The following is a 113,356-nucleotide window of genomic DNA, read 5'->3' on the forward strand; positions in this document are numbered from 1 at the left end:
GTGGCGGACTCATGAAGCTGTACGAGACGCTGCCGCGGATCTTCCTCGTGGAGACCGAGTACCAGCTGCACATGGTCGAGGCGCAGGCCGAGTGGATCCGGGGCTTCCTGCGGGAGGTCAAGGAGGACACGCTCGACGGCGTCGAACAGTGGCGGACGTTCCAGGAGACCGGTGAAGTCCCGCCGGAATTCGCGGAGTTGGAAGACGCCCGCCCCGACGAGAAGAGAACCAAGAGGGAATCAGGCCGAGAGAAATAGACAGACCCTGGCAGGACTGTTGCACCAGTCCCGCCAGGGTCTCGAACCCCGGACCGACCCACCGTGCGGCGAGCCAGGCGATCGAGGTGCGGCACACCCAGGATAGCCCGGCGCTCTTCACGTGGATCTCGGCCGTCGTCCGCTCACACCCGCGAGCGGATCCACCGTCGTCCGCTCACACAGGAGAGCCGTCGTCATGAGCACCCGTGCGCCCGCAGTGCAGGCGCGTCAACTCGTCAAGACCTATCCCGGCGATGTCACCGCCCTCAGCGGCATGGACATCACCGTGGAACCCGGCACCGTCTTCGGCCTGCTCGGCCCGAACGGCGCAGGCAAGTCCACCACCGTCAAGATCCTCACCACCCTCGCCCGCCCCGACTCCGGGACCGCCACGGTCGCGGGCCACGACGTACTGCGGCACCCCGACCGCGTGCGCCGCGCCATCGGCGTCGTCGCCCAGAAGTCCGGCGCCGACCCCGTCGCCACCGGCCGCGAGAACCTCCAGCTCCAGGGTCGGCTCTACGGCCTGCGCGGAGCGGACCTGAACCGACGTGTCACCGAACTCCTCGACCGCTTCCGCCTCACCGACGCCGCCGGACGTCAGGTCAAGGGCTACTCGGGCGGCATGCAGCGCCGCCTCGACGTGGCGCTGGGCCTCGTCCACCGGCCCGAGGTGCTCTTCCTCGACGAGCCGACCACCGGCCTCGACCCGGAGGCCCGCACCGCGATGTGGGACGAGATCGCGCGCCTCGCCGGCGACGAGGGTCTGTCCATCCTGCTCACCACGCACTACCTCGAAGAGGCCGACCGGCTCGCCGAACGCGTCGCCGTCGTCGACCGCGGACATGTCGTCGTCGAGGGCACCCCCGACGGCCTCAAGGGTGAACTGCGCGGGGACGCCGTCCACTTGGAGCTGCGCGCCGCCGTCCAGGACGCCGGACGCACGCTCCTGGAAAGCGCGCTCGCCGCGCTGCCCGGAGTGCGCGAGACCCAGTTCGACGGCCGGCGCGTCAGCGTCCGCGCCGACGACGGGGCCGCCGCCGTACCCGCCCTGCTCGCCGCGCTGGAGCGGGCGGGCGTGGCGGTCACCGCCGCCACCGTCGCCCGTCCCTCGCTCGACGACGTCTATCTCCGCTACGCCGGCCGCCGCTACTCCGAGGCGCAGGCCGCCACCCTGGACGAGTCCGCCGCCGACACCCTCGCCCCCGCCGGAGGTGCCCGATGAGTACCGCGATCCCGCAGACCTGGTACATGACGCAACGTCAGCTCATGGTGTTCCTGCGCCAGCCCGCGTATCTCCTGATCACCCTGATCCAGCCGGTGGTATGGCTGTTCCTGTTCGGCAACCTGTTCAAGAAGGTCGTCGAGCTCGGCGGATTCGGCACCACGACCTATCTCGACTACCTCATCCCCGGCGTCGTGGTGATGAGCGCGCTCAGCTCCAACATGTGGGCGGGCATGGCGACGCTCGACGAGATCCAGCGGGGCACGCTCAACCGGTTCCTCACCACACCGGTGAGCCGCGGGGCACTGATGAACGGCAATGTGGTGAGCAACGGTCTGGTCACCGCGCTCCAGTCCGTCGTCATCGTGCTGCTCGGCCTCCTCGGCGGGGCCGAACTGCCGGGCGGGGCGGGCGGAGTGCTGATCCTCGTCGCCGCCGCGGTGCTCCTCGGCACCGTGTTCGGGGCGCTGTCGAACGCGCTGGGCATGCTGGTCAGGGAGCGGGAGTCGATCATCGGGATCAACACGTTCCTGCTGCTCCCGCTGACCTTCCTGTCCTCGGCGTTCATGGCCCCGTCGCAGATGCCGTCGTGGATGCGGCACATAGCCGACTTCAACCCGCTCAACTGGGCCATGGTCGCGGGCCGTTCGGCGATGTCCGACGCCCCGGACTGGGGTGACGTGCTGACCCGCGGCGGGGCGCTCCTCGTGCTGGCCGTCGCCGCGGTGTGGCTGTCGACCCGCACCTTCCGCTCGTACCAGCGATCGGTCTGAGCGCCACGCCGCAGCGGGGCGGGAGATGGCGCTACGCCGTCTCCTGCTCCGCCTCCACCTGCGCGTTCCACTCCCGCTTCGAGGCCTGCCAGCCGTCCTCGTTGTGACCGAGGCGCCAGTAGCCGGAGATCGAGAGGTCCTCGCGCGAGATCTCGCGCTCGGTGCGCAGATGGCGGCGCAGCTCCTTCACGAAGCCCGCCTCGCCGTGCACGAAGGCGTGCACCCGGCCCGCCGGGAACGCGAGCCCGCGTACGGCCTCCACCAGGGCCTCGCCCACCGGCCGGCCGCCGCGGTGCAGCCAGACGACCTGCGCGGCGGAGTCGATCTTCTGCTCCTCGGTGGCGTCGGAGACCTCCACGAAGGCGTGGGCCACGGCGTCCTCGGGCAGCGCCTCCAGGGCGGCGGCGATCGCGGGCAGGGCGCTCTCGTCACCGGCGAGCAGGTGCCAGTCGGCGGTCGAGTCCGGGGCGTAGGCGCCGCCGGGACCGGCCAGGTGCACGCTCGCGCCGGGCTGTACGTCGCGTGCCCAGGGACCGGCGATGCCCTCGTCGCCGTGCACCACGAAGTCGAGCGTCAGCTCGCGCGCCACCGGGTCCCAGGCGCGCACGGTGTACGTACGCGTCACGGGCCACTGGTCGCGCGGCAGCTCCTCACGGATCCGGCCGAGGTCGAACGGCTCGGGGTAGGTGACCCCGTCGAGCGGGAACTGCAGCTTCACGTAGTGGTCGGTGCAGCCGCCCGCGGCGAAGGCGGCGAGGCCGTCCCCACCGAGGACCACGCGCTGCATGTGCGGGGTGAGCCGCTCGGTGCGCAGGACCTCGCCCCGGTGTGCCGTCGGCTTCCTGCGTTCCGGACGTTCCGCCATGGCGGCCTCCCCTGAAGATCACTGGCTACTTAGGTTTACCTAAGTTAACACTCAGCGCTCCAGGATGGTGAGCAGCCGCTGCAAAGATCCGCCCAAGCCCCAGCGCTCCGCGAGCTTCTCGAGGGCCTCGGGATCGCGAGCCTCGCGCGGCAGCGCCGTGTCCACGTCCGGCAGGGGCACGTCCCCGGCGACCCGCACGACCGTCGGCGCCACCGCGATGTACGGCCGTGACTCGTCCAGGCGCTTGCGCTGCGACGGGGTCAGCTTCGACTTCGGGTCGTCGACGGCGGCCATGATCCCGGCCAGGTCCCCGAACTGCGCGAGCAGCTTCGCGGCCGTCTTCTCGCCGATGCCGGGCACGCCCGGCAGGCCGTCGCTCGGATCGCCGCGCAGGAGGGCCAGATCCACGTAACCCGAGCCGTCGACACCGTACTTCTCGCGCAGCAGCTCCTCGTCGGTGATCTGGAGGGTGCCGACGCCCTTGAGGGGGTAGAGGACGCGGCGCTCGCGCGCGTCGTCGACGAGCTGGTAGAGGTCGCGGTCGCCGGTGACGATGTCGACCGGACCGGTGGCCCGCCCGGTGAACGTGCCGATGACGTCGTCCGCCTCGTATCCCTCGACGCCGACGCGCGCGATGCCCACCGCGTCGAGCACGTCCTCGATGATCGGGACCTGGGGGGAGAGGGTGTCGGGGATCTCCTCTTCGTCCGGCCCGGTCTCCGTCTCCTGCGCGACGCGATGCGCCTTGTAGGAGGGGATCAGGTCGACCCGCCACTGGGGGCGCCAGTCCGCGTCCATGCAGGCCACGAGGGAGTCGGGGTGGTGGTCGTGCACGAGCCGGGTGATGAATTCGAGCAGGCCGCGCACCGCGTTGACCGGCGTCCCGTCCGGGGCCTTCACGGAGTCGGGGACCCCGAAGTAGGCCCGGAAGTACAGGGACGCGGTGTCGAGCAGCATCAGGCGATCGGTTCGCTGGGTCACGTCGCACATCCTGCCGCACGGCACCGACAGTCACGGCCGCTCGCGGATGTGGCGGCCCGGCACGGAGAGATGTGGCGGATCCAGTTCCGGAAGTGAACGCGATGTGAACTGGAACACTCTTCCGTTTGATCTGCATAAGCGAGGGCAGGCGCGCCCCCGGAGCGAACCCGGTCCCTCATTCAACCAATGGATGTGTTTCCGGCCCGCGAGCGGACCTCGCATCGCTCCACGGCCCGCCGGCGGGGGAGGCGGGCCGTCATGGTTCTACCCGAGAGGTGTATGTGTCCACGCTGCAAGCCGAAGACCTGTACAAGGTGTTCGGCAGACGACCCGATGAAGCGGTGGAGAAACTCCGCCACGGAGCAGACCGTGAGGAACTGCGCGCCGGCGGCACCACCGCTGCCGTGATCGACGCTTCCTTCACCGTCGAGCCGGGCCAGATCTTCGTCGTGATGGGTCTGTCGGGCTCCGGCAAGTCCACGCTTCTGCGCATGCTGAACGGACTGCTCGAGCCCACTGCCGGGCATGTCCGCTTCGACGGCCAGGACCTGACCGCGCTCAGCCCCCGCGAGCTGCGCGCCGTGCGCTCCAAGAAGATCAGCATGGTCTTCCAGCACTTTGCGCTCTTCCCCCACCGCAGTGTGCTCGAGAACGCCGCGTACGGCCTCGAGGTCCAGGGCGTCCCGCGCAAGGAGCGCGAGAAGCGCGCCGTCGAGGCGCTGCGCCTGGCCGGTCTCGCCGGCTGGGAGAAGTCCTGGCCCGACGAGCTCTCCGGCGGTATGCAGCAGCGCGTGGGCCTGGCCCGCGCGCTCGCCACCGACGCGGACCTGCTCCTCATGGACGAGTCGTTCAGCGCGCTCGACCCGCTGATCCGCCGCGACATGCAGGACCAGCTCCTTGAGCTCCAGAAGACCCTGAAGAAGACCATCGTCTTCATCACCCACGACCTGAACGAGGCCATGCGCCTGGGCGACCGCATCGCCGTCATGCGCGACGGCCGCATCGTCCAGATCGGCAGCGCCGAGGACATCCTCGTCACGCCGGCCAACGACTACGTCGCCTCGTTCATCCAGGACGTGGACCGCTCCCGCGTGCTGACCGCGGGCGCGATCATGACCTCCCCCGACAAGGGGTACGACCCGTCCGACGCGCCGGCGACGGTCACCGAGGACACCCCGGTCATCGAGCTGTTCACGCCGTGCTCCACGGGTGGCGTCGCCGTCGCCGTGACCGACAAGAGCGGCAAGCTCATAGGCGTCGTGACGCGGGAACGGCTCCTCGCCGTACTCGGTGAGCCGATGAAGCCCGGCGCGCAGACCTCCATGACGAAGCAGGACGCCGTCCCGACGCCGCGTGGCGAGGGCGACGAGCCGGTGAAGAAGGTGAGCACCGGTGCCTAGGATTCCCTTCGGTGACTGGGTCAACGACGTCGTCGAGTGGCTGCTGAGCAACGCGGCCTGGCTCTTCGACTTCTTCAAGAACGTCTTCAACGGTGCCTACGACGGCATCAACTGGGTCCTCCAGGCCCCGCAGCCGCTGATCCTCGCGGGCATCTTCGCGGTGATCGCCTTCTGGCTGCGCGGCACGGTGGCCGGTGTCCTGACCTTCGTGGGATTCGCGTTCATCGACTCCCTCGAACTGTGGGACCACGCGATGATGACGCTGTCGCTCGTCCTCGTGGCGACGATCATCGCCCTGGTCATCTCGGTGCCGGTCGGCATCTGGGCGGCGCGCTCCAACCGGGTCAGCGCGGTCGTGCGCCCGGTCCTGGACTTCATGCAGACGCTGCCCGCGATGATCTACCTCATCCCGGCCATCCTGTTCTTCGGCTCGGGCGCCCCCGCGGGCATCGTCGCGACCCTGATCTTCGCGCTGGCCCCCGGCGTCCGTATGACGGAGCTGGGCATCCGGCAGGTCGACAAGGAACTGGTCGAGGCCGCCGACGCGTTCGGTGACACCCCGCGCAACACGCTGTTCCGCGTCCAGCTGCCGCTCGCGCTCCCGTCGATCATGGCCGGTGTCAACCAGGTCATCATGCTGGGCCTGTCCATGGCCGCCATCGCGGGCATGGTCGGCTCCGAGGGCCTCGGCGCCGACGTGAACGAGGCCATCGGCCAGCTGAACATCGGTCTCGGCTCCGAGTCCGGCGTCGCCATCGTGATCCTCGCGATCTACCTCGACCGCATGACCGGCGCGCTCGGCACCCAGTCGTCTCCGATGGGCCGCCGCGCGCTCGCCAAGGTGCGCGCCGCGCACGGTCTGACGGTCTGGAACTATCGTCCGCAGGCCGCGGTCGCGGTCGTCGGTGTCGTCATCCTCGCGCTCGTCGCGGGCGGCATGGGCATCTTCGGCGGTGCGAAGAACGAGACGCCGGTGGCCGACGCGTCGAACGTCGGCCAGGGCAAGAAGGTCACCATCGGCTACATCCCGTGGGACGAGGGCGTCGCCTCCACCTTCCTGTGGAAGGAGATCCTCGAGCAGCGCGGGTTCGACGTGCAGGTCAAGCAGCTCGAAGCCGGGCCGCTGTACACGTCGCTGGCCTCCGGCCAGATCGACTTCGAGACCGACTCCTGGCTGCCGACCACGCACGCCCAGTACTGGAAGAAGTACGGCAAGCAGCTCGACGACCTCGGCGCCTGGTACGGCCAGACGTCGCTGGAGCTCTCGGTGCCGGCCTACATGAAGGGCATCGACTCGCTCGAGGACCTCAAGGGCAAGAGCGGCACCTTCGGCGGCAAGATCACCGGCATCGAGTCCAGCGCCGGAATGATGGGGCTCCTCAAGGACAAGGTGCTCAAGGAGTACGGCCTCGACAAGGAGTACAAGGTCGTCGACAGCTCCACGCCGGCGATGCTGGCGCAGCTGAAGAGCGCGTACGCCAAGAAGCAGCCGATCGTCACGACGCTCTGGTCGCCGCACTGGGCGTACAGCGACTACAAGCTGAAGAAGCTCAAGGACCCGAAGGGTGCCTGGGGCAAGGGCGACGGCGTGCACACGCTGTCCCGCAAGGGCTTCGCCGCCGACAACCCGCAGGTCGGCGCGTGGCTCAAGAACTTCAAGATGACCGAGAAGCAGCTGACGAGCCTCGAGGCCGAGATCAACAAGGCCGGCAAGGGCAAGCAGCAGGACGCCGTCAAGACCTGGCTGAAGTCCAACCACGGCGTCGTCGACAAGCTGGCCCCGGTCAAGAAGTCGTCGACGGCCGGCGGCAAGGGCGAGGCCGCCCGTCCGGTGAACGTCGCCTGGTTCCCCTGGGACGAGGACGTCGCGGTCACCTACCTGTGGAAGCGGGTCCTCGGCGACCGCGGCTACAAGCTCAACCTGAAGCAGATGGACGTCGGCCCGGTCTACACGGGCCTCGGCTCCGGCGACCTGGACGTCAACTTCGACGCCTGGCTGCCCTATGCCCAGAAGAACTACTGGGACAAGCACAAGGACAACCTGATCGACCTGGGCTCCTGGTACAGCCCGACGTCGCTCGAGATCGCCGTGCCGTCCTACGTGAAGGGCGTCAAGTCCCTCGAGGACCTCAAGGGCAAGGGCTCCACCTTCGACGGCAAGATCATCGGAATCGAGCCGGGCACCGGCGAGATGAACCTGCTGAAGAAGAACGTCCTGCCGGGCTACGGCCTGGACAAGGAGTACAAGGTCGTCGACGGCTCCACGCCCGCGATGCTCGCCGAGCTGAAGCGCGCGTACGCCAAGAAGCAGCCGGTCGCCGTCGTGCTCTGGTCGCCGCACTGGGCGTACAGCGAGTACAAGCTCAACAAGCTGACCGACTCCAAGAAGCTCTTCGGCGAGGGCAACACGATCCGCACCATCGCCAACAAGAGCTTCCCCTCGAAGTACCCGCAGCTCACGAAGTGGTTCAAGAACTTCAAGATGAGCGAGAGCGAGCTGGGCAGCCTCGAGGCGGCGATCAAGAAGCGCGGTCAGGGCCATGAGGAAGAGGCCGTGGACGCGTGGCTGAAGACGCACAAGGGTGTCGCGGACCGGATGGCTCCGCAGTAGGTCCCGAGTACGTTCCGAAGCAGTACCAACGCGCGTGGGCGGCCGGTGTTCAGCACCGGCCGCCCACGCGCGTTCCGCCGCTCACGTGAAACCGTCCGGTGAACCTGCGTAGGGTGCAAGGAACCGAACAGGTGACGACGCGCGGGAGGGAGCCGGAGGGATGGACGAACACAAGGAGACTCTTCGGGTGGGCGCGGCCGTGCGGCGCAGGCGCCGGGGCCAGGAGCTCACCCTTGCCACCGTGGCCGAGCGAAGCGGCCTGTCCGTCCCGTTCCTGAGCCAGGTCGAGAACGAACGCGCCCGGCCGAGCCGGCGCTCCCTGGAGAAGGTCGCCGACGCGCTCGGCACCACGGCGGTCGAGCTCCTTGCCGCCGCGGATCCCGCCCACACCGTGGACCTGGTGCGCGCCGACGACACCACGGTCGTCGAGGACGCGTCCCCCGACTCCGTCGTGCGCTCCCTCGTGCGAGGTCATCACCAGCTGCACGCCGAGGAGTTCATCGGCGACCACGACCCGGGCCGCGAGTTCCAGCTCCGCAACGACGTGCTCATGTACGTCACCGAGGGGGCCGTCGAGGTCGAGGCCGAGGGCCGGGCCTATCGCCTGGGCCGCGGTGACACCCTGTACCTGACCGGTGGCGTACGGCACCGGTGGCGGGCCACCGGCGCGGACGCCCGCGTGCTCGTCGTCGCGGTGGCCGAACACATCGAGGCACTGGACGAACCCGGGCGGTGACCGTGTCCCGCGGCCCGCGCGTCGTCTCCCTCGTCCCCTCGCTGACCGAGGCCGTCGCCGTCACCCTGCCCGGAGTGCTCGTCGGAGCCACGGACTGGTGCACGCACCCGGCGGACCTCGGCAGCGGCCTCGTCCGGATCGGCGGCACGAAGAACCCCGCCGTCGAACGGATCGTCGCCCTCGCCCCCGATCTGGTGATCGCCAACGAGGAGGAGAACCGCGCGCCCGACCTCGCGGCCCTGCGCGCCGCGGGACTCGATGTCCTTGTCACCGAGATCCGCGATCTGCCGGGCGCGCTGCGCGAGCTGGAACGGGTCCTCAGGGCCTGCGGTTCGCCACGCCGGCCCCGCTGGCTGGACGAGGCCGCGGCGGCCTGGGACGAGCTGGAATCGCCCTCCCGGCGGCTGCGGGCGGCGGTGCCGGTGTGGCGGCGCCCCTGGATGGTGCTCGGCAGGGAGACCTTCGCCGGTGACGTGCTCGCCCGGCTCGGCGTGGACAACGTGTACGCGGACCACGGCGAGCGCTATCCGCGCCTGGCGGCCGACGAGTTGCGCTCGGCGGACATCGACCTGGTGGTGCTGCCCGACGAGCCGTACCGCTTCACGCACGACGACGGGCCCGAACAGTTCCCGGTGCCCGCCGCGCTCGTCAGCGGGCGTCATCTCACGTGGTACGGGCCGTCGTTGGCGCGGGCGCCGGAGGTACTGGGCGCGGCGCTGCGAGCAGCTCTGCGCTGATCAGGCCGCGGACCGTGGGCACGGCGGCGAAGGCCCAGGCCGCGACGAGCACGGCGTACAGGACGACCGCGAGCACGTCGTACACCGCGAGCCCCGTGTGTTTTGCGAGGCCCTCCGCGCCGGTGACACACGTGCCGATGGGGAAGGTGAACGCCCACCACGTCATCGAGAACCGCATCCCGCGACGTCGGGCCCGCACCACGAGCGCCGCCGCGAGCGCCAGCCACAGCAGCGCGAACCCCATCACGGGGACTCCGTACAGGACGGCGAAGACGCCGAACCCCTCGGCGTACGGGGCCGGCAGGACGCCCGGCGCGGTGTCCGCGAACTTGTTGACGGCGGTCGTCGACTGGCCGAGGGGGCCGAGCACGAGGAATAGCGCCGGCGTGAGCATCAGCGGCAGAGGTCCCGCCGTCACCAGGCGCGCGAAGATCACCGGAAGCATCACCGCGGTGGCGATCAGGCTGAGCCCGAACATGGCGACACAGGCGAGGAGCAGCGTCTGCTGCCACTGGCCCGACGGGAGATGCGGCACCAGGAGCGGGCCGACGGCCGCGGACACCATGGGTGCCACGACGGGGAGCAGCCACACGGGGGACGCCTGGCCCGGCTCGATCCGGTGCCTGGCCACCATCAGGTACGGGATCGTCACCGCCGCGGCGAGCCCGATCACCGTCCCCGCCGTGAACAGCACCGTGTCCAGGGCGACCGCCGCCTGCGTACCGATCCAGTCCTGGCCGACGAGCATCGTGCCGCCGCCGACAGCGAGCAGGGCCATTGCGAGGCAGCCGTAGAAGGGGGCCACGGCCGGGTCGAGCAGATGCTCCTTGGCGCGGTCGCTGTGGTGCGTCCAGTGCAGGGCGCGGGCCGTGAGGAGGGCGAGGAGCGCCACGAGGGACAGCGCCCACATCGCGGTGCACAGGGCCCGCAGGCCCGGCACGTGTACGGGAAGCGCGGCGCCCGCGTTCGCGATGATCGCGGTTCCCATCACGGACGCGTACCAGTTGGGGCCGAGATGGCGGACGGTGGGACATCGAAGGGACGGGATGCGGGCGGCCGTGAGCGGCTGGGCGGCGGTGACCATGACACCACGGTCGCTGCGGGCGGCTCCCCCCACCAGGGACCATGCCTCTATGAGGGCATAAGCTGGATTTATGAGTGGCGATACGGCGGGTGCGGCGGACGGTTCGACGACGGGGGCGGGGCTCGCCCACCGGGTCCCGGACCTCGGCGCCCTCGAACTCCTCCTCGCCGTGGCGCGGCTCGGCAGCCTCGGCCGGGCCGCCCGCGAGATGGGCATCACGCAGCCCGCGGCCAGCAGCCGTATCCGCTCCATGGAACGCCAGCTCGGGGTCGCCCTGGTCGACCGGTCGCCGCGCGGCTCACGGCTCACCGACGCGGGCGCGCTCGTCACGGACTGGGCGCGCCGGATCGTCGAGGCGGCGGCGGCCTTCGACGTGGGGGCGCAGGCGCTGCGCGACCGCCGTGACTCGCGGCTGCGGGTCGCCGCGAGCATGACGATCGCCGAGTACCTGCTGCCGAACTGGCTGCTCGCGCTGCGCGCGGAGCGCCCCGACACGGCGGTGTCGCTCCACGCGGGCAACTCGGCGGCGGTCGCGGAGCGCCTCCTGTCCGGCGACGCGGACCTCGGCTTCGTCGAGGGCCTCGCGGTGCCCGCGGGCCTGGACGCCACCGTCATCGCCCACGACCGGCTCATCGTGGTCACCGCCCCCGGACACCCGTGGGCCCGGCGCAGGAAGCCGCTGGCGGCCGACGAGCTGGCGGCGACCCCGCTCATCCTGCGCGAGCGCGGCTCGGGCACCCGCCAGGTCCTCGACGCCGCGCTCGGTGGCCTGGCCCGCCCCCTCATCGAGCTGTCGTCGACGACCGCGGTGAAGGCGGCCGCGGTGAGCGGCGCGGGCCCCTCCGTCCTGAGCGAGCTCGCAGTCGGCGAGGAGCTCACCGCCCGCAGGCTCGTCGAGATCCCGCTCGAAGGCGTACGGCTGCGCAGGGACCTGCGCGCGGTCTGGCCGACCGGTCACCGCCCGGTGGGGCCGGCCAGGGAGCTGCTCGCGCTCACCCGCGGACCGGCCTGAGCCTCACCCGTGACGTCAGGAGCCGCCCCGCGCTGCCGCGTGTATCAGGCCGCCCATGACGCGCGCGTCCTCGCCCATCTCGGGGTGCCACTGCACGCCGAGCACCCAGGTGAGGCCCTGGAGTTCGACCGCCTCGACCGTCCCGTCCGCCGCGTGCGCCGACGCGACCAGACCCCGGCCGAGACGGTCGACCGCCTGATGGTGGTACGTCGGAACGTCCGACTCCTCGGGCACCAGCTCGCCGTACCGCGTCCCGGGCACGGGCGTCACCGCGTGCTTCCCGAAGACGCCGATGTCCTTGACGTGTCCCTCGATGTGCTGGGTGAGCGTGCCGCCGAGCGCCACGTTCAGGAGCTGCATGCCCCGGCAGATGCCGAGCAGCGGCTTGCCGGACGCCAACGCCGCACGGATCAGGGCCAGTTCCCACGCGTCCCGCTCCACCGCGGGCGGCCCCGTGCGGTCCTCGCGCTCGGCGCCGTAGCGGCCCGGCTCCACGTCGGGCCCGCCCGAGACGACGAGCCCGTCGAGCCGCGCGACCACCGAGGGCGCGTACTTGGGGTCGTCCGGCGGCACCATCGCGGCGAGGCCGCCCGCGGACTGCACGAGCCGCGGGTACCCGGCGGGCAGCAGCGCGGCGGGCAGCTCCCACACGCCCCAGCTCGCCTTCTCCTCCAGGTAGGTGCTGACCCCGATCAGCGGCCTGCTCAACATCTGCCCGTGCTCCCTCACCGTGGTCAATCCCGTTCCAGTTCGGCCTCTGCCGCCGCGAGCGCCGCGAACTCCTCCTCGGGGGCCCGCGCCACCAGATGCCTGCGGCTGTAGGCCCCGAAGTACCCGATCGCCACCGCGTACACCCCGAGCGCGATCAGCGCCGCCGTGACGTCCACCAGGAAGGTGGCGACCAGCGCCGCGCACGCGAGGACCAGCGCCACGGAGGACGTGAGCACGCCGCCCGGAGTGCGGTACGGCCGCTCGAGGCCCGGTTCCCGGCGCCGCAGCACGATGTGCGACAGGGACATCAGAGCGTACGAGATCGTGGCGCCGAACACCGCGACGTTCAGCATGCGGGCACCGTCGCCCGTCGCGGCCGCCAGCGCGAAGCCGATCGCGCCCGGCACGAGCAGGCCGAGGTAGGGCGCCTTGCGCCGGCTGGTGAGCGACAGGAAGCGGGGGAGGTAGCCCGCGCGGGAGAGCGCGAAGAGCTGGCGCGAGCCCGCGTAGATGAGCGAGAAGAACGACGCCACCAGGCCCGCGAGCCCCGCGTAGTTCACGATGCGGCTCAGCGCGGTCGCCTTGCCACCGGGCTGGAGCGCCTCGACGAGCGGGTTGCCCGCCTCCTGGATCGCGGCCGAACCGCGCGCCCCCGACGAGGCGAGGAACGTCAGGACGGCGAGCACGACGAGGATCGCCATGGACCAGCGGATGGCGCGCGGCAGGGTGCGCGCCGGGTCCTTGGTCTCCTCGGCCGCGAGCGGCACGCCCTCCACACCCAGGAAGAACCACATGCCGAACGGGAACGCCGCCCAGATGCCCAACAGGCCCATCGGAAGCCAGGAGTTGGCGCCGAACGCGCCGGTGTCCACCGGGATGTCGTTGAGCCTCGACACGTCGAAGTCGGTGAACGCGGCGACCGCGAAGACGAGCAGCGCCGCGACCGCGATGCCGGTGACCACGAAGCTGAAGCGCAGCGCCTCGCCCACGCCCCACAGGTGGATGCCGATGAAGACGACGAAGCAGGCCAGGTGGACGGGCCAGCCGGAGGTCAGGCCGAACAGGCCGAGCGACTCGACGTAGTCGCCGATGAAGATGGAGATGGCGGCCGGCGCGAGGACGTACTCGATGAGGATCGCCGTGCCGGTGAGGAAGCCGCCCCAGGGGCCGAGGGCGCGGCGCGCGAAGCCGTAGCCGCCGCCCGCCGTGGGCAGCACCGAGGACAGCTCGGCCAGCGAGAACACCATGCACGCGTACATGACGCCCATCAGGGCCATCGCGATCCCGAGGCCGCCGAAGCCGCCCTGCGCCAGGCCGAAGTTCCAGCCCGAGTAGTCGCCGGAGACGACGTACGCGACGCCGAGCCCGGTCAGGAGCAGCCAGCCCGCGCTGCCGCGGCGCAGCGTTCTGCGTTCCAGATAGTCGTCCCCCGTATCACCGGTGGGGCGGGTGTTCTGGGTGTCCAAGGTCATGGCGCGGGCTCCCCGTCGTGCGGTGGATGCTCAATGGAGTGGATCCATACCTTTGCGGGGAGCGTGCGAAGAAATCAAGACCCCTGCGTTACGCGCCGGTTAATCACGGGCTCAGGTCAGGAAGCCCCGCAGGAGAGCGGCCGTGCCGGCGCAGTGCTCGCGCATCATCTCCCGTGCCCCGTCCGCGTCCCCGTCGAGCACCGCCTCCACCAGGGCCGTGTGCTGGCGCTGCGAATGCTCCAGGTTTCGTACCAACAGCGGGATGCAGTCGAGGAGGTCGTTCACCGTCGCGCGGACCGCCGCGTACTGAGCCGTGAGCGAGGGTGACCCGCACAGCTCGGCGATCGTGAGATGGAGCAGCGTGTCGAGGCGGCGGTAGTCGGCGAGGGGTGCGTCATGGGTGCGCGCGAGGGCGCCGCGCAGCCGTTCCGTCTGTTCGGCGGTGAGGCCGTGCGCGGCGCACAGGCCGGCCGCTCCGACCTCCAGGACCTCGCGGAAGCGCAGCGCGTCCTCGACGTCGACGCCCTTGAGGCGGCGGCGCAGCTCGTCCTCGCCCGGCGCGTCCGTGCGCGCCACCACGAACGTGCCGCCGTAGCGCCCGCGCCGCGACTCGACCAGGCCCTGGTCCTGGAGCACCTTCAGGACCTCCCGCAGCGTCACCCTGCTGATCCCGAGCCGGTCCGCCAACTCCCGTTCGGACGGTAGGCGTTCACCCCCCGACACCAGGCCGAGCCGGACGACCTGGAGGATCTGCTCCAGGGCCTCCTCGAATCCGTTGCCCGCCCGCACGGGCCGCAGCACCGGCGTGAGCCGGTCCTCGTCATCGGTGTGCGACATATGGCCGTACCCCCTTCCCAAGCAATGGTTCTCCGCAATACCTTATGGCTTCCGGTTGACCGAAGAAGCCCGAAGGAGGCCTTCCCGTGGCAGACCGCACACCCCCGCTCGGCGTCGAGGAGCTCACGTCCCTCGTCGAGAGTGGAGAGATCGACACTGTCGTCCTGGCCTTCCCCGATATGCAAGGGCGGCTGCAGGGCAAGCGGTTCGCCGCCCGCTTCTTCCTCGACGAGGTCCTCGCCCACGGCACGGAGGGCTGCAACTACCTCCTCGCCGTCGACACCGAGATGAACACGGTCGACGGATACGAGATGTCCTCCTGGGACCGCGGCTACGGCGACTTCGCCATGCACGCCGACCTCTCCACCCTGCGCCGCGTTCCCTGGAACGACGGCACCGCGATGCTCATCGCGGACCTCGCGTGGAACGACGCCTCGCCCGTCGTGGCCGCGCCCCGGCAGATCCTGCGCCGCCAGCTCGACCGGCTCGCCGAACTCGGCTACACCGCCCACGTCGGCACGGAGCTCGAGTTCATCGTCTTCAAGGACACCTACGAGCAGGCCTGGGACGCCGGCTACAAGAACCTCACCCCGGCCAACCAGTACAACATCGACTACTCGGTCCTCGGCACCGGACGCATCGAGCCGCTCCTGCGCCGCATCCGCAACGACATGGCGGCGGCCGGGCTCGTCGTCGAGTCCGCCAAGGGCGAGTGCAACCCGGGCCAGCACGAGATCGTGTTCCGCTACGACGAGGCCCTCGTCACCTGCGACCAGCACGCCATCTACAAGACGGGCGCCAAGGAGATCGCGGCCCAGGAGGGTGTCTCGCTCACCTTCATGGCCAAGTTCAACGAGCGCGAGGGCAACTCCTGTCACATCCACCTCTCGCTCCAGGATGCCGACGGCACCAACGTCATGGCGGGGACCGCGGACGACCCCGGCGGGATGTCGCCGGTGATGCGGCACTTCCTCGCGGGCCAGCTCGCCGCGCTGCGTGACTTCTCGCTGCTCTACGCGCCCAACATCAACTCGTACAAGCGGTTCCAGCCGGGCTCCTTCGCGCCGACCGCCGCCGCCTGGGGCTACGACAACCGCACCTGCGCGCTCCGCGTCGTCGGCCACGGCCGCTCGATGCGCTTCGAGAACCGCCTGCCCGGCGGCGACGTCAACCCGCACCTCGCGGTCGCCGGTCTCGTGGCCGCCGGCCTGTACGGCATCGAGCAGAAGCTCGAACTGCCCGAGGAGTGCACCGGAAACGCCTACACCGGCGAGTACGAGCACGTTCCCACGACGCTGCGCGAGGCCGCCGAGCTGTGGGAGACCAGCCCCGTCGCCAAGGCCGCGTTCGGCGACGAGGTCGTCGCGCACTACCGCAACATGGCGCGCGTCGAGCTGGAGGCGTTCGACGCGGCCGTCACCGACTGGGAACTCCGCAGGTCGTTCGAAAGGCTCTAGCGTGCACGACATCCTCAACCCGGCGACCGAAGAAGTCATCGCCACGATCCACGCGACCTCCCGCGACCAGGTCGACACCGCGGTGCTGCGGGCCCACCGGGCACAGCGCGACTGGGCGGCCGAGGCCCCCGCCGACCGGGCCCGCCTCCTGCGCCGCTACGCCGCCGTCGTCGACGAGCACGTCGAGGAACTGGCCCGCCTGGAGGTGCGCGAGGCCGGGCACACCATCGGCAATGCCCGCTCGGAGGCCGGCAACGTCCGCGACCTGCTCGACTACGCGGCCGGGGGAGTGGAGCGCCTCACCGGCCGGCAGATCCCCGTCGCCGGCGGTCTCGACATCACGATCCTCGAACCCCTCGGCGTCGTCGGTGTCATCGCGCCCTGGAACTTCCCCATGCCGATCGCCGCGTGGGGCACGGCCCCGGCCCTCGCCGCCGGGAACGCGGTGATCCTCAAGCCCGCCGAGGCGACCCCGCTCACCGCGCTCCGCCTCGCCGAACTCGCCCTGGAAGCAGGGCTTCCCGAGTACCTCTTCCAGGTCCTGCCCGGCGCGGGGGACGTGGCGGGAGCCGCCCTCGTCGAGCACCCGGGCATCGCCAAGATCGTGTTCACCGGCTCCACCCGCGTCGGCAAACAGATCATGGCCAAGTGTGCCGACCAGGTGAAGCGCGTGACCCTCGAACTCGGCGGCAAGAGCCCGAACATCGTCTTCGCCGACGCCGACATCGAGGCGGCCGCCGCCGCGACCCCCATGTCGTTCCTCGACAACGCCGGCCAGGACTGCTGCGCCCGCACCCGCATCCTCGTACAGCGGTCCGTGTACGACCGGTTCCTCGGCCTGCTCGCGCCCGCGATCGAGTCCGTCGTCGTCGGCGACCCCGCCGACGAGAAGACCCAGATGGGCCCGCTCATCTCCAAGTCCCAGCTGGAACGGGTCCGTTCGTACGTCGACGGGGGAGCGGCCGCCGTGCGGGGCAGCGCCCCCGAGGGCGCCGGATTCTGGTTCCCGCCGACCGTCCTCACCGAGACGGCACCCGACGCGCCCGCCGCGGCCGAGGAGGTCTTCGGGCCCGTCGCCGTCGTCCTGCCCTTCGACGACGAGGCCGACGCGATCCGGCTCGGCAACGCCACCGAGTACGGGCTCTCCGGATCCCTGTGGACCCGTGACGTGGGGCGCGCCCTGCGCGTCGCCGGAGCGGTCCGGGCCGGGAACCTGTCGGTCAACTCCCACTCGAGCGTCCGCTACTCGACCCCGTTCGGCGGGTACAAGCAGTCCGGCGTCGGCCGCGAACTGGGCCCCGACGCCCTCACCGCCTTCACCGAAACCAAGAACGTCTTCATCAGCACGGAAAGCACGGAGGCCTGAAGCACCATGACCGAGAACATTTGCCGCCGCCTCGTGGGCCGCACCGCCGTCATCACCGGAGCCGGCAGCGGCATCGGCCTGGCCACCGCCCGCCGCCTCGCCTCCGAAGGGGCGAACGTGGTCTGCGCCGACATCGACGAGAGCGCCGGCAAGAAGGCCGCCGAAGACGTCGGCGGCACCTTCGTCCAGGTCGACGTCACCGACGCCGAGCAGGTCGAGGCCCTCTTCAAGACCGCGTACGACACCTACGGCTCGGTCGACATCGCCTTCAACAACGCCGGGATCTCGCCCCCCGACGACGACTCCATCCTGGACACGGGACTTGAGGCCTGGAAGCGCGTCCAGGAGGTCAACCTCACCTCCGTCTTCCTGTGCTGCAAGGCCGCCATCCCCTACATGCGGCAGCAGGGCAAGGGCTCCATCATCAACACCGCCTCGTTCGTGGCGCGCATGGGCGCGGCGACCTCCCAGATCTCGTACACGGCCTCCAAGGGCGGCGTCCTCGCCATGTCCCGCGAGCTCGGCGTGCAGTTCGCCCGCGAGGGCATCAGGGTCAACGCCCTGTGCCCGGGCCCGGTCAACACCCCGCTCCTCCAGGAGCTGTTCGCCAAGGACCCCGAGCGCGCCGCGCGCCGCCTCGTCCACATCCCGGTCGGCCGCTTCGCGGACGCCGACGAGATCGCCGCCGCCGTGGCCTTCCTCGCGAGCGACGACTCCTCGTTCGTGAACGCCACCGACTTCCTCGTCGACGGCGGCATCTCGGGGGCGTACGTCACGCCTCTGTAGGGGACGTGTCATATAGGTGTACGGTCCCCAGGCATGCGTAACAGAGATGTTGCCGCGTGGACTTCAGCCGTGGTCACCGTCCTGGTGGCCACGGCTCTCGTCTCTCCTGCGGCCGCCGCCACGTCCGCTCCCACCACCGACCGGGCCTGCCCGCAGCTCTCGGAGAAGCTGCCGTGGTACGGGCAGAACCGGGCCAGGCTCCAGCGCATGATCGACGAGCGGGGGACCTGCGAAGGCCACCACGGCCCCCGCCCCGTCGCCGCGTTCGACTGGGACAACACCGTCTCCAAGAACGACGTCACCGACGCGACGATCGCCTGGTCGCTCAAGCACGACAAGATCCTTCGGCCCGCGAGCTGGAAGAAGACCAGCAAGTGGCTCACCGACGACGCCGACAAGGCCCTCACCGCCGCCTGCGGCACCGCCGTCCCCGTCGGCGCACCCCTGCCGACGTCCACCGACACCGACTGCACCGACGAGATCTTCAACATCCGTGAATCCGGCAGAACCATGAGCGGCGCCGCCGCGTTCGCCGGCGAGTGGAACCACCGCCGCACCGTGCCCCAGTACGCCTGGGTGCCACAGCTCTTCGCCGGACACACCGTCCCCGAACTGGAGTCGTACGCCGCACAGGCCCGCCGCGAGGCCCTCGCCGCCCCCGTCGGCTCGACCCAGACCCTCGGCACGCACACCATCCCCGGCTACGTGCGCTACTACGAGCAGCAGCGCGACCTCATCCGCACACTGCAGAAGGCCGGGTTCGACGTCTACATCGTGTCGGCCGGATCCGAGCCCGTGACCGAGGTGTGGTCGCGCGGCCGGGGCGGCGTCGGCATCGACCGCGCCCACACCATCGCCATCCGCTCCGTCCTGGACAGCAAGGGCCGCATCACCACGTACAACGAAGGCTGCGGCGGGGTCGGACGCACCCAGGGCGAGGCCATCCCGTACATCGACGGCAAGCGCTGCTGGATCAACCAGGACATCTTCCACATCAAGGGTAAGTCTGCCTGGGAGAAGCAGCGTTGGGGCAAGCGCATCGCCCTCGGCGGCGGTGACGCCGACACCGACGTCACCTTCGTCGGCGACGCCACCGGCGCGCACCTCGTGCTCAACCGCAACAAGAACGAGGTGATGTGCCGCGCCTACGACAACGCCGACGGGCGCTGGGTCGTGAACCCCATGTTCATCGAACCGCTCCCGCGCAAGTCCGGCAGCTACCCCTGCTCCACGGCCGCGTACAACAGGCCCGAGGGCGGCTTCGGCCCGGTCCTGCGCCCGGACGGCTCCGTCGTGCCGGACCAGGCGGACGCGGTGTACTGACCTTCCCCGCACAACTTAGAGTGCCGGGATGAGCATGACGCCCCCGCCCGGCTGGTATCCGGACCCCACGGCCCCGCCCACCGAGCGCTGGTGGGACGGGGCCGCGTGGACCGAGCACCGACGGCAGCCGCCGAACACCCCGGCCGCGCCACAGGCTTTCGGGCCGCCCGTCGAGCCCCCGCTCCCCGCCGCGGGCCCGCAGCGTCCGCCCGCCGCACCGGGCCGCGGCGCGAAGACCATCGCCCTGGCCGCCGCCGGCATCGTGCTCGTCGCCTCCATCGCCACCGGCGCCGTCCTGCTCGGCCGCGGCGACGACGACCCCAAGTCCCGCACGGCGCCCACCTCGAGCGCTCCGACACCCACGGACCCGACCGTCACGGCGAGCAGCGCCGAGCCCACCCCCACCGAGGACGCGTCCACCGCCGTCGACCAGCTCAACGGCATCACACTCCCCGTCCTCGACGGCTGGCAGAAGGCCGAGAACGTCGTCGACGACGACATGCTGATCACCACCCCGCGCACCTACGACTGCCCCGGCGACTCGGGCCTGTGCCGGCACGGCACCGTCGTCTCCCGCACTGTCACCGGGACCGACGAGACCTCGCCCGAAGTCATTGCCAAACGGGACATCAAGGACGCTGCGGACGCCTCGTACGACAAGAACGGCATCAACCAGCAGCCCTTCGGCGGCATCGAGTCGCACCAGCAGATCGCCGCCCGCCAGACCGCGGTCGCCGGGCGCGCCGGCTACCTCGTCCGCTGGAAGGTGAAGACCGCGAAGGGGCCCGGCGGTTACGTCGAGTCCGTCGTCTTCCCCTCCAGCTCCGGCTCCGAGGCCCTGGTGACCGTCCGCATCACCGTCGACGCCGGCCAGGACGCGCCACCGCTCTCCGACATGGACCGCATCGTCAAGGGCATCAGGGCGGCGGGCGACAGCGGGTCCGACGGCGGCGTGGGCAGCAGCATCGGCCCCACCGTCACGCCGTGAACCGTCCCGGAATCCTCAGAGGAACGTGTAGCCCTCACCGCGGTACGTCGGCACGGTCGCCGTCACCGTGTCGCCCTCCACCAGGCGCAGCACGTCGAACCGCTCGCACAGCTCGCCGGCCTTCGCGTGCCGGAACCACACCTTGTCGCCGATCAGCAGATCGTCGGCGGGCGCCCCGAGCAGCGGTGTCTGCACCTCGCCCGGGCCCTCCTGGGGGTCGTAGCGCAGGCCCTCCGGGAGATACGGCACCGGCAGCCGGTCGGCTCCCGCGGCGCCCGACGCCGGGTAGCCGCCGCCGAGCACGGTCACGACCCCGACGCCCGGCCTGCGCACCACGGGCTGCGCGAACAGGGCGGCGGGCCGGCCCGTGAACGACGTGTAGTTGTCGAACAGACGCGGCACATAGAGCCCCGACCCCGCCGCGATCTCGGTCACCGCGGGCTCGGCCGCGGTGTGCTGCACACTGCCCGTCCCGCCGCCGTTCACGAACTCCAGGTCGGGCGCCACCGCCCGTACCGCGCGCACCACTTCGGCCCGCCTGACCGTCAGCTCCTTACGGGCCGCGGCCTGCATCAGCCGGATCGCCCGGGAGCGCACCGGCCGCCCCGCGACCGCGTCACCGACACCCGCGACATGACCCTCGTACGCCATCACACCCACGAGCCGGAACCCCGGCCGCCGGGCCACGGCGCGTGCCATGTCGGCGACCTGGGCGGGGGAGCGGAGCGGGGAGCGGCGCGCGCCGACCCGCACGCGCCCGCCGAGCACCTGCCACGAGGTGTCCAGTTCCAGACAGACCCTGATCTCCTCGCGCCCGCCGTCCCGCGCGTCGTCGATCAGCCGCAGCTGGGCCGGGTCGTCGACCATGACCGTGACCGCCGCCGCCAGCTTCGGATCGTGCGCGAGCTCCGCGAAACCGGCCCGGTCCGCCGACGGATACGCGAGCAGCACATCCTCGAAACCGGACCGCGCCAGCCACAGGGACTCCGCGAGCGTGAACGACATGATCCCGGCGAAACCGTTCCTGGCCAGGACCCGTTCGAGCAGCGCGCGACAGCGCACCGACTTGCTCGCGACGCGGATCGGCTTGCCGCCCGCCCGCCGCACCAGATCGTCCGCGTTGGCGTCGAACGCCTCCAGATCGACGATCGCGACCGGGGCGTCGAGATGAGCGGTGGCCCGGTCGTAGCGGGCCCTGTCGGCTGCGCGGGGTGTCATGACCGAAGCCTGCCAGACACGATTACCGCGGGGTAGGGGGAGGATCCGGGCAGATCGTCCTGACCTGCGATACGGGGTCCCTGCGAGGCCGCGTCAGCCCGTAGAGTGACGCGGACGCAGGACGAGAACGGGACGGAAACGGGGAGGCATGAGCACGCAAGCGCGCCGCGCGCCGATCCCGCCGCGCCCCTCCCAGCCGCCCACGCAGCGCGACGAGTTGGCCGATGCCTCGGCCGGCCCGGACGCGTCGATACCCCCGCGCCCCGCGCACACTCCGGCGCCGGACCAGACTCCTCCGCCGCCCCCCGCCTCGGCCCGCTTTCCGGACACCCCGCCCGTGCCGGGCGCGCCCGCGGCCCCCGTGTCCGACCGGCCGGCACACCCCGGCCCCCTGCCGCCCGAGCGCCCGACGGAGACCACGACCAGGCTTCGGCCGATCAGGGACACCGCAGCGCAGAGCCCCGACGGCACGCCCCCGCCCCACCCCGCCGCACCCCCCGCGACAGCGGTCCCGCGCCGTCCCGCCACGCCGCCGCGCGCCCCCGGCGAACCGCACGCCACCGTCCCCCGCCCCGCCGCGCCCCCGCGCATCCCGGGCGAGCCCCCCGTCGGAAGGCGCCCCGTCGGGGCCGTCGACCTCACCCCGGGACCCGGCGCCGGCCGCCCCTTCGTGTTCTTCGCGCGCCCGGCCTCGTACGACGACAGCACCACCCGCCTGCGCCCCATCGGCTCCCGGATACGGCCCCGCGTCGCGGCCGCCGCGGCCTGCGCCGTGCTCGGGCTCGGCCTCATCGGCGGTGCGGCGACCGGGAGTTGGCTGACCGGGGACAGCGCCGGCAGCGTCGGCTCACCGAGCTCGTACGCCGCCGCGGGCACCCTCTGGCACAGCGTCCCCGTCGACCGGCTGTTCCCGCCCGTCATCAAGGGCGACGGAGCGGGACCCGGCGGCGCCGACCGCACCTGGACCCGTATCGCCGTCGCCCCGGACAGCACCTGCGAGAACGCCTTCGACCCGCTGCTGCAGAAGGCGCTCAGGCCCGCCGGCTGTCTGCGCCTCCTGCGCGCCACCTACACCGACGCCACCCGCAGTCATGTCACCACCGTCGGCCTGCTGTTCACCAAGGCGGACACGGAGGCCATGAAGGCGCTGCGCACCCGGTTCACCGAGGACGGCCTCGACCGCAGGACCGACCTCGTGCCCCGCCCGTACGCGGCGAAGGGCACCCTCGCCGCCGGGTTCGGCGACGCCCAGCGCGCCTCCTGGACCATCTCCGTCCTCACCGACGCCCCCGTTGTCGCCTACGCCGTCTCCGGCTTCGCCGACGCCCGTACCGTCACCGACCCGCAGCCCGCCGCCGAGGCCATGAAGTCCGGCAGCGTCACGACCCCCGCGCAGGCCGGCCTCGGCTTCGAGGCGCAGGGCATCGCCGACCGTGTCGAACGAAGCCTGCGCACCGCCGTCGCCAAGGCCACCGAGGAGCCGTCATGACCCGCACGGCCGCCGCCTGGCGGAACGCCGCCACCGCGCTCACGGCCGCCGCGGCCCTCGCGCTGCTCCCGTCGACCACCGCCCACGCCGACTCCGTCCGCGCCCAGCAGTGGGGCCTGGACGCGATGCACACCGAGGACGCCTGGCGCACGACCAAGGGCAAGGGCGTCACCGTCGCCGTCCTCGACACCGGCGTGGACGGCACCCACCCCGACCTCAAGGGCAACGTCCTGCCCATCAAGGACCTCGTCGGCTTCGGCGCCAAGAGGGGGGACCGCTCCTGGGCCCGGCACGGCACCGCCATGGCCGGGATCATCGCCGGTCACGGCCACGGCCCGGGCGGCGACGACGGCGTACTCGGCATCGCGCCCGAGGCGAAGATCCTGCCCGTCCGCGTGATCCTCGAGGACGGCGACCCGGCCCGCAAGGAAGCCCGCTCCAGCCGGGGCAGCGCACTCGCCGACGGCATCCGCTGGGCCGTCGACCACGGCGCCGACGTCATCAACCTCTCCCTCGGCGACGACTCCGCCACCGCCCACCCGGAAGCCACCGAGGACGCCGCCGTCCAGTACGCCCTGAAGAAGGGCTCCGTCGTCGTCGCCTCCGCGGGCAACGGCGGCAAGAAGGGCGACCACATCTCGTACCCGGCGGCGTACCCCGGAGTGATCACGGCCACCGCCGTCGACCGCTACCTCCACCGCGCCCCCTTCTCCACGCGCCGCTGGTACGCCACCGTCAGCGCCCCCGGCGACGCCATCGCGATCGCCGACCCCGACCGCACGTACTACTCGGGCTGGGGCACCAGCGCCGCCTCGGCCTTCGTGTCCGGCGCCGTCGCGCTGGTCCGCGCCGCCCACCCGGGGCTCACGCCCGCGCAGATCAAGCAGCTCCTGGAGGACACCGCCCGCGACGCCCCCTCAGGCGGCCGCGACGACTCCCTCGGCTTCGGCTTCGTCGACCCGGCCGCCGCGATCCGCAAGGGCGACTCCCTCAAGCCCGAGGGCCTGCGCTCCACCACGTACTCGGAGAAGTTCTTCGGCACGGGACCCGACACCCCCGACGGCGAAGCGGGCACCGGCTGGGTGGGCCCCGTCGCGGGCGGCCTCGGCGTCGTGCTCCTCGCGGCCGCTGTCTACCTGTGGCGCGGGCGTCGCGCCGTCCTCTGAGCCTCAGCCGGTGAGCACGGAGACGGCCGCCGTCGCGACCCCCTCCACGAGCGCCACCCCCGCCTCCTTGGTCGCGTTGCCGTCGGAGAGCACCGAGACCAGGTACGGCTTCCCTCCGACGGTCACCCGCCCCACGCTGTTGATGTCCCACAGCCCGGTCGCGGTGCGCGGCAGCCACCCGTTCTTCAGCGCACACCCGGACACGGAGTCGGCGGCCGCGGACACACCCCACCGCTGGTCCGCAGCGGTCCGCCCCATCAGCCCGACGACGTAGGCGCGCGACACCTCGCTCAGCCCCGAGCCCTCCGTGCTGAACACGGCGCGCAGCAACGTCAGTTGATCCTCCGCGGTCGTCTGCGTCAGACCCCACTCGCCGCCCGGGCCCGCCCTCGTCCCGGTCAGCCCCAGCGTCAGGTTCGCCGCGTCGAGCCCGTCCGCGCCGCCGATCGAGTCCCACAGGGCCGTCGCGGACGCGTTGTCACTGTTCTCGATCATCGCCGTCGCGTATGCGCGCTCCTGCGAGGTCAGCGCCCGCCCTGCGTCCTGTGCCCGCAGCAGCAGCGCCGCGAGGATGTCGACCTTGACGATGCTCGCGGTGTCGAACGCGGACGCGCCGTCGTACACGGCGCCGTCCGCCGACCCGCCGAGCGAGGCGACCGCCACCGAGACCCGCGCGTCACCGTCCGGAAGCAGGGGCTTCAGCGCCTTCGCGAGCGCGTCGTCACGGTCCACGGATACCTCCTCGTCGGATACGGGTGCGGACGCCGACGCCGTGGCGGCGACCGGAACCGGCTGCTCCGCCCCGCCCGGCGAGCAGCCTATGAGGGTCCCCACGAGGGTTCCCGCGAGAAGGGCGGCGCACGCCGCGAGTCCGTTCCGGTCCATGCCCGGATGCTCGGCGCCCGTCCTGTGCGCACCGTGAGACCCGGCTCAGGGTCCGCTGAGAAGATCGCGCCGCCCGGTCGGTAGGGTCGGTGAACGTGGCGAACAAGAACATTCCCGACCCCGGCTTCTCCGACGACGACGGCTCCGCGGACCCGCGCCTGAGCGCGGCCCTCGCCGCGTGGGCCGAGGACCGCACTGCGCACGGCCCGGTCCTCGAGGCGCTCAAGGAAGCACGGCTCCTCGTCCCCGTCGTCGCCGTGCTCGGCGAAGTCGAGGAGGACGAGAACGGGCTGCGCCGCGAGAAGACCAGCGACATGGCCGTGCCCACCCTCAAGGCCGGCGACCGCAAGGCCCTGCCTGCGTTCACCTCCACCGCGGCCCTCGCCCTGTGGGACCCCGAGGCCCGCCCCGTCGCCGTACCCCTGCACCAGGCGCTCCAGGCCGCCGCGCACGAGCAGGCTGACACCATCGTCATCGACCTTGCGGGCCCGGTCGCCTACGAGCTCAGCGGCGCTGTCCTGCGCGCCGCGAACGAGGGCCGCACCAGCGCCGAGCCCCTCGCCGACCCGGCCGTCACGGAGGCGATCCGCGCCGCCGTCGCCGCCGAGCCCGGCGTGCTCCGCGCCCACCTGGGCCCGGGCAGCGCCGACGGCATCCTCGCGCTCGTCCTCGACCCGTCGGCCGCCCCCGCCGAGACGGCCCGCGCCGTCGCCGCGCGCATCGCCGCCGACGAAACACTGAGGGCCCGCCTGGTACGGGGCCTCGACCTGGCACTCCTGCCGACCGAGACCACGCCACCCGGCGAGCCCTTCTACGTACGCGCGTGAACTACCGGAACGATCAGCCGTAGACCGGGCCCGTGTACTTCTCGCCGGGGCCCTGGCCCGGCTCGTCCGGCACGAAGGACGCCTCGCGGAACGCCAGCTGCAGCGACTTCAGACCGTCGCGCAGCGGCGCCGCGTGGAACGAGCTGATCTCGGTCGTGCTCGCGTCGAGCAGACCGGCGAGGGCGTGCACGAGCTTGCGGGCCTCGTCGAGGTCCTTGTGGGCGTCGCCCTCCTCGGTGAGGCCGAGCTTCACCGCGGCGGCGCTCATCAGGTTGACCGCGACCGTCACGATCACCTCGACGGCGGGGACCTCGGCGATGTCCCGGGTCAGGGCGTCGTAGTCAGTGTTTTCGGCGGCGGGGGTGGCGTCATTCATGTGCCCCACGATATGCCGCCCGCGCACTCGGTTGGGCCCACCCCCCGGGAGCTGCTAACCTTGTGTAACGACCGGCCGGACACGCATGCCACTGGCTTGAGTGACCGGCCCACAAGTGGAGGCTCCGATCTCCCACCTGGCCGCTCCTCAGGGGCGGCGGGTCACCGGTCAGACGGCCCCCATCGTTCCGTACGGACGATGGAGCCGTCCGATGTGCGCCCCACGGTTACCCGTGGCGGTGCTCCGGTAGTCCTTGGAGCCCCGCCTGTGTACCGTCCGGGGCATTTTTTGTGTTTCGGTGCGGTTGGTACTACTGAAAACAGACGTTACGCGGCGGTCCGCCAGACCGTCGTGTGGTGCTACCGAGGAGGATCCATCAGCGCCGAGCCCCGCATCAACGACCGGATTCGCGTTCCCGAAGTGCGACTTGTCGGTCCCAGCGGCGAGCAGGTCGGGATTGTTCCGCTTGCCAAGGCCCTTGAGCTTGCTCAGGAGTACGACCTCGACCTCGTCGAGGTGGCGGCGACAGCCCGTCCGCCTGTCTGCAAGCTCATGGACTACGGGAAGTTCAAGTACGAGTCGGCCATGAAGGCCCGTGAGGCGCGCAAGAACCAGGCGCACACGGTCATCAAGGAGATGAAGCTCCGGCCGAAGATCGACCCGCACGACTATGACACCAAGAAGGGTCATGTCGTCCGGTTCCTCAAGCAGGGCGACAAGGTCAAGATCACGATCATGTTCCGTGGTCGCGAGCAGTCCAGGCCGGAACTCGGCTACCGACTGCTGCAGCGTCTCGCTTCGGACGTCGAGGACCTCGGGTTCATCGAGTCGAACCCGAAGCAGGACGGCCGCAACATGATCATGGTTCTGGGTCCCCACAAGAAGAAGACCGAGGCCATGGCCGAGGCTCGTGAGGCCCAGGAGGCCCGCAAGGCCGAGCAGAAGGCCCTGCCGACGCACGGCCGCACGCAGCGGGCCAGCGACGACGCCGCCGAGTCGGAGCCCGAGGCCCCGGCCGAGGCGTCCGACGAGGCCCCTGCTGCAGAGCCCACGGCCGAGGCTTCCGCCGAGGCCTGATCCGGCCACGTACAGCCCGTACGGACCGGATGCCAACCGATACATCTGGACGTTCCGTATGCCGGTCCGCGCCCCGGACCGGCAGGGAACGCCACTGACGAGGAGAGAACGGCGCTATGCCGAAGAACAAGACGCACAGCGGTGCCAGCAAGCGCTTCAAGATCACCGGCTCCGGCAAGGTGCTCCGTGAGCGCGCCGGCAAGCGCCACCTGCTCGAGCACAAGTCGTCCCGCGTGACGCGCCGCCTCACCGGCACGGTCGAGCTGGCCCCGGGCGACGCCAAGAAGATCAAGAAGCTTCTCGGCAAGTGAGTTCGGGCGCGCAGCAGCGCGCCGGAGTTCAGACCGGGACCAATTCGTTTTCGGGTCGTGTGAGTCCAACCACGGCCCCGCTACAAGGAGTTAACAAGTGGCACGCGTCAAGCGGGCAGTGAACGCCCACAAGAAGCGCAGGGCAGTCCTCGAGGCCGCCAAGGGTTACCGCGGTCAGCGCTCGCGCCTGTACCGCAAGGCCAAGGAGCAGGTCACTCACTCCCTGGTCTACAACTACAACGACCGCAAGAAGCGCAAGGGCGACTTCCGCCGTCTGTGGATCCAGCGCATCAACGCCGCTGCCCGCGAGAACGGCATGACGTACAACCGCCTCATCCAGGGTCTGAACGCCGCCAACATCGAGGTGGACCGCAAGATCCTCGCCGAGCTGGCCGTCAACGACCCGAACGCGTTCGCCGCGCTCGTCGAGGTTGCGCAGAAGGCCCTTCCGGCCGACGTGAACGCGCCCAAGGCTGCCGCCTAAGCGTTGCACTTCGCTGAGCCGGATTTGATCGGACCCGCAAGCCGTTGGCTTGCGGGTCCGATTGCGTCGTCGGCTGCGGGCCGTGGGGGCTGACCGCGCCCACGCGGCGGATCCGCACATGTCACAGCCCCGCGCCCCTTTGGGGCCGTACCCGAAAGTGAGTCAATGGCCGCCGCCCCCGAGTTGATCTCCCCCAAGTCGCCCCGCGTCAGTGCCGCGCGGCGGCTTGCCAAGCGGAACTTCCGGGGCAAGGAGCGGCTGTTCCTGGCCGAGGGGCCACAGGCCGTGCGGGAGGCCGCCGGGCACGCGGACACCCTCGTCGAGCTGTTCGCGACCCTCGACGCCGCCGAGCGCTACGCCGACATCGTCGCGGAGGCGCGCGACGCCGGCGCCCGGCTGCACCTCGCCGACGAGGACGTCATCGCCGACATCTCGACGACCGTCACCCCGCAGGGCCTCGTCGGTGTCTGCCGCTTCCTGGACACCCCGTTCGAGGACGTCCTCGCCGCCCGCCCCAAGCTCGTCGCTGTCCTCGCCAACGTCCGCGACCCCGGCAACGCCGGCACCGTGCTGCGCTGTGCCGACGCCGCGGGCGCCGACGCCGTGGTCCTGACCGACGCGTCCGTCGACCTGTACAACCCCAAGTCCGTGCGGGCGTCCGTCGGCTCGCTGTTCCATCTGCCGGTCGCCGTCGGCGTACCCGTGGAGCGAGCCGTACAGGGGCTCAAGGACGCGGGCGTACGCATCCTCGCCGCCGACGGCGCGGGGGAGGACGACCTCGACACCGAACTCGACCGCGGCACCATGGGCACCCGCACCGCCTGGATCTTCGGCAACGAGGCCTGGGGGCTCCCCGAGGAGACCCGCGAACTCGCCGACGCCGTCGTACGGGTCCCGATCCACGGCAGGGCCGAGAGCCTGAACCTCGCCACGGCCGCCGCCGTCTGCCTGTACGCCTCCGCGCGTGCACAGCGAGCCCCGGGAGGGTGCCGCTCCGTCACCCCCAGCTAGTAGTGTGGCGAGCTCGGAGGCCACAGCGCCCTTCCGAGAGGCGGGATACGGGGATATGAGCGTCGGCACGAGCAGAGCACCGGGGGCACGGGACACCCTGCGCCCGCCCGCGCCCCGATGCGGCCCCGACGACCTCGCCACCCTCGCCGACAGCGGCCTCCACCCCGACGACCTGCCCGACGGTCTCGTCGTCGCCGACGAGACCGGGCATGTCATCTGCTTCAACGCCGCGGCCGTCCGGATCACGGCCGTTCCCGCCGCCGACGCCCTCGGCCACCCGCTGGAGCGCGCGCTCCCCTTAGAGGACCTCGAAGGCCGCCGATGGTGGCAGCTGACCGACCCGTACGGCGGCCTGGCCATCCGCTTCGCCCAGCCCGAGCGCAATCTGCTGCTCCCCGGCGGGCGGGAGGTCCTCGTCTCGGCGCGGTACGTACGCACCGCGCCCACCGGTCCCGTCCGCCGCGTCGTCGTCTCCATCCGTGACACCGAGGCCCGCCGCCGCACCGAGCGCAGCCACGCCGAGCTGATCGCGACCGTCGCCCACGAGCTGCGCTCGCCCCTCACCTCGGTGAAGGGCTTCACCGCGACCTTGCTCGCGAAGTGGGAGCGGTTCACCGACGACCAGAAGAAACTGATGCTGGAGACCGTCGACGCCGACGCGAACCGCGTCACACGGCTCATCGCCGAGCTCCTCGACATCTCCCGCATCGACTCCGGCCGCCTCGAAGTGCGCCGGCAGCCCGTCGACATCGGCGCCGCCGTGGGCCGCCACATCCAGGCCCACGTCGCCTCAGGACAGCCGGCCGACCGCTTCCTCGTCCGGGTGGAACAGCCGCTGCCCGACCTCTGGGCCGACCCGGACAAGATCGACCAGGTGCTCAGCAACCTCCTGGAAAATGCCGTGCGCCACGGCGAGGGAACGGTCACCATCGACGTCATGCCCTCGGCATCACCCCGCGAGCGGGAGTGCGCCGGCACGTCGGTCACCGTGAGCGACGAGGGGCCCGGCATCCCGGAGGAGTCCATGAACCGCGTATTCACCCGCTTCTGGCGGGGCAGCAAGCGCGGCGGCACCGGACTCGGCCTGTACATCGTCAAGGGCATCGTCGAGGCGCACGGCGGAACGATCACGGTCGGCCGCGGGCCCGGCGGCGGCGCCCAGTTCCGATTTATGTTGCCCGTGGGGGCCCCGGCGTATCTGACCTAAACAGCCGCGCAGCGTCGAATAGGGCGGTGGCGGGCGACGGGTGGGAGCCTGAGCGGGCCCCCACGGGCGCATCGGCACACCCCACCCCCGTTAGACTCGGTCTTTGGCACTTTGCGTCCCAATCCTGAGACGAATCGTCTCCGAGTCGTGGACGGGGACCATCCGCCAAACCAACCGGAAGCACGGGAAGAGATGTCGGCACCGAATAAGTCGTACGACCCTGTTGAGGTCGAGGCCTTGAAACCGGAAGAGATCGAGCGCATGCGGGACGAGGCGCTCGCCGCCTTCGCGGCCGCGGACTCCCTCGGCGCGCTCCAGGAGGCCAAGGTCGCCCACACCGGCGGCACCTCGCCCCTGTCGCTCGCCAACCGCGAGATCGGCGCCCTGCCCCCGCAGGCCAAGGCCGAGGCCGGCAAGCGCGTCGGCATGGCCCGCGGCGCCGTCAGCAAGGCGCTCGCCGCCCGCCAGACGGAGCTCGAGGCCGAGCGCGACGCGCGCGTCCTGGTCGAGGAGGCCGTGGACGTCACGCTGCCCTACGACCGGACCCCGGCCGGCGCCCGTCACCCCCTGACCACGCTCTCGGAGCGCATCGAGGACGTCTTCGTGGCCATGGGCTACGAGGTCGCCGAGGGCCCCGAGGTCGAGGCGGAGTGGTTCAACTTCGACGCCCTGAACATCGGCCCCGACCACCCCGCGCGCGGGATGCAGGACACGTTCTTCGTCGAGGGGCCCAAGGGCCGCGAGACCGAGTCGAACGTCGTCCTGCGCACCCACACGTCCCCCGTGCAGATCCGGTCCATGCTCGACCGCGAGCCGCCGGTCTACGTGATCTGCCCGGGCCGCGTCTACCGCTCCGACGAGCTGGACGCCACGCACACCCCGGTGTTCATGCAGGTCGAGCTGCTCGCCGTCGACGAGGGCCTGACGATGTCGGACCTCAAGGGCACCCTCGACCACATGGTCCAGGCGCTCTTCGGTGAGGGCATGACGACCCGCCTGCGGCCGAACTTCTTCCCGTTCACCGAGCCGTCCGCCGAGATGGACATGGTCTGCTACGTGTGCCGCGGCGAGTCCGTCGGCAACCCGGACCGCCCGTGCCGCACCTGCTCCTCCGAGGGCTGGATCGAGCTCGGCGGCTGCGGCATGGTCAACCCCAAGGTGCTGACCGCGGCGGGCATCGACCCCGAGAAGTACAGCGGATTCGCCTTCGGGTTCGGCATCGAGCGGATGCTGATGTTCCGCCACAACGTCGAAGACATGCGAGACATGGTCGAGGGTGACATCCGGTTCACCCGGCCGTTCGGGATGGAGATCTGATGCGTATCCCGCTTTCCTGGCTGCGGGAGTACGTCGATCTCCCCGCCACCGAGACAGGCCGTGACCTGCAGGAGAAGCTCGTCGCCACCGGCCTCGAGGTCGAGACCGTCGAGCAGCTCGGCGCCGGCCTCAAGGGCCCCCTCGTCGTCGGTCAGGTCCTGACCATCGAGGAGCTGGAGGGCTTCAAGAAGCCCATCCGCTTCTGCACCGTCGACGTCGGCCAGGCCAATGGCACCGGCGAGCCGCAGGAGATCGTCTGCGGCGCCCGTAACTTCGCCGTCGGCGACAAGGTCGTCGTGGTCCTGCCGGGCGCCGTGCTGCCCGGCGACTTCGCGATCGCCGCGCGCAAGACGTACGGCAGGACGTCGCACGGCATGATCTGCTCCGGCGACGAGCTGGGCATGGGCGACGACGGCTCCGGCGGCATCATCGTCCTGCCGCCCGAGCACGAGGTCGGCACCGACGCGATCGAGCTCCTCCAGCTCGTCGACGAGGTCCTCGACATCGCCGTCACCGCCAACCGCGGCGACTGCCTGTCCCTGCGCGGCGTCGCCCGCGAGGCCGCCATCGCGTACGGCCTGCCGCTGCGCGACCCGGCGCTCCTCGACGTGCCCGCGCCGAACGCGAACGGCTACCCGGTCCAGATCTCCGAGCCGGCCGGCTGCGACCGCTTCACCGCGCGCACCGTCACCGGTCTCAACCCCGAGGCCCGCTCCCCGATCTGGCTCCAGCGCCGGCTGCAGAAGGCGGGCATGCGCCCGATCTCGCTCGCCGTCGACATCACCAACTACGTGATGCTGGAGCTCGGCCAGCCCCTGCACGCCTACGACCGCTCCCTCGTCCAGGGCACGATCGGCGTCCGCCGGGCCGAGCAGGGCGAGAAGTTCACCACCCTCGACGGCGCCAAGCGCGTGCTCGACGCCGAGGACCTGGTGATCACCGACGACCGCGGTCCCATCGGCCTCGCGGGCGTCATGGGCGGCGCCAACACCGAGATCGCCGACCACGCCGCCGACGCCGGCACCACCGACGTCGTCATCGAGGCTGCGCACTTCGACCCCGTCTCGATCGCCCGCACCGCGCGCCGCCACAAGCTGTCCTCCGAGGCGTCCAAGCGCTTCGAGCGCGGCGTCGACCCGGAAGCCGCGTCCGCCGCGGCCCAGCGCACCGTGGACCTGCTCGTGCTGCTCGCGGGCGGCACCGCCGACCCCGGCGTCACCGAGGTCATCGCGCCCTCCGGGCCGCACACCATCACGCTCCCGGCGGACCACCCCGACAAGGTCGCAGGTGTCACGTACGGCCGCGAGACCGTCGTGCGCCGCCTGCAGCAGGTCGGCTGCGACGTCTACGGCCAGGACAACCTGACGGTCACCGTGCCGTCGTGGCGTCCCGACCTGAGGGAGCCGAACGACCTGGCCGAAGAGGTCATCCGGCTCGAGGGCTACGAGAACCTGCCCTCGACGCTGCCGAGGCCCCCGGCGGGCCGCGGCCTCACCGAGCGCCAGCGCCTGCACCGCCGCGCCGGCCGCGCCCTGGCCGGTGCCGGTTACGTCGAGGCGCTGAACTACCCGTTCATCAGCGACGAGACGCTCGGCAAGCTCGGCATCGAGCAGGACGACCCGCGCCGCACCACGGTCAAGCTGGTCAACCCGCTCTCCGACGAGGAGCCCGCGCTCCGTACGACGTTGCTGCCGGGCCTCCTGGAGGCGCTGCGCCGCAACGACGGCCGTGGCTCGCACGACCTGGCGCTGTTCGAGACCGGTCTCGTCTTCCGGCCGACCGGTGACGAGCCGCAGGCCGTACGGCTGCCGATCGACCGGCGTCCCACCGACGAGGAGATCGCGAGCCTCGACGCCGCGCTGCCGCGTCAGCCCCGCCACGCCGCGGTCGTCCTGACGGGCGCCCGCGAGCAGGCCGGCTGGTGGGGCAACGGCCGCCCGGCCGACTGGGCGGACGCCGTCGAGGCGGCCCGCACCATCGCCCGCGAGGCCGGTGTCGAGCTGATCGTGCGCGGCGACCAGCACGCGCCCTGGCACCCGGGCCGGTGCGCCGCGCTGTTCGCCGTGGTGGACGGCGCGGAGACCCTCGTCGGCCACGCCGGTGAGCTGCACCCGCGCGTCATCAAGGCGCTGCACCTCCCTGAGCGCAGCTGCGCCATGGAGGTCGACCTCGACCGCATCGAGCGGGCCGGCACCGGAGCGCTCCAGGCGCCGCGGATCTCCACGTTCCCCGTGGCCACGCAGGACGTCGCGCTCGTCGTCGACGCCTCCGTGCCGGCCGCCGACGTGGAGCAGGCGCTGCGCGAGGGGGCGGGCGAACTCCTCGAGTCCCTCCGCCTGTTCGACGTGTTCACGGGCGAGCAGCTCGGTGAGGGCCGCAAGTCCCTCGCCTACGCGCTGCGCTTCCGTGCCGGCGACCGCACGCTGACCGTCGACGAGGCCTCCGCGGCCCGCGACGCGGCGGTGGCGCTGGCCGCCGAGCGCACCGGGGCGGTGCTGCGCGGGGCCTGATCCCGGCAGAGTGAGACGCAGTGAGGGGCACCTCCGGACCACCGGAGGTGTCCCTCACTCGTTCGGGTGAGAAGTGGCGGTGATCCGGTCCGATCGGGGCAGGCGGTCGACAGAATCATTGCGGCCGCAGGGCCGACCGCGCTGAACAGGGCCTTAGGGAGGCCGTCGGCATGATCCGTAACCATCCGAGGACGCCCTCCCGACCACCCCGCACCTTCTTCAGATCCCGGCTCGCCCGCTCCCGCTCCCTTCGCGTCCGCCGCGCGCTCGATCTGGTGCTGCCCACGGCCTGGGGCGCCGTGGCGATCACCTTCAAGCTGGCCTGCCCGCTCGCGCAGCAGACCGGACTCGGGGCGCGCATCGCGTCGAGCGCCGTGTTCTTCGCCGTCGGCACGGGTCTGATCCTCCATGTGCGGCGCGGCCTCCAGCGCGAACTGCGGCAGCTGCGCAGGATCGCGGGGGCCGCACAGAACGTGCTGCTGCGCCCGCTGCCGCCCCGCATCGACGGACTGGCCATCGCGGCGGGACAGCTCTCGGCCGACCGGGGCGCCACCGTGGGCGGGGACCTCTACGAGGTCATCGCCACCGACCACGGCGTGCGGGTCGTCATGGGGGACGTCCGCGGGCACGGCCTCGACGCCCTCGCGACCGTCGCCGCCGTCCTCGGCAGCTTCCGCGAGGCGGCGCACGACGAGGCCGAACTGACCTGCGTACTGAGGCGACTTGAGCGTGCCATGGCCCGGCATCTGCGCGAACGGTCACGGGACGAGCACCCCGCGGCCGGCGGCGCCGACCCCGTCAGTCCGGTCGCGGAGGAGTTCGTCACCGTGCTGCTCCTGGAGATCAGGCAGGACGGGGAGGTGCTGGCGCTCAACTGCGGGCACCCGTGGCCGTATCTGCTGCGCAGCCATGTGGGTCCCGCGGCTGTCCCGCGTGGCTACGCGGAGCTGGTCGTGGGCGGTGAGCCCCTGCCGCCGCTCGGCCCGTTCCCGCTCCCGGCCGAGCTGCCCGTCGTGGCGTGCGGGCACCTTCTTCCCGGGGAGGGGCTGCTGCTCCACACCGACGGGCTCGAGGATGCGCGGGACGCCCGCGGCCGGTTCTTCCCGCTGCCCGCCGCGCTCGCCGAGGCCGTGCGCGTCCAGCCGGTCGTGCCCAAGGCCGTCATCCGTACCGTGTACACCCAACTCTTGCGCCACACGGGCGGGTTGCCGGCCGACGACGCCGCGCTCCTCGTCCTGCGCAACGACCGCAAGCGAGTCCCCTTGCAGCAGGGGGAGCCCCGCGTCCACAGTGCTGCCCAGTGAACGGTGCCACCGAGTGACCTGATCCCGGGGGCGCCCGCTCCCCGGGGCGCGCCGTCCGCCGGCCGCGGGGTGTCGGGCAGGCAGCCGGTCGGACGGCGCGAAACGGGCCGCCGCACTGTACGAGGGGGAGCCGGCGGCCCGGCCGGCCTCTTGCGAGGCAGTTCAGTCAATCGAGTTGCATCACGCCACAAAAGAGTGCGCAACACCCGGATTCGGGCACTCCGTTCACACCCCGTGTGAAGCCCGCTCCACTAGGCTGACGGCACCGAGCCACCGGAGGGCCTCCATGCAGCCCAACACCTTGCTCGACGCGATCCTCGACGAGGCCGGGATCTCCCATGCGGGCCTCGCCGCACACGTGAACCAGGCGGGCCGTGCCAGAGGACTCGCCCTGCGCTACGAACACACCGCCGTCGCGCGGTGGTTGAAGGGACAGCGGCCACGGGGCCAGGTGTCCGACCTCATCTGCGAGGTCCTCGCCGCCCGCCTGCACCGCCCCGTCACCCTCGACGACATCGGCCTGGGCGTGCCCGGCGAACCGGCCACCCCGCACGGCCAGAGCCTGTCCGGATTCGTCGAGCGGGCCACCGCCCTGTGGCGCTCGGACGAACAGCAGCGGCCCCACATACTGGGCGCCCCCGCCGTCACCGGGACCCCGGCCGTGATGCCCGTATGGGAGTGGGAGAACCCGCCCGAGGACACCGATGTGTCACGCGGTGGACGTCACCGGGTCAGCGCCGCCGACCTGGAGATGATGCGCTCGGCCCGCACGCACTACGAGCAGATGTACCGCAAGGCCGGCGGCATCGCGACGCGCACCCGCATCGTCGGCTTCCTCAACACGGAGGCGGCGCCCCTGCTGCGCGGCAGCTACACCGACGAGACGGGTCGCCAACTGCACCGCGCCACCGGCGGCCTGGTCGCGATCGCGGGCATCTGCGCCTACGACTCAGACGCGCACGGCCTCGCCCAGCGCTACTTCCACCAGGCGCTGCGCCTCGCCAAGGCGAGCGGTGACCGCGGGCTCGGCGCCTATGTCATCGCCCTCCTGGTCAACCAGTCGCTCCACATGCGGCAGTACCGGCAGTCCGTGGCCTTCGCGGAGGCCGCGCTGCGGGCCGCTGGACGGCACATCACGCCCGCGCTCGCATCGGATCTGTACGCGATGCAGGCCAAGGCGTACGCGCACCTCGGCGACGGCACCAGTGCCCTGTCCTGCATCCGGCGTGCCGAGTCGGCCGCCGACCGCATCCGGCGCGGCCACGAACCGGACGAGACGGGCTATGTCCAGCCCGGACTCGTCAACGTGCAGGTGGCGGAGGCCCTGTTGAGCCTCGGCGACCTCACCTCGGCGCGCGAGCACGCGGCGGCGGCCGTGCACAACCCCGCCCACGACCGGGGACGCGTGCACCGCCTCGCCATGCTCAGCCAGATCGAGCTGAGACAGGGCAATGCCGAGAAGGCCGTCGCGATCGCCGTGGAGATGGCGGAACAGGCACGGGGAATGGAGTCGCAGCGGCTGCGCGACAGACTCCGGGCGGTACGCGAACACCTGGTGCGCAACGGCTGCGCCGGCACGGCCGAGGCCGCCGAACTCATCGACGGGGCACTGCGCGTACCGCTCTGAGCCCGACCCGCACCGCTCTCTCACGCTCCGCTGCTGGGATATTGCCATCTAACTCGGCGGAAGGTGGCAGAACCGTGCAGTGGACGAAACAGAACGAACAAACTGTGTATGAAAACCGCTGGTTCCGGGTCAATCTCGCGGATGTCGAGCTCCCGGACGGCCGGCATCTCGACCACTTCGTCATACGACTGCGGCCGGTCGCCGTGGCCACCGTGGTCAATGAGGCCAACGAGGTGCTGCTCCTGTGGCGGCACCGCTTCATCACCGACAGCTGGGGCTGGGAGCTCCCGGCGGGGGTGGTCGAGGACGGCGAGGACATCGCCGCCGCGGCCGCCAGGGAACTGGAGGAGGAGACCGGCTGGCGGCCGGGACCCTTACGCCATCTGATGAGCGTGGAGCCGTCCAACGGTCTCGAGGACGCCAGGCACCACGTCTACTGGGCCGAGGAGGGTTCGTACGTCGGCCATCCCGAGGACGACTTCGAGTCGGACCGCCGGGAGTGGGTCCCTCTCAAGCTCGTCCCCGACATGGTCGCCCGCGGCGAGGTCCCGGCCGCCAACATGGCGGCCGCACTGCTGATGCTGCACCATCTCAGGCTGGGGCAGGACGCCCCCGGCCTGCGGCGCTAGCGCCCGAACGCCTGCCAGACGGCAAGGCCGAGGGCGCCGGCCGCGGTGATCGCGGCGATGGCCTGCAGGGGCCATCGGGTGTGCTCGAGCGCGGCGACCCGAGTGCTCAGGTCGTCCTGATCCTTGACGCTCTGTTCATCGCGCTGGGTGAGCAACGCCAGCCTGCCGTCGACGCGGGCGAGACCCACATCGAGGCTGCGGCGTAACTCCGCGAGTTCTTCCGGGACCACGGGACGCTCGGGGTCGGCGGTCACGGGTCGGCTCCTTTCCGTAGTGGGCAGATCCGTTGTCCTACGCACGGAAAGTCAACTCGCCTGGTGGGTACGGCGGGAGAGTGTGCGATGGGCATATGCGGGCCCGGTGCGCACACGGTGTGCGAATGGTTCGGGCCCGGCGCTCCGAAGAGCGCCGGGCCCGAACTTTCGATTACGCAGAGTCAGCGCGGTGTCGAACCGCGCGCGATCACGAGTACTGGTAGAAACCCGAGCCCGTCTTGCGGCCGAGACGGCCCGCGTCGACCATCCGCTGGAGCAGCGGGGGAGCGGCGTACAGGGGCTCCTTGAACTCCGCGTACATCGAGTCGGCGACCGAGGCGACGGTGTCGAGGCCGATGAGGTCGGCGAGCTTGAGCGGGCCCATGGGGTGGGCGCAGCCGAGCTCCATGCCGTTGTCGATGTCCTCGCGGCTGGCGATGCCCGACTCGAACATCCGGATCGCGGAGAGCAGGTACGGGATCAGCAGCGCGTTGACCACGAAGCCGGAGCGGTCCTGGGCGCGGATCGCGTGCTTGCCGAGGACCTTCTCGACCAGGGCCTGGGCGCGGCTGATCGTGCCCTCGGAGGTGGTGAGGGCCGGGATCAGCTCGACGAGCTTCTGCACGGGCGCCGGGTTGAAGAAGTGGATACCGATGACGTGATCGGGGCGCGAGGTCGCCACGGCCAGCTTGACCAGCGGGATCGAGGAGGTGTTGGACGCCAGGATGGCGTCCTGCCGGGTGACGACCTGGTCGAGCACCTGGAAGATCTCGGTCTTGACCTGCTCGTTCTCGACGACGGCCTCGATGACGAGGTCCCGGTCGGAGAACTCCCCGAGGTCGGTGGTGAAGCTCAGGCGATCCTGGGTCTCGGCCAGCTCCTCCGCACTGATCTTGCCGCGCTCGGCCGCCTTGGAGAGGGAGTTGTGCAGCCGTGTACGGCCGATCTCCAGGGCCTCACCGGTGGTCTCCGCCACCATGACGTCCAGACCGGCGCGGGCGCAGACCTCCGCGATCCCCGCTCCCATCTGGCCGCAGCCCACCACTCCGACGCGCTGGATGTCCCCCATAGGGTCGGTCACCTCGTGCCTTTCGCTGTTCTCCGGCCGGCAGGACTCCCGGGTTCCGGCGCCTGCCTCGGCCCTGCACGTTACTCGGAACCTCCCGTACACGACGGGCCGGGTCAGGCATGCTGTCCCCAGTGCGGGCCGGACAGGCCGGGGCTGTTGGCCAGGGGGTGGGCGGATGAGGCATTTGTCACGCAGGGGCTTCGCGGTCGCGGCGGCGGCCGCGCTGACCGGGCTCGCCGCCGGGGACGCGGTCGCCTCCGGGTCCGGCCACGCTCCGGTGGCCCGCGACATGCGGGGCATGTGGCTGGCGACGGTGGCCAACCGCGACTGGCCCTCGAAGCCGGGCCTGAGCGCCGCCCAGCAGCGTACGGAGCTCATCGCGCACCTCGACACCGCGGTGGGCCGGCACCTGAACGCCGTGGTCTTCCAGGTGCGGCCGACGGCCGACGCGCTCTGGCCCTCCCCGTACGAGCCCTGGTCGGGCGTCCTCACCGGGGTGCAGGGCAAGGATCCGGGCTGGGACCCGCTCGGCACGGCCGTCGCGGAGGCGCACCGGCGCGGGCTCGAACTGCACGCCTGGTTCAACCCCTACCGCATCGCGAACCACACGGACCTCTCCCGCCTCGTGCCCACGCACCCGGCCCGCCGGCACCCCGACTGGGTCGTCCCCTACGGCGGGAAGCTCTACTACAACCCGGGCCTGCCCGAGGTGCGCAAGTTCGTCCAGGACGCGATGCTCGACGCCGTCCGCCGCTACGACATCGACGCCGTGCACTGGGACGACTACTTCTACCCGTATCCGGTCGCGGGCCAGGTCTTCGACGACGACGCGGCCTACGCGGCGCACGGCGGTAACTTCCCGGACCGGGCCTCATGGCGGCGCGACAACACCGACCGCCTCGTGCGCGAGATGGCCGCGAGCGTGAAGCGGATCAGACCACGCACCCAGTTCGGGATCAGCCCCTTCGGGGTGTGGCGCAACGCGGCGACGGACCCGCTCGGCTCGGACACGCGGGCCGGGGTGCAGACATACGACGACCTGCACGCCGACACCCGTAAGTGGGTGCGTGAGCACTGGATCGACTACATCTGCCCGCAGGTCTACTGGAACATCGGCTTCGCCGCCGCGGACTACGCGAAGCTCGTGCCCTGGTGGTCGGACGTCGCACGCGGGACAGGGGTGCGCCTCTACGCGGGCGAGGCGCTCTACAAGGCGGGCGATCCGGCGCAGCCCGCCGAGTGGCAGGATCCGGCCGAACTCTCCCGCCACCTCACCTTCGCCGAGCACTATCCGCAGGTGAACGGACATGTGTTCTTCTCGGCGAAGGAGGTGGGCGCCGACCGGATCGGCGCAATGGCCCGGGTGGTCGAGGACCACTACTAGGGCCTTTCGTCCGGAGGACTAGGGGGCCGGCTCCTCGTGCTGCACGACGGAGTCGGGACCCGGTGACATCACCGCCTCGTGGCCGTCCTGGAAGCGGACCCTGAACGGCGGCTCGCCGTCGTGGCCCATGATTTCGACGATTTCCGCGACCCGGTCGTGCTCGCCCACGGTCCTGCCGTGCACCCGCAGATGGTCGCCCTTCGTGGCACGCATCGTGAGTGACCTCCTCGTCCGTCGTCGACCCGTATCTCAAGAGTAGGACCGGGTCCCGGGGTTGGAGACCTTCAGCCGCGTGACCGTTGGGTCACTGCGATGCACACGAGAACGGCCGCCGCGGTCAGGGGCGCGGCGGGGGAGAGGTGCTCGCCGAGCAGGAACACCGACCAGACCAGGGTGAGCAGCGGCTGGGCCAGCTGGAGCTGGCTCGCCTTGGGGATGCCGATCACCGCCATGCCGCGGTACCAGACGACCAGGCCAAGGAACTGTGAGCCCACGGCCACCCAGAGCAGCCCCGCGACGGCGTGCCACGTCAGGTGCAGCGGCTCGTGGCCCAGCGCGACGACGGCCCCCGACGCGGCGAGCGGCAGACACATCACGAGCGCCCAGGCGATGACCTGCCAGCCCGGCATGACACGGGCCAGGCGGCCGCCCTCCGTGTAGCCGGCGGCGCAGACGAGGAGCGCGCCGAAGAGGTACAGGTCGGCGGTGGTGAGCGTGCCGCCGCTCTGCTGCACGGTGAACGCGATCATCGCGGCGGCGCCCGCGCAGGCCGCGATCCAGAAGCCGCGCGAGGGCCGCGCGCCGGTGCGCAGCGCCGAGAGCAGCGCGGTCGTCAGGGGCAGCAGGCCGACGACGACGGCGGAGTGCGCGGAGATCACGGAGGGCGTCCGCCGGCTGCGGGCCGTGTGCGACGAGGTACTCGAGTGAGCGACGATCGGCGCCCGAAACCGGCTCGACGGACACCGGCCCCGCCTGCAAATCTCGCGTCATGACCGACACCCACGCCACAGCCCCCGCACTCCCCGACGGCTACGAGATCTCGGCCGACACCGCCCGCATCGACGCCGACCGCGTGCACCGCTGGCTCTCCACCGACGCCTACTGGGCCATGGACCGCGCCCGCGAACACCAGGACCGGGCGATCGCGGGATCGCTGAACTTCGGGGTGTACGACTCCGCATCCGGCGAGCAGGTCGCGTACGCCCGTGTCGTGACCGACCACGCCACCTTCGCCTGGCTCTGCGACGTCTACGTGGACCGGGCCGTCCGCGGCAAGAACCTGGGCACCGCGCTCGTCGCCGCCGTCCGCGACCACCTGGAGCCGCTCGGCCTGCGCCGCATCATGCTCGCCACTCAGGACGCGCACGGGGTGTACGAGAAGGTCGGCTTCGCGGCGCTCGCCGAGCCGGGGAACTGGATGGCACTCGTCCTGCGGTGAGCGCGCGGCGGGGCGCATGCGGCTGGCATACGCCCCGTGGACCCTTGACCGCAGCCGTGGCACACCCCACGATCACCGCATGCCCGTTCGCGTGACGCTTCTGGCCGCCGCGCGCAGCGCCTCGCTGCTCGCCGAGCGCTTCGACGACGACCGGCCCCTCGACCACACCGGCTGGCACGAGGTGGAGCTGGCCTCGCCCGCGCTGGTGCCGCTCGCCGCGGCGGAGCTGCGCTACTGCGCGCCCACCGCCCGCAGCCGCGGCACCGCCGAGGCGCTGGGCCTCGCGCCCCTGTCCCAACTCGCCCTGCGTGACTGCGACATGGGCCGCTGGCGCGGGCGCACGCTCGCCGAGGTGACGGCCGTCGAGCCGGGCGCCGTCGACGCCTGGCTGCGCGACCCGCGCTCGGCGCCGCACGGCGGGGAGTCGCTGCTCGCGTTCATATCCCGGGTCGGCGGCTGGCTCGACACGCGGCCGAACGACGACGGGGCGACGGTCGTGGCGGTAGCCGAGCCGGCCGTCGTACGGGCGGCCCTCGTCTACGCGCTCAAGGCGCCCCCGTCGACGTACTGGAACATCGACGTCCGCCCCCTGTCGACCGCCGTCCTCACGGGGGGCGCGGGCCGCTGGAGCGTACGGCTCGACGCCGCGGCCTGAGTCAGGCAGTCAGGCCGCGGCACGCGCGTACTCGGTGGTGAGCACCAGGTCCTTCGCGGGGCCCTTGACCCGCCACTCCATCCGCCAGTGGTCCGGTCCCGTCACCTCGAACCCGCCGCGGTAGAGGTCCGCCGCGCAGGGGTGGTCCGCCGTGTGGCGGCCGGTGCGCAGGTCCAGATCGTGGAAGAAGCGGCCGTCGGAGAACCGCACGACGGCCGTGCCCGGCGCGTCGCCCGGCACGAAACGCAGGTTGCGCTCGGCGGGCCGGGCGGCGCCGTGCCACACGAAGGTGCCCGCCTCGTGGTGCAGCAGCCCGCCGCCGTCCTCGTACGTGAAGTCGGTGGTCCCGGAGAAGGTGCCGACCGCGTCGCCGGCGAGGTCGCGCACCGTTCGCTCGACGTGCCAGCGCCCCGCCAGATGGGCCAGCACGTCGGGAACCGGCCAGGCCTCACTCATCTCGTCCCACCCATCTCGTTGCACGTGCTTCCTATTTTGCCGCTCGCCGGGACCCCGCCCGGCGACGGGGTCCCGCCGCCGGAAATCCCTTGCGCCAGCCGCGCGGCCTCTGTCACGCTCTGCCGCATGACGACTGGAAAGGCGGACACCGCCACCCTTCGGTGAGCCCGGTGACGCGTCCCCGCAGGGGACCCTCGAAGATCACGTCCACCCCACCCCGCTCCTCAGGCGAGCGCGTCGAGCTGGCGGGGATCATCGCAGCCGACTGGCTCCGCCACGCACTGTCCGCGCGCCCCTCCGACCGGGCGCGCGCCGAAGCCGCCGTCACCGGCCTGTACCGGCGGCTCGGCGAACCCGCCCCCGACTTCGTCTGGGTGCCCTCTCCCGCCGCCGCGCGACCGGTTCTGCTCGACGCGCCGCACCGCTTCCGCCCGCCGCGCCTGCGCGGCACCCAGGCCCCCCGGCGCCCCACCGACTGGCCGCTGGTCTCCCGGCTCGCGAACCTGGTCGCCGACCTCCGCGACCGCCTGGACGAACGGACCGGGACGGCCATCGCCTGGCAGTCCTGGTACGGAACCACCGCCCCCAGGACCATGACCGTCCCCGAGGCACTCGCCGCGGGATCCCCGGTGCGCGACGTGGTGGACGCCGTCGGCCGCCACCCACTGCGCACGACCGTCGACGACGCGGTCCGCGCCCCGATCCGCGCGGAACTGATGCGCACCGAAGGGGAGGCGGCCGCCCTCACCTGGTACGGCCAGCACGACGCCGCGTGGATCGCCCACTACGACATACGTGCTCGCGTCGGCCTCGCCACCTACGCCCACGACGACGTGGCGCATCTCGGCCTGTGGGCCGAACTCGCCCGCTCCACCGGCTGGTGGTGGCCGGGCCAGGGTGTCTGCGTCATGTCCGAGCGGCCGGCCGAGATCCATACGGAATCCCAACCGGGCGCGTTGCACGGTGAGTTGAGGCTGCACCGTGACGACGCCCCGGCCGTCCGTTACGCGGACGGCGCCGCCGTGCACGTCCTGCACGGCGCCCACGTACCGGAGTGGGTCCTCACCGACCCGACCCCCGAGCGCATCCACGCCGAACCGAACGTCGAGGTCAGGCGCAGCGCCATCGAGCGCATCGGCTGGGCCCGCTACATCGGGCGCGCCGGGCTGCGTCTCGTGAGCTCGGCACCCGACCCCGGCAATCCGGACTCCGAGCTGCAGCTGTACGACGTGCCGCTCGCCCTGTGGGGAAGGCCCACGCGGCTGCTGCTCGCGGTGAACGGATCCGTCGAACCCGACGGGCACAGGCGCCGATACGGGCTGAGCGTCCCGGCCCACTTCGACGACCCGGTCGCGGCGGCCGGCTGGTCGTACGGCCTCTCCGGCGAGCACTACGCACAACTCCTGCGCCGCACGTGAGCAGTGACCACGCAGTGAGCGTCGACCACGCACGTGAGCGTTGACCCACCCCTCCACACACCCGAGGTGATGAACATGACCATGACTCTGCCCACGCCCCCGACCGCCCCGCCCACCCTCGCCGACCTCACCGCCCGCACCGGACTCGACGTCCTCGACCACCTCGAACGCGAGGTGACCATCCCGGTCGTCGACGGCCTCCAGGCCCAGGGCGACCTGATCGTCATCCCCTACGCGTTCGTCGCGCGCCATCTCCGCGAACCGTGGCGCTCCGACTGGCAGCGCGTCCCCGCGGCCGGGATCGAGCTCCTGCGCAGCGCCGCGGGCGGCCATCCGCACACCCTCGTCGCGGACGAGGGTGTGTGCCGGTGGACGGCCCGCGTCGTCGACCCCACGGGCCTCGCGCTCGGCATGATCGAGAACACCGCCGTCGCCTATCTCATCCACCCCGAACACGGCGGCACCGGCATCGCCCCCGGCCGCTACCTCGTGCGCCGCCAGCGCGAACGCGCCGCGTCGCGCCAGGGGTGGCGGGGCGGGGACATGCTCGTCGCCGACTGACGGCCCGCGTCCGCGGCGATCACCCGCATTGCATAAACGTGCATCAGTGCGTATAGTCATGCCATCCAAGAGGAGGGTTCCATGGCGGTACGCGTAGCAGTGGCAGGAGCAAGCGGATACGCGGGCGGAGAGCTGCTGCGTCTGCTGCTCGCTCATCCCAATGTGGAGATCGGCGCCCTGACCGGCAACTCGAACGTGGGGCAGCCCCTCGGTGCGCTCCAGCCGCACCTGGTGCCGCTGGCCGACCGGATCCTGGAGCCGACGACCGCCGAGGTGCTCTCCGGGCACCACGTGGTCTTCCTCGCGCTGCCGCACGGGCAGTCCGCCGCCGTCGCCGAGCAGCTCGGCGAGGACACGCTCGTCGTGGACATGGGCGCCGACTTCCGGCTGAAGGACGAGGGCGACTGGGAGAAGTTCTACGGCAGCGCGCACGCCGGGACCTGGCCCTACGGGCTCCCCGAGCTGCCCGGCGCGCGCGCCGCGCTGGAGGGCACCAAGCGCATCGCGGTGCCCGGCTGCTACCCGACCGCCGTCTCCCTCGCACTCTTCCCCGCGTACGAGGCCGGGCTCGCCGAGCCGGAGGCCGTGATCGTCGCCGCGTCCGGGACGTCCGGTGCGGGCAAGGCGCCCAAGGCGAACCTCCTCGGTTCCGAGGTCATGGGCTCCATGTCCCCGTACGGCGTGGGCGGCGGCCACCGGCACACCCCCGAGATGATCCAGAACCTGGGCGCCGTCGCCGGTGTGCCGGTCTCCGTCTCCTTCACGCCGACGCTGGCCCCGATGCCGCGCGGCATCCTCGCCACGTGCAGCGCCAAGGCGAAGCCGGGCGTGAGCGCCGAGAGCGTACGGGCCGTCTACGAGAAGGCCTTCGCCGACGAGCCGTTCGTGCACCTGCTTCCGCAGGGGCAGTGGCCCGCGACCTCGTCCGTGTACGGCTCGAACGCCGTGCAGGTGCAGGTCGCGTACGACTCGGCGGCCGGCCGGATCATCGTGATCAGCGCCATCGACAACCTCACCAAGGGCACCGCGGGCGGCGCCCTTCAGAGCATGAACATCGCCCTCGGTCTCGACGAGACCACAGGGCTTACCACGATCGGAGTCGCGCCGTGAGCGACGCGCGCGCAGCCGCCGGGCCGCAGACAGGAACGAGAGCCGCGCCGCTGCGCTGCGCGGGCGGAGAAGCGAACGAGGAGACAGCGTGAGTGTGACGGCAGCCAAGGGATTCACGGCCGCGGGCATCGCCGCCGGGATCAAGCAGAACGGCAACCCGGACCTGGCCCTCGTGGTCAACAACGGGCCCCGCCTGGCCGCCGCGGGCGTCTTCACCTCCAACCGCGTGAAGGCGGCGCCGGTCCTGTGGTCAGAGCAGGTCCTCAAGGGCGGGCTCGTGTCCGCCGTCGTCCTCAACTCCGGTGGCGCCAACGCCTGTACGGGCCCGAAGGGCTTCCAGGACACGCACGCCACGGCGGAGAAGGTCGCGGAGGCGCTCGGCCTGAACGCGGGCGAGGTCGCCGTCGCTTCGACCGGCCTCATCGGCGAACTCCTCCCCATGGACAAGCTCCTGCCCGGCGTCGACACGGCGGTCGCCCAGCTCAGCGCGCACGGCGGTGAGAAGGCCGCCGTCGCCATCAAGACCACCGACTCCGTGCACAAGACCGCGGTGTTCGAGGGCGACGGGTGGACGGTCGGCGGCATGGCCAAGGGCGCGGGCATGCTCGCTCCCGGCCTCGCCACCATGCTCGTCGTCCTGACGACGGACGCCGACCTGGAGGCCGACGTCCTGGACAAGGCCCTGCGGGACGCCACCAAGGTCACCTTCGACCGCGTCGACTCCGACGGCTGCATGTCGACGAACGACACCGTGCTGCTCCTGGCCTCCGGTGCCGCCGAAGTCGCCCCCGAATACGCCGAGTTCGCCGAGGCCGTCCGCACGGTCTGCGACGACCTCGGACGCCAGCTCATCGGCGACGCCGAGGGCGCCAGCAAGGACATCAGGGTCGACGTCGTCAACGCCGCGACCGAGGACGACGCCGTCGAGGTGGGCCGCTCCATCGCCCGTAACAACCTCCTCAAGTGCGCGATCCACGGCGAGGACCCCAACTGGGGCCGGGTGCTGTCCGCGATCGGCACGACGTCCGCCGCCTTCGAGCCCGACCAGCTGAACGTCGCCATCAACGGCGTCTGGGTCTGCAAGAACGGCGGCGTCGGCGAGGACCGCGAGCTCGTCGACATGCGCTTCCGGGAGGTCGTCATCACCGCCGACCTGGCGGCCGGCTCCGAGACCGCGACGATCTGGACCAACGACCTGACCGCGGACTACGTCCACGAGAACAGCGCGTACAGCTCATGAGCACGACGCGGAAGCACACCGCGCTGCCCAAGGCGCAGATCCTCATCGAGGCGCTGCCCTGGCTCACCCGGCACCAGGGCAAGACCGTCGTCATCAAGTTCGGCGGCAACGCCATGATCGACGAGGACCTCAAGGCCGCCTTCGCCCAGGACGTCGTCTTCCTGCACCACGCGGGCCTCAAGCCCGTCGTCGTGCACGGCGGCGGACCGCAGATCAGCAAGGCCCTCGACCGGCACGGCATCGTCAGCGAGTTCAAGGCGGGCCTGCGGGTCACCACCGAGGACGCGATGGACGTCGTGCGGATGGTCCTGGCCGGCCAGGTGCAGCGCGAACTCGTCGGGCTCCTCAACGAGCACGGCCCGCTCGCCATCGGCCTCACCGGCGAGGACGCGCACACCATCACCGCCACCAAGCACCAGCCCGAGATCGACGGCGAGCTCGTCGACATCGGCCGGGTCGGCGAGATCACCGCGATCGACACCGGTGCCATCGAGGCCCTGCTCGCCGACGGCCGCATCCCGGTCGTCTCCTCGATCGCCCGCTCCCAGGACGACGGACATGTCTACAACGTCAATGCTGATACGGCGGCTGCGGCACTCGCCGCGGCGCTGGGCGCCGAGACGCTGATGGTCCTGACCGACGTCGAGGGCCTCTACGAGGACTGGCCGAACTCCGACGAGGTCATCAGCCGGCTCACCGCCAGGCAGCTGGAGAAGCTCCTTCCCGAGCTGGCCAGCGGCATGGTCCCGAAGATGGAGGGCTGCCTGCACGCCGTACGCAATGGCGTGACGACCGCCCGCGTCATCGACGGCCGGGTCCCGCACTCGATCCTGCTGGAGATCTTCACCGACGAGGGCATCGGCACGATGGTCGTGCCGGACGCCCCCGAGGCCACCGACGTGAGCGCCATCGACGCACAGGGGGAGTCATGAGCAACCAGGAGCTGACCGCGCGCTGGCAGGGCGCGCTCATGGACAACTACGGCACGCCCCGGCTGCCCCTCGTCCGCGGTGCGGGCGCCAAGGTGTGGGACGCCGACGGCAAGGAGTACGTCGACTTCGTCGGCGGCATCGCGGTCAACGCCCTCGGTCACGCGCACCCCGCGGTCGTCCGGGCGGTCACCGAGCAGATCGCCTCCCTCGGCCATGTCTCGAACCTCTTCGTCGCCGAGCCGCCCGTCGCGCTCGCCGAACGGCTCCTCCAGCTCTTCGGCCGGTCCGGCCGCGTGTACTTCTGCAACTCGGGCGCCGAGGCCAACGAGGGCGCGTTCAAGATCGGCCGACTGACGGGCCGTTCGCACATGGTCGCCACCCAGGGCGGCTTCCACGGCCGGACGATGGGCTCCCTCGCGCTGACGGGCCAGCCCGGCAAGCAGGAGCCGTTCGTACCGCTGCCCGGCGACGTCACGCATGTCCCGTACGGCGATGCCGAGGCGCTGCGGGCGGCGGTCACGGAAGAGACCGCGCTCGTGATCATCGAGCCGATCCAGGGCGAGAACGGCGTCGTCGTGCCGCCCGCCGGCTATCTCAGGGCGGCCAGGGAGATCACCCGGGCCACCGGCACTCTCCTCGTCCTCGACGAGGTGCAGACCGGCATCGGCAGGACCGGCCACTGGTTCGCGTACCAGGCGGAGGAGGGCATCGACCCCGACGTCGTCACGCTCGCCAAGGGGCTCGGCGGTGGACTGCCCATCGGCGCGACCGTCGCGTTCGGCGAGGCGGCCGAGCTGCTCAAGCCCGGTCACCACGGCACGACGTTCGGCGGGAACCCCGTCGCCTGCGCGGCCGGCCTCGCGGTGCTCGACACCGTCGCGGGCGAGGGCCTCCTGGAGAACGTGAAGCGCGCCGAGGCGCGGTTGAGGGACGGAATCGCCTCTCTCGGGCACCCGCTCGTCGGCCACGTAAGGGGCGCCGGGCTCCTCCTGGGTATCGTGCTCACCGAGCCGCGCGCGCCCCAGGTGCAGCAGGCGGCTCAGGACGCCGGCCTCCTGGTGAACGCGCCCGCCCCCGATGTCGTACGGCTCATGCCGCCGCTCAACCTCCGCGACGACGAGGTGGACACCTTCCTCCAGGCGCTGCCCGGCGTTCTGGACAAGGCCCTCGAAGGGGCCGACGGGGAAGGACGATCCTGAGGAATGGGACGACGACGATGAGTCAGGCGCAGGACAACGAGCACGCCGCGGGACCCGCCGTGCCGCAGACCCGCACCGCGCGCCACCGCCGGATCGTGGACATCCTCAACCGGCAGCCGGTGCGCTCGCAGAGCCAGCTGGCGAAGCTGCTCGCCGACGACGGCCTCACGGTCACGCAGGCGACGCTCTCCCGGGACCTGGACGAGCTGGGCGCGGTCAAGATCCGCAACACCGGCGGCGAGCTGATCTACGCGGTGCCCAGCGAGGGCGGCTTCCGCACCCCGCAGGCCCCGCTCGGCGGCTCGGCCAAGGAGGAGCGGATGCGGCGGCTCGCGGGGGAACTGCTGATCTCCGCGGAGGCCTCGGCGAACCTCGTGGTCCTGCGCACCCCTCCCGGCGCCGCCCAGTTCCTCGCGTCGGCGATCGACCAGGCGGAACTCCAGGTCATTCTGGGCACGATCGCGGGTGACGACACCTTGATGCTGATCAGCCGCGACCCGGCCGGCGGGCAGGCGCTCGCCGACCATCTGCTGCGGCTCGCCCAGAACGACCACTGAGTGCCCTGGATCCGAGTGCGCTGAATGGTTCTGGCTCGCGCCCCGGACCGCCCGATGTTCACGGGTGGTCCGGGGCGCTGCCGCGTTCTCAGGCCTGCTCGGCGCGGCGCGCCCGGTACGACATCCAGGCCGCGACCAGGGCACCCGACACGTTGTGCCACACGGAGAACACCGCCGCCGGGAGCGCCGCGAGCGGGCTGAAGTGGGCCGTGGCGAGCGACGCGGCGAGCCCCGAGTTCTGCATACCGACCTCGAACGCCATCGCGCGGGACGCGGGCGCCCCGAGGCGGGCGAGCTTTCCGGCGCCGTAACCGAGTGCGAGGCCGAGACCGTTGTGGAGGACGACGGCGAGCAGGACGAGCCCGGCCGCCGACTTGATCGCCGTCGCGCTGCCGGCGACGACCACGGCCACGATGACGGCGATCGTCAGCGCCGACAGCCAGGGCAGGAAGCCGAGCACCCGGTCGACGTACCGGCCGAGGACCAGGCGTACGACGAGCCCCGCGACGACCGGCAGCAGCACGGTCTTGAGGATGTCCGTGACCATCGACCCCGCGTCCACGGGCAGGAACTCGCCCGCGAGGAGCAGGGTCAGCGGCGGTGTGACGAGCGGGGCGAGCACGGTCGAGACGGTGGCGACGGAGACGGACAGGGCCACGTCGCCGCGCGCCAGGTAGGTCACCACGTTGGAGGCCGTACCGCTGGGGGCGCAGCCCACGAGGATCACGCCCGCCGCCAGCTGGGGCGGCAGGTCGAGGGCGTTGGCTATCAGCCAGCCGAGCCCCGGCATGATCACGTAGTGCGCGACGAGTCCGAGGCCGACGGCCCAGGGCCGCTTCGCGACGCCCTTGAAGTCGTGCGGGGTCATCGTGAGCCCCATGCAGAACATCACCACACCCAGCAGGTACGGGACGTTCGTCTTCCAGCTCACGAAGGCGTCCGGCAGCGCGAGCCCGATACCGCCCGCCGCGAGCACGAGTACGGGGAACACGGTGACGGCCAGGCGGGCCGCGCGGTTGCCGGTGTCCGTCGGCCGGGTCTGCTGAGGGGTCAGTTGTTCGGTCTGCACCGGGCGATGCAACGCCGTCGGCCGGTGTGCCCGCAACCCTGTCTCGTTATGTGGTCCCTACATCTTCATGGGATCGCCACACATTCGCCTTCACGGGTGGGCGCAATCAGTGGTGAAGGTGCCGCCTCAGTAGTTCGTGATCGCCGTCGGGCCGCTCGCCGTCCCGATCGCGATGTGCGGTCGCCGGCCGGGCTCGGCCCAGCGCAGGATCCGCCGCATCGCGTCCGCCGGGACCGACACGCACCCGGCCGTCGCCCCGCGCCCGTTCACGTGCAGGAAGATCCCCGCTCCGCGGCCGCGCACCGGCTTGTCGTAGTTGTAGGCGATGACGAAGGCGTGTGCGTACTGGGTCGCGTACGACACGAGGTGCTCGGACTCGGCGGCGCGGCAGTCGGCCGGGCGCGGCTCGGTCCAGCGGTTGTAGGACCGTGAGTCGTTGTCCTGGCACCACCACGAGTCCTGGTGCACGCGCCGGTAGGCGGTGGCCGTGCCGGTGGGCGCGGGCTCGATCCCGAAGGCGTAGGGCAGGCCGTACAGACCCGTGGGTGTCGTGTACGTGCCCTGCTTGCGCGAGCCCCCGTCGGCGAGGCCCTTCGACCCGAACCGCGCCGCCGCCGAACCAGCCGCGACCCACTTCCCGTCGCGCCGGTCCCACCAGGTGACGGTGCCTGTGGTGGAGCCCGTGCGCGCGGCCTGTGCGGTGACGAGCTGGGAGCCGCCGCCCGTGTCGGCCATCCGCGCGGGCAGCGGCGCGGGCCCGCCGGGCGGTGCAGCACCCAGGATCAGCAGGGCGGTCGTCGCGGCCAGGGAGGCGATGGTGACGGATCGTGAACGCATGTGTCAGACGGTAGTCGGAGGCAGTGGAAGCGGCAGCCCCGGAAGTCCGTCGATGCTGTGCTCGATGTGTTCCTTCTTCTTGAAGTACTCGCTCAGGGAGGCGTCGTCCTCACGCGCGAAGCGCTTCCCGTGCAGATCGCGGTCCGCGTCGTACGACATGAAGGGGACCGCGTATCCGCAGCTGTCGCGGATGAGCTCGGCTGTGACGACGATGATCGCGCGCAGGCCGTGCCGGGTCGGGTCGATATGGGGGAAGTGTTCGAGCAGCTCCTTGAACCTGGCGTCGCCACGGAAGACGGGTTCGCCGTGGCCGTGCACCCGGACGATGTTCGGAGGGCCCTGGAAGGCGCACCACATGAGGGTGATGCGGCCGTTCTCGCGCAGGTGCGCGATGGTCTCGGCGGTGCTTCCGGCGAAGTCGAGATAGGCGACGGTCCGCTCGTCGAGCACGGCGAAGGATCCGGTCAGCCCCTTGGGGGAGAGGTTCACCGTGCCGCCTTCGGAGAGGGGAGCCGTCGCGGTGAAGAACATGGGCTGCGCCTCGATGAAGGTGCGCAGCCTGCCGTCTATGCGTTCGTAGGTCTTTCCCATGGTTCTGGATTATCGACCCGAGATCGTTCGCCTGTCTAAGAATTTCACGCGCGCGTCTCAGTCCGTGGAGCGCTCGATGCGGGGGTCGATTGACGAATCATGCAGTCCAATGCATACTCATGCATGACGTCATCGACGTCTTCGCCCTGTCCTCGAAGAGCGCGGCGAAGCGCGACCTCGCCTGATACCCGTTACGGGAAGGGGCGGGACGGGGAAGAGAAAACCCGCCCCGCGTCACCGCACATCTAGGAGCAACCGTGAGCAGCAACACCGGCGATGTCCGCCTCTGGGGCGGCCGGTTCGCCGACGGCCCCGCCGAGGCCCTGGCGAAACTCTCCGCCTCGGTCCACTTCGACTGGCGCCTGGCGCCGTACGACATCGCCGGCTCCCGCGCCCACGCGCGCGTGCTGCACAAGGCGGGCCTGCTCACCGAGGACGAGCTGACCCGCATGCTCGCCGGCCTCGACCAGCTCGAAGCGGACGTGGCGGACGGCTCGTTCGTCGGGACGATCGCCGACGAGGACGTCCACACGGCGCTGGAGCGCGGCCTGCTGGAGCGCCTCGGCGTCGACCTCGGCGGCAAGCTGCGCGCCGGCCGGTCCCGCAACGACCAGGTCGCCACGCTCTTCCGGATGTACCTGCGTGACCACGCGCGCGTCATCGGCGGCCTCGTCACCGACCTCCAGGACGCACTGGTCGGCCTCGCCGAGGCGCACGCCGACGTCGCCATGCCCGGCCGTACGCACCTCCAGCACGCCCAGCCGGTCCTGTTCGCGCACCACATCCTCGCGCACGTCCAGTCCCTGTCCCGGGACGCCGAGCGGCTGCGGCAGTGGGACGAGCGCACGGCGGTCTCGCCGTACGGCTCCGGCGCCCTGGCCGGTTCGTCGCTCGGCCTCGACCCGGAGGCTGTCGCGAAGGACCTCGGCTTCGAGCGCGGCTCGGCCGCCAACTCCATCGACGGCACCGCGTCGCGGGACTTCGTCGCGGAGTTCGCCTTCATCACCGCGATGATCGGCGTGAACCTCTCGCGCATCGCCGAGGAGATCATCATCTGGAACACGAAGGAGTTCTCCTTCGTCACTCTCCACGACGCCTTCTCCACCGGTTCTTCGATCATGCCGCAGAAGAAGAACCCGGACATTGCCGAGCTCGCCCGCGGCAAGTCCGGCCGCCTGATCGGCAATCTGACCGGCCTGATGGCCACGCTCAAGGCCCTCCCTCTCGCGTACAACCGCGACCTCCAGGAGGACAAGGAGCCGGTCTTCGACTCCTGCGACCAGCTCGAGGTCCTGCTGCCCGCGTTCACCGGCATGATGGCCACGCTCACGGTCAACCGGGAGCGGATGGAGGAGCTCGCCCCGGCCGGCTTCTCGCTCGCCACCGACATCGCCGAATGGCTCGTCAAGCAGGGCGTGCCGTTCCGCGTCGCGCACGAGGTCGCCGGCGAGTGCGTCAAGGAGTGCGAGCAGCACGGCATCGAGCTCGACCAGCTGACGGACGACCAGTTCGCGAAGATCTCCGAGCACCTCACGCCCGAGGTGCGCACCGTCCTCAACGTGCAGGGCGCGCTCGCCTCGCGGGGCGGCCGGGGCGGCACCGCTCCTTCGGCCGTCGCGGTGCAGCTTGCCGAGGTGAAGGACGACCTCGCCGTGCAGCGCGCATGGGCCGAAGCCAAGTCCTGACCTGCCTCTTGTGCGGCCCGGCCCTTCAGGGGGCCGGGCCGCGCTGCGTTGTCAGTGGCTCCCTCTAAAGTTTCCGGCAGTTGATCAACACCGGCTCACAACCGGTGCTCGTGACGCGTGCCTTCGGCGCGCGCCCACGACCGGTGGTCGACATCGGGGCACGGAAAATCGGCTGTCGGGGAGGCAGTGGTGGGGTGGATGCGCGCGGGTGACTATGAAGTCGCCCTGGACGACGGCGGCAAGGTCGTCTGCCGCAACGGCAAGGGGCGGCTCCTGAAGTCGGTGCCGCCGAAGATCGCCGACGAGCAGGCCGTCATCGGACTCCGGCAGCTCACCGAGTGGCTGGAGCGCCACGAGCGCGACTGCCGGGAGCGCGCCGAGCGCTGGATGACCCGCTCCCTTCCCGTACCGGCCGCGGTGCTCGCCGAGGTCTGGCCCGACCCGGCCTGGCGAGCGGCCCTGAAGGACCTGGTCGTCACCGGCGACGACGGCGAGGTCGCCGGGTTCCTGCGCGACGCCGACCCCGAGCGCGGCATCGGCCTCGTCGACCTCGACGGGGACACCGTGCGCATCCGCCCGCGGCAGATCAGCATTCCGCACCCGGTCCTCCTGGACGACCTCGGCGAACTGCGCGAGTTCGCCGTCGAGTTGGGGGTCGACCAGGGCGTCCAGCAGTTGTTCCGTGAGATCTGGACACGCGGCGCCGGCCGTGACCCGGCCGCGCAGGCCGTCGACGACTACGAGGGCGGCACGTTCAAGGAGCTCCGCTTCCTCGCCGGCCGCGCCACGTCCCTCGGCTACCGCGTGCGCGGCGGCCACGCCGTCCAGCCCGTGCTCGAGGCCGGGCGCACGGTGGAGGCACGGGTCTGGATCGGCGACTACGAGGGCTACGCCGAGACCGAGACCGGGCCGCTCACCTGGACCACCGAGGCCGGACAGGCTGTCGCCCTCGGTGAAGTCGGGCCGGTGGCCTGGTCGGAGGGCATGCGCATGGCCGCCGCCCTCTACGCGGGCCGCGAGCTCGAGGACGGGGAGCAGGCGGCGTGAGCACGACGGTGAGCGGCGCGGGCGCGGGTCTGGGCGCGGGTTCGGGTGCGGCAGGCACGACCAGCACAGCGGATTCGGTGGGGCCCGTGGGTGCGGTGGGGCCAGTGGGGTCGGTGCGTTCGCTGAGCGAGGCGGCAGGGGAGCGGGGCGCGATGGGCACGGGTGACGGCACGGTGGACACGGGAGCGCTCCTGGAGGCGGGCGCCGTCCTGCTCCCGGGCGCACACCGCGGCGAGGACGCCGACGACCTGACGGCCCGCGCGTACACCCACCCCGTTCTTGAAGGGCGCACGGTCGTCCGCCTCGTGCCCGGCACGCTCGGCGACGCCGAGGACCTCGCCCTGGACTTCCTCGGGCTGCGGCGCGAGAGCGTCCGTGACGGGCTCGGCCAGGTGCGCCGCGAAACCCTCGGCTTCCCCGCCTGGGCCCTGGTGAACGACCCGGACAACGGGCACCACGCCCTCGCCCTCGTCAAGGACGTCGAGCGCCTCGCTCGCATGGCCAAGACCCGCGCGGGCGCCGCCAAGGACGGGTTCGAGGAGCTCGGCGAGCGCCTCGGCCGCTCCGTCCCGCACTTCCTGCCCACGTACTACGAGGAGGCGGGCCGCGCCTTCCTCCGGCACGAGAACACCACCTACGGGGCCGCCCTCTTCGGCAAGGCACGTGAGGCCGAGCGCGTCCACAGCCTCGACGTGGACGAGCAGCGGCAGCGTGCGGTGTTCCTCGAATTCGCCTTCGCCGGGGCGCTCACCGTCAAGGCGCTCAAGGACCATGTACGGGACCTGACGCAGCGTCTGGCACCGCAGCCGGCCTGGGAGCAGTACCGCAGGCTCGTCGTCGAGCGGTGTGGTGCCGGGATGCCGCCTTACGCGGCCCTGCCGCAGGACGCCCGCAAGCTCATCAGGGCCGCGGGCCTTGACCGGGTCGAGGAGGAGTGCCGACTGCTCGCCGACCTCCTGGCCTCCCCGGCGGTCGTACGCGCACCCGGCACGTTCTGGACGGCGTACCGGCCCACCCTCCTGGTCCTCGCGGCGCAGGAACCGGCCGTCCGTAAGCGGCTCCTGGAGATCATGCCGACGGGGTACGGACACGACAACGGCTCCGAGGGCGACTGGCTGGAGCTGCTCGCCGAGACCGGCGCCGAACAGCTCCTCACCGACCCGGCCCCGGACGCGGCCGTCGACGCGGGGGACTGGCTGTCGCGCTGGTCCACCCACCTGAAGGGCGGCTGGCGCGGGGTGCGCCGCTCCCCGATGACGTACGACCTGGTGGAGCGCATGGCGGCCCGCCTGCGTGCCGAGGGGCGGCCGGTCGACCTGTTCCGCGGGCGCGGCTGGCGCAACTGGGCCGACCTGGACCTCATCGACGTGTGCCTCGCGTCGGGTGTCGCGGTGGCGGATCCCGCGCCCCGCACGGACGGCCACGGGATCGGCCTCGACGACTGGTTCGGCGGACCCGACACAGGCCGCAGCGATCTCGCCGCGGTGGCCGCCGACGCGCGGTTCAGGCCGCTGCTCAAGGAGGCGATCGGCGGCAACTCCCACCGCAGCGTGGGCAGTCGCAAGACCCTCGCTGTCGCCGAGCACCCGGTGCTCCGCCCGCTGCTGGCCGAATGGCTCACCGAACAGGCCGACGCGTTCACGGCGGCGGCGGGCCTGCCCGGCGCCCGCGCCTCGCTCCAGCGCCTCCGGCGCTTCCGGTCGGTCGCGGCGGACGTCGCGCCCGGGGCCGTCGCCCGCGTCCGCGCCCACGATCTCAGCGGCAACCTCGGCCGCACCCTGCGCGCGGGCATCGTCGACGAACTGGGCTGGCCCGCGCTCGAAGAGGCCATGGAACTGCTGGGGCCCGTACCCGAACAGCGCCACGGCGACGGGCTCACTGTCCAGGAGGCCTGGCCCGCGCTGATCGTCGCCCACCGGGACAAGGCCGTCGTGGCGGGACCCGACGGCATCCTCCTCGAACACGACCTGCGCATCCCCGGCAAGCCCGACCACTGGCGGCAGCCCGCCTTCCGCTTCGCCGGCGGTGAACTGCTCGTCACCTGGTGGCACGAGGGCAAGCAGCGCGCGTACTGGTCCTCGCGCCCCGCCGACGTCTTCCACCTCGGCGGCGAGTCCGCCATCCAGTGGCGCGCACACACCCTGGACGCCTCCCTGCCCCTGCCGGACGGCGGCCGCAGCACCGGCGCGCGCCCCCTGCACGCGGGCGACACCGCCCTGCCCAAGGAGCACCGGGTCAGCGGCGACGGCGTGAACCACTGGCGGCTGCGCACCACGAGCACGACCAGCACCTGGATCGAGTACGACCCCGCCACCGGCGCCACCGGCCGCGCCTCCCTGCCCCCGCTCCTCGCGGGCGCCGTGCGCGACGACGGCCGGCTGCGGCACGCCGACTGCCAGGTGCTGCCCCTCCAAGCGGGCCTGGAGAACAGCCCGCTGGGCACCGACGGCGCGGTCCTCGGCCGCTGGGTCCGCGGCGACGGCGCCCGGGACGGCGCGGAAGAGCGGCTGACTGCGGGCACGCCCGACGGCCGTGAGGTCGCGCTGCCCGCCCGCTTCACCAGCGGCCGCACCCCCGTGCCGCTCGGCGCGCTGCGCCTGCCCGGCGGAGCGGCGCCCGTACTCGCCCTCGACGGCAACGAGTTGGGTCTCTACGGGGACGGCGCCGGGCCCGCCGACGGATCGTTCGGCGACACCGTGATGTCCCGGGCGGGCGCGCAGTACGCGGCCGGCACGCCACTGGTCCCGCCGACATCGTTCTGGCACGCCATGCGGGCCCGCGACGAGGACGGTTCCAGGGCGCTGCGCGCGTTCGCGGACGAGCAGGCCGCCGCACTGGCGGACGAGGCGGCGGCCGCGCTGGCGCGGCACCGGAGGAAGACCACGGGCGAGGCCGGGACGGCCCTCACGGACGAGCAGAGGAAGGCCGCGTCCGACCGGTTCGACCGCGACCTGCTCGCCGCGACCGAGCGGGCCCTGCCCGCGATCGGGCACCCGTCGCTGCACGCGGGCGTCGGTGCCATCACGCTCGCCATGGTCCAACTCCGCGAATCCGTGGCCGAGTTCACCGATCCCCAGACGGTGGCCGCACGGCCCGTCGCGGCGCGCAGGCAGGAGATGTTCCACGACTTCTCGCCCAGCGACGGCGACGACCGGACCCTGCTGAGCGCGATCCGCGGTGTCCTCGGCCACACCGTCTTCGGCTACTGGAGCGCCGACACCTGGAGCACACTGCGCCAGATCAAGTCCGTCGGCCACCTCATCGCGGGCAAAGCCGCCGAAGGCACCCCGCTGCCCAGCGGACACGACCTCGCGACGCTCACCGGCGGCTGGACCACCGACGAACTCACCATCCCGAGCTGCACGTCCACCTGGCTGCGCGTCCTCCAGCACCTGCCCGCACTGGCGTACCGCGCGACCGTCCCCGGCCTGGACGAAACCGACAGATCCGCGCTCCTGCACCTCCTGGACGCCGTCGCCGAAGGCGCCCTCACGGACCCGGGCCGTCACCTGCGCAGCGTCGAACTCGGCGAGAAGGGCGCCTACCGGCCGCGCCCCGGCCAGGTCCTGCGCCTGGGCGACCGTACCGTCGCGATCCTCGCGGCGGCCCGCAGGCGCGGCCACGACCACGAGGTGGACTGGCTGGCCCTGGACCACGACCCGTCGGGCGAGTTCGGGCCCGTCGCCCACTTCACGACCCGTGAGGCACAGCGGATCCCCGGCACGCTCACCGGCGAGCGGATAGCGTCACTCGCCGCCCTCGTACGCGAGCGGGGCGCCACGCCCTGGCGCGCGGAGAACGCGAGCGCGCTGGCGGCGGCGCCCGGCTGCGGCCCCGTCCAGGCGGAGCTTCTCCTCGCCGGTCGACCCTCCGGCGTCCTCGCCGACGACGTCGGAACCGCCGAGTGCCAGGCCCGCTCCGGGCTCACCCGCACGCAGGTGGAGGCGGGCCACGACCGCCTGACCGCGCTCACGTGGCAGGGCCGTGTCGATGTCGTCGCCGCGCTGCTCCCCGAGACCGCCGCCGACCTCTGGGAGACCGGGCCGGCCGTCGAGGCCGCCCGGGAGGTATGGACGAAGCGGTTCGGCGCCCTCGTACGCCTCCCCGAGGACGTGGAGATCTCGCTGAACGGGGTCTCCACCATCGGCAACGCCGAGGCCGTACTCAACCCCCTGCACACTCCGTGGCTCAGCCGCACCACCGTCCAACGACTCGACACGGACGGCCGGTTGACGGGCGATGACCCCACCGCGGTACCGCACGTCAGGGACCTGGTGCCCGCCGTGTCCGCGCTCGGCGCGCTCGCGTACGGCCTGCCGTACGGGCATCCGCTGCGCGCCGCCCTGCCCGCCGCCCTCGACGCGCTGCGGACCCGGCTCGCCGATCCGGAGCTGCTGCTCCAGCTCGGCCTCGACTGGACCGAGAAGGGCGGCGCCACCGCGCCCGAGGTGCGCAAGGCGCATGGGATGCCCGAGACGGGCGGCGCCGGAGCGGACGGACTGACGCGCGTGGGCGAGGCGTTCGTGGTCCACCCCTGGCACCAGCAGGAGGCCGTCCTCCTGCGCCCGGCCGCCCTCACCGGCCCCGACGACCCGGCGCTCGGCCTCATCGAAGGCCTGGCCGGATATCGCGCGGACGCCCCACTGCGGGCGATCAGGGCGGTATTGGGGGAGGGGCTGCGCCGCGCGGTGTCCGCGGGCGTGCCGGGTGTGGACGGACAGGTGGGTGGACCGGAGCCGGACCTTGAGGGATATGCGCAGGACCCCATGCGCGGTGTCCCCGGCCTGGTCACCGAGGTCGCCGAAACGCACGCCATCGGCGAGGACGCCGCCGCCCTCTACCTGCAACTGCTCGCCCTGCCCGACCCGACCGACCGCAACAGCACGCGCTGGACCGGCTGGAAGCCCGCCCGCATGAAGCGGGCCCGCGCCGAACTCGCCGCGACCGCACTGGTGGTGGAGGCGAAGCGCGCCCGCGCGGGCCGCGGCCTGTTCCTGCCCGGCGCCTGGCTGGCACTCAAGGCGCCCGCACTGCCTGTCGAGTCCTGGAAGCAGGCCCTGTACGACGTCCCGGGCAACACGGCGACGGTCCCGCTGCTCCCCGTCCAGGAACTGTTCACCCGCGCGTGGGAACGGGTGCGCGCCGGCGACGTCCCTGCCTTCGAAGAACTCACGACCCGCGCGACCCGGAAGGGGCGGCGCCGATGACGACCGGGGCCCGCCGAGTCACCTCGGCCATGCGCGGCCTGCCCCGTCGGGTCGCGCAACGGCCAACGGCGACGAGGGCCCGAGTCACCCCGGCGATGCCTGACATGCGCCGCCGGGTCGCGCAGCCGCCGATGACCACCACCACCGATTCCGTCCCGGCCGCGCAGTGCCGGGTCACGCAGCCGCGGGAGCGTCGCCGATGAGTACCACGACCGACACCGTTCAGGGCACGACGTCTGCCGCGCCGCGGCAGATCGTGCCGCCTGAGGAGTTGTACTCCGACGAGCTCGCGTTCCTCGCCGCGTACGACACCGGGCCGCGTCCGCCCGGCTGGCGGCTCACCCCGCGCGCCGTCGTCACCTTCGTGATGGGCTCCGGCGAACCGCTGCGCCTGCCCGAGGGTGCCGACGCCGGCGAGGGCGTGCCGCGCCGCCTCGCCGTCCGGCGGAAGTTCGTCGGCGAGCGCGCCCTCGTGGAGCGCTGCGTCGTCACGATCGCCGGCGAGCGCGGACTGCTCCTGGTCGGGGAGCCGGGCACCGCCAAGTCAATGCTGTCCGAACTGCTGGCCGCCGCCGTGAGCGGCACCAGCGCGCTCACCGTCCAGGGCACCGCGGGCACCACCGAGGACCAGCTCAAGTACGGCTGGAACTACGCCCTTCTGCTCGCCCAGGGCCCGAGTCCCAAGGCACTCGTCCCCTCACCCGTCCTCGCCGCCATGACCCAGGGCGCCGTCGCACGCGTGGAGGAGGTCACCCGTTGCCTCCCCGAGGTGCAGGACGCCCTGATCTCCCTCCTCTCCGAACGGCGCATCGCCGTCCCGGAGCTGGCCGGTACGGACGCCGCCCAGGCCCACGCGGCCCCCGGGTTCAACGTCATCGCCACCGCCAACCTCCGCGACAAGGGCGTCTCCGAGATGTCCGCCGCGCTCAAGCGCCGCTTCAACTTCGAGACGGTCGGCCCCATCGGCGACTTCGACGCCGAACTCGACCTCGTGCGCCGCCAGTCGAAGGCCGCCGTCGAGCGGGCGGGCGCCGCGTACCAGCTCGACGACATGGTCCTCGACGTCCTGGTCACCGCGTTCCGCGAGCTGCGTTCGGGCCGTTCGGCCGAGGGCTGGGAGGTGGAGCGGCCGTCCACCGTGATGAGCACGGCCGAGGCCGTCTCCGTCGCCACGGCGCTCGGCGTCGCCGCCGCCTACTTCCCCGGCGACCGAGACGCACTCGCGCTCCTGCCGGGCCACCTCACCGGCGTGGTCCGCAAGGACGACCCGGCGGACGCGGCGCGGCTGCTCGGTTACTGGGACGGCGCGGTGCGGCGCCGGGCCGAGGAGGGTTCCGCGACCTGGCGCACCCTGTGGGACCTGCGCTCCGTCCTGGAGGGCTGACCCGTCATGACCACCGACGCGGGCATGGCCATCGACGCGCTCACCGATCCCGACGGGCCGTACCTCATCGGCGTACGCCACCACGCGCCGTCGCTGGCCGCCGTCGTCCCCCGGCTCCTCGACGAGGCGGCCCCGGACGTCCTGCTGGTCGAACTTCCGGCCGAGACGCAGGAGTTGCTGCCGTGGCTGGCGCACGAGGAGACGGTGGCGCCGGTCGCGCTCGCGGCGGTGCTCGACGGGGCGGCGGAGTCGGGCCCGGCGTTCTACCCGTTCGCGGACTTCTCACCGGAGCTCGCGGCGCTGCGCTGGGCCGCACGGAACGGCGTCCCGGTGGTCGCCTGCGATCTGCCGCTCGCGGAACGGGCTTGGAGAGAGCCACGAGTGCCCCGCCCCGCCGAACACGCCGAACACCCCCACCGCCCGGGCGGTGGAGACAGGCCGCGTCTGGGCGACGCCGTACGTGGACGGCTGACCGGCCGCGACGGCGACGACCTCTGGGACCGCCTCGTGGAGGCCCCCGCCCCGGGCGCCACCCCGCAAGCCCTGCGCCGCGCAGCGCTCCTCACCGGCTGGGCCCTGCGCCGCGACGCAGCGGACGGCCCGGGAGTCGACCCGCTCGACCTCACCAGGGAGCGCTGGATGCGGGCACGCCTGCGCGAGGCGGCGCGCGACGGACGCAGGGTGGCGGCGCTGATCGGAGCGTTCCACGCACCCGCGTTGAGCGCGGGGGCGCTGCGGGACGAGGCGCAGGAAGAACCGATCGCGGGGCCGTCGGACAGGACGCCCCCCGAGTCGCAAGCCCGGGTGACCGCCAAGCCGCACATGGAAGCCCCGGCGGCGCCCACCCCCGCCGTCTCCCTGATCCCGTACACGTACGCGCTGTTGGACGCCCGTTCCGGATATCCGGCCGGGATCCGTGACCCCGAGTGGCAGCACCAGGTCCTGGAGTCGGCGGGCGACCCGGCCGCGGTCGGCGAGACGGCCCTGCGCTGTGCCGTCCGCGTCACCGGTGAACTGCGCGCCGAGGGCCACCCGTCGGGACCGGCGGACGCCCGCGAGATCCGCCGCGTCGCGGGCGACCTCGCAAGCTTGCGCGGGCTGCCCGCGCCGGGCCGGAGCGAGTTCGTCGAGGCCGTGCAGACCGTGCTGGCCCAGGGCGAGCCGCTGGGCCGCGGGCGCGCCGTCGCCCGCGCGCTGGAGCGGGTCCTCGTCGGCGAGCGCACGGGCCGCGCCGCCCCCGGCGCACCGCGCGGCGGACTCGCACCCGCCGTCGAGACGGAGCTGGCCTCGCTCGGACTGCCGGGCCCCGCAAGTGGTGGGCAGGAGAAGGAGCTTCGGCTCGATCCCCTGCGTTCCGACCTGGACCGCAAACGTGAGGTGCTGCTGCGCCGCCTCGCGCTGTGCGGCATCCCGTACGCGCAGGAGACATCCGTCGGCGGGGCGGGCGGGGCCGACGCGCTCACCACCCGCTGGACCGTGCGCTGGACACCCGCCACCGCGGCGGTCCTCACGACAGCGACCACTCGGGGCGTCACGCCGGCGCAGGTGGCGGAGGGCGTGCTTCGCGCGCGCGTCCGGGCCGCCCACGCGGAGGGCGGCCCGACCGCGGCGCAGGCGCTGGCCGCGCTCGGCGAGGCGGCCCAGTGCGCGCTGCCGGCGCTCGCGGCCGAGGCCCTGGCAGAGGTCGCGACCGTGCTCCCCGCGATCGGCACGCTCCCGGAACTCCTGACGGGCCTCGCCCTCACGGACCGCCTCAGCGCGGGCCACATCGCGGGTCTGGCCACGACGGATCCTGCAACTGACCCTGCCGCGAACCCCGCCCCCGCCGCCCTCTGGCACCACGCGCCGGCCGACTGCGCCGACCTCCTGACCGTCGCCGCCGTCCGCAGTCTCGATGGGCTCACCGGCTCCGAGGACCCGGAAGACGCCCGTGCCCTGGTCGAACTCGCGCGGCGCGCCGACGTGTTCGGCGGGATGCGGCTCGCCGACTCGCTGGCGCGGCTGGCCGACGGCGGGACGCCGCTCATGCGCGGCGCCGCAGCCGCGGCACGGGTTCTGCTCGGGCACACCCCGGCCACCGCCCTCGGCGCACGCGCGGCGTCCTGGGTCGACACGGCCGGCGACCCCGGCACGCGCGCGGAGCTCACCGCCCGGCTGACCGGCCTGCTCACCGCCGCGGGCTCCCTCCTCGAAACGGCTCCCGAGGCGCTCGCCCCGCTGCTCGACCGCGTCGGCGAACTGCCCGACAACCCCTTCCTCGAACGGCTCCCCGCCTTGCGCGGCGGCTTCGACACGCTCAGCCCGGCTGCCCGCGACCGGCTGCTCACTGTCATCGAGGAACGCATCGACGGCACCCTCGACGCCGACCTTCCCCCGGACATGGACACGCGGACGCTGGCCGCGTGGACGACGGCGGACCTCGCCGCCCGCGAGGCGCTGGCCGCGCTCGACCTCCTGCCCCCGACGCCGAACACACGCCTGCCCACGACGCCGGACACACGCCTGCCCACGACGCCGAACACTCTCCTGTCCACGACGCCGGACACTCTCCTGCCCACGACGCCGGACACGTCCGACCGGCCTCACGCAGCGTCCCCGTCCGCTGCCGTCAACGCCCCCGTCCGCACTCCCGTCTCCTTCTCCCCACCCGGTGACCCCCGCATCGCCCCCGCCGAACGCTGGCGCCTCGTGCTCGGGCGGCGAGGGGATCAACTCCCGCAGGGCATCGCACCGTTGGCGACCGCCCTGGACGAGCTGTACGGGAGGGGCCGTGGCGAAGGCGCGCGCGGCGATCTGCCGGGCGGCGCAGGCGGGCGTGGCGGGCGAGAGGCTCCGTACCCCGGCGTACGCGAATGGGCCGAGGAACTCACGGCGCTCTTCGGCCCCGGCATCCGCGAGGAGGTCCTCGCCGCCGCGGCCACCCGAGGCCGTACGGACGTCGTGTCCGCGCTCGACCCCGAAGCCGTACGCCCTTCTGTGGAGCTGCTCCGCACCGTGCTCCAGCACGCGGGCGGGCTGCCCGAGGCCAAGCTCGCCGCCCTGCGCCCCCTCGTACGGCGCCTCGTCGACGAGCTCACCCGCGCCCTCGCCACGCGCATGCGGCCCGCGCTCACCGGCGCGGCGACCGCCCGTCCCACCCGGCGCCCCGGCGGCAGACTGGACCTCGCCCGCACCCTGCGCGCCAACCTCGCCACGGCCCGGCGCACCGACGACGGACGTATCCACGTCATCCCGGAGCGCCCCGTGTTCCACGGCAGAGCCCAGCGCTCGGCGGACTGGCGGCTGATCATCCTCACGGACGTGTCCGGCTCGATGGAGGCGTCCACCATCTGGTCGGCGCTCACTGCGTCGGTCCTGGCCGGCGTGCCCGCGTTGTCCACGCACTTCCTGGCGTTCTCGACGACGATCCTCGACCTGACCGAACACGTCCACGACCCGCTGGCCCTCCTCCTGGAGGCCCGTGTCGGCGGCGGCACCCACATCGCCGCCGGGCTGCGCCACGCCCGCACGCTCGTCACCGCGCCCTCGCGCACCCTCGTCGTGGTGGTCAGCGACTTCGAGGAGGGCTACCCCGTCGGCGGAATGCTCGCCGAGGTACGCGAACTCGTCGGCGCGGGCTGCCATGTGCTGGGCTGCGCGAGCCTCGACGACGCCGGGCGCCCCCGCTACTCCACCGGCATCGCGGGACAGCTCGTCGCCGCCGGCATGCCGGTCGCTGCACTCAGCCCGCTCGAACTCGCCCGCTGGGTAGGGGAGAAGATCCGTTGACGTCGACGCACTCTCAGCCGCAGTCTCACCCGACGCCGCAGCTTCCTCCGGTACCGCCCGAAGTCACCGCCGCCGTCGTGGCCGCGCTCTCGCCACGCCTGCGCAAGCGCCTGGACGCCGCCGTGGAGAAGCTCGCCGCGCGACCGATGACGTCCGACGACGGCATCTGCCGTATCGCGGTCGACGACGAGACGTTCGTGGAGCTGCACGCTCCCGGCGGCACGGTCGCGGCTGAGGACGCGATCCGCTGCGGCTGCCTGCTCGCCCCGGCCTGCGTCCACCGGGCCGCGGCGGCGGCCCTCGCGCCGATCGCGGACGACGCACCCACGCAGGCCCCCGCCGACGCGCCCGGCCAGCCATCCCCGCCCGCCCCGGACGAGGTGGGCGCGACCGCGCCTAGCACCGAGCCGACCGAAGCCCCCACGTCTACGCCCACCACCCCGACCCAAGCAGCCGCCGCCGAAGCTCTGTGGCAGGCAGCCGTTCTCGTCCTGGACGCCGGGGTCGACGGCGCCGGTGCCGTGCTTCAGGCCGGTCTGCTCAGGGCCGCCCACTCGGCCCGCCTCGCGGCGCTGCCCCGCCCCGCGGCCGCCGCGATCCGCACGGTGAACGGCCTGCGCGCGGCCCGCGCCGCCGAGCCCGACCACCGCACCTCCGAACTGGCCGACGCCCTCGAGGAGTTGCTCGCCACCGCGTACGGGCTGCGCCGCCCCGGCACCCCGGACGCGCACGCCGCACTCCGGGGAACGGCGCGCCGCGCCTATGCTCCGGGCGGTTCGTTCAGGCTCTACGGACTGTTCACCGAGCCCGTCCTCACCGCGACCGGCCACGCGGGCGTGGTCACCTGGACCGCCGACGCCGCCGGCCGCCTCTACACCGTCCCCGACGTGGCCCCCGGAGGACCGGGCAGGGCCAGAACCGCCGGTGACCGAGCCGTCAGAATGGGCGACACCGCACTCACGCACCGCGACCTGGCCGACGCCGGGCTCGTGGTCTCCGGCGCGACCGTCTCCGCCGACGGGCGGCTCGGCGCGGGCCGGGGCGTCCGGGCCGCGGCCGCCGCGGGAGCCGACTGGGCCGAGGAGCCGCTCGCGGCCCTGTGGTCCGTCCCCGTGGCGGAACAGGTGGCGCGGGCCCTCGCCACCGGACAGGACCTGCTGTTCCTCGACGCCACGCTGACCGGCGTGGCCCGAGAGGCGGGCGGCGACTGCCTCCTGGCCGAGTGCGACGGGCTCACCGTGCGGCTGACCTCCGCCGACGACCACCCCGAACTGGCCCACCGCGAGAACCTCGCCCTCCTCGCCACGGCCCCCGGGACCAGGGTCCGCGCCATCGCGCGCCTCGTCCCCGCCGGGCACCCCCGGGCCGCCCTCCTCGCCGTCCGACTCCCCACAGGCCGGCACGACCTCGGCCTGGACCGCCTCCAACGCCAGGACGTGACCCCGACGACGCCCTCCAGATCACCCCGGTCGGCACCCGCACCCACCCCCTCCGCCCCCCTCCACATCCTGCGCCGCCGTATGGAACAGGTGGTCATCGCGGGCCGCCGCGCCCTGACGCACACAGCACCCGCCGGAGGACCGCACACCACCGCACCCGACACCACGCTCCTGCGTCGCGCGGGCCTGTCCACCGCCGCCGAGCTGCTCGACGCGCTGCGCAGCTCCGCGGCAGAGCGGGGCCGCGACGGATTCGGCCGCCTCGGTTCGGCGGACACCAACGCGTTCGCCCGCGCCTGGCTCGCCACGGCCCGCTACCTCGACGAGGCGTCCGCAGCCCTGTGCCGCGGCGCCTGGCAGACCTGACCCGCACTCACCCCACTCGCACACCTCACCCCCGTCGCCGAGCGATTCACTCCCTGTCCGTATATATCCGCCCACTCATGAGACGCCTGCGCTCTTGATGAGACAAACATGTCTCACATGGACTACCCTCGTCTCATGTCAGTCGACCGAGAACAGGTGCTGCGCACCGCCGCCGCCCTGCTCACCCGCAAGGCCACGGCCACGATGGACGAGGTGGCCAGGGCGGCCGGTCTCAGCCGCGCCACGCTGCACCGGCACTTCGCGGGCCGGGACGCACTCGTCAGGGCCCTGGAAGAACTGGGGATCCAGGAGTGCGAGGCCGCCCTCGACGCGGCCCGGCTCGACGAGGGCGGTGCCGACGACGCCGTACGCCGGCTGGTGACGGAGATCCAGCCGTGCGCCGGACTCCTCGCCTTCCTCGTCACGGAGAACCAGCTCTTCGAGGGCGAATCGCAGAACGAGGGCTGGGCCCGGCTCGACGCCCGCATCGCCGCGCTGTTCACGCGCGGCCAGGAGCGTGGCGAGTTCCGGATCGACCTGACACCCGCGTGGCTCACGGAGGCGCTCTACAGCCTGATCGGCGGGGGCGCATGGGCCGTACAGGACGGCCGGGTGGCCGCCAAGGACTTCCAACACATGATCGTCGAGCTTCTGCTCGGCGGCGCCAGACGGAGAGTGGAACCATGACCAGCACACACCAGCGCACATCCGCGGCGGAGGTGGAGCCGAGGCCCGGGCGAGGACGATGGCTCGCGCTCTCCGTCCTCGTGCTCGCGGTGCTCCTGGTCGCGGTCGACGCGACGGTGCTCGGTCTCGCGACGCCGTACATCAGCGAGGACCTGGAACCGACCGGCACGCAGCTCCTGTGGATCGGCGACGTCTACTCGTTCGTGATCGCGGGACTCCTGGTCTCCATGGGCAGCCTCGGCGACCGCATCGGCCGTAAGAAGCTGCTGCTCACGGGCGCGGTCGCGTTCGGCGCCGTCTCGGTGCTCAACGCGTACGCGACGACCCCCGAAATGATGATCCTGGCCCGGGCCCTGCTCGGAGTCGCGGGCGCCACCCTGATGCCCTCGACCCTCGCCCTGATCCGCAACATCTTCACCGACCCGCGCGAGCGTTCCCTCGCCGTCGGCATCTGGGGCGCGGCGGCCTCGGCGGGCGCGGCCGTGGGCCCGGTCGTCGGCGGATTCCTGCTCGAACACTTCTGGTGGGGCTCGGTCTTCCTGATCAACCTGCCCGTCATGGCGGTCCTCGTCGTCGTCGGCATCAAGCTGCTGCCCGAGTCGAAGAACCCGGCCGGGGGGCCGTGGGACCTGATCAGCGTCGTCCTGTCCCTCGTCGGCATGATCGGTGTCGTCTACGCGGTCAAGCAGGCCGCGTCGCACGGCCTCGGCTGGGAGGTGCCGGCGTCCGGCGTGCTCGGACTGGCCGCTCTGACCTGGTTCGTCCGCCGCCAGCTCACGCTGCCCGCACCGCTCCTCGACATGCGGCTGTTCCGCCACCGTGGATTCTCGGCCGCTGTCCTCGCCGACCTGCTCACCATCCTCGGCCTTTCGGGCCTGGTGTTCTTCCTCTCCCAGTTCCTGCAACTGGTCCAGGGGCGTGGCCCGTTCGAGGCCGGTCTCGCCGAACTGCCCGCCGCCATCGGCGCGGTGGCGGCCGGACTGGTCGCGGGTACGGTCGCGCGCCGGTTCTCCGTGCGCTCCGTCGTCGCGGGCGGCCTCGCCGCCGTGGGCTTCGCCCTCGCCGGGCTGACCGGTCTCAGCCAGTCGACCGGCTATCCGCTGCTCGGGGCCGTGCTCCTGATCGTGGGCGTCGGCGCAGGGTTCTCGTTCACCGTCACGGCCGACGTGATCCTGTCCAGCGTGCCGAAGGAGCAGGCGGGCTCGGCGTCCGCGGTCTCCGAGACGGCGTACGAACTGGGCGCGGCTCTCGGCATCGCCCTGCTCGGCTCCATCGTCACGGGCGTCTACCGGGACTTCACGGCCCCGGCCGGCACCCCGCCAGAGGTGGCGTCGGCCGCCCACGAATCCCTGGGCGGAGCGGTCGAGTCCGTCTCGGCGCTGCCCGCGCACACCGCGAGCGAACTGCTCACGGCGGCGCAGGGCGCCTTCGTCGACGGGCTGCGGGCCGCCGCGGGCATCGGCGCGGCGGTGCTCCTCGCGACGGCGGTGGCGGCGTGGTTCCTGCTGCGCGGCCAGAAGCTGGAGGACGGCGTCGAACACCCGTGACGGACGCGTCCGCACGGATGACGACGCGGCCGTACGGATGACGCACTTTCAGCGGGCGTCCAGACGGCCATACGCATGACGAAGGGCCGCACCCACCGGGTGCGGCCCTTCGTGACGTTCAAGTGCTACCGGCTCAGGCGGCCTTCGCCTTGGTCGCGTACATGTCCACGTACTCCTGGCCGGACAGGCGCATGACCTCCGCCATCACCGAGTCCGTCACGGCGCGCAGCACATAGCGGTCGCGGCCCATGCCGTCGTAGCGCGAGAACTCCATCGGCTCGCCGAAGCGGACCGTGACGCGGCCGGGCCGCGGGAGGCCGCTGCCGCCCGGCTGGAGCTTGTCCGTGCCGATCATCGCGAACGGGACGACGGGCGCGCCCGTCATCAGGGTCAGCCGGGCGATGCCGGTGCGGCCGCGGTAGAGCCGGCCGTCGGGGGAGCGGGTGCCCTCGGGGTAGATGCCGAAGACCTGGCCCTCCTCCAGGACGCGGCGGCCGGTCATGAGCGCCGCGACACCGCCGTTGGCGCCGTCGCGGTCGACCGGGATCATGCCGACGCCGGTGAAGAACCACGCCATGACTCGGCCCTTGAGGCCCTTGCCGGTGACGTACTCGTCCTTGCCGATGAACAGGACCTGACGGTCACACACGATCGGCAGCACGATCGAGTCGATGAAGGTCAGGTGGTTGCCCGCGAGAATGACAGGACCGGTGCCCGGGATGTTCTCGGCGCCCTCCACCCGGGGGCGGAACATCAGGCGCATGATCGGTGAGAGCACTGCCTTGATGAACGCGAAACGGGACAACGGGCCCTCCGGTGTCAAGGGTGGCGGCCTAAGCCGTGGCTGGATGAGCTGAAGTCTGTGCAGGTGAGGACGATACTCGCGGCCCCCGGCCTGTTGCACATCGGGTTCACGCACTCGATACGCAGTGTTGACCCTTATTTACGCTCCGTTGGCCGTCACGCGGCGCGCAGGAGTCACCTCGCATCACCTTTCCGTTCGGCCCAAGGTCTCCCACTGGACACTCCCGCACACCTACGATCGGTGCGCTTTGACAGGTGCAAGGCAGCGATGTGGGAGGAGTGCTCAATGGGGATGCGGAAGTCACAGGAGTCCCGGGGGTCGCAGCTCGGCCGCCGTTCGGTACTGGGTGCGGCGGTGCTCGGAGCGGGCGGAGCCGTCCTGGGCGCGCCCGGCGTGGCGAGCGCCGACGAGCGCGGCAGTGGCGGACATCACGGCGGTGGTGGCTACAAGAGCCTGCCTGTGCCCACCGTCATCGCCCACCGCGGTACGAGCGGCTACCGCCCGGAGCACACCTTCGGCTCGTACCAGCTGGCCCTGGACATGGGCGCGCACGTCATCGAGGCGGGCGACCTCGTGCCCACCAAGGACGGTCACCTCGTATGCCGTCACGAGCCGGAAATCGGCGGGACGACCGACGTCTCCGCGCACCCCGAGTTCGCCGGCCGCAAGACCACCAAGAGTCTCGACGGGGTCGCCACCACCGGCTGGTTCACCGAGGACTTCACGCTCGCCGAGCTGAAGACCCTGCGCGCCAAGGAGCGCATCCCGGCCAACCGCCAGCGCAACACCCTCTACGACGGCCGCTGGGAGATCCCCACCTTCGAAGAGGTCCTCAAGTGGCGGGAGCGGCAGAGCCGCGAGCGCGGCAAGGAGGTGTGGATCCACGTCGAGACCAAGCACCCCACCTACTTCCGCAAGCTCGGCCTCGGCCTCGAGGAGCGCGTCGCCACGCTCCTGCGCAAGTACGGCGTGAACAGGAAGAATTCGCCCGTCTTCCTCCAGTCCTTCGAGCCGACCAGCATCCAGCGCCTGAACAAGCTGGTCGACAACCCGCTCGTCGTGCTCCTGTCGACCGCGAACTCCCGCCCCTGGGACTTCGTCGACGCCGGTGACCCGCGCACCGTCGCCGACCTCATCACCCCCAAGGGCCTCGACGAGATCGCCTCGTACGCCCAGGGCATCGGCCCCACGCTCGACCTCGTGATCCCCAAGGACAAGGACGGCAAGCTCCTCGCGCCCACCACGCTCGTCAAGGACGCGCACGCCGCGGGCCTGATCCTGCACCCGTACACGATGCGCAACGAGAACACCTTCCTGCCCGCCGACTTCAAGAAGGGCACCGACCCGAACGCCTACGGCGACGCGTTCGGCGCCTTCAAGGCCTATCTGGCCACCGGCATCGACGGCATCTTCTCGGACAACTGCGACACGGCGCTCCTCGCCCGCGAGGACTTCCTGAAGGCCTGACCTCCCTCTGTTCGCCGTCAACACCGCGCACCCCGGCCCCGGTTGGGGTGACGCGCGGCCGCCCCGGCAACCGCACGTCCGGGCGGCCGCGTCCCGCCCGGCATGACGTACGACCTGGTCATCGACGCCCTGCGCCCGCTCATCGCCGCCGAGGTCTCGGCGGAGACCGCTGACGGCGCGGGCGAACCCGGCGACCTCGAACAGGCCGTCTGGCTGCGCCTGCTGGAGCGCATCGACACCGACGGCCCGCCCGCCGACCCCGCGGCCTGGCTCACCGCCGCCGTCAGATCCGAGGCGCGCCGCACCCGCCACGCCGCGCTGCGCGAGATCCCGTACGTCACGGAGCCCGCCGACGACTTCGAACACGGGCCGGAACAGCGGGCGCTGGCCGGCGACCGCCACCGCGCGCTGCACGCCGCCGTGCGCAGACTGCCCGGGCGCTGCCCCCGCGTCGTGGCCGCTTTCCTGTCACCACAGGACCTCACCTACCGCGAGATCGCAGGGGAGTTGGGTATCTCACAGGGCAGCCTCGGTCCGGAACGTTCCAGATGTCTGGGATGCCTGCGCAGAATGCTGGCAGCAGAGGTTGCGGCTCCTGAACCCTGGGGAAAGGAGCGATAGACAACCGGCGGAGCAGGTGAGCGGGAGGCATGCACACATGGGCATGAGCGTGATCATCTCTGCGGCGACCGAGCAGGACGCCGAGAAGATCCTCAAACTTCAGTACCTGTGCTACCAGAGCGAGGCCGAGCTCTACGGCGACTACTCCATCGAACCGCTGACGGAACCGCTCGCCTCGGTCAGGGCCGAACTCGCGGGCGGCACGGTCCTGGTGGCCCGGCTCGGGGAGGAAGTCGTGGCCGCGGTGCGGGGTGCCGTGGACGCGGACGGCACGGCCCGGATAGGCAAGCTCGTCGTGCACCCGCGCATGCAGCGCCACGGCCTGGGCGGACGGCTCCTCGACGCCGTCGAGGCGAAGCTCGGCGTCGACGGTGCCGCCAAGCGCTTCCAGCTGTTCACCGGCCACCGCAGCGAGCACAACCTGCGGCTCTACCGGAAGCACGGCTACGCGGCCGTGTCCACGAAGCGCGTCGACGAGCGGCTCACCGTGGTGACGCTCGCCAAGGAGGCGGAAGCGGGCGCCTTCGTCGCCTAGTTGCTGTCGCCCGGTTCCTGTCGGCAGGCGCTAGCGCGTAGCCCGGCGCGCCTTGTTGAGCCAGAACATCGCGGTCACCGGGAGCAGTACCGGAATGAACAGATAGCCCATGCCGTAGTCCGACCAGACCGTGGCGTCCGGGAACGCCGACGGGTCCGCCAGCGTCCAGGTCCCCACGGTCAGTACGCCCACGAGCTCGGCGGCGCAGCACACCAGCGCCGCCTTGCGGGCCTTCTCCCCGCCGCGCACGAGCGAGTACGTGATGAAGCCGTACACGATGCCCGCGAGCGCCGACAGCGAGTAGGCGAGCGGCGCGTGGTCGAACTCCGTGGAGATCTGGACGGCCGAGCGCGAGACCGCGCCGACCACCATCACGCCGTACAGCCACACCAGCAGCGTGCCGGGGCCGCTGGTCAGTTTCTGCGGCTTGCCGCCGCTCTCGCTCTGTGAGGTCACGGACACCTCAGCCTCCCCAGATGTCGTAGAGCCGCACTTGCAGGACGGCCAGCACGATGCCGCCGGCCGCCACCGTCACCGAACCCCAGCGGGTGCGCTCGGCGAGCGACATGAAGCCGGCCGCCGGGATGCACGCGAACGCGCCGATCAGGTAGGCCACGAAGATCGTCGTGCCTTGGTCGGGCTTCTCGCCGCGTGCCAGCTGCACGATGCCGACGATCAGCTGGACAGCGGCGAGCAGCGACACCACCGCCATGCCGATGAAGTGCCAGTCCTTGGTCGGCTGGTCGCGGTAGGCGGCGAAGCCGCACCAGGCGGCGAGCGCGAGCGCGGCAACAGCGGTCGCGACCGTCAGGGCATCAAGCATGCCGAGACCCTATTACGGCCGAAAAGGCCCGGTGCGCGCGGCCCCGCCACCGTGGCGTTGGCCACAGCGCGCCGGGTGCCGGGCCCGGCTCGTACGGGGGCGGGAACCACCTCCTGGCCCTGTCCGCACTGGCCGCACGGGGTACCAGGTGCGGCTCGGGCCGGGGGCGGGCACCGTCCAGGGCTGTCCGCTATTCGGACAGCGGTTCGGGGATCCCGGCGCACTTCTGCTTTACTTTTCGCATGACCACGACGAGCAGCCGCACCCTTGCGACCGAGGCGACGATGACGCCCGGTGCTCGTTGTATGTGTCGAATGTGCGCCTTCTGAGGGCCCCCGCACCGCCTGTTTCTCGCGCCCCGAAGCGAAACGCCGTGCCCAGTACGTACTTACGCCGTACGTGACCGGGCCGCCCCGCACACAGTCTCCCCCCGGTTCCACCGCCACAGCGAGAACCGTGCTGCGTCCAGGCCGATCCCGACCATGAATGCCCGCCGCAGGCGCTCACCCGCGCCGCGCAATCGACAGTGACGGAATCCCACGTGATCACCACCCAGGGCCTCACCAAGGTCTACCGCTCGCGCGGTCGAGAGGTCACCGCCCTCGACGGCGTCGATCTGTACGTCCGCGAGGGCGAGGTGTACGGCGTCATCGGCCAGTCCGGCGCCGGCAAATCCTCGCTCATCCGCTGCGTCAACCTCCTGGAGCGTCCCACCTCCGGCACGGTGACGGTCGCCGGTCAGGACCTCACCGCCCTCGTCGGCCGCGGCTCCCGCGCCGGCAAGGAGCTGCGCGAGGCACGCAGCCGTATCGGCATGGTCTTCCAGCACTTCAACCTGCTGTCCTCGCGCACCGTCCAGGACAACATCGAGCTGCCGCTCGAAATCCTCGGCAAGTCGGGGAAGGAACGGTCCCGCAAGGCGCTGGAGCTCCTCGACCTGGTCGGCCTCGCCGACAAGGCCAAGTCCTACCCGGCCCAGCTCTCCGGCGGCCAGAAGCAGCGCGTCGGCATCGCCCGCGCCCTGGCCGGCGACCCGAAGGTGCTGCTCTCCGACGAGGCCACCAGCGCCCTCGACCCCGAGACCACCCGCTCCATCCTCCAGCTCCTGCGCGACCTGAACCAGCAGCTCGGCCTGACCGTCCTGCTCATCACGCACGAGATGGACGTCGTCAAGACGGTCTGCGACTCCGCCGCTCTCATGGAGCGCGGACAGATCGTCGAGTCCGGCACGGTCAGTGAGCTCCTCGCCACTCCGGGATCCGAGCTCGCCGCCGCGCTCTTCCCGGTGAGCGGCGACGCCAGCGGCGCGGACCGCACGGTCATCGACGTCACCTTCCACGGCGAGTCGACGACCCAGCCGGTCATCTCCCAGATGTCGCGCACGTACAACATCGACATCTCGATCCTCGGCGCCGCGATGGACACCGTCGCCGGCAAGCAGGTCGGCCGCATGCGTATCGAGCTGCCCGGCCGCTTCGACGAGAACGTCGTGCCGATCGGCTTCCTGCGCGAGCAGGGCCTCCAGGTCGAGATCCACGGACATCAGGGCGGCGCGCCCGTACTGCTGAAGGAAGGTGTCACCAAGTGACCTGGTCGGAGATGCAGCCGCTGCTGTCCCAGGCATGTTGGGACACCCTCTACATGGTCGGCTGGTCCACGCTGATCGCCGTCGTCGCGGGCCTGCCTCTCGGCGTCCTGCTGGTCCTCACGGACCGCGGCGGTCTGCTGCAGAACGCCGTGGTGAACAAGGTCATCGGGCAGATCGTGAACATCGTCCGCTCGATGCCCTTCCTCATCCTGATGGTCGCCCTGATGGGCTTCACCCGCTGGATCGTCGGCACCACCATCGGCCGTGAGGCCGCCATCGTGCCGCTGGCGATCGGCGCGATCCCGTTCTTCGCGCGGCTCGTCGAGACCTCCGTACGGGAGGTGGACGGCGGTCTGATCGAGGCCGTGCAGTCGATGGGCGGCAACACCTGGACCGTGGTCCGCAAGGTCCTCGTGCCCGAGTCGCTGCCGTCGCTGATCTCGGCCACCACCACGACGATCATCGCGATCATCGGCTACTCCGCGATGGCCGGCACGGTCGGCGCGGGCGGCCTCGGCGACCTCGCGATCCGCTACGGCTACCAGCGTTTCGAGGCCGAGCTGATGTGGATCATCGTGGCGGTCCTCGCCGTCACCATCGCCGTCATCCAGTTCGCGGGCGACAGCGGAGCCCGCGTCCTGCACCGCCGGGCAGGCAAGGGCGGCGAACCGCTCCGCTTCCGCGCCTTCACGGGCCTGCTGCCCGGCGGCCCCGTCACCGCGGACGCCACCCCGGCCAAGACCCGCTGACCGCTGTCCCTGTCTCCCCGTCCCACCCGGCGGGTTGCACCACCCATGGAGAAAGGCACTTTTCGTGCGTAACACCACCAAGATCACCGCTGCTGTCCTCGCCACCGGCGCCCTCACCCTGGGCCTGACCGCCTGCGGCTCCGACAAGGGCGACACGAAGGCCAAGGCGTCCGACCCGCTGGTCGTCGCCGCGACGCCCGTCCCGCACGCCGAGATCCTTGAGTACGTGAAGGACCACCTGGCGAAGAAGGCCGGCCTCAACCTCGAGGTCAAGGAGTTCACCGACTACGTCACGCCGAACACGGCGACCGAGGACGGGTCCGTGGACGCCAACTACTTCCAGACCCAGCCGTACCTGGAAGACTTCAACAAGAAGAACGCCACGCACCTCGAGTCGGTCGCCACGGTCCACCTCGAGCCGCTCGGCCTCTACTCCCAGAAGGCCAAGGCGCTCGGCGACCTGAAGAAGGGCGGCACCATCGCCCTCCCGAACGACGCCGACAACGAGAGCCGCGCCCTGCGCTTCCTCGCCGCCAACAAGCTCATCACGCTCAAGAGCGGCTCCGAGGCCACCGCGACCCCGCAGGACATCGCGAAGAACCCGAAGGACCTCCAGTTCAAGGAGGTCGAGGCGGCCCAGACCCCGCGCTCCCTGCAGGACGTCGACGCCGCGGTGATCAACGGCAACTACGCGATCGGTGCCCACCTCAACCCCGCCAAGGACTCCCTCGCCCTGGAGTCCACGAAGAACAACGCGTACAACAACGTCCTCGCCGTGAAGAAGGGCAACGAGGACGACCCGCGCGTGGAGAAGCTCGCGAAGCTGCTGACGTCGCCCGAGGTGAAGAAGTTCATCGAGGACAAGTACGCCGGCTCCGTCCTTCCCTCCTTCTGATCGCCGCGATGCGCACCGCCACGATTCCCGCCGCCGTCATCGCCGGAGCCCTCGCGCTCGGCCTGACGGCCTGCGGGTCCGGCGACTCGGGGTCCGGCTCCGGCGACACGAGCGGCAAGCTCGTCGTCGGCGCCACCCCGACGCCGGCCGGTGAAGTCCTCACGTACGTACAGCAGCACCTGGCGAAGAAGGCCGGACTCGACCTGGAGATCAAGGAGTTCACGGACTACGTCCTTCCGGACACCTCTCTCCAGGACGGCTCCCTCGACGCCAACCTGTACCAGCACAAGCCCTACCTGGACGACTTCAACAAGTCCAAGGGCACCACCTTGAGCGCGGTCACCGAGGTGTACCTGCCGCCCATGGGGGTCTACTCCAAGAAGGTCGACGACGTCACGAAGCTCCGCAACGGAGCGACCGTGGCACTGCCGAACGACACCACCAACGAGGGCAGGGCGCTCGAACTCCTCGCCTCCAAGGGCGTCATCCAGCTCAAGAAGGGCGCCGGCGCGAACGCGAGCCCGCAGGACATCGCGTCCAACCCGAAGAAGCTCGTCTTCAAGGAGCTCGAACCGGCCCAGCTGCCGCGCTCGTTGGCCGACGTCGACGCGGCCGTCATCAACAACAACTACGCGCTCGACGCGAAGTTGAGCCCCAAGAAGGACGCCATCCTCGTGGAGTCCGTGAAGGGCAACCCGTACAACAACGTCCTCGCCGTCAAGAAGGGCAACGAGGACGACCCCCGGGTCAAAAAGCTTGCCACGCTGCTGACTTCACCCGAGGTGAAGAAGTTCATCGAGGACAAGTACCAGGGCTCGGTACTTCCGGTCACCGCCGGCTGACACCACCCGCAGCCACCGCACCTACATGGGGTCCTCTTCCGCACCGGGAGAGGACCCCGTGGTGCAGTTACGTGCCTTCATGCTGCATGCTGGGCACTTCACCAGGCCATGAAGGTTACGGAGCGGCGCCATGACTACTGGTACTCGGGGCTTCCCGGACATCTCCATCAGCACGGATCGGCTGGTCCTGCGCGCCCTCGAGGAGGACGACGCCCCCGCGCTCGCCGAGATGATGAACGACGAGATGGTCGCCGCCTGGACCTCCGTGCCCCAGCCCTTCACCGAGGACCAGGCCCGCACCTGGATCACCCAGTACGCCCCCACCGAGCGCATCGCCGGCCGCGGCCTCGACCTGGCCGTCACCGAGTTCCTCACCCAGCGCCTGGTCGGCATCGTCCAGCTCGGCAAGACGAACTGGCACGTGGGCTCCACCGAGCTGTCGTACATCATCGCGCCCTGGGCCCGCGGCGAGGGCTACGCGTCCGAGGCGGCGCTCGCCACCGCCCGCTGGCTCTTCCGCGAGCAGGGCCTCGAGCGCCTGGAGCTGCGCACCGCGGCCGACAACACCGCCTCCCAGCAGGTCGCCCAGAAGATCGGCTGCATCAGCGAGGGCGTCCTGCGCAACGCGTGCATAGCGCGCACCCGTACCGAGGACGGCGGCTGGGAGGACCTGCGGACCGACTTCATCGTGTGGAGCCTGCTGCCCGAGGACCTCGACGGCGTCTCTGACGAGTTCGCCGAAACCAGTGGATACACGTCCTTCTCGGACTGGAACTGACCCCCAAGGTCGCACCCAGGTACACCAGGTACGCTCACCGAGCCCGTTCGACCCGCAAGAACCCCCAGGAGACTGACACGATGGCCGACCGGGTCACGGTGATCGGCTGGGACGGCTCGCCCCTGACCGCGGCGGCACGCTCCGCCCTCGGTGCCGCAACTCTCGTGGCGGGCGCCGGCCACCACCTCGCTCTTCCCGAGGTTCCGGGCCGCGCCGAGCGGATCAGGCTCGGCAGCGTCTCGCTCGCCGCCCGCCGCATCGCCGCCCACCGCGGCACCGCCGTCGTCCTCGCCGACGGAGACCCCGGCTTCTTCGGTGTCGTACGCACACTGCGCGCGCGCGAGTTCGGCCTCGAGGTCGAAGTGGTCCCCGCCGTCTCCTCCGTGGCCCAGGCGTTCGCCCGCGCCGGCATGCCCTGGGACGACGCCCAGGTCGTCGTCGCCCACCGCCGCACCCTGCGCCGCGCCGTCAACGTCTGCCGCGCCCACCCGAAGGTCGCCGTCCTCACCTCGCCCGGAGCCGGCCCCGCCGAGCTCGGACTGCTCCTCGAAGGCGTCCACCGCACCTTCGTCATCTGCGAGGAACTCGGCACCGACCGCGAGCAGGTCACCGTCGTGACCAGCGACAAGGCAGCCGATCACACCTGGCGCGACCCGAACGTCGTCATCGTCATCGGCGGCACCACCGCCCCGTCCGACGAAACCGCCTGGCTCGCCGGAGGCGCCCCCTCGGCCGGCGTGCGCGGCTGGGCCCTTCGCGCCGCCGAGTACGGCGGCGGCCTCGGCGAGGGCGAGACCGAGCCCCTGCGCGCGGCTCAACTCGCCCGCACCGGACCGCGCGTGGGCGACCTCGTCTGGGACATCGGCTGCGGCAGCGGAGCCTTCACCGCGGAGGCCGCCCGCTTCGGCGCCGCCGTCATCGCCGTCGACCGCGACCCCGACGCCTGCGCCCGCACCCTCGCCACCGCTCGCCGCTTCGGCGTGCAGCCGCAGATCGTGCACGGCACGGCGCCCCACATCCTCGAAGACCTGCCCGAACCCGATGTCGTACGCATCGGGGGCGGGGGAGCGGCAGTCGTCTCCGCCGTCGCCGACCGGCGTCCCGAGCGCATCGTGACGCACGCCGCGACACGCGATGCCGCCGAACTCATCGGCAGGGACCTGACGGAGCACGGCTACCGGGTCGAGTGCTCGCTCCTGCAGTCCGTCGAGCTGGACACTCGCGCCTGGACCGAGAAGGAGCGGACCGTGGGGTTCCTGCTCTCCGGGGAGTTGCCCGACCGCAACCCGTGACCCCGTCGCTCCGGGGCGCGCGGTAGGCTGGCCGATCGTTGTACTGCACCCGGACGTCCGGCTTTCCGTCGGTCAATGTCCGGAAAACGCGCCACTTTTGGGGTACGTGTGGTACGGCAGGACCGGAGGACGCGCAACGTGGCGCAGTCCACAGCGGGCCGTGCCCGATCCAGGTGCGGTGGCAGCCGGCCGACCGGGACAATACCTGTTGTCCTCAGCCGGCTCGTGCCGCACGGCACTCACGCTCGTTCTTCATGACGGGCGGTCGGTGCGCCGCTCCGGTCACTGGGGTCGCATCCCCGGCCGACGGCCGGGGGCTGCCGAAGAAGCACTAACCGATGGGCGAGGGGTACGCATGACCGACACCGGCCAGGTTCCGGGCGAGGGGCTGCCGGAGAACGCAGGCACGGTGGAACAGCCGGGCGTCCCCGCCCCGGGTGCGTACACCTTCCTCGACCCCTCCGAAACCCCCACCGAAGACGACGATCTGCTGCTGATGCCGGGTTCGCAGGGAGCCTGGGGCGAGCCGCAGGCCGCCCCGATGCCCGCCCCGCACGAGCCGGGCCCGCACGAGACGGCGGGCCGGGACAGTGGCCACGTCGACCTGAACGGCGTCCGAGTGCCGGGGCCCTCGCCCGCCCCGCACCCCGGGCCCGCGCGTCGCCCGCTGCACATGGGCCCGCCGGTGCCGGACGGCACGGGCAGCCCCGTCCGCTCGCTTGCCGACCGTGGCCCCGCGCACACACCGCCGAACCCCATGCCGGTACGTCAGGCGGGCCCGCCCACCACGGAACCCGAGTACCTCGACATCCCGCGCGACGAGACGGGCGCCCCGGCGCCGCAGCTCGGTGAGATCCCGCCGCTGGGTGCCGCTGCCTGGGGCACACAGCCGCCGCAGCAGGGCTTCGAGGCGCCGGCCGCAGTGGCGGAGGCAGCCCCGGACGGCGCAGCAGAAACGGTCGTCCCGGACGCCACTCCTGTCGCACCGGCCGCCCCGACCCAGCAGACCGTCGGCGACGCCCCCGTGTTCGCCCAGGCGCCGCAGCATCCGCAGGACGTGCATGCCGCGCAGGCCGAGCCGGCTGAGCTGACGCCGGAGGCCTTGGCGGCCCCGGAGTTCGCCGCACCCGAGGAGGTGCCGGTGTACGCCGCGGCTCCAGACGGTGGCCTGTTCGCCGAGGAGCAGGCCGCGCCGGCCGAGTACGCCGTCGACTACTCCTCCGCTCCGAACGGTGTGCAGTTCGCGCCGGTCGCGCAGGGCCCCGAGGACGCGCAGTTCGCGGTGCAGCCCGAGCCGGTGGCTGCCTATGCAGGGCATCAGCAGATGGCCGCGCACCCCGGTGAGCTGCCCCTCGACCCGCACTCCGGCCAGTTCGCCATGGCGCCCGAGGCGGTCCAGGGCCAGCACTTCCCGCAGGCGCCCGCCGAGGGCCAGGCGGACCAGGCGCCGCAGCCGCTCGGCCAGTTCGTGCCCGTCGAGGGGAACATCCCCACCACGCCGCACCTGGCGCCGACGCCGCCGCAGCACATGGTCGTGCCGCCGCTGCCCGAGCTGCCCGAACCGGCGGCGCCCGCCGCCCCGGCCCCCGTCCTCATCGACGAGACCCCCGAAACACTCGCCGCGGACCAGGTCCCCCAAGCGCAAGAAGCACACGAAGTCCACGTGGTACCCGAGACACACGAAGCGCACGCGATGAACGACGCGGCGCACGCGATGAACGAAGCGCACGCGATGAACGAAGCGCACGCGATGAACGAGCCGCAGTTGACGCACGAGGCCGCCGCCTTCCCCGAGGCCACCGAGCTCTCCGGGACCGCTGAGGCGCCCGAGGCCCCCGCCGAGCCCTCGCCCGTACTCCCCGAGGCCGTCGCCGAGACCCCCGTCCCGGCCGAAGCGGACGCGGTGGAGCGGGAGACCGCTCCCGAAGCCGCCGAGCCCGTCACCGCCGAGGCGGAGCAGGCGCTCGCAGAGCCTGAGCCGGAAACCCTCGTCCCCGCCCCCCGCGAGTCCGAGCCCGCCATCCAGGACATGGCGGACGCGGCCCCCGAGACGCTGCCGGCCCCGGCCGACGACCTCGCGGGCCCGGCCGCTCCCGGCTACGACGAGGCCGAGCGCGAGGCCGTCCTGCGCGTCATGCGCGAGCGCCGCGACATCCGTAACGGCTTCCGCAGCGACCCGATCCCGCACGACGTGCTGCTCCGCGTCCTGGAGGCCGCGCACACGGCGCCTTCCGTCGGCCACTCGCAGCCCTGGGACTTCGTCGTCATCCGCTCCGCGGAGACCCGGCGCACGATGCACGAACTGGCCATGCGCCAGAAGGACGCGTACGCCAAGTCCCTGCCCAAGGGCCGCGCGAAGCAGTTCAAGGAACTGAAGATCGAGGCCATCCTCGACACCCCGGTGAACATCGTCGTCACCGCCGACCCGACGCGCGGCGGCCGCCACACCCTCGGCCGCCACACGCAGCCGCAGATGGCCCCGTACTCCTCCGCGCTCGCGGTCGAGAACCTGTGGCTCGCGGCCCGCGCCGAGGGCCTCGGCGTCGGCTGGGTCAGCTTCTTCGACGAGCGCGAGATGGTCCGCACCCTCGGCCTGCCCGACCACCTCGAGGTCGTCGCCTACCTCTGCGTGGGCTACGTCGACGAGTTCCCGGACGAGCCCGAGCTGATGCAGGCCGGCTGGTCCAAGCGCCGCCCGCTGTCGTGGGTCGTCCACGAGGAGACGTACGGCCGCCGCGCCCTGCCCGGCGAGGACCCGCACGACCTGCTCGCCGAGACCGTCTCCAACATCCGCCCGCTGGACGCCAAGGCGCTCGGCGAGGCGTGGGAGCGGCAGAAGCGGATGACGAAGCCCGCCGGTGCGCTCGGCATGCTGGAGATCATCTCTGCCCAGCTCTCCGGCCTGTCCCGGATGTGCCCGCCCCCGATCCCGGAGCCCGCGGCCGTCGCGATCTTCGCGGGTGACCACGGCGTGCACGCCCAGGGCGTCACCCCGTGGCCGCAGGAGGTCACGGCCCAGATGGTCGCCAACTTCCTCGGCGGCGGCGCGGTCTGCAACGCGTTCGCGAACCAGGTCGGCGCCGAGGTCTGCGTCATCGACGTGGGCGTGGCGAGCGAACTCCCGGCCACCCCCGGCCTGCTGCCCCGCAAGGTCCGCGCCGGCACCGCCGACATGACCACCGGTCCCGCCCTGAGCCGCGAAGACGTCAAGGCGGCCATCGAGGTCGGCATCGAGACGGCCCGCGACCTCGTCGCGGCCGGCAACAAGGCGCTCCTCACCGGCGAGATGGGCATCGCCAACACCACGGCGTCGGCCGCCCTGATCTCGGTCTACACGGGCGTCGACCCGTCCGAGGTGACCGGCCGTGGCACGGGCATCAACGACGAGACCCACGCCCGCAAGGTCGAGGTCGTCCGCCGCGCGCTCGACCTCCACCAGCCGGACCCGGCCGACCCGATCGGCGTCCTCGCCGCGGTCGGCGGCCTGGAGCACGCGGCGATGGTCGGTCTCCTCCTGGGCGGCGCGTCGCTGCGGACCCCGGTGATCCTGGACGGCGTCAGCGCCGGAGCGGCCGCCCTGGTCGCCCGCGCCATCGCCCCCGAGGTCCTCGCGGCCTGCATCGCGGGCCACCGCAGCGCGGAGCCCGGCCATGTGGCGGCCCTGAACAAGCTGGGTCTGCGCCCCCTGGTCGACCTGGACCTCCGCCTCGGCGAGGGCACGGGAGCACTCCTCGCCCTGCCGATCGTCCAGAGCGCGGCCCGTGCGATGCACGAGGTGGCGACGTTCGACTCGGCGGGCGTCACGGAGAAGTAGCAGGGCCGAGGGCGGCAGCCCTCAACGCCACCGGGGCGGGCCGGGACAGTGGTCCCGCCCGCCCCGTACGCTGAACCCGCACGTCAAAGGCCCGCTCCAGCGCCGAAGCGAGCCCCGTACAGGCATCACCCGTCACACGCGCCACCCCGCACGAGGAGCCGCACGCCCATGGCCGCAGAACACCCCGCGTACCCCGTAGGCCTCCGTCTCACCGGCCGCCGCGTAGTCGTACTCGGCGGCGGCCAGGTGGCCCAGCGCCGCCTCCCGGCCCTCATCGCGGCGGGCGCCGACATCCACCTGGTCTCGCCCACCGCGACCCCCTCGGTGGAGGCCATGGCGGACGGCGGTGAACTCACCTGGTCGCGGCGCCCGTACGCGGACGGGGACCTCGCCGACGCCTGGTACGCCCTCATCGCCACCGGCGACCGCACCGCGAACGAGGCGGCCTCCGCCGAGGCCGAGCGCCACCGCGTCTGGTGCGTCCGCTCCGACGACGCCGACGCGGCCACCGCCTGGACACCGGCCACCGGCCGCTCCGAGGGCGTCACGGTCGCCGTCCTGACCACCGACGCCGCCGGCCGCGACCCGCGCCACACGGCGGCCGTGCGCGACGCGATCGTCGAGGGCCTGCGCGACGGCACGCTCGTCGCCCCGCACCACCGCAGGCGCACCACCGGCGTCTCCCTGGTCGGCGGCGGCCCCGGCGACCCCGACCTGATCACGGTCCGCGGCCGTCGCCTCCTCGCCGAGGCGGACGTCGTCATCGCGGACCGGCTCGGCCCCCGCGACCTGCTCGACGAACTCCCGCCGCACGTCGAGGTGATCGACGCGGCGAAGATCCCGTACGGCCGCTACATGGCCCAGGAGGCCATCAACAACGCGCTCATCGAGCACGCCAAGCAGGGCAAGGCCGTCGTACGCCTCAAGGGCGGCGACCCGTACGTCTTCGGCCGCGGCATGGAGGAGGCGATCGCACTGGAGGCCGAGGGCATCCCGTACACGGTCGTCCCCGGCATCTCCAGCTCGATCTCCGTCCCCGGCGCGGCCGGCATCCCGGTCACCCACCGCGGCGTCGCTCATGAGTTCACCGTGGTCAGCGGCCATGTCGCGCCCGACGACGAGCGCTCGCTCGTCGACTGGCCCGCACTCGCCAAGCTGCGCGGCACCCTCGTCGTCCTGATGGGCGTCGACAAGATCGGCAGGATCGCCGAGACCCTCATCGCGCACGGCAAGTCCGCGCAGACGCCGGTCGCCCTGGTCCAGGAGGGCACCACGGCCGCCCAGCGCCGCGTGGACGCGACCCTGGAGACCGTCGAGGACGCCGTCCGCACCCACGAGGTGCGGCCCCCGGCCGTCATCGTCATCGGCGACGTCGTCGCGGTGGGCCCGCAGCACACCGCGTAACCCGTCACCAACCCCCACACGTAACCAGCGGTAACAGAACTCGCTCCGAGCCGTTGGCACCGCACCCAGGACAAGGCAGTATCAACCTGTGGCTGAAGCTCAAGGTCTCATCACCATCGAAGATCCCGACGACCCGCGCCTGCGCGACTACACGGGCCTGACCGACGTCGAGCTCCGCCGCAGGCGCGAGCCCGCCGAGGGCCTGTTCATCGCCGAGGGCGAGAAGGTGATCAGACGGGCCAAGCAGGCCGGGTACGAGATGCGCTCCATGCTGCTCTCGGCCAAGTGGGTCGACGTCATGCGCGACGTCATCGACGAGGTCCCGGCCCCGGTCTACGCCGTGAGCCCGGACCTCGCCGAACGCGTCACCGGCTACCACGTGCACCGCGGCGCTCTCGCCTCGATGCAGCGCAAGCCGCTCCCGACCGCCGACGAACTCCTCGCCACGCAGCGCCGCGTCGTCGTCATGGAAGCGGTGAACGACCACACGAACATCGGCGCCATCTTCCGCAGCGCGGCGGCGCTCGGCATGGATGCGGTCCTGCTCTCCCCGGACTGCGCCGACCCGCTCTACCGCCGCTCGGTGAAGGTCTCCATGGGCGCGGTCTTCTCCGTCCCGTACGCGCGCCTCGAATCCTGGCCCAAGTCCCTGGAGTCGGTGCGCGAGGCGGGCTTCAGCCTGCTCGCGCTCACCCCCGACGAGAAGGCGAAGAGCCTCGACGAGGCGGCCCCGCACAAGATGGACCGCGTGGCCCTGATGCTCGGTGCCGAGGGCGAGGGCCTCTCCACCCAGGCCCTGGTCGCCGCCGACGAATGGGTCCGCATCCCGATGGCCCACGGCGTCGACTCGCTCAACGTGGGAGCGGCGGCCGCCGTCGCGTTCTACGCGGTGGCCACCGGCCGCCCCCAGTCCTGACCGCGGAACCTCAGAGGTAGGGACGGGGCAGGGTCTCCTGCGCGTGCACGCCGTCGCGCGGCTCACCGAGCCCGCGCGACGGCCCCTGGCAGCCCTGCGCCGCCGCGATCGCCAGCGCCACGAGCAGCGTCACCACCACGAACACGAACAACCGCTGGCGCAGCAGCCGCGGATTGGCGGGCCGGCGCTTCCCGGTCCCCGTCGTACGCGGCCCCTGCCGCCCGCCGTTGCTGCGAGGCGCGGGGCGCGAGCCCGAACGCGTCGTGTTGCGGGGCGTACCCGGGCGCGTGTTGCTGCCGGTCCGAGAGGAACCGTTGCTCGGCCGTGGCGGGGGAGTGCCCTGCGGTGCCCGGCGCTGCGTGCGCTGCTCCGCGTACTGCTCGGCGAGCCGCCCCGTGGGCCGGTCGGTGTCGGCGCGCGGGGCGGGCGGCCTGGCGTCGCCGAGGCCATGCGCCTCGCGGGCCGCGATCTCCTTGAGCCGCAGCGACAGTTGAAGCGTGCTGGGCCGCTCCCCGGGGTCCTTGGCGAGGCACGCCCGGATCAGCGGGGACAACGCGTCCGGTACGCCGTGCAGCTGGGCCTCCTCGTGCACGACCCGGTACAGCATCACTTCGGAACTGCCTTGCCCGAAGGGCGAGTCGGCCATCGCGGCGTACGCGAGGGTGGCGCCGAGCGCGAAGACGTCCGTGGCCGGCGTGACGGCCGCGCCCCGCACCTGCTCGGGAGCGAGGAACCCGGGGGAGCCGACCGCCGTCCCGACATGGGTGAGCGTGGAGGCGCCGGTCGCCCAGGCGATGCCGAAGTCGATGATGCGCGGGCCCTTGGGCGACAGCAGGATGTTCGACGGCTTGAGGTCGCGGTGCACGACTCCCGCCTCGTGCACGGCGACGAGCCCCTCGGAGAGCGCCGCACCGACCGAGGCCACGTCGGAGGCGGCCAGCGGCCCCTCCTCCGCGACCTTGTCGTGCAAGGACGGCCCGGGAACGTACTGGGTGGCGAACCACGGCTTGTCGGTGTCGAGATCGGCCGCGACCAGGCGGGCCGTGCAGCCACCCCTGATCCTGCGGGCCGCGGAGACCTCACGAGCGAAGCGCGACCTGAACTCCTGGTCCTCCGCCAGATCGGGCCGGATCACCTTCAACGCGACTCGCTGGCCACGGCGGTCGGAGCCCAGATAGACGACGCCCATCCCGCCCGCGCCGAGCCGCCGGTGAATCCTGAACGAGCCGACGACACGCGGGTCCTCGCGCCTCAGGCGCATCATCGCCATGTCCATCCCCGCTGCCCGGTCCGTTTGACGAGCGACAGCTTACGTTTCCACGGCCGGGTGCGCGCATAGGCCGCGCCCTCGCGATCCGATCGATTGTCAGTGCCCGGTGGGAAACTTGAGAGGTGGTCAGGGAGAGCGGGAGCGGTGCGGCCCGCAGCTGCCCTGATCGCCAACCATCCGTCGTAGAAGGGGGATTGGGCCTGTGAAGGGTGACCGAGTGGAGATAGTCGTGGACGCGGGGGACACGACGCGCACGTACGAGGTGGTGGCGAGCCGGGCGGGCCGCCGGGTCGAGACGGCGGTCCGCAGAGGCGTGGTGGAAGTGAGCGAAGTCACCCGTTCCGGCTCTGTCGTACGAACGGCACGTTTCATGGCGACCCGGGTGCTCGCCCTGGTCGAGCAGCCAGTACCCAGGGAGGAGCCCTCGGAGGCGGCGGCCCGCGCCGCACGTCCCCTCCGGGAAGACCCCGAGACCAAGCCCAGGACCTAGGTCCTCTTCTCCACCCAGGGGAGTAGGCGAGGGGGCGGCGGTCATCCTCCGGGAGGCCCGGCAATCGGTACGAGGGCATGACGACCGTGGCTCGCGACGCGCCTAGATTTGAGGTCAAGCGGCGGGTGCAAGCACTCGTCCCCCGAGGTCAGGTACCCGCCGCTGCCAAACCGAAAATCTTGACCGGGAGAGGAACCATGGCGGACACGGCACCGCGGACGATGGTCCGCACGCAGGGACGCAGGGCATTCGCCGCGTTCGGCGGCCGTCGTTCCGAGCGTCGGCACCCCTTGGTGGCGGCGGCCATGGTTCTTCCCCTGGCGGCCCTGCTCGTAGTCGTTTTCGGCGGCTGGGAAGCAGTGGTCACACAAGCGTCGTCCGTGGGCGTGATGCTGGGGCGCTGAGCGGCGCCCCAGGCCCGGAAGAGCGGTCCGGGCGGGGACATCCGGCCATGAAACCCCGTGGGGACGGGGGTGCGGCGGACGGCACATGATGGCCGCGCAGCTGGGGAGCTGCGCGGCCATTGTTCTGCCCGCGTACCAGCAAGACCCATTGCCGGTTTCTGCGTACGCTCGCGGTGACACCACCCGGGGGGAACCACCGATGACCGCACCCGTCCTGCTGCCCGCACTCACCGCCACGGCACGCGGCGCGGCGCACCGCACCCACGGCCCCTGCGCCTGCCCGGCACCAGGCGCCGTACTCGCCGACCGCGCGGACGGGACGGTCGTCCGCCACGGAGACATCGTCGCCAAGGCCCACGCCCCGGGCACGGACCCCGCCGAGCTCAACGCCCGCCTCGCCGCGGCGGCCGCACTCCCCGGCGTCCTGCTGCCGCCGCTCACGCCGGTCGCGACGGATCTGCACGACCGGCTCGTCACGTTCTGGCCGCACGGCAGCCCCGTGGACCCCGACGCCCCTGAACACGCGCCGTGGGAGGACGCGGCCACGCTCCTGGCCCGCCTCCACGCGGTGCCCGTGGCGGAACTCCCGGGCCCGCTCCCGCCGATGCGTGGCCCGGCCAAGGCGGCCCTCGCCGTCGCGCGGCTCCTGGCAGCGGGTCCCCATCCGGCGTCCGCGCCGATCCTGCGCGCCTGGTCGGGCCTGCCGCCCTGGGCCCGCGCCGAGGCCCCCGGAGGGCACGCGTCCGCCCTGTGCCACGGAGACCTGCACCTCGGCCAGCTCGTCCGCCGCCCCGCCGGCACCGGCCCCTGGCTCCTGATCGACGTCGACGACCTCGGCACCGGAGACCCGGCCTGGGACCTCGCGCGGCCCGCCGCGTGGTTCGCGTGCGGCCTGCTTCCGGCACAGGAGTGGACGAGGTTCCTCACCGCGTACCAGGAGACAGGCGGCGCTCCGTCGCTCCAGGGCGACCCCTGGCCCGCCCTGGACGTCCCGGCCCGCGCCCTCACCGTCCAGACCGCGGCCCTCGCCGTGGCCAAGGCAGCCGCGGCCGGCCGGGCGCTCGACGAGGCGGAGGAGGCGTTGGTCGACGCCTGCGACCGAATGGCAGCGGTACCGGCCGAGTTGGCACACGGCGCCGCGAAGTAGGGTGCAACGGACCGATGCCGGGAAGTGTTCCGGCGAAGAAGTGCCGAACGGCGAGGAGTTGAGCCGACCATGCAGTGCCCCAAGTGTCATGCACCGATGCACACGTACAACCGCAATGGCGTCCAGATCGAGCAGTGCAGCGGCTGCCGGGGGATATTCCTCGACTACGGCGAGCTGGAGTCCCTGACCCGGCTCGAGTCGCAGTGGCAGCAGCAGGCGCCGCCGGCCCCGCAGGCGTACCCGTCGGCTCCCGCCCCGGCCTGGGGAGCCCCGCACCACGGCGGGCACCACGGTCACCACGGCCATCACAAGGGCGGCTTCGGCCGGATGCTCTTCTCCTCCTGAGCCGCCCAGCACATGAAGAAGCCCCCGGCCGAAAGGCTGGGGGCTTCTTGAGTGTGCGCGATACTGGGATTGAACCAGTGACCTCTTCCGTGTCAGGGAAGCGCTCTCCCGCTGAGCTAATCGCGCGGGACGGGCCAGACTGTATCAGGACCCGTGAGTCGTACTGCGTGCGCGATACTGGGATTGAACCAGTGACCTCTTCCGTGTCAGGGAAGCGCTCTCCCGCTGAGCTAATCGCGCGGGGTTTCGGACCGTCGGGAAGATGACCTTCGCGATGATCCAGTGGACGATACTGGGATTGAACCAGTGACCTCTTCCGTGTCAGGGAAGCGCTCTCCCGCTGAGCTAATCGTCCTTGGAGGTGGAGACGGGATTTGAACCCGTGTAGACGGCTTTGCAGGCCGTTGCCTCGCCTCTCGGCCACTCCACCAGGAGTGTGGGGGTTCGGGAAGATCCCCCACTTCCTGAGCGGACGACCAGGTTCGAACTGGCGACCTCAACCTTGGCAAGGTTGCGCTCTACCAACTGAGCTACGTCCGCTTGTCGTTTCCGTTTCGCTTGCGCGTCCCGGCGACGTGTTGAACTCTAGCGGATTCCCGGGCCAGTACAAAAACGCGTTTGCGCAGCGTGCTGCGGTGCGACCGCCCCAGGTCACGCGGGGGACACCCGCCATAGACTCGAAGACGTGCGCGACCTCCCTCACGACCTGCCCCCTCTGGCCCGCTTCGGCGGTCTCGTAGCGACCGAGTTGCGCGACGTGACCAGCGATCCCGAGGCCCTGGACTCGGCCGGCTTCTGGGCCGTGTCCGCCGACTTCGAGGGCCGTCTCGTGTGCGCCCGCTTCGACTCCGTACGGGAGGAGCCCGTGCCCGCTCCGGTCCCCGGCGCCTGGCAGGGGCCCGCGGCCGGTGACTGGACGTCGTCCCTCGACCGGGCCTCGTACACCGAGGGCGTGCGCAGGATCCGCACCCACATCGCGGCCGGCGAGGTCTACCAGGCCAACCTCTGCCGCGTCCTGTCCGCGCCTCTTCCCCCGGGCGCGGACGTGGACGCCCTCACAGCGCTCCTCGCGCGCGGCAACCCGGCCCCCTACGCGGGGACCATCCGCCTGCCCGCGCACGGCGTGGAGATAGCCACCGCGTCCCCCGAGCTCTTCCTGAGGCGCACCGGGCGGACCGTAGAGTCCGGGCCGATCAAGGGCACGGGCCGCACCGAGGCGGACCTCCTGGAGAAGGACTACGCGGAGAACGTGATGATCGTGGACCTGGTCCGCAACGACCTCGGGCGCGTCTGCGCGACCGGTTCCGTGACCGTCCCGGAGCTGTGTGTGGTCGAGAAGCACCCGGGCCTCGTCCACCTTGTCTCCGCCGTCCGCGGGGAACTGCCCGAAGGTGCCGGCTGGCGCGACCTGCTCGACGCCGCGTTCCCGCCCGGCTCCGTCACCGGAGCGCCCAAGTCCAGCGCCCTGCGCATCATCGAGGCCCTGGAGACGGCGCCCCGCGGCCCGTACTGCGGCGGCATCGGCTGGGTCGACGCCGACCGGGGCACCGGCGAGCTGGCCGTCGGCATCCGCACGTTCTGGGCCGACCGGGCCGAGGGCGTCCTGCGGTTCGGCACTGGCGCCGGCATCACCTGGGGCTCAGACCCCGAAGGTGAGTGGCGGGAGACCGAACTGAAGGCTTCCCGGCTGCTGGCGGTAGCGTCGGGTACGTACGAGGAAAGTGAAGGGATCCCTACGTGAAGATCTGGCTCGACGGCGCACTGCAGGAACCCGAGGCCGCCCGTGTCTCGGTGTTCGACCACGGCCTGACCGTGGGCGACGGCATTTTCGAGACCGTGAAGTCGGTCGACGGGAAGCCGTTCGCGCTGACCCGCCACCTCGACCGGCTCGCCCGCTCCGCGCGCGGTCTCGGTCTGACCGAGCCCGACCTCGACGAGGTGCGCAGGGCCTGCGACGCCGTCCTCGAGGCCAACCCGATGCCGCTCGGCCGGCTGCGGATCACGTACACCGGAGGGCTGTCCCCGCTGGGGTCCGACCGCGGTGAGCACGGGACGACGCTGGTGGTCGCGCTCGGCGAGACCGGCCGGCGTCCCGACTCCACCGCCACGGTCACGGTCCCGTGGACGCGCAACGAACGCGGCGCGCTCACCGGCCTGAAGACCACCTCGTACGCGGAGAACGTCGTCGCGCTCGCCCGCGCACGCGAACAGGGCGCGTCCGAGGCGCTGTTCGCCAACACGGTGGGGCAGCTCTGCGAGGGCACGGGGTCGAACGTCTTCGTCGTCCTCGACGGTGAGGTCCACACCCCACCGGTCGCCTCCGGCTGTCTGGCGGGCATCACGCGCGCGCTGGCCGTCGAGTGGACCGGCGCCAAGGAGACCGACCTGCCCCTGGACGTACTGGAGCGCGCCGACGAGATCTTCCTGACGTCCACGCTGCGCGATGTGCAAGGGGTGCACCGGGTCGACGGACGCGAGCTGCCCGGTGCGCCCGGGCCCGTCACCGCCAAGGCGATGCGCGTCTTCGACGAGCGCGCGGCGGACGACCTCGACCCGTAGTCCGGGCGACTCCTAATCCGGGTGACGGGGTGGTCACAGGGCGGGTAGAACACCTCTGATGACCACCACTCTGCGGCCGACCGAGCCGCTTCAGCGCGACGCCGACGGGACGCGGTCACGCCACTACCAGGTGTGTGTGAACAGCCGCCCTGTCGGCGAGCTGCGCCTGGGCACCCATCCCGTCTACGGCGAGCGGGTGGCCCGGATCCGTGATCTTCGGATCGACGAGCCGGACCGCGGGCGGGGCCGCGGCACCGTCGCCGCCCTCGCCGCCGAGGAGGTGGCGCGCGGCTGGGGCTGCGGCCGGATCGAGGTCTCGATTCCCGCACCGGCCGAGCGTGCCCTCGCCCTGGCCACCGCCCTCGGCTACGTCGAGCGCAACCGGAACATGGAGAAGGACCTCCCCGCCGAGCCCTCCGCGCCTTCTGCGGGCAGCGCGGGGCGGCGTATGACCGGCCCCGAGTTCACGGCGTGGGAGGCCCATACGCGCGTCGGGTACGTGCGCAGCCTGGTCGAGCGCGGTGTCCCGGAAGCCCAGGCGCGCGCCAAGGCCGAGGCCGATCACGCTGCGACGCTCGGGGAAGGGCTCGCCACGCGGGACACCGTCCTGAGCGTGCTCGAGACGGACGGCGCTGTCGTGGGCACGCTGTGGGTCGCGCTGCGCGGCGAGAGCGCCTACGTCTACGACGTCGAGGTCGCGGCCGAGCACCGAGGGCACGGCCACGGACGCTCGCTGATGCTCCTCGCAGAGGCCGAGTCGCGCGCCGCGGGCGCCGCCCGCCTGGGGCTCAACGTTTTCGCGGGCAACGCCCCGGCCGTCCGCCTGTACGAGTCGCTCGGATACCGGGCGACCGAATTCCACCTGTACAAGCCGCTGCTCTGAGCGGCTCGCGGGCAGGGGCTGGAGCTACGAGCCGAGCAGCCGGTCGGCGATCTCCTCGACGCGCTCGCGCAGGCCGTCCTGGCTCTTCCCGCCGTCGAGCCGCTCGCCGTCGATGACGTACGTGGGTGTGCCCGTCACGCCGATCGCCTTGCCCTCGGCCTGGTCGGCGTCGACGATCAGGATGTGCCGGCCGTCGACGAGCGCGGTGTCGAACTCCTCGGCGTCCAGACCGAGTTCACCCGCGACCTCGACGAGGAACGGCTCGCCCTTGCGGCCCAACTCCTCGACGCGGCCGAGCACCGCTTCCACGTACGGCCAGCCCTGCCCCTGCTCGAAGGCCTCCTCCGCGGCCTGCGCGCCGGCGAAGGCGTGCTTGTGCTTCTCCAGCGGGAAGTGCCGCAGACGCAGGTCGATGCGGTCGCCGTAGCGGGCCCGCAGCGCGCGCACGTCGTCGAGAGCGGTGCGGCAGTCGGGGCACTGGAGCTCGCACCAGACGTCGAGCACGGGGCGGCCCTGAGGGGCGGAGGCGGAAGAGGCGTCGTTCATGCGACCAGTCTTCCAGCCAGGCGCGGGGACCCCAACCGGCACCTGCTGAACACGCCCCCTGATCAGACCCGGCAGGACCCCCGACAGGATCCCTGACAGCCCCCGGACCGGGACCTGCGGAGGAGGCCGTACCCGGAAATGTCCCTGAGGTCCGCCCGGATCGTGGCCTCCGGACCCGGGGCGGTGCACGATGGAGGGGACGGAATGCTCCGTCGCCCGCTGCCTGTGCCAGGAGGACCGGATGATTGCCGAGACCGTCTGTTCCGCCGTTTCCGTGGCCGGGCTGGGCATCGCCGCGGTCACGGCGTACCGGAAGCGTTTCCTCGCGGCGGCACGCATAGCCGCCTATTCGCTGGTACCGATCGGTCTGGTGATGACCGGTGCGGTCGGCTGGCTGGCGGACACTGCGTTCAGCCCGACGGCGTGGGCCGGCTTCGTCGTGCTCGGCGGCTCCTGGCTCCTGTTCATGGTGACCCGCGCGCTCGAGCGCCGCAGCGGTGGCACCCGTAAGGAGCGCAAGGCGGCCAAGGCCGCCGCCGAGGCCCAGGCCGTCGCGCCCGCCGCCTCGGCCCCCTCGTTGGGGCAGACCACCCGGCCCGCGGCGGCCCGCCCCGCCGCGAAGCCCGCCTCCGAGGACTTCAGCGACATCGAGGCGATTCTGAAGAAGCACGGGATCTGACCCGATGACCCCTGGACCGCGGTCGGTCGACCTCGGCCTGAAAACGGAAGCTGCTGGATTCCTTCCGGTCGACCTCGTACCACCCTCGTCACGAGATCCGGCGAACCCCCGTTTCTTTTGAGCGTGTTGATCGACTGCGGTGCGCCGACTGCGTCATCATCGCCGCGAGATGCTGGACACAACACAGGGCGGTTCCGCCCCGCAGGCCGACGAGCGACACGACGCCTTCACGGCCGACGAACGCCGAGGCTGCCTCTTCGCACTGTCGCAGCCGCCCTTGATGATCTTTCTGGCGGTGATCGGCTGCCTGCTGCTCCTGGCTTCGCTGCACGATCTGTTCGTGCTGTGAGAGTGCGGGCAGGTCAGCCCGCCGCCTCCTTGCGGCGCGCCCGGTACGCCGCCACGTGCAAGCGGTTTCCGCAGGTGCGGCTGTCGCAGTACCTGCGGGACCGGTTGCGCGAGAGGTCCACGAAGGCCCGCCGGCAGTCCGGGGCCTCGCAGCGCCGCAGCCGCTCCTGTTCCCCGGCGACCACGAAGAAGGCGAGCGCCATCCCGCAGTCGGCCGCGAGGTGGTCGGCGACGGACGCGCCAGGCGCGAAGTAGTGCACGTGCCAGTCGTAGCCGTCGTGGTCGGTCAGACGCGGCGTGGTGCCCGCGGCGGCGACCAGCTCGTTGATGAGCGAGGCCGCGGCGTGCGGATCGGGCGCCGCGAACACGGCGGCGAACCGTCCCCTCACGCTCTGTACGGCGTCGAGGTCACGCTCTGCGAGCATCCCGACGTCGCTGACGTCGTTCTTTCGTACGAATTCGCCCAGGGCTGCCAGATCGGCCAGCCCGTCGGCGGCCTGTTCGTCGTCCGGTGCGGTGTTGACCAGATCGACCACGGTGTCGAGGGCGCACCGGGTGTCGTGGGTGATCAGCACGATTTGCTCCCTGGCCTGGGGGGTCGGGCCTGTGCCCGCCGATGCTGGCCGATGTTATAGGTCCGGTCGGCCGTGTGGCGCCTGTCCGCGGACGCGCCGACGCCGCCCCCGTGGAAGATCCCACGGCGGCGGCGCCGGTGTATGCCATATGCAGTTGTTGTGGCTCGGTCCGTCTCCCCGAGTGGACGGCATCGAGCGGCTCTCGCGGTGCGTGACTCCGGCGGTGTGCCGGCGTCGGCTCCAGGCCTTAGCTTTCGGCCAGGATGTGTGAGAGCTCCGTGTCGAGATCGAAGTGGCGGTGTTCCGTGCCGGGTGGCACGGCCGCGTCGGTCCTCTTCAGGAACGACTCCAGCGCCCTCGCAGGGGCTTCGAGCAGAGCCTCGCCCTCAGGAGAACTCAGAGCGATGCAGACGACGCCTTGGCCGTGACTACGGGATGGCCAGACTCGGACGTCGCCGGTGCCGGTGGGCCGGTGTAGGCCCTCGGCGAGCAGATCGCGGGCGAACACCCACTCGACCGTCTCTTCTGCTCCGGTGTGGAAGGTGGCGTGCACGGCGTAGGGATCGGCCGTGTCATACCGCAGTCCTGCGGGTACAGGCAGTGAGGACTCGCTCGACACAACGAGGCGCAGGTGCAGCTCGCAGCTGACCGTGGTGTTCATAAGCGCCAGGGCCTTTCGCTCAGTGTGCGCTCGGGGATTCGCACGTCGGCGAAATCGACATGCCACCTACGGTGCCGTTGTAAACCCCTCTGAGTGTTTTGAGTGCCTTTAGGTAGCTCGGACGGCGGAGTGTTTCTTGTTCCGGAGCGTCCATTCCGGTGACGCGATTCCGTCGGGTAGGTTTGGTTGTATGAATACGGGGAGTGACGAGGCGGCCGAGTCTGAATCCGTGGCCGCGACGACGGGGGACGGGGCGAAGGCCGAGCCGGAGCTCGGTTCGCGGGCGCCGGAGTTCATCAAGGCCCGCAGGGCCCTGCACCTGAGCTGGCAGGTCGGCGTCTTCGTGGTCGGGCTCGCGGTGGTGGTGGCGGGCGTGATCATGCTGCCGCTGCCGGGCCCGGGCTGGCTGGTGATCTTCGGCGGCATGGCGATCTGGGCGACCGAGTTCGTCTGGGCGCAGCTCGTGCTCCGCTGGACGAAGCGCAAGGTCACCGAGGCCACGCAGCGCGCGCTCGACCCGGCGGTGCGCCGGCGGAACATCATCCTGACGTCGATCGGCGTGGTGATCATCGCGGTGCTCGTGGGGATCTACGTGTGGAAGTTCGGCTTCGAGATGCCGTGGAAGATCAAGGAGTGAGCGGGGTGGCCCGCGAGGGTCGTACCGGGGTGTCAGGGCTGGTCGGAGCACCCGCTGGCATGCGGTAATGTTCTCTCTGCGCCCGGGCGATTAGCTCAGTGGGAGAGCGCTTCGTTCACACCGAAGAGGTCACTGGTTCGAACCCAGTATCGCCCACCCCGGACCGAGGGCCCCGGAGGCTTCAAGCCTCCGGGGCCCTCGGCGTTTCCGTGTGTGGCCACCATGATCGACAAGCGCTTTCTGAGGCCGGGTGCCCCTGGTGTCCGGCGACCGGAACGGGAATCCCATAATCCATTCGGACGCATGGGATAACCCGGTGAGACCCCTAGGTCAATTCGAAGACCGGACGAATCTGACCCCGTTTCAGAGTTCCCGGACTTCGCGCGGAATCCGGAAGTTCTGACGGTGAATCAATGACCGGCGCCATCGTGCCAATTCACGTTCACGTGAGCCGCCGCGTATCGGGGGAGACTCGCACCATGGACTGGAGCCACTACCGCTTCCGCAGCGTCTGGGACCTGCCCGCACAGCCCGCCGACGTGTTCGCGGTCCTCGAGCGCGGCGAGGACTACCCCCTGTGGTGGCCCCAAGTGCGCGAGGCGACCCCACTCGACGAGCGGCGCGGCACCGCCCGCTTCCGCTCGCTCCTGCCGTACGACCTGTTCGTGACGGCCACCGCCCTGCGCGGCGACCCCGGGGCCGGCGTCCTGGAGATCGCCATGTCCGGCGACCTGGAGGGCTGGGCGCGGTGGACCGTGCGCGCGCACGAGGGCGGGACGCGTGCGCAGTACGAACAGGAGGTGGAGGTGTGCAAACCCCTGTTGCGGCGCTTCGCCCTCGTCGGCAGGCCGGTGTTCCTCGTCAACCACGCGCTCATGATGCGGGCCGGGCGGCGCGGACTCGTCGCGTATCTGCGGCGGCGCTGACCGAACCGGTTTGATGGAAACCCGCCGGGGCCTGTATGGTTCAACCCGTTCCCGGGCGATTAGCTCAGTGGGAGAGCGCTTCGTTCACACCGAAGAGGTCACTGGTTCGAACCCAGTATCGCCCACCCGGAAGAAAGCCGGTCCGTCAGCAGACGGACCGGCTTTTCTGTGCCCGGGGCCCGAGCCCGGACGGGCAACTCTCAGGCGGCCTCCCGCAGTTCCGTGCGCATCGGCCACGCCGGATCCACCGTCTCCGGATTGCCGCTGCGCGCGAACCACGCCTGCAGCCCACGTGCCTGCGCTGCGTGCCAAACCGCCTGAAGGGTGTGCAGTTCGGCAGGGGACAGCCGCTCCAGACGGGACGCGAAACGGCGCCCCACAGCCCGTACGACATCCAGGGAGGCCTGCGCGTCAGCGGCCGCGTCGTGTGCGCCTTCCAGCTCCACCTCGTACTGCGCGCACAGGTCCGTCAGGGTGCGGCGGCCCTTGCGGTAGCGGTCCAGGTGTTTGTCGAGGACGCGCGGATCGAGGACGCACAGCGATGAGCTCTCCATGTAGCGGCCGAGCGCGGACGCGCGATGGCGCCGCAACTCCCGGTCCAGGAGCGTCAGATCGAACGGCGCGTTCATCACCACGAGCGGGCGGCCCGCCGCGGCCTGTTCGCCCAGCAGCCTGGCTATCTCCTCCATGACGGGGGCCGGCCAGCGGCCGTTGCGCTGAAGGTGCTCGTCCGTCAGGCCGTGCACCTCCGTCGCCCCGGCCGGCACCGGCACCCCCGGATTCACGAGCCAGCGTGAGACGCGCGGCCGGCTGCCCGCGGCGTCCTGCACCACTATCGCGGCCGACACGATGCGGTCGCTCTCCACGTCCACGCCGGTGGTCTCGGTGTCGAAGGCGGCCAGAGGACCCTCATACCAGCACGTCATGTCAATGCAACTCCTCGTTCACACCTGGCAGATGGCCCCTCGCGGCTGCCCGTTTCGGTGATACCCGGGCTGTTTGCGTCGTACGCCGACCGGAGACAACACAGATACGGGTCACGGCAGTTCAGAGACCCGCCCAGGGGATTCACCTGTTTCGGAAGGCCAGTTGGACATGGTGCTCGCGCAGCCCGAACAGGGTGGGCTGCTGCCCGAGCGGATCGCACCGCCGCGCGGCACACTCGCCACCACCGCCTGCATGGAGACACTCCAGGTGGGCTATCTGCACGCCGTAGCGGCAGCCGCGGGCTGTTCGCTCTCTCAGCCATTCCCCGACAACGGAATCGACTGGCACGTCAGCCACAGCGCCGCCGGGCACACGGTCGACGACGAGGTCACCATCAAGGTGCAGCTCAAGTGCACGTACCAGATCCCGCCGAAGCCGCCGGGGCCGTCCTTCTCCTTCACGCTCGACAACGCGCACCTGGAGAAGCTCGCCCGCACACCGGTGTCGGTGCACAAGATCCTGGTCGTGATGATCGTGCCGCGCTCGCAGGACGACTGGCTGCGGGCCGGCCACGACCGGCTCGACCTGCGGCACTGCTGCTACTGGATCAACCTGGCCGGCCAACCCGTGACAGGCCGGCGCCGCACCACCGTGCGCATCCCGACCTCGCGGATATTCGACGACCGTGCGCTCTGCGAGATCATGACGCGGATCGGGACGGGCGGAAGGCCCTGAGGCGCGTGATGCCCTGAAGGTGCGGGACGCCTGAAGGCCACACGCGGGAGGCCCTGACGGACAGGGAGGGAGACCCTGATGCAGCACCGCCCGACCGACGAGCGCCTGCGCGCCCTGAACACCGCCCGATCCCACCCCGCCGACCTCGAAGGCCCCGGCCCGGAGCAGGTCGACCCGGTCGTGCTCAACGCACTGCTCGACCGGCACGGCTGGGAGCGCCGCGGTGGCGCCACCGGGCGCTACGTGCGCTGGACGCTGCCCGGCGCCTCGGGGCGCACCAGCCTGCTCGTACCGGAGAGCCGCGCCTTCCCCGACAGCGACGATCTGCTCGGCGAGGCGCTCGAGGCGCTGGAGCGCAGCGGGTCGCACTCCGCGCGGGAGGTCCTCGTCTCGCTCGCCGTGCCGAGCGACGAGATCCGCTGGTGGCGCGATGTGCAGGCCGGGCCCGCGGGAAGCGCCGCATGGCCGGTGGAGGAACAACTGCGCGCCGCCGCCCGGCGGATGCTGCTAGCCGCCGCGCTCGCCGCCCGGGGCAAGGCCGGGTACTACGGCGCGCGTTACCGCAGGCCCGCCGCCGCGTCGCTGGAGACCGTCCTCGTCGGTGACGCCCCAGGCGGCCGCAGGCTCACCGCGTTCGTCCCCGTCGCCGCGGGCCGCACGCTCGCCGTCCGTCTCCACCAGGCGCTGTACGCGGCCCGCGAGGCCATCGACTACCGGCGGGCCACAGGCGGCATGGACGCCTTCGACGGCGCCGTCGAGGCAGGCGTGAGCCACGAGCTCGTCGAAGCGCTCGTCGCCCTCGTCCGCGGCACGGAGGGAGCCCGGGTCGGCGTCGAGTGGTCACCGGCGGCCGGAGTGCCCGACGAGTGCACGGCCGGGGACGAGCCCGTCGAGTTCTCGCCCGGCGACCTGACAGTGCTGCGGGAGGCGAGCGCCCGCTATCTGCGGTCCGAGCCGTCCGTCGCCGTCCGCATCACCGGCACCGTCGTGCGCATGCGCAGATCACGGACGCGCGGCGAGGGCACGGTGCGGCTGCACGTCATAGCGGGCGCCGATGTGCCGCACGTACGGATGACGCTGGACGAGGAGGCGTACCGGACGGCGGGGCACGCGCATCTCGTGGGGCTGCCGATCAGGGTGCACGGGCGGCTGGAGAGCCGGGGCGGCTTCCGGCGGCTGACCGGGGCGAGCGGCGTGGTGCCCGTACAGGTCGAGGAGGCCGAGCGGGACCGGCTGATGAAGTCGCTCCAGGAGAATCTGGACTTCTTCGAGGAGGCGTGCAGCGGGGACGACTGAGCTCACGGGCTCGTGAGCAGGGGGGTTCCCGGCGTGTGCGCGGGGAACGTGGCGCGGGCGGTGTCGATACCGTTTCGCGAGTCGGGCCCCGGGCTCGGTACGATCCCCTGTGTATTGCGCGCGTGGCCAGAACATCGCGCGCCCCCTTCAGGCAGGAGAGTCCGGTGTCAGACGTCCGTGTGATCATCCAACGCGATTCCGAGCGGGAAGAGCGCGTGGTGACGACGGGCACTACGGCGGCCGAGCTCTTCGCCGGCGAGCGCACCATCGTCGCCGCCCGTGTGGCCGGCGAGCTGAAGGACCTCGCGTATGCCGTGCAGGACGGCGAGGAGGTCGAGCCCGTCGAGATCTCCTCCGAGGACGGCCTCAACATCCTGCGCCACTCCACCGCGCACGTGATGGCGCAGGCCGTGCAGGAGCTGTTCCCCGACGCCAAGCTGGGCATCGGCCCGCCGGTCAAGGACGGCTTCTACTACGACTTCGACGTGGAGAAGCCCTTCACGCCCGAGGATCTCAAGGCCGTCGAGAAGAAGATGCAGGAGATCCAGAAGCGCGGGCAGCGGTTCTCGCGCCGCGTCGTCACCGACGAGGCCGCCCGCGAGGAGCTGGCCGACGAGCCGTACAAGCTGGAGCTCATCGGCATCAAGGGCTCCGCGTCCACCGACGACGGCGCGAATGTCGAGGTGGGCGGCGGCGAGCTGACCATCTACGACAACCTCGACGCCAAGACCGGTGACCTGTGCTGGAAGGACCTCTGCCGCGGTCCCCACCTGCCCACCACCCGTAACATCCCGGCGTTCAAGCTCATGCGGAACGCGGCGGCGTACTGGCGCGGCAGCGAGAAGAACCCGATGCTCCAGCGCATCTACGGCACCGCCTGGCCGTCGAAGGACGAGCTGAAGGCGCACCTGGAGTTCCTCGCCGAGGCCGAGAAGCGCGACCACCGCAAGCTGGGCAACGAGCTGGACCTGTTCTCGATCCCCGACCAGATCGGTTCCGGTCTGGCGGTCTTCCACCCCAAGGGCGGCATCATCCGCCGGGTCATGGAGGACTACTCGCGCCGCCGGCACGAGGAGGAGGGCTACGAGTTCGTCTACACCCCCCACGCCACCAAGGGGAAGCTCTTCGAGACCTCGGGCCACCTGGACTGGTACGCCGACGGCATGTACCCGCCCATGCAGCTCGACGAGGGCGTGGACTACTACCTCAAGCCCATGAACTGCCCGATGCACAACCTGATCTTCGATGCGCGCGGGCGTTCCTACCGTGAACTGCCGCTGCGCCTCTTCGAGTTCGGCACCGTGTACCGGTACGAGAAGTCGGGCGTCGTGCACGGTCTGACCCGCGCCCGTGGCTTCACGCAGGACGACGCGCACATCTACTGCACCAAGGAGCAGATGGCGGAGGAGCTCGACAAGACGCTCACCTTCGTCCTCGGGCTGCTGCGCGACTACGGCCTGACCGACTTCTACCTCGAGCTCTCGACCAAGGACCCGGAGAAGTTCGTCGGCTCCGACGAGATCTGGGAAGAGGCCACCGAGACACTGCGCCAGGTCGCCGAGAAGCAGGGCCTCCCGCTGGTCCCGGACCCGGGCGGCGCCGCCTTCTACGGCCCGAAGATCTCCGTCCAGGCGAAGGACGCCATCGGCCGCACCTGGCAGATGTCGACCGTGCAGCTCGACTTCAACCTGCCGGAGCGCTTCAACCTGGAGTACACCGGCCCCGACGGCACCAAGCAGCGCCCGGTCATGATCCACCGCGCGCTGTTCGGCTCCATCGAACGGTTCTTCGCGGTGCTCCTCGAGCACTACGCGGGCGCCTTCCCGGCCTGGCTGGCGCCGGTGCAGGCGGTCGGCATCCCGATCGGCGACGCGCACATCCCGTACCTGGAGGAGTTCGCGGCCAAGGCGAAGAAGAAGGGCCTGCGCGTCGACGTGGACTCCTCTTCGGACCGCATGCAGAAGAAGATCAGGAACGCGCAGAAGCAGAAGGTGCCGTTCATGATCATCGCGGGCGACGAGGACATGGCGGCCGGCGCCGTCTCCTTCCGCTACCGCGACGGCTCGCAGGAGAACGGCATCCCCGTCGACGAGGCGATCGAGAAGATCGTCAAGGTCGTCGAGGAGCGCGTGCAGGTCTGACGCCCGCCGCTCACGGCACGGACGTACGACATCAGGGGGCCCCCGGGAAGTTTCCCGGGGGCCTCTCGTCGCCGTCGCGCCGGAACACCTGGAACATCCAGGACGAGAACGAGCCCGTGATCGCCCCGAGCAGCGCCAGACCGCAGGCCATCAGCGCCACCGCCACCAGGCGCCCGGCCGGGGTCACCGGGACCATGTCGCCGTATCCGACGGTCGACAGCGTCGAGCAGGCCCACCACACGGAGTCCCCGAAGGTATGGATCGTGGCGTGCGGCCGTCCGCGCTCGACCTGGTACATGGCCAGGGATGCGGCGAATCCGAGCAGCAAGGCGGACATGCCGGCGTAGGTCGCCACGCGCGCGTGCAGGCTGAGCCGCGGCTGTTCGTGCCGGCGCTGCACGGCGTCGTAGGTCCGCACGACCTGCAGCGGGCGCAGCAGGGGCAGCACTACGACCACCGCGTCCAGCCAGTGGCGATGCACGAACGAGAGCCCCTTGCCGCTGTGGCGCCACCTGACGGCGAAGTCCAGCACGAAGACGGCCCAGGCGGCGGCGGTCACCGCGAGACACGCGTCGCGCACCGCCTGCGGAAGCCCGTGTCCCAGGACTCTGATCGCGTACGACGCGAGGAACAGCAGGGCCGCCAGCGACAGCGGGGTCTCCATCCGGTGCTCCCACGGCGTCCGCCGTCTCTCGTCCATCGGTCAAGGATCGCGGCCGGGGACCGGGACCTGCCCCGCCGACACGCTCCGAACGGGCGAAGCCATATGCTGCATCTCATGACGAGTGAGCCGGAGCAGCACACGGGGCCGGTGGGTGAGCCGGACGGGTTCGGGCGCCTTTGGACGCCGCACCGGATGGCCTACATCCAGGGGGAGAACAAGCCGACCGGACCGGGAGCCGACGACGGCTGTCCCTTCTGCGCCGCACCCGGCATGAGCGACGAGGAAGCGCTGATCGTGGCGCGCGGCGCGAGCGTCTACGCGATCCTCAACCTCTACCCGTACAACGGCGGGCACTTGATGGTGCTGCCGTACCGGCACGTCGCCGACTACACGGACCTGGACGACGGCGAGACCGCCGAGCTGGCCCTCTTCACCAAGCACGCGATGGCCGCACTGCGCACCGCGTCCGGGGCGCACGGCTTCAACATCGGCATGAACCAGGGCGCGGTCGCGGGGGCCGGCATCGCCGCGCATCTGCACCAGCACATCGTTCCGCGCTGGGGCGGCGACACCAACTTCATGCCCGTCGTGGGACACACCAAGGTGCTGCCGCAGCTGCTCGGCGACACCAGGACCGCGCTCGCCAAGGCCTGGCCGGACGCCGACTGAGCCGATCGTGACCGGCCGGCCGGGCTCGCACGCCCCGGGCCGGCCGGGCCCGGCTACGCGTCGTACACGTCGGCGTTCGTGGGCGTCGGGGCCTGGACCAGGCCGCTGAGGAACGTCGAGCGCGTACCGAACTTCTCGGTGTCCACGCCGTTCTCCTCAAGCACCTTGATTGCCGCCGCGTGCACCACGCGCAGGACCGGGGTGGCCGTGCGCAGCGCGTCGTCCGCCATGAAGCGGTGGCGCCACGGCTTGTCCGCCCACGCGTGCCGCAGGCCGAAGGGCTCGGGCAGGATCAGCTTGCCGCCGATGAAGTCCAGGAGCGGCGGGTACCAGGTGAACGGCGCGCGGACCGCGAGGCGGACCACCTCGTCGGGCTCGATGAGGGGGAGCTTCTTCTCCACCGTCTCCCAGAACTTGATGGGCTTCGCGACTTCCTTCGTCTTCGGCTCGGGCTTCGTCGTGAACAGGGAGTGCACCGGGCCGAGCGCATGGCCCGTGACCTCGATGCGCAGCGTCTCGTGCAGTACCGTCACCGTGATCAGCATCGTGATCACCAACTGGCCGTCCCAGAGTGTGAACTGCACGCCCAGATAGTGGCGGTCGCCGCTGCCGAACTGCTGCTCGTTGCAGATCCGCTGTATCTCGTGGTTCTTGATCTGGAAGGCCTCGACGTCGGTGCCGCTGGGGCGCGCCACCTTCTTCACGTTCTCCCCGATCGGCGAGACGATCCAGTGCTTTATCGACGGCGTCGGGAACCCGCCCGTGTGCAGCGGGCCGCGCTCCAGGAGCCGCAGCTTGTCGTGGACCGCCCGTATGACGTCCCAGCTGCGGAACGGGTGGATCTCCGCCCCCTCGTCGCGGGGGATCAGCTCCTCGGCGAGCTGCCAGCTGCCCCAGCGGGTGCCCATGCCGAGGATGCCCTTGGGCCCCGCGTAGAACACGGAATTCGACTGCTGCTCCGCGGTCAGCTTGGCGAGGCTCTGGCGCAGCCGCTCGGCGGCCGTCTCGCCCGGGCTGCCGGGCACCGCCTCCGGGATCTTGGCGCCGATGCCGCCGCCCGCGAGCAGGCTGTCCCAGCGCTCCCGCATGTCCTGCGCCGTGCGCTCGCAGATCTGCCGGGCCCACAGCCAGCCGATCACGGGCGCCACGATCGCCCCCCGCAGATACCAGGCCCAGAAGCCCGTGAACGGCAGCTTGACCATGAAGATCACGGCGACGGCGGCGACCGCCACCATCAGCGCCGTGAACAGCGCGGCCATGCGCTTGTTCTCCTGGCTGCCGATCATGCGGCGGACCTGGAAGACGAGCAGCCAGACGATCAGGCCGGGCAGGAAGAGCAGGCCGCACAGCGCCATCACGGCCGTGAGCCAGCTGTCGCGCTGCTTGCGGATCCGGTTCGCCGCGAGACAGTGCTCCACGACGACCTGCGGCTCGGTGCCGAAGGACTGGATGAGCGGCTTACGGGCACCGCCGAGCAGCCGGCCCTGGACGGCCCGCGAGAACGCCTCGCCCAGATTCGGCGCGGCCAGGGACCAAATGCCCTTCTTCACATCGGACTTGTGCCACTCGCTGTTGGCGGCGAGCAGATCGTCCACCTTCGCGTCCCGGTACGCCGCCGAAGCGAGGGCGTAGGTGGCCGCGGTCTGGCCCGCGGAGCCGTGCAACGGCACCTGCGCCCCGGGCCTGAAGTCGAATACGTCGTCCGCCACTGCCGCCCCCATCGCCGCGCGCCTTCGCTCCTGCGGCTTTTCCCGACTTCCTTGCTCCGCACACCTGTTGATCAGGTCATCGGCTTGATCAGGTCTTCAGCGTATCCGGGCGCACCGACATCCGTCAGGGGACGGCCGAAGCCGCCCGCCCGGAAGGGGACCGGGTGGGCGGCCTGGCTGTCGGGTGGCCGCGGGACGGCCAACTACGAGACGTTCTCGGCCTGTTCACGCATCCTGTCGCCCAGCTGCGGGGGCATCGGCTCGTGCCGCGCGTACGCCCGGCTGAACCGCCCCGTGCCGTGCGACAGCGACCGCAGGTCCACCGCGTACCGGCCGATCTCGATCTCCGGGATCTCGGCCCGCACGAGTGTGCGAGACCCCGGTGCCTGTTCCGTGCCGACCACGCGGCCGCGCCGCCCCGACAGATCGCTCATCACCGCGCCCACGTAGTCGTCGGCGACGAGCACCTGCACCTCGGCGACCGGCTCCAGGAGATGGATCCTCGCGTCCGCGGCCGCCTCCCGCAGTGCCAGCGCGCCCGCCGTCTGGAACGCCGCGTCGGAGGAGTCCACCGAGTGCGACTTCCCGTCGAGCAGCGTGATCCGCACATCGATGAGGGGATGGCCCGCGGCCACACCCTTCGCGGCCTGCGCCCGTACGCCCTTCTCCACGGACGGGATGAACTGCCGCGGCACCGCGCCGCCGACGACCTTGTCCACGAACTCGATGCCGGAGCCGTTCGGCAGCGGCTCCACCTCGATCTCGCAGATCGCGAACTGTCCGTGCCCGCCGGACTGCTTCACATGGCGCCCGCGGCCCGCCGACCTGTCGGCGAACGTCTCCCTGAGCGAGACCTTGTGCGGGACGACGTCGACCTGGACGCCGTACCGGTTGCGCAGCCGCTCCAGGGCGACGTCGGCATGCGCCTCACCGAGGCACCACAGGACGACCTGGTGGGTGTCCTGGTTCTGTTCGAGCCGCATCGTGGGGTCCTCGGCGACCAGCCGGGACAGGCCCTGCGAGAGCTTGTCCTCGTCCGGCTTGCTGTGCGCCTGGATCGCCAGCGGGAGCAGCGGGTCCGGCATGTCCCACGGCTCCATGAGGAGCGGGTTGTCCTTGGCGGAGAGGGTGTCGCCGGTCTCCGCCCGGCCGAGCTTGGCGACGCACGCCAGGTCGCCGGCGATGCAGTGGGAGAGCACGCGCTGCTGCTTCCCGAACGGCGACGTCAGGGCGCCGATGCGTTCGTCGACGTCGTGGTCCTCGTGGCCGCGGTCGGCGAGGCCGTGTCCCGAGACATGCACCGTGTCGTCGGGGCGCAGGGTTCCGGAGAAGACCCGTACCAGCGAGATGCGGCCCACGTACGGATCGGATGCCGTCTTCACGACCTCGGCGACCAGGGGACCGTCCGGATCGCAGACGTTCACCGTGCGCGCCTCGCCCGACGGGGTGGTGACCACTGGGGCCGCGCGCTCCAGGGGAGTGGGGAAGCCGCCCGTGATGAGTTCGAGCAGCTCGACCGTGCCGATGCCCTGCCGGGCGCCCTGCGCCGCGGGCGCCGCGGCCAGCACCGGGTGGAAGACACCGCGCGCCACGGCCCGCTCCAGGTCCCCGACCAGCGTCTTGTAGTCGATCTCCTCGCCGCTCAGATAGCGGTCCATGAGGGTCTCGTCCTCGCTCTCGGCGATGATCCCCTCGATCAGACGGTTGCGTGCCTCCTCGATGAGCGGCAGCTGATCGAGGTCGGGCTCGGACTCCTTGCGCTCGCCCGACGCGTAGTCGAACACACGCTGCGACAGGAGGCCTACGAGACCGGTCACGGGCGCGTGCCCGTCCGGCCCCGGCTCGCCGTGCAGCGGCAGGTAGAGCGGGATGACGGCGTCCGGGTCGTCGCCGCCGAAGAACGTCTCGCAGGTCCGCGTCATTTGTTCGAAGTCGGAGCGCGCCGCCTCCAGATGCGTGACCACGATGGCGCGTGGCATGCCGACCGCCGCGCACTCCTCCCACACCATGCGCGTCGCGCCCGCCATGGTCTCGGGCCCGTCGGACGCCGAGACGACGAAGAGGGCCGCGTCCGCAGCCCGCAGACCGGCCCTCAGCTCCCCCACGAAATCCGCGTATCCGGGGGTGTCCAGAAGATTGATCTTGTACCCGTCCCATTCGAGGGGCACCAGTGAGAGCTGTACCGACCGCTGCTGCCGGTGCTCGATGTCGTCGTAGTCGGAAACGGCGGTGCCGTCCTCCACCCGGCCCGCCCTGTTCACCGCCCCCGCGGTCAGCGCGAGAGCCTCCACCAATGTCGTCTTGCCGGATCCGCTGTGGCCGACCAGCACCACATTCCTCACGGACGAGGGGTGGTCGGCCGCCGTAGCCCTGCCGGCGGCTCCGGGGTGTGTATTCGCCTTGTCGCCCATGCCTTGCCTCCCGGTTACTTGCACGGTGAGGTGGCACCCCTGCTGAAGAGGGGGTCCCATTGGGCGCGGACACGCGGGACCCGCGATGGCGGCTCCGACGACGCCCGCGGTGTCTTCGAGCTTTGCACTCCGGTCATGGCGCGTCCATACGTCGTACGCGGTTCCCCGGGGCTCGCGGGTGCCCGTCGGCCAGTCACGCGCGCGCGTGACTACGATGGGCCAGCCGGTGGCCAGAAGGGCCGCGCGGCCATCCGACCCTCGGGAAGGCCATGCTGAACAAGTACGCGCGTGCATTTTTCACGCGTGTCCTCACACCGTTCGCCGCGTTTCTCATCCGTCGCGGGGTCAGCCCCGACGCGGTCACGCTCCTCGGCACGGCCGGGGTCGTGGCGGGCGCACTGGTCTTCTTCCCCCGCGGGGAGTTCTTCTGGGGCACGATCGTCATCACGCTGTTCGTGTTCTCGGACCTCGTGGACGGCAACATGGCGCGCCAGCTCGGCCGCACCAGCCGCTGGGGCGCGTTCCTCGACTCCACGCTCGACCGCGTCGCCGACGGCGCGATCTTCGGTGGCCTCGCCCTCTGGTACGCGGGATCGGGCGACAACAACATGCTGTGCGCCGTCTCCATCTTCTGCCTCGCCAGCGGCCAGGTCGTGTCGTACACCAAGGCCCGCGGTGAGGCCATCGGCCTGCCCGTCGCGGTGAACGGCCTGGTGGAGCGCGCCGAGCGGCTCGTGATCACCCTCGTCGCCGCGGGCCTCGCGGGGCTGCACAAGTTCGGCGTCCCCGGCATCCAGATCGTGCTGCCGATCGCCCTGTGGGCCGTCGCCGCGGGCAGCCTCGTGACGCTGATCCAGCGGATGGTGACCGTCCGCAGGGAGTCGGCCGAGGCCGACGCGGAGGCCGCGGCAGAGGCTTCCCAGGAGAGCGGGACCGCATCGTGAGCAACGCGCGCGAACGACTCGTCGACGCCCTTTACGGAGCGGGCTGGAGCACGGTCAAGAAGCTCCCGGAGCCCGTCGCGGTCCGCCTGGGCCGCACCATCGCCGACCTCGCGTGGAGGCGGCGCGGCAAGAGCGTCCTGCGCCTGGAGTCCAACCTCGCGCGCGTGGTGCCCGACGCCTCACCGGAGCGGCTCAAGCAGCTCTCCCGGGCGGGCATGCGCTCGTACCTGAGGTACTGGATGGAGTCGTTCCGGCTGCCGTCCTGGAGCGCCGACCGCGTACGGAACGGGTTCGACGTCGACGACGTCCACCACCTCACCGACGGCCTCGCCTCCGACAAGGGCGTCATCATCGCCCTGCCCCACCTGGGCAACTGGGACCTCGCGGGCGCCTGGGTCACCGCGAAGCTGGAGACCCCGTTCACGACGGTCGCCGAGCGGCTCAAGCCCGAGACCCTCTACGACCGCTTCGTGGCGTACCGCGAGAGCCTCGGCATGGAGGTCCTGCCGCACGAAGGCGGATCCGCCTTCGGCACGCTCGCCCGCCGGCTGCGCGCCGGTGGCCTGGTCTGCCTCGTCGCCGACCGCGATCTGTCCGAGTCCGGCGTCGAGGTGAAGTTCTTCGGCGACACCGCGCGCATGCCCGCGGGCCCCGCGATACTCGCCCAGCAGACCGGCGCCCTGCTCCTCCCGGTCACCCTCTGGTACGACGGGTCGCCCGTCATGCGCGGACGCATCCACGCGCCGATCGAGGTGCCCGAGACAGGTAACCGCGCCGAAAAGACGTCTGTCATGACACAGGCGCTGGCCGATGCCTTCGCCACCGGCATCGCCGACCACCCGGAGGACTGGCACATGCTGCAGCGCCTGTGGCTCGCTGACCTCGAGGAGCGCCGACCGTGAAGATCGGCATCGTCTGCCCGTACTCCTGGGACGTGCCGGGCGGCGTCCAGTTCCACATCCGCGACCTCGCGGAGCACCTCATCGCCCTGGGGCACGAGGTGTCCGTCCTCGCCCCGGCCGACGACGAGACCCCGCTGCCGCCGTACGTCGTCTCGGCGGGCCGCGCGGTCCCCGTGCCGTACAACGGCTCGGTCGCCCGGCTCAACTTCGGCTTCCTGAGCGCCGCGCGGGTGCGGCGCTGGCTGCACGACGGCACGTTCGACGTGATCCACATCCATGAGCCGGCCTCGCCCTCGCTGGGGCTGCTCTCCTGCTGGGCGGCTCAGGGCCCGATCGTCGCCACGTTCCACACGTCGAACCCGCGGTCCCGCGCCATGATCGCCGCGTATCCGATCCTCCAGCCCGCCCTGGAGAAGATCAGCGCGCGCATCGCGGTGAGCGAGTACGCGCGGCGCACGCTCGTGGAGCACCTCGGCGGTGACGCCGTCGTCATCCCGAACGGCGTCGACGTCGACTTCTTCGCCCGCGCCGAGCCCAAGGCCGAGTGGCAATCAGAAGGGGCGCGTAGCTCGGATGAGGGCGGCGGTGGGAGACGGGAGGGCGGCACCATCGGCTTCATCGGGCGCATCGACGAGCCCCGCAAGGGTCTTCCCGTACTGATGAAGGCCCTGCCGAGGATCCTGGCCGAGCGGCCCGGGACCCGGCTGCTCGTGGCCGGACGCGGCGACGAGGAGGAGGCCGTCGAGAGCCTGCCCGCCGAGATGCGCGAACGTGTCGAGTTCCTCGGCATGGTCAGCGACGAGGACAAGGCCAGACTGCTGCGCAGCGTCGACCTGTACGTGGCCCCCAACACCGGCGGCGAGAGCTTCGGCATCATCCTCGTCGAGGCCATGTCGGCGGGCGCGCCGGTCCTGGCCTCGGACCTCGACGCGTTCGCGCAGGTCCTCGACCAGGGCGGCGCGGGCGAGCTGTTCGCCAACGAGGACGCGGACGCCCTCGCGGACTCGGCCGTCCGGCTCCTGGGCGACGCCGACCGGCGCGAGGAGCTGCGGGAGCGCGGCAGCAAGCACGTGCGGCGCTTCGACTGGTCGACCGTGGGGGCGGACATCCTGTCCGTGTACGAGACGGTGACCACCGGCGCGGCGGCCGTCGCCACCGACGAACGCAGCGGACTGCGGGCCCGGTTCGGGCTCGCCCGCGACTGACGGGACGTACCGGCGGGCCACGCGCACAAACCGGTACGTCCCTCCCGTCCCGTACGCGGCTGATCGCCGCTGCGGGGCACGGCTGTAGCCTTTGCGCCCGTGACCTCCACTTTGATCTGGATCGCGGTCTTCCTCATCGCGGTCGGCCTCTACCTGAGCTGGACCGCGGGCCGCCTCGACCGGCTGCACGCCCGGATCGACGCGGCCCGCGCCGCCCTCGACGCCCAACTGCTGCGCCGCGCCTCGGTGGCGCAGGAGCTGGCGACCTCCGGAGTGCTCGACCCCGCCGCCTCGATCGTCCTGTACGAGGCCGCGCACGCGGCACGGCAGGCCGAGGAGGACCACCGTGAGGTCGCCGAGAGCGAGCTGAGCCAGGCGCTGCGGGCCGTGTTCGGCGAGGCAGGGCAGATGGAGGAGGTGCGCGCCGCCCCGGGCGGCCCCGACGCGGCCGAGGAGCTCGCTCAGGCCGTCCGCAGGGTGCCCATGGCCCGGCGCTTCCACAACGACGCCGTACGGGCCGCACGCGCCCTGCGCAGGCATCGCAAGGTGCGCTGGTTCCGGCTCGCGGGCCATGCGCCGTTCCCGCTGGCCTTCGAGATGGACGACGAGCCGCCCGTCGCGCTCGCCGACAGGCCCACCACGTAGGCCGACGGGCCCGCCACATAACAGGGGGACCAGGCGCGTTCGCGAAGAATGAGCCACCGGTCAGATATTGGCCCTTGATGTGGACTGGTCGCGGGGCGTTTCCTCTGTGGAGTAGCAAGCCCCCCTTTCCACCGAGCGAGGTCACCCGTGTCCAGCACCCCCCAGTTCGTCGAAACCACCGGCACCGCGCGCGTGAAGCGCGGCATGGCCGAGCAGCTCAAGGGCGGCGTGATCATGGACGTCGTCAACGCCGAGCAGGCGAAGATCGCCGAGGACGCCGGCGCGGTGGCCGTCATGGCGCTCGAGCGGGTGCCGGCCGACATCCGCAAGGACGGCGGAGTGGCCCGGATGTCCGACCCGAACATGATCGAGGAGATCATCGAGGCCGTCTCCATCCCGGTCATGGCCAAGTCCCGGATCGGCCACTTCGTGGAGGCCCAGGTCCTGCAGTCGCTGGGCGTCGACTACATCGACGAGTCCGAGGTTCTCACCCCGGCCGACGAGGTCAACCACAGCGACAAGTTCGCGTTCACGACCCCCTTCGTGTGCGGCGCCACCAACCTGGGCGAGGCCCTGCGCCGCATCGCCGAGGGCGCGGCCATGATCCGCTCGAAGGGCGAGGCCGGCACGGGCAACGTCGTCGAGGCCGTCCGCCACCTGCGCCAGATCAAGAACGAGATCGCCAAGCTGCGCGGCTTCGACAACAACGAGCTGTACGCCGCCGCCAAGGAGCTGCGCGCCCCCTACGAGCTCGTCAAGGAGGTCTCCGAGCTCGGCAAGCTGCCGGTGGTGCTGTTCTCCGCCGGTGGTGTCGCCACGCCCGCCGACGCCGCCCTGATGCGCCAGCTCGGTGCCGAGGGTGTCTTCGTCGGCTCCGGCATCTTCAAGTCCGGCGACCCGGCCAAGCGCGCCGCCGCCATCGTGAAGGCCACCACCTTCTACGACGACCCCAAGATCATCGCGGACGCCTCGCGCAACCTGGGCGAGGCCATGGTCGGCATCAACTGCGACACCCTCCCCGAGACCGAGCGCTACGCGAACCGGGGCTGGTAATGACCTCTCCCGTAGTGGGCGTCCTCGCGCTCCAGGGCGACGTACGGGAGCACCTCGTCGCCCTGGCCACGGCGGATGCCGTGGCCAGGCCCGTGCG

Annotated in this window: 104 protein-coding genes, 7 tRNA genes and 1 pseudogene (2 of these 112 running past the window's edge); 79 read left to right on the forward strand and 33 right to left on the reverse strand. The window is 71.7% G+C overall.

What is annotated here, in order from left to right; all coding sequences use genetic code 11:
* The 3 genes from OG574_RS36100 to OG574_RS36110 form a co-directional block, all read left to right on the forward strand.
* Window positions 1–257, forward strand: partial view of a PadR family transcriptional regulator gene (locus OG574_RS36100; RefSeq protein WP_326776618.1) — the 3' portion only. Its footprint begins 424 nt before the window's first position; 257 of the gene's 681 nt are visible here — the last part of the coding sequence; its start codon lies beyond the left edge, outside the window; the stop codon is at window positions 255–257.
* Window positions 258–453: 196 nt separating this feature from the next.
* Window positions 454–1,482, forward strand: a complete 1,029-nt coding sequence (locus OG574_RS36105) for an ATP-binding cassette domain-containing protein (protein ID WP_100597096.1) — start codon at window positions 454–456, stop codon at window positions 1,480–1,482.
* Complete coding sequence (locus tag OG574_RS36110) at window positions 1,479–2,255, forward strand: ABC transporter permease (protein ID WP_326776619.1); 777 nt, start codon at window positions 1,479–1,481, stop codon at window positions 2,253–2,255. Before OG574_RS36105 ends, OG574_RS36110 begins: the two co-directional genes overlap by 4 nt.
* Before the next feature lie 31 nt (window positions 2,256–2,286).
* Here OG574_RS36110 and OG574_RS36115 read toward each other — a convergent pair whose 3' ends face one another.
* Both OG574_RS36115 and OG574_RS36120 read right to left on the reverse strand, forming a co-directional pair.
* Entirely contained in the window at window positions 2,287–3,120 is an 834-nt protein-coding gene (locus OG574_RS36115; protein ID WP_326776620.1) for a siderophore-interacting protein, read from the reverse strand.
* A gap of 51 nt (window positions 3,121–3,171) precedes the next feature.
* Window positions 3,172–4,110 (reverse strand): 5'-3' exonuclease, encoded by a 939-nt coding sequence (locus tag OG574_RS36120; protein WP_326776621.1) that lies wholly within the window; start codon window positions 4,108–4,110, stop codon window positions 3,172–3,174.
* 272 nt (window positions 4,111–4,382) lie between these two features.
* Here OG574_RS36120 and OG574_RS36125 point away from each other — a divergent pair, with 272 nt between their 5' ends.
* The 4 genes from OG574_RS36125 to OG574_RS36140 all read left to right on the forward strand — a co-directional run bounded on the left by OG574_RS36125 (window position 4,383) and on the right by OG574_RS36140 (window position 9,585).
* Entirely contained in the window at window positions 4,383–5,501 is a 1,119-nt protein-coding gene (locus OG574_RS36125) for a quaternary amine ABC transporter ATP-binding protein (RefSeq protein WP_326776622.1), read from the forward strand.
* Window positions 5,494–8,112: an ABC transporter permease/substrate binding protein gene (locus tag OG574_RS36130; RefSeq protein ID WP_326776623.1), complete on the forward strand. Its 2,619-nt coding sequence runs from the start codon at window positions 5,494–5,496 to the stop codon at window positions 8,110–8,112. The genes OG574_RS36125 and OG574_RS36130 overlap by 8 nt, the downstream gene beginning before the upstream one ends.
* 160 nt (window positions 8,113–8,272) lie before the next feature.
* A complete protein-coding gene (locus tag OG574_RS36135) occupies window positions 8,273–8,848 on the forward strand; it encodes a helix-turn-helix domain-containing protein (protein WP_326776624.1) in 576 nt (191 codons plus the stop codon).
* Entirely contained in the window at window positions 8,845–9,585 is a 741-nt protein-coding gene (locus tag OG574_RS36140) for a helical backbone metal receptor (protein ID WP_442816867.1), read from the forward strand. Before OG574_RS36135 ends, OG574_RS36140 begins: the two co-directional genes overlap by 4 nt.
* Here OG574_RS36140 and OG574_RS36145 read toward each other — a convergent pair.
* Window positions 9,512–10,669: a TDT family transporter gene (locus OG574_RS36145; protein WP_326776625.1), complete on the reverse strand. Its 1,158-nt coding sequence runs from the start codon at window positions 10,667–10,669 to the stop codon at window positions 9,512–9,514. The genes OG574_RS36140 and OG574_RS36145 overlap by 74 nt on opposite strands.
* 70 nt (window positions 10,670–10,739) lie before the next feature.
* On the opposite strand from OG574_RS36145, the gene OG574_RS36150 reads away from it, so the two are divergent.
* Entirely contained in the window at window positions 10,740–11,681 is a 942-nt protein-coding gene (locus tag OG574_RS36150) for a LysR family transcriptional regulator (protein ID WP_326776626.1), read from the forward strand.
* Window positions 11,682–11,696: 15 nt separating this feature from the next.
* Here OG574_RS36150 and OG574_RS36155 read toward each other — a convergent pair whose 3' ends face one another.
* From OG574_RS36155 to OG574_RS36165, 3 genes are all read right to left on the reverse strand, one after another.
* Window positions 11,697–12,392: a gamma-glutamyl-gamma-aminobutyrate hydrolase family protein gene (locus OG574_RS36155; protein ID WP_199841986.1), complete on the reverse strand. Its 696-nt coding sequence runs from the start codon at window positions 12,390–12,392 to the stop codon at window positions 11,697–11,699.
* A gap of 23 nt (window positions 12,393–12,415) precedes the next feature.
* Window positions 12,416–13,864, reverse strand: coding sequence for an ethanolamine permease (gene eat, locus OG574_RS36160; protein WP_326776627.1), 1,449 nt, complete (start codon window positions 13,862–13,864; stop codon window positions 12,416–12,418).
* Between the two features lie 111 nt (window positions 13,865–13,975).
* Window positions 13,976–14,701, reverse strand: a complete 726-nt coding sequence (locus OG574_RS36165; protein WP_326776628.1) for a FadR/GntR family transcriptional regulator — start codon at window positions 14,699–14,701, stop codon at window positions 13,976–13,978.
* Window positions 14,702–14,787: 86 nt separating this feature from the next.
* Here OG574_RS36165 and OG574_RS36170 point away from each other — a divergent pair, with 86 nt between their 5' ends.
* Genes OG574_RS36170 through OG574_RS36190 form a run of 5 tightly spaced genes read left to right on the forward strand, consistent with a single transcriptional unit; the run spans window position 14,788 to window position 20,621 of the window.
* Entirely contained in the window at window positions 14,788–16,158 is a 1,371-nt protein-coding gene (locus OG574_RS36170) for a glutamine synthetase family protein (protein WP_326776629.1), read from the forward strand.
* A 1-nt stretch (window position 16,159) separates the two neighbouring features.
* Window positions 16,160–17,524, forward strand: coding sequence for an aldehyde dehydrogenase family protein (locus tag OG574_RS36175; protein ID WP_326776630.1), 1,365 nt, complete (start codon window positions 16,160–16,162; stop codon window positions 17,522–17,524).
* Window positions 17,525–17,530: 6 nt separating this feature from the next.
* Window positions 17,531–18,310 carry a 3-oxoacyl-ACP reductase gene (locus OG574_RS36180; protein ID WP_100597084.1) on the forward strand — a complete coding sequence of 260 codons (780 nt, stop codon included), beginning with the start codon at window positions 17,531–17,533 and terminating at the stop codon, window positions 18,308–18,310.
* A 33-nt stretch (window positions 18,311–18,343) separates the two neighbouring features.
* A complete protein-coding gene (locus tag OG574_RS36185; protein WP_326776631.1) occupies window positions 18,344–19,633 on the forward strand; it encodes a haloacid dehalogenase-like hydrolase in 1,290 nt (429 codons plus the stop codon).
* Window positions 19,634–19,661: 28 nt separating this feature from the next.
* Complete coding sequence (locus OG574_RS36190) at window positions 19,662–20,621, forward strand: DUF2510 domain-containing protein (RefSeq protein WP_326776632.1); 960 nt, start codon at window positions 19,662–19,664, stop codon at window positions 20,619–20,621.
* A gap of 15 nt (window positions 20,622–20,636) precedes the next feature.
* Here the strand turns inward: OG574_RS36190 and OG574_RS36195 are convergent, their stop codons facing one another.
* On the reverse strand, window positions 20,637–21,839 hold the full coding sequence (locus tag OG574_RS36195) for an amino acid deaminase/aldolase (RefSeq protein ID WP_326776633.1): 1,203 nt from the start codon (window positions 21,837–21,839) through the stop codon (window positions 20,637–20,639).
* A 148-nt stretch (window positions 21,840–21,987) separates the two neighbouring features.
* Here OG574_RS36195 and OG574_RS36200 point away from each other — a divergent pair, with 148 nt between their 5' ends.
* Both OG574_RS36200 and mycP read left to right on the forward strand, forming a co-directional pair.
* On the forward strand, window positions 21,988–23,328 hold the full coding sequence (locus tag OG574_RS36200; protein ID WP_326776634.1) for a hypothetical protein: 1,341 nt from the start codon (window positions 21,988–21,990) through the stop codon (window positions 23,326–23,328).
* Window positions 23,325–24,494, forward strand: coding sequence for a type VII secretion-associated serine protease mycosin (gene mycP / locus OG574_RS36205; protein ID WP_326776635.1), 1,170 nt, complete (start codon window positions 23,325–23,327; stop codon window positions 24,492–24,494). The genes OG574_RS36200 and mycP overlap by 4 nt, the downstream gene beginning before the upstream one ends.
* A 3-nt stretch (window positions 24,495–24,497) precedes the next feature.
* Here the strand turns inward: mycP and OG574_RS36210 are convergent, their stop codons facing one another.
* Complete coding sequence (locus OG574_RS36210; protein ID WP_326776636.1) at window positions 24,498–25,379, reverse strand: serine hydrolase; 882 nt, start codon at window positions 25,377–25,379, stop codon at window positions 24,498–24,500.
* 95 nt (window positions 25,380–25,474) lie between these two features.
* Here OG574_RS36210 and OG574_RS36215 point away from each other — a divergent pair, with 95 nt between their 5' ends.
* Window positions 25,475–26,206, forward strand: coding sequence for an SseB family protein (locus OG574_RS36215; RefSeq protein ID WP_326776637.1), 732 nt, complete (start codon window positions 25,475–25,477; stop codon window positions 26,204–26,206).
* A 13-nt stretch (window positions 26,207–26,219) separates the two neighbouring features.
* Here the strand turns inward: OG574_RS36215 and OG574_RS36220 are convergent, their stop codons facing one another.
* The gene (locus OG574_RS36220; RefSeq protein WP_100597078.1) at window positions 26,220–26,582 is read right to left on the reverse strand and encodes a DUF1844 domain-containing protein; all 363 of its coding nucleotides are present in this window, start codon (window positions 26,580–26,582) and stop codon (window positions 26,220–26,222) included.
* Between the two features lie 351 nt (window positions 26,583–26,933).
* Between OG574_RS36220 and infC the strand changes: the two genes are divergently transcribed.
* The 10 genes from infC to OG574_RS36270 all read left to right on the forward strand — a co-directional run bounded on the left by infC (window position 26,934) and on the right by OG574_RS36270 (window position 38,059).
* Window positions 26,934–27,659 (forward strand): translation initiation factor IF-3, encoded by a 726-nt coding sequence (gene infC / locus OG574_RS36225; RefSeq protein ID WP_326776638.1) that lies wholly within the window; start codon window positions 26,934–26,936, stop codon window positions 27,657–27,659.
* Window positions 27,660–27,775: 116 nt separating this feature from the next.
* Window positions 27,776–27,970 (forward strand): 50S ribosomal protein L35, encoded by a 195-nt coding sequence (gene rpmI / locus OG574_RS36230; RefSeq protein WP_100597076.1) that lies wholly within the window; start codon window positions 27,776–27,778, stop codon window positions 27,968–27,970.
* 97 nt (window positions 27,971–28,067) lie between these two features.
* A complete protein-coding gene (gene rplT / locus OG574_RS36235; protein ID WP_100597075.1) occupies window positions 28,068–28,454 on the forward strand; it encodes a 50S ribosomal protein L20 in 387 nt (128 codons plus the stop codon).
* Between the two features lie 165 nt (window positions 28,455–28,619).
* Window positions 28,620–29,465 (forward strand): TrmH family RNA methyltransferase, encoded by an 846-nt coding sequence (locus OG574_RS36240; RefSeq protein WP_326776639.1) that lies wholly within the window; start codon window positions 28,620–28,622, stop codon window positions 29,463–29,465.
* A 55-nt stretch (window positions 29,466–29,520) separates the two neighbouring features.
* On the forward strand, window positions 29,521–30,672 hold the full coding sequence (locus OG574_RS36245) for a sensor histidine kinase (protein WP_326776640.1): 1,152 nt from the start codon (window positions 29,521–29,523) through the stop codon (window positions 30,670–30,672).
* A gap of 192 nt (window positions 30,673–30,864) precedes the next feature.
* The gene (pheS, locus tag OG574_RS36250; protein ID WP_326776641.1) at window positions 30,865–31,989 is read left to right on the forward strand and encodes a phenylalanine--tRNA ligase subunit alpha; all 1,125 of its coding nucleotides are present in this window, start codon (window positions 30,865–30,867) and stop codon (window positions 31,987–31,989) included.
* Window positions 31,989–34,499: a phenylalanine--tRNA ligase subunit beta gene (gene pheT, locus OG574_RS36255; protein ID WP_326776642.1), complete on the forward strand. Its 2,511-nt coding sequence runs from the start codon at window positions 31,989–31,991 to the stop codon at window positions 34,497–34,499. Before pheS ends, pheT begins: the two co-directional genes overlap by 1 nt.
* Window positions 34,500–34,669: 170 nt before the next feature.
* Entirely contained in the window at window positions 34,670–35,803 is a 1,134-nt protein-coding gene (locus OG574_RS36260) for a PP2C family protein-serine/threonine phosphatase (protein ID WP_326776643.1), read from the forward strand.
* 286 nt (window positions 35,804–36,089) lie between these two features.
* Window positions 36,090–37,430 carry a transcriptional regulator gene (locus OG574_RS36265; protein WP_326776644.1) on the forward strand — a complete coding sequence of 447 codons (1,341 nt, stop codon included), beginning with the start codon at window positions 36,090–36,092 and terminating at the stop codon, window positions 37,428–37,430.
* Window positions 37,431–37,504: 74 nt separating this feature from the next.
* Window positions 37,505–38,059 carry an NUDIX domain-containing protein gene (locus OG574_RS36270; RefSeq protein ID WP_100597068.1) on the forward strand — a complete coding sequence of 185 codons (555 nt, stop codon included), beginning with the start codon at window positions 37,505–37,507 and terminating at the stop codon, window positions 38,057–38,059.
* Here OG574_RS36270 and OG574_RS36275 read toward each other — a convergent pair.
* Window positions 38,056–38,313: a hypothetical protein gene (locus OG574_RS36275; protein WP_326776645.1), complete on the reverse strand. Its 258-nt coding sequence runs from the start codon at window positions 38,311–38,313 to the stop codon at window positions 38,056–38,058. The genes OG574_RS36270 and OG574_RS36275 overlap by 4 nt on opposite strands.
* A gap of 208 nt (window positions 38,314–38,521) precedes the next feature.
* Window positions 38,522–39,382, reverse strand: a complete 861-nt coding sequence (locus OG574_RS36280; protein WP_326776646.1) for a 3-hydroxybutyryl-CoA dehydrogenase — start codon at window positions 39,380–39,382, stop codon at window positions 38,522–38,524.
* A gap of 175 nt (window positions 39,383–39,557) precedes the next feature.
* On the opposite strand from OG574_RS36280, the gene OG574_RS36285 reads away from it, so the two are divergent.
* Window positions 39,558–40,766, forward strand: a complete 1,209-nt coding sequence (locus OG574_RS36285; RefSeq protein WP_326776647.1) for a glycoside hydrolase family 10 protein — start codon at window positions 39,558–39,560, stop codon at window positions 40,764–40,766.
* 18 nt (window positions 40,767–40,784) lie between these two features.
* Here OG574_RS36285 and OG574_RS36290 read toward each other — a convergent pair whose 3' ends face one another.
* Window positions 40,785–40,979 (reverse strand): DUF1918 domain-containing protein, encoded by a 195-nt coding sequence (locus tag OG574_RS36290; RefSeq protein WP_100597064.1) that lies wholly within the window; start codon window positions 40,977–40,979, stop codon window positions 40,785–40,787.
* A gap of 71 nt (window positions 40,980–41,050) precedes the next feature.
* Window positions 41,051–41,638, reverse strand: a pseudogene (locus OG574_RS36295) (DMT family transporter); the annotation flags it as partial.
* A gap of 116 nt (window positions 41,639–41,754) precedes the next feature.
* On the opposite strand from OG574_RS36295, the gene OG574_RS36300 reads away from it, so the two are divergent.
* A complete protein-coding gene (locus tag OG574_RS36300) occupies window positions 41,755–42,204 on the forward strand; it encodes a GNAT family N-acetyltransferase (RefSeq protein WP_326776648.1) in 450 nt (149 codons plus the stop codon).
* 79 nt (window positions 42,205–42,283) lie between these two features.
* Window positions 42,284–42,859: a histidine phosphatase family protein gene (locus OG574_RS36305; RefSeq protein ID WP_326776649.1), complete on the forward strand. Its 576-nt coding sequence runs from the start codon at window positions 42,284–42,286 to the stop codon at window positions 42,857–42,859.
* A gap of 9 nt (window positions 42,860–42,868) precedes the next feature.
* Here the strand turns inward: OG574_RS36305 and OG574_RS36310 are convergent, their stop codons facing one another.
* Window positions 42,869–43,315, reverse strand: a complete 447-nt coding sequence (locus OG574_RS36310; RefSeq protein ID WP_326776650.1) for a DUF6314 family protein — start codon at window positions 43,313–43,315, stop codon at window positions 42,869–42,871.
* A 170-nt stretch (window positions 43,316–43,485) separates the two neighbouring features.
* Here OG574_RS36310 and OG574_RS36315 point away from each other — a divergent pair, with 170 nt between their 5' ends.
* The 7 genes from OG574_RS36315 (at window position 43,486) to OG574_RS36345 (ending at window position 50,332) form a co-directional block, all read left to right on the forward strand.
* Complete coding sequence (locus OG574_RS36315) at window positions 43,486–44,733, forward strand: DUF6745 domain-containing protein (protein ID WP_326776651.1); 1,248 nt, start codon at window positions 43,486–43,488, stop codon at window positions 44,731–44,733.
* Between the two features lie 75 nt (window positions 44,734–44,808).
* Window positions 44,809–45,294: a hypothetical protein gene (locus OG574_RS36320; protein ID WP_326776652.1), complete on the forward strand. Its 486-nt coding sequence runs from the start codon at window positions 44,809–44,811 to the stop codon at window positions 45,292–45,294.
* 81 nt (window positions 45,295–45,375) lie between these two features.
* Window positions 45,376–46,404 (forward strand): N-acetyl-gamma-glutamyl-phosphate reductase, encoded by a 1,029-nt coding sequence (gene argC / locus OG574_RS36325; RefSeq protein WP_326776653.1) that lies wholly within the window; start codon window positions 45,376–45,378, stop codon window positions 46,402–46,404.
* An 88-nt stretch (window positions 46,405–46,492) separates the two neighbouring features.
* Window positions 46,493–47,644, forward strand: coding sequence for a bifunctional glutamate N-acetyltransferase/amino-acid acetyltransferase ArgJ (argJ, locus tag OG574_RS36330; RefSeq protein WP_326776654.1), 1,152 nt, complete (start codon window positions 46,493–46,495; stop codon window positions 47,642–47,644).
* Entirely contained in the window at window positions 47,641–48,576 is a 936-nt protein-coding gene (gene argB / locus OG574_RS36335; RefSeq protein ID WP_326776655.1) for an acetylglutamate kinase, read from the forward strand. Before argJ ends, argB begins: the two co-directional genes overlap by 4 nt.
* Entirely contained in the window at window positions 48,573–49,775 is a 1,203-nt protein-coding gene (locus tag OG574_RS36340) for an acetylornithine transaminase (protein WP_326776656.1), read from the forward strand. The genes argB and OG574_RS36340 overlap by 4 nt, the downstream gene beginning before the upstream one ends.
* 17 nt (window positions 49,776–49,792) lie before the next feature.
* Entirely contained in the window at window positions 49,793–50,332 is a 540-nt protein-coding gene (locus OG574_RS36345; protein WP_100597053.1) for an arginine repressor, read from the forward strand.
* A gap of 88 nt (window positions 50,333–50,420) precedes the next feature.
* On the opposite strand, the gene OG574_RS36350 is transcribed toward OG574_RS36345, so the two are convergent.
* The 3 genes from OG574_RS36350 to OG574_RS36360 form a co-directional block, all read right to left on the reverse strand.
* Entirely contained in the window at window positions 50,421–51,401 is a 981-nt protein-coding gene (locus tag OG574_RS36350) for a bile acid:sodium symporter family protein (RefSeq protein ID WP_199841984.1), read from the reverse strand.
* 126 nt (window positions 51,402–51,527) lie between these two features.
* Window positions 51,528–52,238 carry a L,D-transpeptidase family protein gene (locus OG574_RS36355; RefSeq protein WP_326776657.1) on the reverse strand — a complete coding sequence of 237 codons (711 nt, stop codon included), beginning with the start codon at window positions 52,236–52,238 and terminating at the stop codon, window positions 51,528–51,530.
* Between the two features lie 3 nt (window positions 52,239–52,241).
* Complete coding sequence (locus tag OG574_RS36360; protein ID WP_326776658.1) at window positions 52,242–52,829, reverse strand: pyridoxamine 5'-phosphate oxidase family protein; 588 nt, start codon at window positions 52,827–52,829, stop codon at window positions 52,242–52,244.
* A 257-nt stretch (window positions 52,830–53,086) separates the two neighbouring features.
* Between OG574_RS36360 and argH the strand changes: the two genes are divergently transcribed.
* From argH to OG574_RS36400, 8 genes are all read left to right on the forward strand, one after another.
* Window positions 53,087–54,514 carry an argininosuccinate lyase gene (argH, locus tag OG574_RS36365; RefSeq protein WP_326776659.1) on the forward strand — a complete coding sequence of 476 codons (1,428 nt, stop codon included), beginning with the start codon at window positions 53,087–53,089 and terminating at the stop codon, window positions 54,512–54,514.
* 189 nt (window positions 54,515–54,703) lie between these two features.
* Entirely contained in the window at window positions 54,704–55,561 is an 858-nt protein-coding gene (locus OG574_RS36370; protein ID WP_326776660.1) for a DUF4132 domain-containing protein, read from the forward strand.
* Complete coding sequence (locus tag OG574_RS36375; protein ID WP_326776661.1) at window positions 55,558–60,768, forward strand: hypothetical protein; 5,211 nt, start codon at window positions 55,558–55,560, stop codon at window positions 60,766–60,768. Before OG574_RS36370 ends, OG574_RS36375 begins: the two co-directional genes overlap by 4 nt.
* 199 nt (window positions 60,769–60,967) lie before the next feature.
* Window positions 60,968–62,152 (forward strand): ATP-binding protein, encoded by a 1,185-nt coding sequence (locus OG574_RS36380; protein WP_326776662.1) that lies wholly within the window; start codon window positions 60,968–60,970, stop codon window positions 62,150–62,152.
* Between the two features lie 6 nt (window positions 62,153–62,158).
* Entirely contained in the window at window positions 62,159–65,920 is a 3,762-nt protein-coding gene (locus tag OG574_RS36385) for a DUF5682 family protein (RefSeq protein ID WP_326776663.1), read from the forward strand.
* Window positions 65,917–67,725, forward strand: coding sequence for a hypothetical protein (locus OG574_RS36390; RefSeq protein ID WP_326776664.1), 1,809 nt, complete (start codon window positions 65,917–65,919; stop codon window positions 67,723–67,725). The genes OG574_RS36385 and OG574_RS36390 overlap by 4 nt, the downstream gene beginning before the upstream one ends.
* A gap of 135 nt (window positions 67,726–67,860) precedes the next feature.
* Window positions 67,861–68,412, forward strand: coding sequence for a TetR/AcrR family transcriptional regulator (locus OG574_RS36395; RefSeq protein ID WP_326776665.1), 552 nt, complete (start codon window positions 67,861–67,863; stop codon window positions 68,410–68,412).
* Window positions 68,409–69,959, forward strand: coding sequence for an MFS transporter (locus tag OG574_RS36400; protein ID WP_326776666.1), 1,551 nt, complete (start codon window positions 68,409–68,411; stop codon window positions 69,957–69,959). Before OG574_RS36395 ends, OG574_RS36400 begins: the two co-directional genes overlap by 4 nt.
* A 133-nt stretch (window positions 69,960–70,092) precedes the next feature.
* On the opposite strand, the gene OG574_RS36405 is transcribed toward OG574_RS36400, so the two are convergent.
* Window positions 70,093–70,782: a lysophospholipid acyltransferase family protein gene (locus OG574_RS36405; RefSeq protein WP_100597041.1), complete on the reverse strand. Its 690-nt coding sequence runs from the start codon at window positions 70,780–70,782 to the stop codon at window positions 70,093–70,095.
* Window positions 70,783–71,049: 267 nt separating this feature from the next.
* Here OG574_RS36405 and OG574_RS36410 point away from each other — a divergent pair, with 267 nt between their 5' ends.
* From OG574_RS36410 to OG574_RS36420, 3 genes are all read left to right on the forward strand, one after another.
* A complete protein-coding gene (locus tag OG574_RS36410; protein WP_326776667.1) occupies window positions 71,050–72,231 on the forward strand; it encodes a glycerophosphodiester phosphodiesterase in 1,182 nt (393 codons plus the stop codon).
* Window positions 72,232–72,333: 102 nt separating this feature from the next.
* Window positions 72,334–72,852, forward strand: coding sequence for an RNA polymerase sigma factor (locus tag OG574_RS36415; RefSeq protein ID WP_326776668.1), 519 nt, complete (start codon window positions 72,334–72,336; stop codon window positions 72,850–72,852).
* Between the two features lie 37 nt (window positions 72,853–72,889).
* Entirely contained in the window at window positions 72,890–73,387 is a 498-nt protein-coding gene (locus tag OG574_RS36420) for a GNAT family N-acetyltransferase (protein ID WP_326776669.1), read from the forward strand.
* A gap of 30 nt (window positions 73,388–73,417) precedes the next feature.
* On the opposite strand, the gene OG574_RS36425 is transcribed toward OG574_RS36420, so the two are convergent.
* On the reverse strand, window positions 73,418–73,843 hold the full coding sequence (locus OG574_RS36425; protein ID WP_100597131.1) for a hypothetical protein: 426 nt from the start codon (window positions 73,841–73,843) through the stop codon (window positions 73,418–73,420).
* A gap of 7 nt (window positions 73,844–73,850) precedes the next feature.
* The gene (locus OG574_RS36430; protein WP_326776670.1) at window positions 73,851–74,210 is read right to left on the reverse strand and encodes a hypothetical protein; all 360 of its coding nucleotides are present in this window, start codon (window positions 74,208–74,210) and stop codon (window positions 73,851–73,853) included.
* A 541-nt stretch (window positions 74,211–74,751) separates the two neighbouring features.
* On the opposite strand from OG574_RS36430, the gene OG574_RS36435 reads away from it, so the two are divergent.
* The 9 genes from OG574_RS36435 (at window position 74,752) to OG574_RS36475 (ending at window position 86,488) form a co-directional block, all read left to right on the forward strand.
* On the forward strand, window positions 74,752–75,798 hold the full coding sequence (locus OG574_RS36435) for a methionine ABC transporter ATP-binding protein (RefSeq protein WP_326776671.1): 1,047 nt from the start codon (window positions 74,752–74,754) through the stop codon (window positions 75,796–75,798).
* Window positions 75,795–76,547, forward strand: coding sequence for a methionine ABC transporter permease (locus OG574_RS36440; protein ID WP_100597035.1), 753 nt, complete (start codon window positions 75,795–75,797; stop codon window positions 76,545–76,547). Before OG574_RS36435 ends, OG574_RS36440 begins: the two co-directional genes overlap by 4 nt.
* Before the next feature lie 64 nt (window positions 76,548–76,611).
* Window positions 76,612–77,442 carry a MetQ/NlpA family ABC transporter substrate-binding protein gene (locus tag OG574_RS36445; RefSeq protein ID WP_326776672.1) on the forward strand — a complete coding sequence of 277 codons (831 nt, stop codon included), beginning with the start codon at window positions 76,612–76,614 and terminating at the stop codon, window positions 77,440–77,442.
* Window positions 77,443–77,450: 8 nt separating this feature from the next.
* Entirely contained in the window at window positions 77,451–78,284 is an 834-nt protein-coding gene (locus OG574_RS36450) for a MetQ/NlpA family ABC transporter substrate-binding protein (protein WP_326776673.1), read from the forward strand.
* 130 nt (window positions 78,285–78,414) lie between these two features.
* On the forward strand, window positions 78,415–79,062 hold the full coding sequence (locus tag OG574_RS36455) for a GNAT family N-acetyltransferase (protein WP_326776674.1): 648 nt from the start codon (window positions 78,415–78,417) through the stop codon (window positions 79,060–79,062).
* An 80-nt stretch (window positions 79,063–79,142) separates the two neighbouring features.
* Window positions 79,143–80,354 carry a precorrin-6y C5,15-methyltransferase (decarboxylating) subunit CbiE gene (gene cbiE, locus OG574_RS36460; protein ID WP_326776675.1) on the forward strand — a complete coding sequence of 404 codons (1,212 nt, stop codon included), beginning with the start codon at window positions 79,143–79,145 and terminating at the stop codon, window positions 80,352–80,354.
* A gap of 355 nt (window positions 80,355–80,709) precedes the next feature.
* Entirely contained in the window at window positions 80,710–84,168 is a 3,459-nt protein-coding gene (gene cobT, locus OG574_RS36465; RefSeq protein ID WP_326776676.1) for a nicotinate-nucleotide--dimethylbenzimidazole phosphoribosyltransferase, read from the forward strand.
* Window positions 84,169–84,336: 168 nt separating this feature from the next.
* Window positions 84,337–85,572 carry a uroporphyrinogen-III C-methyltransferase gene (cobA, locus tag OG574_RS36470; RefSeq protein ID WP_326776677.1) on the forward strand — a complete coding sequence of 412 codons (1,236 nt, stop codon included), beginning with the start codon at window positions 84,337–84,339 and terminating at the stop codon, window positions 85,570–85,572.
* Window positions 85,573–85,660: 88 nt separating this feature from the next.
* Window positions 85,661–86,488, forward strand: coding sequence for a TrmH family RNA methyltransferase (locus OG574_RS36475; protein WP_326776678.1), 828 nt, complete (start codon window positions 85,661–85,663; stop codon window positions 86,486–86,488).
* 10 nt (window positions 86,489–86,498) lie between these two features.
* Here the strand turns inward: OG574_RS36475 and OG574_RS36480 are convergent, their stop codons facing one another.
* The gene (locus OG574_RS36480; RefSeq protein WP_100597027.1) at window positions 86,499–87,764 is read right to left on the reverse strand and encodes a serine/threonine-protein kinase; all 1,266 of its coding nucleotides are present in this window, start codon (window positions 87,762–87,764) and stop codon (window positions 86,499–86,501) included.
* Between the two features lie 196 nt (window positions 87,765–87,960).
* Between OG574_RS36480 and OG574_RS36485 the strand changes: the two genes are divergently transcribed.
* The 4 genes from OG574_RS36485 to OG574_RS36500 all read left to right on the forward strand — a co-directional run bounded on the left by OG574_RS36485 (window position 87,961) and on the right by OG574_RS36500 (window position 90,144).
* Window positions 87,961–88,248 (forward strand): hypothetical protein, encoded by a 288-nt coding sequence (locus OG574_RS36485; protein WP_326776679.1) that lies wholly within the window; start codon window positions 87,961–87,963, stop codon window positions 88,246–88,248.
* Window positions 88,249–88,445: 197 nt separating this feature from the next.
* On the forward strand, window positions 88,446–88,652 hold the full coding sequence (locus OG574_RS36490) for a hypothetical protein (RefSeq protein WP_100597025.1): 207 nt from the start codon (window positions 88,446–88,448) through the stop codon (window positions 88,650–88,652).
* A 199-nt stretch (window positions 88,653–88,851) separates the two neighbouring features.
* Complete coding sequence (locus OG574_RS36495) at window positions 88,852–89,799, forward strand: aminoglycoside phosphotransferase family protein (RefSeq protein WP_326776680.1); 948 nt, start codon at window positions 88,852–88,854, stop codon at window positions 89,797–89,799.
* A 69-nt stretch (window positions 89,800–89,868) separates the two neighbouring features.
* Window positions 89,869–90,144, forward strand: a complete 276-nt coding sequence (locus tag OG574_RS36500; RefSeq protein WP_326776681.1) for a TFIIB-type zinc ribbon-containing protein — start codon at window positions 89,869–89,871, stop codon at window positions 90,142–90,144.
* A 54-nt stretch (window positions 90,145–90,198) separates the two neighbouring features.
* Here the strand turns inward: OG574_RS36500 and OG574_RS36505 are convergent.
* From OG574_RS36505 to OG574_RS36525, 5 genes are all read right to left on the reverse strand, one after another.
* Window positions 90,199–90,270, reverse strand: a tRNA-Val gene (locus OG574_RS36505).
* Window positions 90,271–90,312: 42 nt separating this feature from the next.
* A tRNA-Val gene (locus OG574_RS36510) sits at window positions 90,313–90,384 on the reverse strand.
* 43 nt (window positions 90,385–90,427) lie between these two features.
* Window positions 90,428–90,499, reverse strand: a tRNA-Val gene (locus OG574_RS36515).
* Between the two features lies 1 nt (window position 90,500).
* A tRNA-Cys gene (locus tag OG574_RS36520) sits at window positions 90,501–90,574 on the reverse strand.
* A gap of 37 nt (window positions 90,575–90,611) precedes the next feature.
* Window positions 90,612–90,684 (reverse strand) — tRNA-Gly (locus OG574_RS36525).
* A gap of 145 nt (window positions 90,685–90,829) precedes the next feature.
* On the opposite strand from OG574_RS36525, the gene OG574_RS36530 reads away from it, so the two are divergent.
* The 3 genes from OG574_RS36530 to OG574_RS36540 are packed head-to-tail and all read left to right on the forward strand — an operon-like array spanning window position 90,830 to window position 93,586.
* Window positions 90,830–91,885, forward strand: coding sequence for a chorismate-binding protein (locus OG574_RS36530; RefSeq protein ID WP_326776682.1), 1,056 nt, complete (start codon window positions 90,830–90,832; stop codon window positions 91,883–91,885).
* Window positions 91,882–92,703 carry an aminotransferase class IV gene (locus tag OG574_RS36535; protein WP_326776683.1) on the forward strand — a complete coding sequence of 274 codons (822 nt, stop codon included), beginning with the start codon at window positions 91,882–91,884 and terminating at the stop codon, window positions 92,701–92,703. The genes OG574_RS36530 and OG574_RS36535 overlap by 4 nt, the downstream gene beginning before the upstream one ends.
* A gap of 58 nt (window positions 92,704–92,761) precedes the next feature.
* On the forward strand, window positions 92,762–93,586 hold the full coding sequence (locus OG574_RS36540) for a GNAT family N-acetyltransferase (RefSeq protein WP_326776684.1): 825 nt from the start codon (window positions 92,762–92,764) through the stop codon (window positions 93,584–93,586).
* Window positions 93,587–93,610: 24 nt separating this feature from the next.
* On the opposite strand, the gene OG574_RS36545 is transcribed toward OG574_RS36540, so the two are convergent.
* A complete protein-coding gene (locus tag OG574_RS36545) occupies window positions 93,611–94,132 on the reverse strand; it encodes a DsbA family protein (RefSeq protein ID WP_326776685.1) in 522 nt (173 codons plus the stop codon).
* A 241-nt stretch (window positions 94,133–94,373) separates the two neighbouring features.
* Between OG574_RS36545 and OG574_RS36550 the strand changes: the two genes are divergently transcribed.
* Both OG574_RS36550 and OG574_RS36555 read left to right on the forward strand, forming a co-directional pair.
* Window positions 94,374–94,811 carry a hypothetical protein gene (locus OG574_RS36550; protein ID WP_326776686.1) on the forward strand — a complete coding sequence of 146 codons (438 nt, stop codon included), beginning with the start codon at window positions 94,374–94,376 and terminating at the stop codon, window positions 94,809–94,811.
* A 169-nt stretch (window positions 94,812–94,980) separates the two neighbouring features.
* The gene (locus tag OG574_RS36555; RefSeq protein WP_100597017.1) at window positions 94,981–95,160 is read left to right on the forward strand and encodes a hypothetical protein; all 180 of its coding nucleotides are present in this window, start codon (window positions 94,981–94,983) and stop codon (window positions 95,158–95,160) included.
* Between the two features lie 13 nt (window positions 95,161–95,173).
* On the opposite strand, the gene OG574_RS36560 is transcribed toward OG574_RS36555, so the two are convergent.
* Together OG574_RS36560 and OG574_RS36565 are read right to left on the reverse strand one after the other, a co-directional pair.
* Window positions 95,174–95,734: a CGNR zinc finger domain-containing protein gene (locus tag OG574_RS36560; protein WP_326776687.1), complete on the reverse strand. Its 561-nt coding sequence runs from the start codon at window positions 95,732–95,734 to the stop codon at window positions 95,174–95,176.
* Between the two features lie 247 nt (window positions 95,735–95,981).
* On the reverse strand, window positions 95,982–96,395 hold the full coding sequence (locus OG574_RS36565) for an SsgA family sporulation/cell division regulator (protein ID WP_003959770.1): 414 nt from the start codon (window positions 96,393–96,395) through the stop codon (window positions 95,982–95,984).
* Window positions 96,396–96,585: 190 nt separating this feature from the next.
* On the opposite strand from OG574_RS36565, the gene OG574_RS36570 reads away from it, so the two are divergent.
* The 4 genes from OG574_RS36570 (at window position 96,586) to OG574_RS36585 (ending at window position 98,083) form a co-directional block, all read left to right on the forward strand.
* A complete protein-coding gene (locus OG574_RS36570) occupies window positions 96,586–97,032 on the forward strand; it encodes a TIGR02611 family protein (protein WP_326776688.1) in 447 nt (148 codons plus the stop codon).
* Between the two features lie 84 nt (window positions 97,033–97,116).
* A tRNA-Val gene (locus OG574_RS36575) sits at window positions 97,117–97,188 on the forward strand.
* 323 nt (window positions 97,189–97,511) lie between these two features.
* Window positions 97,512–97,958 (forward strand): SRPBCC family protein, encoded by a 447-nt coding sequence (locus OG574_RS36580; RefSeq protein WP_326776689.1) that lies wholly within the window; start codon window positions 97,512–97,514, stop codon window positions 97,956–97,958.
* 53 nt (window positions 97,959–98,011) lie between these two features.
* A tRNA-Val gene (locus OG574_RS36585) sits at window positions 98,012–98,083 on the forward strand.
* Window positions 98,084–98,158: 75 nt separating this feature from the next.
* Here the strand turns inward: OG574_RS36585 and OG574_RS36590 are convergent.
* Entirely contained in the window at window positions 98,159–98,884 is a 726-nt protein-coding gene (locus OG574_RS36590) for a 3'-5' exonuclease (protein WP_100597013.1), read from the reverse strand.
* A gap of 169 nt (window positions 98,885–99,053) precedes the next feature.
* On the opposite strand from OG574_RS36590, the gene OG574_RS36595 reads away from it, so the two are divergent.
* The 3 genes from OG574_RS36595 to thrS all read left to right on the forward strand — a co-directional run bounded on the left by OG574_RS36595 (window position 99,054) and on the right by thrS (window position 103,057).
* The gene (locus tag OG574_RS36595) at window positions 99,054–99,620 is read left to right on the forward strand and encodes a DUF4365 domain-containing protein (RefSeq protein WP_326776690.1); all 567 of its coding nucleotides are present in this window, start codon (window positions 99,054–99,056) and stop codon (window positions 99,618–99,620) included.
* Window positions 99,621–99,698: 78 nt separating this feature from the next.
* A complete protein-coding gene (locus OG574_RS36600) occupies window positions 99,699–100,916 on the forward strand; it encodes a hypothetical protein (RefSeq protein WP_326776691.1) in 1,218 nt (405 codons plus the stop codon).
* Between the two features lie 164 nt (window positions 100,917–101,080).
* Complete coding sequence (gene thrS, locus OG574_RS36605) at window positions 101,081–103,057, forward strand: threonine--tRNA ligase (RefSeq protein WP_100597010.1); 1,977 nt, start codon at window positions 101,081–101,083, stop codon at window positions 103,055–103,057.
* Between the two features lie 31 nt (window positions 103,058–103,088).
* Here thrS and OG574_RS36610 read toward each other — a convergent pair whose 3' ends face one another.
* A complete protein-coding gene (locus OG574_RS36610) occupies window positions 103,089–103,757 on the reverse strand; it encodes a potassium channel family protein (protein WP_326776692.1) in 669 nt (222 codons plus the stop codon).
* 66 nt (window positions 103,758–103,823) lie between these two features.
* Between OG574_RS36610 and OG574_RS36615 the strand changes: the two genes are divergently transcribed.
* Complete coding sequence (locus OG574_RS36615; RefSeq protein WP_326776693.1) at window positions 103,824–104,390, forward strand: HIT family protein; 567 nt, start codon at window positions 103,824–103,826, stop codon at window positions 104,388–104,390.
* Between the two features lie 53 nt (window positions 104,391–104,443).
* On the opposite strand, the gene OG574_RS36620 is transcribed toward OG574_RS36615, so the two are convergent.
* Window positions 104,444–106,111, reverse strand: coding sequence for a hypothetical protein (locus OG574_RS36620; RefSeq protein WP_326776694.1), 1,668 nt, complete (start codon window positions 106,109–106,111; stop codon window positions 104,444–104,446).
* A gap of 191 nt (window positions 106,112–106,302) precedes the next feature.
* Window positions 106,303–108,510, reverse strand: coding sequence for an elongation factor G-like protein EF-G2 (locus tag OG574_RS36625; protein WP_326776695.1), 2,208 nt, complete (start codon window positions 108,508–108,510; stop codon window positions 106,303–106,305).
* 269 nt (window positions 108,511–108,779) lie between these two features.
* On the opposite strand from OG574_RS36625, the gene pgsA reads away from it, so the two are divergent.
* The 6 genes from pgsA to pdxT all read left to right on the forward strand — a co-directional run.
* The gene (pgsA, locus tag OG574_RS36630) at window positions 108,780–109,454 is read left to right on the forward strand and encodes a phosphatidylinositol phosphate synthase (RefSeq protein ID WP_326776696.1); all 675 of its coding nucleotides are present in this window, start codon (window positions 108,780–108,782) and stop codon (window positions 109,452–109,454) included.
* A complete protein-coding gene (locus OG574_RS36635) occupies window positions 109,451–110,356 on the forward strand; it encodes a phosphatidylinositol mannoside acyltransferase (RefSeq protein WP_326776697.1) in 906 nt (301 codons plus the stop codon). Before pgsA ends, OG574_RS36635 begins: the two co-directional genes overlap by 4 nt.
* Window positions 110,353–111,561, forward strand: coding sequence for a glycosyltransferase family 4 protein (locus tag OG574_RS36640; RefSeq protein WP_326776698.1), 1,209 nt, complete (start codon window positions 110,353–110,355; stop codon window positions 111,559–111,561). Before OG574_RS36635 ends, OG574_RS36640 begins: the two co-directional genes overlap by 4 nt.
* 99 nt (window positions 111,562–111,660) lie before the next feature.
* Window positions 111,661–112,206, forward strand: a complete 546-nt coding sequence (locus OG574_RS36645) for a hypothetical protein (RefSeq protein WP_100597002.1) — start codon at window positions 111,661–111,663, stop codon at window positions 112,204–112,206.
* A 204-nt stretch (window positions 112,207–112,410) separates the two neighbouring features.
* Window positions 112,411–113,259 carry a pyridoxal 5'-phosphate synthase lyase subunit PdxS gene (pdxS, locus tag OG574_RS36650; protein ID WP_234374648.1) on the forward strand — a complete coding sequence of 283 codons (849 nt, stop codon included), beginning with the start codon at window positions 112,411–112,413 and terminating at the stop codon, window positions 113,257–113,259.
* Window positions 113,259–113,356: the beginning of a pyridoxal 5'-phosphate synthase glutaminase subunit PdxT gene (gene pdxT / locus OG574_RS36655; protein WP_326776699.1), read on the forward strand. Its footprint extends 508 nt past the window's final position; 98 of the gene's 606 nt are visible here — the first part of the coding sequence; the start codon lies at window positions 113,259–113,261; its stop codon lies off the right edge, out of view. The genes pdxS and pdxT overlap by 1 nt, the downstream gene beginning before the upstream one ends.

Source organism: Streptomyces sp. NBC_01445 (assembly GCF_035918235.1).
Classification (GTDB): Bacteria; Actinomycetota; Actinomycetes; order Streptomycetales; family Streptomycetaceae; genus Streptomyces.

Excerpts from the sequence above, each read along its gene's own strand:
- OG574_RS36105 (WP_100597096.1), top strand. The coding sequence starts at position 454 with ATGAGCACCCGTGCGCCCGCAGTGCAGGCGCGTCAACTCGTCAAGACC.
- OG574_RS36110 (WP_326776619.1), top strand. The coding sequence starts at position 1,479 with ATGAGTACCGCGATCCCGCAGACCTGGTACATGACGCAACGTCAGCTC.
- OG574_RS36115 (WP_326776620.1), bottom strand. The coding sequence starts at position 3,120 with ATGGCGGAACGTCCGGAACGCAGGAAGCCGACGGCACACCGGGGCGAG.
- OG574_RS36120 (WP_326776621.1), bottom strand. The coding sequence starts at position 4,110 with ATGTGCGACGTGACCCAGCGAACCGATCGCCTGATGCTGCTCGACACC.
- OG574_RS36135 (WP_326776624.1), top strand. The coding sequence starts at position 8,273 with ATGGACGAACACAAGGAGACTCTTCGGGTGGGCGCGGCCGTGCGGCGC.
- OG574_RS36145 (WP_326776625.1), bottom strand. The coding sequence starts at position 10,669 with ATGGTCACCGCCGCCCAGCCGCTCACGGCCGCCCGCATCCCGTCCCTT.
- OG574_RS36150 (WP_326776626.1), top strand. The coding sequence starts at position 10,740 with ATGAGTGGCGATACGGCGGGTGCGGCGGACGGTTCGACGACGGGGGCG.
- OG574_RS36155 (WP_199841986.1), bottom strand. The coding sequence starts at position 12,392 with ATGTTGAGCAGGCCGCTGATCGGGGTCAGCACCTACCTGGAGGAGAAG.
- eat (WP_326776627.1), bottom strand. The coding sequence starts at position 13,864 with ATGACCTTGGACACCCAGAACACCCGCCCCACCGGTGATACGGGGGAC.
- OG574_RS36165 (WP_326776628.1), bottom strand. The coding sequence starts at position 14,701 with ATGTCGCACACCGATGACGAGGACCGGCTCACGCCGGTGCTGCGGCCC.
- OG574_RS36180 (WP_100597084.1), top strand. The coding sequence starts at position 17,531 with ATGACCGAGAACATTTGCCGCCGCCTCGTGGGCCGCACCGCCGTCATC.
- OG574_RS36185 (WP_326776631.1), top strand. The coding sequence starts at position 18,344 with ATGCGTAACAGAGATGTTGCCGCGTGGACTTCAGCCGTGGTCACCGTC.
- OG574_RS36190 (WP_326776632.1), top strand. The coding sequence starts at position 19,662 with ATGAGCATGACGCCCCCGCCCGGCTGGTATCCGGACCCCACGGCCCCG.
- OG574_RS36195 (WP_326776633.1), bottom strand. The coding sequence starts at position 21,839 with ATGACACCCCGCGCAGCCGACAGGGCCCGCTACGACCGGGCCACCGCT.
- OG574_RS36200 (WP_326776634.1), top strand. The coding sequence starts at position 21,988 with ATGAGCACGCAAGCGCGCCGCGCGCCGATCCCGCCGCGCCCCTCCCAG.
- mycP (WP_326776635.1), top strand. The coding sequence starts at position 23,325 with ATGACCCGCACGGCCGCCGCCTGGCGGAACGCCGCCACCGCGCTCACG.
- OG574_RS36210 (WP_326776636.1), bottom strand. The coding sequence starts at position 25,379 with ATGGACCGGAACGGACTCGCGGCGTGCGCCGCCCTTCTCGCGGGAACC.
- OG574_RS36220 (WP_100597078.1), bottom strand. The coding sequence starts at position 26,582 with ATGAATGACGCCACCCCCGCCGCCGAAAACACTGACTACGACGCCCTG.
- rpmI (WP_100597076.1), top strand. The coding sequence starts at position 27,776 with ATGCCGAAGAACAAGACGCACAGCGGTGCCAGCAAGCGCTTCAAGATC.
- OG574_RS36240 (WP_326776639.1), top strand. The coding sequence starts at position 28,620 with ATGGCCGCCGCCCCCGAGTTGATCTCCCCCAAGTCGCCCCGCGTCAGT.
- OG574_RS36245 (WP_326776640.1), top strand. The coding sequence starts at position 29,521 with ATGAGCGTCGGCACGAGCAGAGCACCGGGGGCACGGGACACCCTGCGC.
- pheS (WP_326776641.1), top strand. The coding sequence starts at position 30,865 with ATGTCGGCACCGAATAAGTCGTACGACCCTGTTGAGGTCGAGGCCTTG.
- pheT (WP_326776642.1), top strand. The coding sequence starts at position 31,989 with ATGCGTATCCCGCTTTCCTGGCTGCGGGAGTACGTCGATCTCCCCGCC.
- OG574_RS36260 (WP_326776643.1), top strand. The coding sequence starts at position 34,670 with ATGATCCGTAACCATCCGAGGACGCCCTCCCGACCACCCCGCACCTTC.
- OG574_RS36265 (WP_326776644.1), top strand. The coding sequence starts at position 36,090 with ATGCAGCCCAACACCTTGCTCGACGCGATCCTCGACGAGGCCGGGATC.
- OG574_RS36280 (WP_326776646.1), bottom strand. The coding sequence starts at position 39,382 with ATGGGGGACATCCAGCGCGTCGGAGTGGTGGGCTGCGGCCAGATGGGA.
- OG574_RS36285 (WP_326776647.1), top strand. The coding sequence starts at position 39,558 with ATGAGGCATTTGTCACGCAGGGGCTTCGCGGTCGCGGCGGCGGCCGCG.
- OG574_RS36290 (WP_100597064.1), bottom strand. The coding sequence starts at position 40,979 with ATGCGTGCCACGAAGGGCGACCATCTGCGGGTGCACGGCAGGACCGTG.
- OG574_RS36300 (WP_326776648.1), top strand. The coding sequence starts at position 41,755 with ATGACCGACACCCACGCCACAGCCCCCGCACTCCCCGACGGCTACGAG.
- OG574_RS36305 (WP_326776649.1), top strand. The coding sequence starts at position 42,284 with ATGCCCGTTCGCGTGACGCTTCTGGCCGCCGCGCGCAGCGCCTCGCTG.
- OG574_RS36310 (WP_326776650.1), bottom strand. The coding sequence starts at position 43,315 with ATGAGTGAGGCCTGGCCGGTTCCCGACGTGCTGGCCCATCTGGCGGGG.
- OG574_RS36320 (WP_326776652.1), top strand. The coding sequence starts at position 44,809 with ATGACCATGACTCTGCCCACGCCCCCGACCGCCCCGCCCACCCTCGCC.
- argC (WP_326776653.1), top strand. The coding sequence starts at position 45,376 with ATGGCGGTACGCGTAGCAGTGGCAGGAGCAAGCGGATACGCGGGCGGA.
- argB (WP_326776655.1), top strand. The coding sequence starts at position 47,641 with ATGAGCACGACGCGGAAGCACACCGCGCTGCCCAAGGCGCAGATCCTC.
- OG574_RS36340 (WP_326776656.1), top strand. The coding sequence starts at position 48,573 with ATGAGCAACCAGGAGCTGACCGCGCGCTGGCAGGGCGCGCTCATGGAC.
- OG574_RS36345 (WP_100597053.1), top strand. The coding sequence starts at position 49,793 with ATGAGTCAGGCGCAGGACAACGAGCACGCCGCGGGACCCGCCGTGCCG.
- OG574_RS36355 (WP_326776657.1), bottom strand. The coding sequence starts at position 52,238 with ATGCGTTCACGATCCGTCACCATCGCCTCCCTGGCCGCGACGACCGCC.
- OG574_RS36360 (WP_326776658.1), bottom strand. The coding sequence starts at position 52,829 with ATGGGAAAGACCTACGAACGCATAGACGGCAGGCTGCGCACCTTCATC.
- OG574_RS36380 (WP_326776662.1), top strand. The coding sequence starts at position 60,968 with ATGAGTACCACGACCGACACCGTTCAGGGCACGACGTCTGCCGCGCCG.
- OG574_RS36385 (WP_326776663.1), top strand. The coding sequence starts at position 62,159 with ATGACCACCGACGCGGGCATGGCCATCGACGCGCTCACCGATCCCGAC.
- OG574_RS36395 (WP_326776665.1), top strand. The coding sequence starts at position 67,861 with ATGTCAGTCGACCGAGAACAGGTGCTGCGCACCGCCGCCGCCCTGCTC.
- OG574_RS36400 (WP_326776666.1), top strand. The coding sequence starts at position 68,409 with ATGACCAGCACACACCAGCGCACATCCGCGGCGGAGGTGGAGCCGAGG.
- OG574_RS36410 (WP_326776667.1), top strand. The coding sequence starts at position 71,050 with ATGGGGATGCGGAAGTCACAGGAGTCCCGGGGGTCGCAGCTCGGCCGC.
- OG574_RS36415 (WP_326776668.1), top strand. The coding sequence starts at position 72,334 with ATGACGTACGACCTGGTCATCGACGCCCTGCGCCCGCTCATCGCCGCC.
- OG574_RS36420 (WP_326776669.1), top strand. The coding sequence starts at position 72,890 with ATGGGCATGAGCGTGATCATCTCTGCGGCGACCGAGCAGGACGCCGAG.
- OG574_RS36430 (WP_326776670.1), bottom strand. The coding sequence starts at position 74,210 with ATGCTTGATGCCCTGACGGTCGCGACCGCTGTTGCCGCGCTCGCGCTC.
- OG574_RS36450 (WP_326776673.1), top strand. The coding sequence starts at position 77,451 with ATGCGCACCGCCACGATTCCCGCCGCCGTCATCGCCGGAGCCCTCGCG.
- OG574_RS36455 (WP_326776674.1), top strand. The coding sequence starts at position 78,415 with ATGACTACTGGTACTCGGGGCTTCCCGGACATCTCCATCAGCACGGAT.
- cbiE (WP_326776675.1), top strand. The coding sequence starts at position 79,143 with ATGGCCGACCGGGTCACGGTGATCGGCTGGGACGGCTCGCCCCTGACC.
- cobT (WP_326776676.1), top strand. The coding sequence starts at position 80,710 with ATGACCGACACCGGCCAGGTTCCGGGCGAGGGGCTGCCGGAGAACGCA.
- cobA (WP_326776677.1), top strand. The coding sequence starts at position 84,337 with ATGGCCGCAGAACACCCCGCGTACCCCGTAGGCCTCCGTCTCACCGGC.
- OG574_RS36480 (WP_100597027.1), bottom strand. The coding sequence starts at position 87,764 with ATGGACATGGCGATGATGCGCCTGAGGCGCGAGGACCCGCGTGTCGTC.
- OG574_RS36490 (WP_100597025.1), top strand. The coding sequence starts at position 88,446 with ATGGCGGACACGGCACCGCGGACGATGGTCCGCACGCAGGGACGCAGG.
- OG574_RS36495 (WP_326776680.1), top strand. The coding sequence starts at position 88,852 with ATGACCGCACCCGTCCTGCTGCCCGCACTCACCGCCACGGCACGCGGC.
- OG574_RS36500 (WP_326776681.1), top strand. The coding sequence starts at position 89,869 with ATGCAGTGCCCCAAGTGTCATGCACCGATGCACACGTACAACCGCAAT.
- OG574_RS36540 (WP_326776684.1), top strand. The coding sequence starts at position 92,762 with ATGACCACCACTCTGCGGCCGACCGAGCCGCTTCAGCGCGACGCCGAC.
- OG574_RS36545 (WP_326776685.1), bottom strand. The coding sequence starts at position 94,132 with ATGAACGACGCCTCTTCCGCCTCCGCCCCTCAGGGCCGCCCCGTGCTC.
- OG574_RS36550 (WP_326776686.1), top strand. The coding sequence starts at position 94,374 with ATGATTGCCGAGACCGTCTGTTCCGCCGTTTCCGTGGCCGGGCTGGGC.
- OG574_RS36555 (WP_100597017.1), top strand. The coding sequence starts at position 94,981 with ATGCTGGACACAACACAGGGCGGTTCCGCCCCGCAGGCCGACGAGCGA.
- OG574_RS36565 (WP_003959770.1), bottom strand. The coding sequence starts at position 96,395 with ATGAACACCACGGTCAGCTGCGAGCTGCACCTGCGCCTCGTTGTGTCG.
- OG574_RS36570 (WP_326776688.1), top strand. The coding sequence starts at position 96,586 with ATGAATACGGGGAGTGACGAGGCGGCCGAGTCTGAATCCGTGGCCGCG.
- OG574_RS36580 (WP_326776689.1), top strand. The coding sequence starts at position 97,512 with ATGGACTGGAGCCACTACCGCTTCCGCAGCGTCTGGGACCTGCCCGCA.
- OG574_RS36590 (WP_100597013.1), bottom strand. The coding sequence starts at position 98,884 with ATGACGTGCTGGTATGAGGGTCCTCTGGCCGCCTTCGACACCGAGACC.
- OG574_RS36595 (WP_326776690.1), top strand. The coding sequence starts at position 99,054 with ATGGTGCTCGCGCAGCCCGAACAGGGTGGGCTGCTGCCCGAGCGGATC.
- OG574_RS36600 (WP_326776691.1), top strand. The coding sequence starts at position 99,699 with ATGCAGCACCGCCCGACCGACGAGCGCCTGCGCGCCCTGAACACCGCC.
- OG574_RS36610 (WP_326776692.1), bottom strand. The coding sequence starts at position 103,757 with ATGGACGAGAGACGGCGGACGCCGTGGGAGCACCGGATGGAGACCCCG.
- OG574_RS36615 (WP_326776693.1), top strand. The coding sequence starts at position 103,824 with ATGCTGCATCTCATGACGAGTGAGCCGGAGCAGCACACGGGGCCGGTG.
- OG574_RS36620 (WP_326776694.1), bottom strand. The coding sequence starts at position 106,111 with ATGGGGGCGGCAGTGGCGGACGACGTATTCGACTTCAGGCCCGGGGCG.
- OG574_RS36625 (WP_326776695.1), bottom strand. The coding sequence starts at position 108,510 with ATGGGCGACAAGGCGAATACACACCCCGGAGCCGCCGGCAGGGCTACG.
- pgsA (WP_326776696.1), top strand. The coding sequence starts at position 108,780 with ATGCTGAACAAGTACGCGCGTGCATTTTTCACGCGTGTCCTCACACCG.
- pdxS (WP_234374648.1), top strand. The coding sequence starts at position 112,411 with ATGGCCGAGCAGCTCAAGGGCGGCGTGATCATGGACGTCGTCAACGCC.